The following is a 111756-nucleotide window of genomic DNA, read 5'->3' as shown; positions in this document are numbered from 1 at the left end:
GCCGTCTACGCCGTCACCCACGAGGGCGCGCGACACCTCGACGACGTCCTCACCCGGCGGACCCGGTCCTCCATCGAGTCCTGGGACCGCGGCGTGGCCGCCGCCGAGACCGTCGCCGCCCTGATGGCCGGCCCGCTCGGCTGGGACGCCCAGCAGGTCGCCAACGAGGTCGAGCACTACCGCAAGCGCGTCGAGGCCGAACTCGAGGCGCAGCGGCAGCCCGACGACGTCACCGCCGACGCGGCCCGGCTCGGCGCACCGGACATCGTCCCGCTGCACTGAGACCGCTCAGCCCGCCGGCGGTCACCCCGCGACCTCCCAGATGTGCCCCGCCGGGTCGCGGAACGCCGCGGTGCGGATGCCCCACGGCCGGTCCATCGGACCGTTCAGCAGCTTCACCCCGTGCGCCGCCAGGCGCTCGCACACCGCGTCCACGTCCGGCACGTTCAGCGTCAGCTGGAACCGCGCCCCGGCCGCCGGATCGGCCAGCCCGGCCGGCTCGATCAGCTCCGGAACGGCCGCCGTCGTCAGCAGGTTGACCAGCAGCCCGCCGAAGTCGAACACCGCCGAGTTGGGGTCCTCGTACATGACCGGCAGCTCGAACACCTCCTGGTAGAACCGCCGCGCCTGCGCCAGGTCCTCGACGAACAGCGTCACCGCACCGACCCGCTGCACCCACGACCCCATGACCCGTCCTCCGTCCGTTCGGTCCGTCCCCGCGGACGTTACGCCCGGCCACTGACAGCCGGTCAGCCCGTTGGCCCGGCAACGAGGTCGGAGGGCGAGAACCGGCCGTGGTGGCGGTCGGTTGTCAGACGAAGGGCTCGACGCGGACGCCCGCGGAGGCGAGGGCGCCGCGGACGCGCCAGGCGAGTTGGGCGGCGCCCGGGGTGTCGCCGTGGACGCAGAGGGAGCGGGCCTCGACCGCGACCGGCTCGCCGCCGACCGCGGTCACCGCGCCGTCGCGGGCGATGCCCACCGCGCGGGCGATCACCGCCTCGGGGTCGTGCACCACCGCGTCCGGGTCGCGCCGGGGCACCAGCGTGCCGGCCCAGGTGTACGCCCGGTCGGCGAACGCCTCGGCGACCACGGGCAGTCCGACGCCCTCGGCGACCGCCAGCAGCCGCGAGCCGGGCAGGCCGAGCACCGGCAGCGGCCCGTCGCAGACCGCGCCCGCCCGGAGCACGCCCGAGACCACCGCCTCCGCCTGCTCGTTGTCCTGCACCACCCGGTTGTACAGCGCGCCGTGCGGCTTGACGTAGGACACCCGCGAGCCGGCCGCGCGGGCGAACACCTGCAGGGCGCCGATCTGGTAGGCGATCTCGTCGGCGAGCTCCTCCGGCGGGACGTCCATCGCCCGCCGGCCGAAGCCGGCCAGGTCGCGGTAGGAGACCTGGGCGCCGATCCGCACGCCGCGCTCGGCGGCCAGCGCGCACACCCGCCGCATGGTCGACGGGTCGCCCGCGTGGAAGCCGCACGCCACGTTGGCGCTGGTGACCACGGACAGCAGCGCCTCGTCGTCGGTCAGCGTCCAGCGTCCGAACCCCTCGCCGAGGTCCGCATTGAGGTCAATCACCGCATCGGTCACGCCGCGCCCGCCTTCCACCGCATCCTGCTGGTGATCGTAGAGCCTGACCGACACCCCGAACGCGCCCCCGGATCAAGCGTGCACGAGGTTTTACCGACGCCCGTACGCGATCACTGCCGAGGACGCGCCGGCGGGGCGTTCCGGTTCTCCCGGGGAAGCGGTGACGTGGCGGACGGGGTCTTCGCGAACGCGTCGCCGGGCTGATCGAACGTCACCCGCGCCGGGCCGGCACCCGCGCCGACCGGCGGACGCCGGGGCTGAACCGGGCCGGCCGCCGGAGTGCTCAGGCGGCGGCCGGGGACGGGGCGCCGTCCGGGGCGGCGAGGATGTCGCGGGCGACCGGGCCGCCGGAGCGGGCGACCTCGAGGGCGAAGCGGGTGCGGGGCATCCGCAGGGCGTGCAGGGCCGGGCCGTGGTCGACGGCGACGAAGACGCCCGCGGCGAGGAGGAGCAGCCGCCAGCCGGCCAGCACCGCCGGGCGGACGGCGGCCGGCAGTTCGGCGACCGAGTCGCGCAGCCGGTCGCGGTGGAAGGGGATGTGCCGCTGCTCGTCGGCGAGGATCCGGCCGGCCACCTCGCCGGTCAGCGGGTCGCCGGAGCCGTCGCGGACGGCCCGGTAGTAGGGGACGGCGACCAGTTCGGCGATCATCAGGACCATCAGTTCCATCCGCAGCCCGAACAGCCGCCGGACCCTGACGAAGACCGCGTCGCTCCAGTGCGAGCCGAGCGTGCCGCGCCCGTCGGCGGCCAGCAGCCGGGCGAGCAGCCGGGCGTGGTTCTGCTCCTCGGCGACGAACATCCGTACGGCTCTCCCGTAGGAGGGGTCCCCGGCCAGGTCGGCCTTGCCGATCAGGTTGGTGCCGTCGCCGTCCTCGCCGACCTGGAACTTCTGCAGGCTGCGCCAGACGGTCTCGGGGAGCTTCGCCCCGGCCCGCCAGTCGGGGTCGCCGCGGTGTTCGCGGCGGGCCTTCTCGGCGGTGAAGTGCTCGATCCATGCGGTGTAGGGCATGGGGTTCCTCCCCGGACGTTCGTGGTGCGGTGCGGTGTGCTTCAGTGCGCGAGCTGCGCCGACTGCGCCGGTTGGGACGGCTGTGACGCCCGGGCGGGCGGCGCGGTGAGGGCGGTGAGGGTGGTGAAGCCGTTGGGCTTCTCGACGGCCTGGGCCCACTCCAGCCGGCGGATCAGGCGGTGGACGATCAGCAGTGGCACCACCCCGACCACGCCGAACGACATGTCGACGAATCGCCAGTACAGCGGGATGCCGCGCAGCGGGCCGCAGATCAGGGCCAGCGGGATGATCCCGGCGCAGGCGATCATCGCCCAGCGGATCACCCAGACGTTGCGGACCGGGTCCTTGAGCGGCCCCCAGAAGGAGACGGCGATCACCAGGTGGGCGAAGGCCAGCCAGTCGGTGCCGTACGCGAGGAACGGGTACCGCTCGTCGGTGTCGGCGATGCCGTCGCGGACGTGGCCGACGGTGGCGGCGAGGGTCGGGAAGTGCTCGCCGATCGTGCCGCCCCGGACCAGGTCGGCGAGCCAGCGGGTCTCGGACCGGAGCGGGAAGGCGGTCAGGCCGCTGAGCACCAGGCAGACGATGAACAGCCAGAGCCAGCGACGGATGCGCCGATGTGTTTCAGACATGACAAACCCCCAGTGTCGCCCCCTGGCCCGGGACCGCCCCGACCTGCGACGGCTCGACTCTAGACCGGAAACTGAACGCGTTCAACATGCGTGCCGCAGGTCGGGTCGCCCTGGACAAAACCCGCTTTTCGGACCTGTCAGTGCGAACCTCTAATCTTGTCCACCGTGACCGTCACCGCAGACCAGCCCAACCGGCCCGCACCCGGCCCGGCCGCCGACGAAGGCCTCGCCCGCCGGCTCAAGGCGCTGGCCTGCACCGCGCCGCTGCACGACCTGGACAGTCGCAAGGTCAACCTGGCCGGCGAGTACGGCTCGTACACCATGGCCGAGATCGGGCTCGCCGCGATCGACCTGGTCACGCTCAACATGGACTTCGACGCCGGGGCCGACCGGGAGATAGTGCTCGGCCGCCTGCACCCCCGGATCGCCGCGCAGAACCCGCAGCGCACCTCCGCCGAGCACGCCCGGGTGGCCCGCTGGGTGCTCGAGTCGCTGATCAACGTCGGCTCGGTCGACCGCGGCTTCCGCGCCGCCTACGGCACCTTCGGGCCGGACGGGCTGTACACCCGGCGCGACTACGACTTCAAGCTGATCGAGGAGGTCCCGGGCCCCGACGGCGGCGTCTACCTGCGCACCACCGACGAGGCCGTCAACGTCCTGGTCGGCGCGCTCGACACCGACGTGACCTCCGCGCAGATCGCCGCCGAGGTCAAGCTGGAGGTGCTGATCCGGCGCGGCCGGCTCGCCGACGCCCAGCTCGCCGCCGAGCAGGCCCGGTACCGCACCGTGCAGTACGCCGAGACGCTGCGCCGCGCCCTGGAGGCCACCCGCCGCAACGTCCGCGCGGTCGACTGGATCGAGACCGTCCCCGACCTGATCGACGAGGCGCTCGACCACATCGCCGACCGGTACCGGCACGAGAACGCGATCCTCACCAACATCCGCAAGGCCCGCGACGAGAGCATCGACCCCGAGCACAAGCGGCGCGCCGCCGAGCTCGTCGACATCGTCAAGGACTGCATCCGCCGCCACACCCAGCTGCAGACCCGGCTGCTGGAGGCCGGCCCGCTGTTCCGCGCCGAGCAGGACCGGCAGGCCTTCGCCGCCCCCGCCGCCCGCAGCGGAATCGACCTGTACGGGCAGCTGCTCGCCCCGCTGCTCACCCTGCCCGTCGCGGACGCGGTGCGGCCGACCGACGCGTTCTTCGCCCGCGGGACGGGCCTGCGCACGCCGGTGTCGGTCCGCGTCGCCGACCTGGTCGACCTGCTGCTCACCCCGCCGGTCGAGCGCGAGCACCTCGGCGCCGAGCTGCCGGAGCCCGACCTGGTCGCCACCCCCGACGACAGCCGCTTCACCGAGGAGCAGCTGGAGGCCGCGCTCGAACTGCTCGACCTGCCCGCCGACGCGCCGCGACGGCTCTCCGGCCTGCTCGCCGAGGCCCGCCGGGCCGATCCCGACCTGCCGTACCTGGTGGCGCTGCTCGCCGTCCACGCGGCCAGCCCGCCGGTCGGCACCGCGTACCGGCAGGGCGAGGAGCGACTGCTGTTCGCGGTCGACGACGGCGCCCGCCTCGACGACCCCGAGTTCGGCGGCGCCGACCTGATCGTCGGCAGCGCCCTGCTGGACGCGGTCGGCATGGCCGCGGACCGCAAGGAGGCGAGCTGATGCGAGTGCTCGGCACGCCCCGGGCGGCTGCTCGGACGTGTGCCCTCCGCCCCGCGCAGTGCCCCGCGCCCCTGGTTTCTTCCGTCTGCAAGGAGTCCATCCGGTGACGATCACTACTGACGAGCCGGCGGAGCCGCAGGTCGCGGCTCCGCTGACGCCCGCCGACGTCGCGGACGCGTCGCGCCTGGTCTCCTTCGGCCTGCAGGCCAAGCTGCTGCCCGCCCGGGACGCCGAGTACGGCGAGCTGATCCGCCGCTACCGCGAGGACCCGCCGTTCGCGCGGCTCGCCGACGCCGTCGCCACCGGCATGGGCCTGGTCGTGCTGGAGGTGTCGCCCCGCGCCGGCATGGCGGTGGCGGCCGCCGAGGACTCGGTCTTCGCCGTCCGGATGGGCGACTACTCCCGCCGGGCCGCCTCCGAGTCGACCGACCGCTTCCTGCACGGCCTGGCGCACCTCGCCGTGGCGGCCCTGGCCTTCCCCCGCCCGGAGGACCTCGCGGACGACGGCTACCTCGGCCGGGTCACGGTCAACGGCGTGGACGCGTTCGTCCGCCAGGCCTGCCGCCGGCTGGAGGAGCGCGCCGAGGCGGACGGCACCAACACCGACCCGGCCAGCGACGCCCCCGGCCTGGAAGCCGCCTGGCGGGTGTGGTCCCGGCGCAGCGCGACCGGCGCGACCAAGGACGCCCGCCGGCTGTCCGGCTCGACCATCGGCATCGTCTCCAAGGCGGTGGTCTTCCTGGTCGACTCCGGCTTCCTGCAGAAGACCTCGGACGACTCCGGCGGCACCTTCCGCACCACGGCCCGCTACCAGCTGCAGGTCCGCGACCTGGCCGGGAGCGCCGCCATGGCCGAGCTGCTCGACCTCGGCGTGGTCGCGGTCAGCGACGGCACCGCGACGCTGCTGCCGCCGGACCACACCGATGAGCTGGTCGCCGACGCCGGCCTGCCGTTCCACCAGCTCTGACCCGAGCACCGCCGCCCGAACCGCCCAGCCCCACGGAGAACCGCCGCACATGTACGAGCTCAACCGGGTCCGCCTGTACTCGATCGGACCGGCCGGCGCCCGCTACGCCGACACGGTGCTCGACCTGCGCGGCGTCGGCGAGCCGGTGGCCGAGCCGCAGCCGCAGCAGATCGGCCTGTTCGGCGAGGAGCCCGACGGCCCGCAGCGCCGCCCCGCACCCGCCGGCGTGCTGTTCCTGGAGAACGGCGGCGGCAAGTCCGTCCTGCTGAAGCTGATCTTCTCGGTGATGCTGCCGGGCCACCGCAACACCCTCGGCGGCGCCTCCTCCGGCGTGCTGCGCAAGTTCCTGCTGGCGGACGACTGCGGGCACGTCGCGCTGGAGTGGCAGCACACCGTCACCGGCGAGCTGATCGTGGTCGGCAAGGTCAGCGAGTGGCGCGGCCGCCAGGTCAGCTCCGACCCGCGCAAGTTCGCCGAGCTCTGGTACTCCTTCCGCCCCGGCCCCGGCCTGACCCTGGACTCGCTCCCGGTCTCCGAGCGGGCCAGCCTGGCCGGCGACCAGAGGGCGCGCGGCCGCCGCCGCACCATGAAGGGCTTCCGCGACTCGCTGACCGAGGCGGCGAAGGCGTACCCGTACCTCGACGTGACCTTCGAGGAGATCCACGACCGCTGGAACGAGCACCTCGGCGAGCTCGGCCTCGACCCCGAACTCTTCCGCTACCAGCGCGAGATGAACGCCGACGAGGGCGAGGCGGCCGGCCTCTTCGCGGTCAAGAACGACTCCGACTTCACCGACCTGCTGCTGCGCGCCGTCACCGACACCCGGGACACCGACGGCCTCGCCGACCTGGTGCACGGCTTCGCCGCCAAGCTGGGCCGCCGCGCCGAGCTGACCGCCGAGCGGGAGTTCACCGCCGGCTCGGTCGACCTGCTGCAGCGGATCGTCGACGCCACCGCCGCCCGCGAGACCGTCCGCGAGACCCACCGCGCCGCCGAACGCCGCACCCGCCGCCTCGCCCACGCGCTCACCGCCCGGTCCGGCGCCGAACGGGACCGCGTCCACGACCTCGCCGTCGAGGTGGCCGCCGCCGCGGCCGCCGTCACCGCCGCCGAGACCGACCGCACCCGGCACTCGCTGATCGTCGCCGAGCTCACCCACCGGCACGCCACCCTCGGCCTGGCCGCCGCCACCACCGAGGCCGCCGCGCTGCGCCGCGAACTCACCGACGCCCGCACCCTGCACGCCGCCTGGCAGGCCGCCGAAGCGGTGCTGCGCCACCGCGCCGCCGCCGACCGGGCCGCCAGGGTCGCCGCCGCGATCCGCGAGGCCGAGCTGGACGCCGCCCCCGCGCTGGCCGCCCGCGCCCAGGCCGCCGGCGCGCTCGCCCGCGCGCTGGAGGCCGCCGCCGGCGCCGCCGAGACCCGCGCCGACCAGGAGGAGCTGCGCGCCGCCGAACTGCACGAGGACGGCACCGCCGCCCAGGCCGAGGCGACCGCCGCCGCGACCGCCGCGCAGAAGGCCCGCAGCGAGGCCGACCACCTGCGCCAGCGCCTCGCCGAGGTCGAGCAGGAGACCGCCGCCGCCGTCGAGGCCGGCTGGATCGACGGCTCCGCCGAGGAGCCGGACCCGGCCCGCGCCGCCCTGCACGCCGCCGACGCCGAGAAGGCCGCCACCACCGCCCTGGAGCAGGCCCGGGCCGCCGCCGAGACCGCCTCCGCCCGGATGCGCGAGGCCGCCGCCCAGGAGACCCGCGCCGAGCTGGCCGCCGCCCGCGCCACCGACGCCCGGGCCGCCGCCGAGCGGGCCCTGGCCGCCGAGCAGCGCACCGCCGCCCAGCTCGCCGCCGAGCCGCGCCTGGCCGAACTGCTCGGCCTCACCGCCCACCAGGACGGCGGCGAGGAGCAGGAGGGCTTCCTGACGCCCCGGCTGCTCGACGCCGCCGCCGACGACCTGCGCGAGCAGCTCGACCAGGCGGTCGCCACCGCCGAGCGCACCCTGTTCGACCTGCGCACCGCCGCCGCCGACGACTCCCGGATCCTCGCCGCGCTCGGCGACGGCGGCCTGCTGCCGCCCGGCCCGGACGTGCTCGCCACCGTCGAGTTCCTCGCCGAGCACGGCGTCCCGGCGCTGCCCGGCTGGCGTTACCTCGCCCAGTCCGTCGACCCGCGCGACCACGACGCGATCCTCGCCGCCCGCCCCGAACTGGTCGACGGCGTCGTGGTCACCGACCCGAGCAGCCTCGACCGGGCCCGCGAGGCGCTCGCCTCCGCCGCCCTGCTGCCCCGCTCCACCGTCGCCGTCGGCACCGCCGCCGCCCTGATCGCCCCGATCGAGGGCGAGCCCGCGTTCTTCCTGGTGCCGCCGAACCCGGCCATGCACAACGAGACCGCCGCCGACGAGGAGCGCCGGGAGCTGCGCGCCCGCGCCACCGCCCGCGAGGAGCACATCCGCGAACTCGCCGCCCGCCTCGGCGGCGACCGCGCCCTCGCCGCCCGCCTCGCCTCCTGGCACGCCAGCTGCCCGCCCGGCACCCTCGCCGAACTCGCCGACGCCGCGCACGCCGCCGGCGAGCAGGCCGAGACCCTCGCCGCCCAGCTCGCCACCCTGCGCGCCGACCACCACGAGGCCGAGGCCGACCACGCCGCCGCCGCCGCCCGGTACGAGGAGTGCCGCGAGGCCGCCCAGCGCACCCGCCGCCGCGCCGACGCCCTGGCCGGCCTCGCCTTCCGGCTGCGCGAGCGCTCCACCTGGACCCGCCGGCAGCGCGAACTCGCCGACGACGCCGCCGAGTGCGACCGCCGCCAGACCGTCTGCGCCGAGCGCGCCCGCACCTGCGACGAGGACCGCCGCGCCGCCCAGCGCGCCGCCGACGACGCCCGCCGCACCGCGCGCACCCTGCGCGCCGAGCGGGCCGAACTCTCCGGCGTCGACACCGTCGAGCCCGGCGGCTTCCCGACCGACGCGCCCACGTCGTCGCTGCCCGCCCTGCGCGAGGCCTACCGGGCCGCCGCCCAGCTCTACGAGAAGGTCGGCGTCGGCGCCGACCTGCGGGCCGAGCAGGCCCGCGCCGAGGGCGAGGAGGCCGCCGCCGCGACCGAGCTGGACCGGCTCAGCAACAAGGTCCGCAACCGCGCCGAGGAGCTGCTGGCCAGCCCCGACGGCGCCGACGGTCCCGCCCGCCAGGCTGCGGCCTCCCGCGCGGAGGAGCTGGTCGCCACCATCGAGGCCCGCTCCGCCTCCGCCAGCGAGCAGCTCGGTCGCCTGCGCGGCGAGGCCGAGCGCTCCGCCCCCGCCGGCGGCGAGTCGCACACCGAGCTCCCCGAGGAACTGGTCCCCGCCGACCCCGAGCACGCCCAGACGCTGCTGCGCACCGCCACCGGGCTGCTCGCCGAACGCCGCGAGAGCGTCGACGTCGCCCGCACCGCCCACGCCGACCTGCAGCGCACCCTGGAGCAGGCGCAGACCGCCGCCGCCGACTTCGACGAACTCGCCGGGCAGCTCCGCGACAGCCTCCGCGACCACGCCGAGGAGACCGAACAGCCCGCCGAGGCGTACCTCGGCACGCTCACCGAGGCCCGCGCCGCCGTCGCCGAGACCCGGCGCGCGATGCGCTCCGCCGCGGCCGAACTGACCGGCGCCGAGCTGGCCGTCCGCGACGCCTCCGACGCGCTGGTCCGGCACGCCAACGCCGCCCGCTACGAGGCCGTCCGCACCCCCGCCCGCCAGCAGATCCGCGAACTGCCGGCCGCCGCCCTGCCCGACCACGCCGCCGCCTGGGCCGCCGCCTTCGCGCCCCGCCTGCGGGTGCTCACCGACGAACTCGCCCAGCTGGAACGCAACCGCAGCTCCATCGTCGACCGGCTGCGCGGCCTGGTCGAGTCCTCGCTGACCACCCTGCGCGCCGCCCAGCGGCTCTCCCGCCTCCCCGAGGGCCTGGGGGAGTGGTCCGGCCAGGAGTTCCTCCGGATCCGCTTCGAGGACCCCGACCACGCGCTGCTCGTCGAACGCCTCGGCGAGGTCATCGACGAGGCCACCCGGGCCGCCGTCAAGAAGAACTCCGACCTGCGACGCGACGGCATGTCCCTGCTGCTCCGCGGCGTCGCCGCGGCGATCGGGCCCAAGGGCGTCTCGGTCGAGATCCTCAAGCCGGACGCAGTGCTGCGCGCCGAGCGGGTCAGCGTCGGCCAGATGTCGGACGTCTTCTCCGGCGGGCAGCTGCTCACCGCGGCGATCGCGCTGTACTGCACGATGGCCGCGCTGCGCGCCAACGACCGCGGGCAGTCGCAGCTGCGGCACGCGGGCACGCTGTTCCTGGACAACCCGATCGGCCGCGCCAACGCCACGTACCTGCTGGAGCTCCAGCGGGCGGTCGCGGACGCGCTCGGCGTGCAGCTGATCTACACCACCGGGCTGTTCGACACCACGGCGCTGGCCGAGTTCCCGCTGGTGATCCGCCTGCGCAACGACGCGGACCTGCGGGCCGGGCTCAAGTACATCTCCGTCGAGGAACACCTCCGGCCGGGCCTGCCCACCCCGCAGGACCCGGACGGTCCGGCCATCCACGGCGAGATCACCGCCACCCGCATGTTCAAGCGACCCGAGATGTGATCAGGGGCTCGCGGAGGCACCCCCAGCCTTCGGCCGGGAGGTCACCCCGCGAGCCCCTACCCGCTCATCCCCGCGTGCGGACCTCGACGGAGTCGACCCGCATGGGGTGCCCCGGCACGGTCGCGGCGGTGACCGGGGTGCCGTAGGCGTCGGGCAGGGCGCCGCCCACGGCGACGTCCAGGATCAGGAACATCCCGCCGTGCACGGCCTTGTCCCACGCGGCCGGGTCGACGCGGTCCGCGGTGACCCGGTGGTACTCCCGGCCGTCGACGTACCAGCGCACCTGCTCGGGCGCCGTCGACCGGTCGACCTCGACCGCGTACGTGTGGAACGCCCCCCAGCAGCCGTCGCAGGCCTGCTCGCCGGACCCGAGCCCGGCGGGTTCCCGGCAGGGCCCGCCGACCGCGGTCCCGCAGTGCGCGGTGCCGAACACCCCGCGTCCGCCGACGGACTCCAGGACGTCGAGCTCGCCGACGCCCGGCCAGCCGGTCCAGCCGTCGCGCAGGGCGCCGCCGAGCGTCCAGAACGCGGGCCAGTAGCCGCCCGCCGCGGCGCCCTTGACCTCGGGCAGTGCGAGGGTGGCCTCGATCCGCATCGCCCCGCCGGCCGGTGCGGCCAGGTCGGTGCGGCGGCTCTCCAGCCGTCCGGAGCTCCACGTGCCGGCAGCGTCCCGGGTGGGCACGATCTCCAGCGCGCCCCGGCCGTCGAGGCGGACGTTGGCGGTGGAGTCGGTCATCGTCTCGACCTCGCCGGTGCCCCACCGCGCCGCGGGGCAGCCCGGGTAGCAGGTGCCGAGCGCGTACTGCCAGCGGTCCGCGGACGGCCGGCTGCCGGCCGCGCCGTCGAAGTCGTCGCGGAAGGCGGTGGTCCACTCCGTCGCGGAGCCGAGCACGCCCGCCTCGGCCAGCAGCCGTTCCAGCCGGGGCGCGAGGACGACCACCGCGGCGTTGGTCAGGTGCGCGTCGTCGCGGTAGAGCAGGACCTTCTCCCGGACGGCGGGGCAGCTGCGCCCGTTGCCGGGGCAGAGCACCGGCGTGAGGTCGACGGTCCGCACTCCGGCGGCGGCCGCCGCGTCGGCGAGCGGGTCCGGCCACAGCGCCTCGGCCCGCGGGAACTCGCAGGCGGCGGGTTCCTCCTGGTGCCCGGAGACGCACGCCGGGACGTCCCGCCCGGGGACGGGGGTGTCGCGGAGGTACACGATCGGTGCGCCGATCCCGCGCAGCGGGGCGAGGGTCTCCTCCCAACCGCGCATCAGCTGCTCGCGGTCGGCGGTGTAGCGGTTGAGCGCGGCGACCACGATCAGCTTCGGCCTGGGGCCTTTCTTCAGCCGCTCCAGGGCGTTGGCCCGCCAGGTGTCGCACTCGCGGTACTCCCGGCCGAGCTGAGGGTTGGTCACCGTCAGCTTCGGCAGCGGGCAGCCCTGCTTCACCAACTCCTCCACGGCCCAGTGCCGCCCGGCGGCGATCCCGAGCACGGCGGAGAACCACTGGCCGGCGTGCGAGTCGCCGAGCAGGACCACCCGGTCGGTGCCGCTGCCGAACAGGCAGGGCGGGCTCGTCCCGGCCTCCGGCGGGACCTCGCAGGCGCCGTCCGGCGGGAAGTCCTGCCGGGCCTGCACCGGGTTGGGGACGATCGGCGCCCGGTCCGGCACCGGGCCGGCGAGCAGCGAGGGGCCGCTCGCCGCGCCGGCCGGCAGGCCGGCCGGGTCGACCGGGGTGGCGGGGCCGAGCAGGCGCAGCGTGCCACTGCCGACCAGCAGGGCCAGCAGGACCGGGACGACCACCGCGGTGACGCCCAGGGAGAGCCCGCGGCGCGGCAGTTCGGCGACCACCGCGTTGCGGCGCAGCGGCTGCTCGACCCAGTGCAGGGCGGCGGCGGCGGGCAGGGCGGCGGCCGCGGTCAGGGCCGCCTTGACCGGCCAGCCGGGCGTGCCGCCGTACCAGGCCTCGGCGAAGACCAGGACCGGCCAGTGCCAGAGGTACAGCTGGTAGGAGAGCCGGCCCAGGGCGCGCGGCGCGCGCAGGGCCAGCAGGCGGCCGACCGAGGCGCGCGGCCCGGCGAGGATCACCGCGGCCGTCCCGAGGGTGGGCAGCAGTGCCGCCCAACCCGGGTACGGCGTACCGGAGTCGTACCGCAGGACGGCCCAGCCGAGGGCGGTCGCGCCGAGCCAGGCGACCGGTTCGCCGAGCAGCCGCGGCAGTTCGCGCCACGGCACCGCCGCGACCAGGGCGCCGACCGCGAACTGCCAGGCCCGGGTGGGCGTCGCCAGGTACGCGGCGGAGGTCCACTGCAGCGAGAGGGCGAAGGAGCCGAGTCCGACGGCCAGGGCGAGCGCGGCGACGCCGGCCCGCAGGCGCCGCCGGAGCAGCCAGGCGGCGAGCAGTACCAGGGGTGCCCAGAGGAGGTAGAACTGCTCCTCGACCGCGAGCGACCAGAAGTGCAGCAGCGGGCTCTGCTCCCGCCCGGCCGCCAGGTAGTCGGTCTGCTGGGCGACGAACCGCCAGTTGGCGGCGGACAGGGCGGCGGCCAGCACGTCCCGTTCCAGGTCGGCGCGGCGCAGCGGCACGGTCAGGACGGCTCCGGCGACCGCGACGGCCGCCAGCACCAGCCCGGCGGAGGGCAGCAGGCGCCGGGCCCGCCGGGCGAAGAACTCGGTGAGCCGGATCCGTCCGGTGGCGCGGGCCTCGCGCAGCAGCAGGCCGGTGATCAGGTAGCCGGAGATGACGAAGAAGACGTCGACGCCGACGAATCCGCCCGCGAGGCCGGGGACGGCGGCGTGGAAGCCGAGCACGGCCAGGACGGCGACGGCCCGCAGGCCCTCGACGTCGGGCCGGAAGTGGGCAGGGGTGTTTCGCATCGCTTCGTTCCTCAGCCGAGCCACGGCAGCATCGGGGCCGCCCATCCGGAGGCGAGCACGCCGAGCAGGGCGAGCGCGCAGGTCACGGCGAGGCCCTCGGGCCAGCGCCGCGGCAGGATCGCGCCGACCGGGCCGGTGCTCTCCCGGCGCGCGCGGGGCCGCAGTTCCAGGGCGAGGTCGCGGACCAGCGGCAGGCCGAGCTGGGCCTGGACGAGCAGGTACAGGGCGAGGCCCCAGCTGTGCGACCAGCCGTGCCGCACGGTGACCAGGGCGACGCCGGCGGCGGTCGCGGCGAGCGTCCCGGCGATCCAGAGCAGGGAGGCGCCGAGCACCCGGCGGGCCAGGCCGCCGGGGCGGCCGCGCCCGGCGCCGGTGGGCACCCAGGCGGCGCTGCGGCCGCGCAGGGTGTGCCAGAACGCGGCGCCGGCGGCCATGCTCATCAGCACGTTGGCGCGCAGCACCTCGGCCCGCCAGCGGGTACGGCTGACCCGGGGCAGCAGGACGTGCCACAGCCAGAGCAGCGAGAGCATCGGCAGCACGTACCAGGCGCGGATCTGGCCGGGGAAGAAGTACAGCATCACCAGCGGCGGCAGCGGCGCGGTGAGCACGTTGACGGCGGCGGCGAGGTAGCCGATGACGCCCTCGGCGAAGCACAGGCGCATCCGCCAGGGCAGGCCGCGGCGCATCCGGGCGGCCTCGCGGTCGCCGATCAGGTGCAGGTTGCCCATGGCCCAGCGGTACTGCTGGTTGACGAAGGAGGCGGTGTCCTCCGGGGAGGTGCCCTTGGCGACCAGGACCGGGACGTACCGGGTCAGGTAGCCGTGCCGGAACAGCGCGAGGCCGGTGTACATGTCCTCGCTGTGGTCGAGCCGGGCGAAGCCGCCGGCGGCGTCGATCGCGGCGCGCCGGTAGACGGCGTTGCTCCCGCAGCAGATCGCGGCGTCGCTGGCGTCGCGGGCGGGCTGGATCCAGCGGAAGAACCACTCCTGGGCGGCGCCGGCGGCGCGCTGCACCCAGCTCATCGACGGGTCGGTGTCGAAGCACTGCGGGCTCTGCACGATGCCGATCCGCTCGTCGCCGAAGTACGGCAGCAGGTGGCGCAGGAAGTCCGGGCGCGGTGCGAAGTCGGCGTCCAGGATGGCGACGTACTCGGCGTCGCTCAGGGTGAGCGCGTGGTTGAGGTTGCCGGCCTTCTTGTACCGGCCGCGGTCGGGCCGGACCACGTAGCGGAAGCCGTGCCGGGCGGCGAGGTCGGCGACCTCGGCGCGGTCGGCGTCGTCGAGGATCCAGACGGTGAGCGGGCCGGGGGCGTCGAGCGCGTCGACGGCCCGGTAGGCGTTGGCGAGCACGGCGAGCGGTTCGCCGCAGGTCGGCAGGTACAGGTCGACGGACGGCGGCGTCTCGGGCCGCCAGCCGGCCGCCAGCAGTTCGTGGCCCTCGCGGGTGAACCGGCGGCGGCGCAGTCCGTTGACGGCGCTGAGCGCCATCGCGACGAGGTTGATCCCGAGCACGGCCAGGAAGGGCCAGAGCAGCGGGGTGCGGAGTGCGAATCCGACCATGGTGAGTGCGCTGGCCAGGAAGGCGAGCGCGGCGCAGATCGGGACCCAGCGGCGCTGTGGACCGAAGTACCAGTACAGCTCCTGGTCGCTGGGTGGTGCGGGCAGGTGATCGACAGTCATAGGGCCCCCCACGGCCGTTCATTGACAGCTTTCGTGGGTCACCGTACCTGATTGGTATAGACCATTCGTCGCGCGGGGGTGAACGGAATGCGAACCGCCGTGTCCGATGGTTGATGATTCGTGCGCATTCCTCCATGCTGGATGCGTGGCAGAGGTGTTCGATCAGGAGCTCCGCGAGCAGCTCGCGCAGGCGCGCGCCGAGCTGGCGTCCGCACTGGCGGCGGGCGACGAGGACGGCGCGGACGCGTACCGGGGCCGGATCACCGGCCTGCTGAGGATCGCCCGGCGCCACGGGATCGACCTTCCGCACTCCCCGGAGGAGGAGCTGGACGACTGAGGCGCGGCAGTCGCCGGGCCCTCGCCGGTCGCCTCAGCGGTCGCCGGCCGTCCGGCAGTCGCCGTGGCGCCCGGCGGCGGCTCGCACGACCGCGTCCAGCAGGCCGGGGAACAGCTCGGCCAGCTCCCGGCTGCGCAGGCTGTTCATCTTGGAGGTGCCGCGCCGGCACTGGCGGATCACCCCGGCCTCGCGCAGCACCCGGAAGTGGTGGGTCATGGTCGACTTGGTGACGGGCAGCTCGAAGGCCAGGCAGTTCTGCTCCGCCTCGGCGGCGGCCAGCTCGGTGACGATCCGCAGCCGCATCGGGTCCGCGAGCGCGTGCAGGACCGCCTCCAGCCGGATCTCGCCCGCGGCGGGCTCCGGGAGGGCGGTGTGGGTCTCTGCGGCCTCGGTCACGCCCCCATAGTACGAGAACTCTCGTAGTTTGACAGGCCTCGTAGTACGGTGGTTATCGTACGAGGGTCAGACCGACCCGGCGTGCCGCCGAAGGAGTTGCCGTGAGTGCCCTGTTCGAGCCGATCACCCTCCGCTCGCTGACCATCCCGAACCGGGTGTGGATGAGCCCGATGTGCATGTACTCCGCGGCCGCCGAGGGCCCGGAGACCGGCGTGGCCACCGACTTCCACCTCGCCCACCTGGGCTCGCGCGCCGCCGGCGGCACCGGCCTGGTGATGACCGAGGCCACCGCCGTCGCCGCCGAGGGCCGGATCTCCCCGTGGGACCTCGGCCTGTGGAACGACCGGCAGCAGGAGGCGCTCGCCCGGGTCGCCGCGCTGATCGCCGCGCACGGCTCCGTCCCCGCGATCCAGCTCGCCCACGCCGGGCGCAAGGCCGGCACCGACCGGCCCTGGCTGGGCGGCGCCCCGATCCCGGCCGACGACGAGCTGGCCTGGCAGCCGGTCGGCCCGTCCGACGAGGCGTTCAGCGAGCACCACCAGGCCCCGGCCGAACTGTCCGTGGAGGAGATCGGCCAGGTGGTCGCCGCCTTCGCCGACGCCGCCCGGCGCGCCGCCGAGGCCGGCTTCCAGGTGGCCGAGGTGCACGGCGCGCACGGCTACCTGATCCACCAGTTCCTCTCGCCGCTCACCAACAAGCGCACCGACGGCTACGGCGGCTCGTTCGCCGGCCGGGCCCGGCTGGCGCTGGAGGTGGCCGCCGCGGTGCGCGCCGTCTGGCCCGCCGACCTGCCGGTGTTCTTCCGCCTCTCCGCCACCGACTGGCTGCCCGAGCAGCCCAGCTGGACCGTGGACGAGAGCGTGCTGCTGGCCAAGGAGCTCCAGGCCGTCGGCATCGACCTGGTGGACGTCTCCAGCGGCGGCAACTCGCCGCACGCCAAGGTCGAGGTCGGCCCCGGCTACCAGACCCCGTTCGCCGAGCGGATCCGCACCGAGGGCGGCCTGCCGGTCAACGCGGTCGGCCTGATCACCGACCCCGCCCAGGCCGAGGCGGTCGTCGCCGAGGGTCGGGCCGACGCCGTGATGCTCGGCCGCGAGCTGCTGCGCGACCCGTACTGGGCGCTGCACGCCGCCCGCGAGCTCGGTGCCGAGCGCACCTGGCCCCACCAGTACGGCTTCGCCGTGGGCCCGCGCGGCTGACCCGGCCTCAGTTCCGCAGCGGCGCCCGACGACCCGTCGGGCGCCGTGCGCGCTCCCGGGCGCCCGCCAGCGGGGAGGCCGTGTTCGGTCCGCGCCGGCGCTGCGCCGCGATCTGCCGGGTGATCGCCACGTCCAGCAGGCACCAGGCGACGGCGAACACCCCGAGCGCCATCACCATCAGCGCCGGTGTCAGCAGCGGGCTGTGCCCGTACGAGGCCAGCAGCGCGACGATCACCGCGACCAGCGTGAACGCGACCGCCAGGCCGGCCCGCACCGCGGCGGCCCGCACCTCGTCCGGCAGTCGGCGACGTACCCGGGACATCCGCGACCCCCGTTCCCCGACCCGGTCCTTCCCGTCCAGCCTGCCCCGCCGCCGCCGGGCCATGCGCCGGAGCCGCCGGAACGCGCGCCGTCAGCCCTCCCGGCGCGGCAGCTCCAGGGTCGCGTCCAGCTCGTCCATCGCGCCGACCACGATGGTGCGCATCGCCTGCTCGGCCCGGTCCGCGTCCCCCGCGCAGATCGCCTCGGCCACCTCCCGGTGCAATCGGACCGCGTACTCGCGCGGTTGGTGCGGCATCAGGTGATGCTCCGTCCGGCCGGTGAGCACCGCCCCCACGGTGTCCTTCAGATGAGCGAACATCTCGTTGCCGGAGGCCCGCAGCACCGCCGCGTGGAAGGCGATGTCGTGGCGCAGGAACGACTCCAGGTCGGCGGCGCGGGCGGTGACGGTCAGTTCGACGGCCAGCGCGCCCAGCTCCCTGCGGGCGTCGTCGTCCGCCTGCACGGCGGCCAGCGCCGCCGCGGCGGGCTCCACCGCCACCCGCAGCGCGCTGAGCGAGCGGAGCTGCGCCGCCCGGTCGGCGCCGGCCAGCCGCCAGCGGATCACCAGCGGGTCGAAGACGTCCCAGTCGCCCTTGGGCTGGACGGTGATGCCGACCCGCCGCCGGGGCGCGACCATCCGCATCGACTCCAGGATCCGCACCGCCTCGCGGACCACGGTGCGGGAGACGCCGTACTTCTCCTCCAGCTCCTCGCCGCGCAGCACCGTCCCCTCGGGGATCTCGCCGGAGGCGATGGCCGGGCCGAGGTCGGCGAGCAGCTGGCCGGGCAGGCCCTGGATCTCCATCGCCCCAGCCTATCCGGGCCGCCGGACGGCCCCGGAAATCAAAAGTATGACGATTGTGTTGCGACGGCTTGAATAAGTCATACCTTTGGGCGACAGTTGCGCACGGACAGGCAGAACAGGAGCACCACCCATGGCTCTCAACGTCGAGAACCGGATGCCCACCGTCGTCGTGATGGGCGTCTCCGGAGTCGGGAAGACCACCGTCGCCCGGCTGCTCGCGGAACGGCTCGGCCTCCCGTACGCGGAGGCCGACGACTTCCACCCGCCCGCCAACATCGCCAAGATGAGCGCCGGCATCCCGCTCGACGACCGGGACCGCGAACCCTGGCTGCGGGCCCTCGGCCAGTGGCTCGGGGCGCGGCGGGCCGCCGGCACCGGGGGAGTGGTGACCTGCTCCGCGCTGAAACGCCGCTACCGCGACACCCTGCGCGCGGCCTGCCCCGACGCGTACTTCCTGCACCTCAGCGGCAGCCACGACCTGGTCGAGGACCGCCTGGCCCACCGGGTGGGCCACTTCATGCCCACCTCCCTGCTCGACTCCCAGTACGCCACCCTCGAACCGCTCCAGCCGGACGAGCACGGCACCGTCCTGGACGTCGGCCCCACCCCCGAACAGCTCGTCGAGATGGCCGCGGCAGCCCTGCGGCCCGTCAACGGAGACCTCGCGTGACCCCCACCACCCTGCTCGCCGCCGGCGCACCGGCGCTCCCGCACACCGACAGCGACACCCAGCTGCTGCTCGCCGTGCTGCTCTCCATCGGCGCGATCGTGCTGCTGATCACCAAGCTCAAGCTGCACCCCTTCCTCGCCCTTACCCTCGGCTCCGGCCTGCTCGCCGCCGTCGCCGGCGCCCCCTTCGACAAGCTGCTCACCAGCTTCTCCACCGGCTTCGGCGCCACCGTGGCCGGCGTCGGCCTGCTGATCGGCCTCGGCGCGATGCTCGGCAAGCTGCTCGCCGACTCCGGCGGCGCCAACATCGTCGCCGACACCGTGCTGGCCCGCTCCGGCCGCCGCACCCTGCCCTGGGCGATGGCCCTGATCGCCGCCGTGCTCGGCCTGCCGCTGTTCTTCGAGGTCGGCGTGGTGCTGCTGATCCCGATCGTGCTGCTGGTCGCCCGCCGCGGCAACGTCCCGCTGCTGCGGCTCGGCATCCCCGCCCTCGCCGGACTCTCCGTGCTGCACGGCCTGGTCCCGCCGCACCCCGGTCCGCTGGTCGCCGTCGACGCCCTCAAGGCCGACCTCGGCATCACCCTCGCCCTCGGCCTGCTGGTCGCCGTCCCCACCCTGATCGTCGCCGGACCGCTCTTCGCCCGGGTCGCCGAACGCTGGGTCGGCCCGCTGGAGATCCCCACCACCACCGCACCCGTGGTGGCCGAGCGGGAGAGGACCCCGCGCTTCGGGGCCGTCCTGGCCACCATCCTGCTGCCCGTCGTCCTGATGCTCGGCAAGGCCCTCGCCGACGTCGTGATCGACGACCCGAAGGCCCCCGTCCAGCGCGTCCTCGACTTCGTCGGCTCGCCGCTGATCGCGCTGCTCGCCGCCACCCTGCTCGCGATGCTCACCCTCGGCCGGGCCGCCGGGTTCAGCAAGGACCGGATCTCCGAGACCGTCGGCGGCTCGCTCGGCCCGATCGCCGGCATCGTCTTCATCGTCGGCGCGGGCGGCGGCTTCAAGCAGACCCTGATCGACGTGGGCGTCGGCAACGCCGTCAGCGAGTGGTCGAGCAAGTGGCACATCTCCGCGCTGCTGCTGGGCTGGCTGATCGCCGTCCTGATCCGCCTCGCCACCGGTTCCGCCACCGTCGCCACCATCACCGCGGCCGGCATCGTCGCCCCGCTCGCGGCCGACATGTCCTCCACCCACGCCGCCCTGCTGGTGCTCGCCATCGGCGCCGGGTCGCTGTTCTTCTCGCACGTCAACGACGCCGGGTTCTGGCTGGTCAAGGAGTACTTCGGGATGAGCGTCGGCCAGACGATCAAGTCCTGGTCGGTGATGGAGACCGTCATCTCGGTGGTCGCCATCGTGATCATCATCCCGCTCGGCTGGGTGCTCTGACTGACGTAGTATCAAGAATGTGGAGAGGGACCTGGTCCGGCGGCGGCGCGGGCACAAGGCGCCGCTCGACCTGACGCCGGAGCAGGTCGTCGCCCTGGATGACCAGGGGCACGCGGCTCGCGCGGTGTGGAACCTCCTGCACGACTGGTGGACCCTCGCTGGGAAATGCCCGATGCGTCGAGCCTCGCTTGCGCTCGCCGATCAACACATCCGCCAGGCCCGCATCGAGCTCCCTTGGCTGTCCGTACTCCCGGCGCAGGCCGCGCAGCAGGTACTGAAGCAGTACCACAGGGCGTGGATCAATTGCTGGGAGGGCCGCGCGGCTGCGCCGAACTTCAAGTCCCGGCTCCGTTCCCGCATGGCGGTGGACGTGCCGCAGGGCCGGGACCTGCAGGTCAAGCGTTTGAACCGCCGGTGGGGGCAGTGCCGTGTTCCCAAGCTCGGGCTGGTGCGGTTTCGTTGGATCAAGGACCTGCCAGGTGTCACCAAGTCCGGCGCTGCCGGTCGTATCACAGGGGCACGGCTGGTCAAGGAGCCTCACGGCTGGTACATCGTCTTCCGTACCGAAACGGTGGTGGACACGGTCCGGCCCAAGACCACCGGCACCGTCGTCGGCATTGACCGGGGTGTCACTGTCCCGCTCGCTCTGTCCGACGGGTCGAAGCGGGAGCACGGCCCGTGGCTCACTGACGGCGAGACCGCGCGCCTTGTCCGCCTGGAGCGCAAGGCGGCACGGCAGCGTCGCTCCTGTACGCCCGGTCAGCCGGTCAGCAACCGGCTGACCAGGACTTACGACCAGATCGCTCGGTACCGCGCGACAGCCAAGCGCCGTGCCACCGACTGGCAGCACAAGACCACCGCTGACCTTGCCGGCATGTTCGCCGTGGTCGTCGTGGAAGACCTGGCCATTGCGAACATGGTGAGGTCAGCCAGGGGAACCGTCCAAGACCCTGGAACAAACGTCCGGCAGAAGGCCGGGCTCAGCCGAGCCATTGCAGGTGAGGCATGGGGCCGTACGGTCGAGCTCCTCGCGTACAAGCTTGCAGACCGGGGCGGTCACCTGATCAAGGTCCCCGCTCGCGGCACCAGCCGACGCTGTTCTGCCTGTGGTCTCACCACTCCCGGGAGCAGGACGACACAGGCACGGTTCGCCTGCAAGGCCCCTGGGTGTGGCTACGTGATCAACGCGGACACCAACGCGGCACGGAACATCGAACACGCCGCCGGACAGGCGGTCGCAGGACTGCTGAGCCCTCTCGACGACGGCGATGAAGCGTCAACCTCCTCGGGAGTCGCGTCGACTTGAACGGGGATCCCGCAACCGTTCAGGGGGCGGGGGATGTCACAGTCCACGTCGGCGGTAAACGATCAAGCCCGCCGGGACCGGGAGGGCACCATGACGGACGACGCGCAGAACACCACCCGCCGCAGGCGGTGGCCGACCGTCACCGCGCTCACCCTCAGCACCCCGGTCCTCGCCCTCGCCGCCTTCCTCGCCGTCGTCCGGATCGGCGGACTCGACGACGGCACGGTCCTCGCCCTGCCGATCGTCGTGCTCCCGTACGTCGCCCTCGCCACCCTGGTCGTGCTCGCGCTGCTGCTCGCCCTGCGCTGTCGGCGGACCGGCGCGCTCGCCGCGCTGCTCGTGGTCCTGCAGCTCTGGTGGATCGTCCCGCGGACCGTGCCGGACGCCGACTCCGCCCCCGCCGCCGCGCCCCGGCTGCGCGTCGCCACCAGCAACGCCTACCTCGGGCAGGTCTCCCCGAAGTCCCTGGTCGACCTGGTCCGCGAGCAGCGCGTCGACGTCCTCGCCGTCGAGGAGCTCAGCACCTCCGCCGCCGACGCCCTCGACCGCGCCGGCATCCGGGAGCTGCTGCCGCACCGGGAGAGGCCCGCGGGCACCGACACCGCCCTCTACTCGCGGCTCCCGATCACCTCCGCCGCCGACCCCGCCTGGCCGACCACCAACATCACCGTCGACCTCGCCGGCCACCCCGTCCAGCTCGTCGCCGTGCACACCTACTACCCCCTCGGCGACGCCCGCCGCTGGGCCGACGGCCTGCACGACCTGCGCAAGGCCGCCCCCGGCCGCACCCGCGACGCCGTCCTGCTCGGCGACTTCAACGCCACCCTCGACCACAGCCCGATGCGCGACCTGATCGCCACCGGCCTCGCCGACACCGCCGCCGACCTCGGCCACGGCCTCGCCCCCACCTGGCCCGAGGACAACGCCGACTTCCCGCACCTCCCCCCGCTCATCCAGATCGACCACGTCCTGCACGGCCCGGCCCTCACCGCCGTGGCGATCTCCGAGCACACCCTCCCGCGCTCCGACCACCGCGCCGTCGTCGCCGAACTCGCCCTCAAGGGCTGAGCCGCGGAGGAACGCCGAAGGGCGGGCACCGGCCGGTGCCCGCCCTTCCGCGTACGCGGCTACTTCTGGCGCTCGCTCAGGAAGGCCTGCACCTGCTCGCGGATCTCCGGGGTGTCGAGGCCGCGGACGGTCATGGTGGTGCGGCGGCGCAGCACGTCGTCGACGGTGTACGCCCACTCGTTGTCGGCGGCGTACGCGACCTGGGCCCAGACGTCGGGGCCGTCCTCGTGGATCGGGGCGCCGAGGGCCGGGTCGTCGGCGATCAGGCGGGCGATGTCGAAGGACAGGGTGCCGTAGTGCGAGGCGAGGTGCTTGGCGACCAGCGGCTCCATCCGGGAGCCGGGCTCGCGGTCGACCAGCAGGCGGTGCGCGACGGCGTTCGGCGCGCCGACGCCGGGCAGCGGCACGGTCGCCGGGAACGGCGACATGTCCTCGGCGAGGCCGGTGCCGGGCACGTTCTTGAGCTTGTCGAGCACGGCGCGGCCGATGTGCCGGTAGGTGGTCCACTTGCCGCCGGCGACCGAGAGCATGCCGCCCCGGCCCTCGGTGACGACGGTCTCGCGCTTGGCGGCGGCGGTGTCGCCGGGGCCGCCGGGCAGCACGCGCAGGCCGGCGAAGGAGTAGGTGATCAGGTCGCGGTCGAGGTGCTCGTCGCGGATGGCGTGGCCGGCCTCGTCCATGATCTGGTCGATGTCCGCCTGGGTGGCCCGGACGTCCATCGGGTCGCCGGTGTACTCCTCGTCGGTGGTGCCGAGCAGGACGTGGTCCTCCCACGGGATGGCGAAGGAGACGCGGTACTTGTCGATCGGGATGGTCAGCGCGGCCCGCCACGGCGTGCGGCGCTTGACGACGACGTGCGCGCCCTTGGACAGCCGGATGGACGGGGCGGCGCCGGCGTCCTCCATCTTCCGCAGGTGGTCGACCCACGGGCCGGTCGCGTTGAGCACCAGGCGGGCGGAGACCCCGAACTCGGTGCCGTCCAGCCGGTCCCGCAGCTCGGCGCCGGAGACCCGGCCGCCGGTGAAGCGCAGGCCGGTCACCTCGGCGTGGTTGAGCACCACGGCGCCGGACTCGACGGCGGCCCGGACGGTCATCACGGCGACCCGCGAGTCGTTCATCTGGTGGTCGCCGTAGACGGCGACCGAGCGCAGGCCCTCGGTGCGCAGCGCCGGCACCTGCTGCGCGGCGTGGGCGGCGGTGGAGACCCGGCCCATGCCGTCGCGGAACGCGGAGAGCGCGGAGTAGAGGAAGACGCCGGCGCCGAGCTTGGGCGCGCTGTGCGGGCCGCCCTTGTAGACGGGGACGAAGAAGGTCAGCGGGTTGACCAGGTGCGGCGCGACGTCGGTGGCCAGCGCCCGGCGCTCCTTGTGGTTCTCGGCGACCAGCTTGACGGCGCCGGTCTGCAGGTAGCGCAGGCCGCCGTGGACGAGCTTGGAGGAGGCGCTGGAGGTGGCGCCGGCGAAGTCGCCGGCGTCGACCATGGCGACCTTGAGGCCGGCCTGGGCCGCGGTCCAGGCGGTCGCGGTGCCGAGGATGCCGCCGCCGATGACGAGCAGGTCGTAGGTGGCCTTGCCGAGCAGTTCGCGGGTCTCCGCACGGGTGGCGGTGCGTCCGGGGGTGCGCTCGGCGCCGAGGGTCGGGATGGTTGCCATGGTGTGTGTACGGCGCGCGGGTCGGGCGGCGCCGTGTCTCCTCTCGGTGTGCGGTGCGGCCCGGGTGCGGCGGGTCGCGAACGTCGAAGCGGCCGGCCGGGACCAGGTGGTCCCGACCGGCCCGGCCGTCAGTTGGTGTGCTCGTCCTCCTCGACCCAGCCCATGGTGCGCTCCACGGCCTTGAGCCACTTCTTGTACTCGGACTCGCGGGTGGCCTCGTCCATCCGCGGCGTCCACTCGGCGGCCCGGTGCCAGTTGGCCCGCAGGGTGTCGAGGTCGTTCCAGAAGCCGACCGCGAGACCGGCGGCGTACGCGGCGCCGAGCGCGGTGGTCTCGGCGACGTACGGGCGCTCGACCGGGGCGTCGAGGACGTCCGCGATGTTCTGCATCAGCAGGTTGTTGGAGGTCATGCCGCCGTCGACCTTGAGCGCGGTCAGGGTCACGCCGGAGTCCTTCTCCATCGCGTCGACGACCTCGCGGGTCTGCCAGGCGGTGGCCTCCAGGACGGCCCGGGCCAGGTGGCCCTTGGTGACGTACCGGGTGAGGCCGGCGATCACGCCGCGGGCGTCGGAGCGCCAGTACGGGGCGAACAGGCCGGAGAAGGCCGGGACGAAGTAGGCGCCGCCGTTGTCGTCGACGGTCGAGGCCAGGGTCTCGATCTCGGCGGCGGTGGAGATGATGCCGAGCTGGTCGCGCAGCCACTGCACCAGCGAGCCGGTGACGGCGATCGAGCCCTCCAGGGCGTAGACCGGCTTCTGGTCGCCGATCCGGTAGCCGACCGTGGTCAGCAGGCCGTGGTAGGAGTTGACGACCTTCTCGCCGGTGTTGAGCAGCAGGAAGGTGCCGGTGCCGTAGGTGGACTTGGCCTCGCCCTCGTCGAAGCAGGTCTGGCCGAAGAGCGCGGCCTGCTGGTCGCCGAGCGCCGAGGCGACCGGCACGCCCTCCAGGTCGCCGACCGCGTTGCCGTAGACCTCGGCGGAGGAACGGATCTCCGGGAGGACCGCCAGCGGGACCTCCATCGACTGGGCGATGGACTCGTCCCACTCCAGCGTGTGCAGGTTCATCAGCATGGTGCGGGAGGCGTTGGTGACGTCGGTGACGTGCTTGCCGCCGTTGACGCCGCCGGTGAGGTTCCAGATCACCCAGGTGTCCATGGTGCCGAACAGGATGTCGCCGGCCTCGGCGCGCTCGCGCAGGCCCTCGACGTTGTCCAGCAGCCAGCGGATCTTCGGGCCGGCGAAGTAGGAGGCCAGCGGCAGGCCGGTCTCGCGGCGGAAGCGGTCCTGGCCGACGTTGCGGCCGAGCTCGCGGCACAGGCCCTCGGTCCGGGTGTCCTGCCAGACCAGCGCGTTGTGGACGGGCTCGCCGGTGTTCTTGTCCCACAGCACGGTGGTCTCGCGCTGGTTGGTGATGCCGATCGCGCGGATGTCGTCCTTGCTCAGGCCGGCCTTGTCCAGCGCGCCGCGCACCACCGACTGGACGCGGGTCCAGATCTCGGCGGCGTCGTGCTCCACCCAGCCCGGCTGCGGGAAGATCTGCGAGTGCTCCTGCTGGTCGACCGAGACGATCCGGCCGTCGGCGCCGAAGATGATGCAGCGGCTGGAGGTGGTGCCCTGGTCGATCGCGGCGATGTAGTTGGCAGTCATACGGGGGTCCTCGGCTCTGGATGAGGGTGGCGGGGGAGGAGCGGGCCTGACCCTGGGTCAGTCCCCGTGCTCAGGCGTGGAGCAAACGCTCGTCAGAATGCGACGTGGTACAGGCCGCCGGCCAGCAGGCCGCCGATGACCGGGCCGAGCACCGGGATCCAGGCGTACGACCAGTCGGAGCCGCCCTTGTTGGGGATCGGCAGCAGCGAGTGGACGATGCGCGGGCCCAGGTCGCGGACCGGGTTGATCGCGTAGCCGGTCGGGCCGCCGAGCGACAGGCCGATACCGACCACGGTGAAGGCGACGATCAGGATGCCCAGGCCCGAGAGGCCGAGGCCCTTGTTGAGGCCCTGGGTGAGGATCCCCAGGCAGAGCACCACGGTGCCGATGATCTCGGTGAGCAGGTTCTGGATCGGGTTCCGGATCTCCGGGCCGGTCGAGAAGATGCCGAGCGTGGGCTCCTCGTTGGCCTGGAACTGGCCGAGGTAGGTCAGCCAGACCAGCACGGCGCCGATCATCGCGCCGAGGAGCTGGGAGCCCAGGTACAGCGGCACCTTGCTCCACTCGCCGGTGTCGACGGCGATGGCCAGGGTCACCGCGGGGTTCAGGTGGGCGCCGGACTTCGGCGCCGACATGTAGGCGGCGATCATGACCGCGAAGCCCCAGCCGAAGGTGATCGCGAGCCAGCCCGCGTTGATGGCCTTGGACTTCTTGAGCGTGACGGCGGCGCAGACGCCGCCACCGAGCAGTATCAGCGCGGCGGTGCCGAGGGTTTCGCCGACGAAGATGTCGCCGTTGGAGAACGCGGACACAGAGACTCCCTTGTCCAGATGGCCCGGAGGAGCGGGTGGGGGCAGGTGAACGGCCGATCGCTGTGCGGGTGAGCGCCAGGTGGGTCCGATCAGACCGTCCGCCGTTCGACAATGTCGACCGACATGCGGAAGCTTCTCCCGATGTCAGCCCCACGTCAAGGCGGGGTTACGCAGCTGTGACTCAGCGAACGTACCGACCGACATGTCCGGACATGCGAAGGGCGCGGGCAGGCGTGTCGCCCACCCGCGCCCGGCGCGGAACGGTCAGCAGCGGCAGGTCAGAAGCGGCCCGCCCCCAGGTCCCGGGAGATCGCCCGGGCGGCGCTGCGCACCGACGCCACCAGCGACGGCTTCACGAAACCGTCCTCGCAGACCGTCTCCACCGCACCGCTGATGCACACCGCGCCCACCGGGTTGCGCCGCCGGTCCTGGATCAGCGCCCCGATCGACGCCACGCCCTCCCAGGTCTCCTCCACGGCGTCCGCCCAGCCGCGCTCGCGGATCAGCGCGCACTCGGCGTCCACGTCCCCGAGCGAGGTCAGCGTGCGGTTGGTGTACGACTCCAGCGGGCCGTCGCCCAACTCCCCGCGCGCCACCGGGTCGTACGCCAGCAGCACCTTCCCCAGGGCGGTCGAGTGCAGCGGCTGCATCGAGCCGACCTCCAGCACTTGCCGGGTGTCGTCCGGCCGGAACACGTGGTGCACGATCAGCACCCCCTGCTGGTGCAGGACCCCCAGGTAGACCGTCTCCCCGGCCGCCCGGGCCAGGTCGTCCGCCCACACCAGGGCCCGCGCCCGCAGCTCGTGCACGTCCAGGTAGCTCTGCCCCAGCCGCAGCAGCTCCGCGCCCAGCTGGTACTTGCCGCTCTCCGGATCCTGCTCGACGAAGCCCTCCTGCTGCAGCGTCCGCAGGATGCCGTGCGCGGTGCCCTTCGCCAGATCTAGCGACGCCGCCACTTCGGACAGGCCCAGCCGGCGCTCGCCGCCGGCCAGGAGCCGCAGGATCGCCGCCGCCCGGGAGAGCGACTGGATCGGGCCGGGCATCGGCTACCTCCGCAGAACTGGTGGTCGACATTGTCGACCGCAAGGCTATCGCCACCACTCTGCCACACGCCGCGCCGCGGGCGCCCCGTCAGGGCAGCACGACCCGGGGCACGGGCCTCGGCCGACACACGGCTGCGCCGCGTGGGCGCGCCGGCCGTCCACCGTGGCGCACCGCCGACGCGACCCGGCCCCGTCAGGCGCCGCCCCGCACGATCCCCGCCAGCTCCGCGATCTCCGCGGGCCCCACCCGGCAGCAGCCGCCCACCAGCCGCGCCCCGTCCGCCACCCACCGCTCCACCCGGTCCGCCCGGAAGGTCCGCCCGCCCACCCACGCCCGCGCGCCCGCGTCCCACCGCTCCCCGCTGTTGGGGTAGACCACCACCGGCTTCCCGCCCGCCGCCGCGGCCACCGCCACCGCCGCGTCGGCGTCCGCCGGCGTGCAGCAGTTCACCCCCACCGCCACCACCTCATCGGCGTCCGCCGCCAGGGCGAACGCCTCCGCCAGCGGCTGCCCCGCGCGGGTCCGCCCGTCCGCGACGCTGTACGACAGCCAGGCCGGCACCCCCAGCCCGCGCAGCGCCCGCAGCACCGCCCGCGCCTCGTCCGCGTCCGGCACCGTCTCGACCGCCAGCACGTCCGGCCCGGCCGCCACCAGCGCCTCCAGCCGCGGCCGGTGGAAGCGCTCCAGCTCGACCTCGCTCAGCCCGTACCGCCCCCGGTACTCCGAACCGTCGGCGAGCACCGCCCCGTAGGGCCCGACCGACGCCGCCACCCACAGCCGCCGGCCGCCGGGCCCCTCCGCGTCGGCCTCCTCGGCGGCCTGCCGCGCCAGCTCCACGCTCAGCCCCAGCAGCCGCTCCGCGGTCGCCCGGCCCACGCCGCGCAGCGCGAACCCCTCGAAGCTCGCCTGGTAGCTGGAGGTGATCGCGACCTCGGCACCCGCCTCGAAGTACGCCCGGTGCGCGGCGACGACCGCCTCCGGCCCCTCCATCAGCAGCCGCGCCGACCACAGCCGGTCCGAGAGGTCGTGCCCGTCGGCCTCCAACCGGTTGGACAGGCCCCCGTCCAGCACCACCGGCCCAGCCGCCAGCGCCGCAGCGAACCCACCGACCACGACGACCTCCCGGAGTGCGTCCCTCCTCCGACCATAGGCCCGTTCAGTCCTTGGCCAGCGGATTGAGGTCCCGGCCGTCGTTGAACACCAGCCCCTCCAGCCACGGCCTCCCGTCGTACGCCAGGCTCACGTAACAGGGCAGCGGCTCCCCGTCGGCCTTCAGCGTCAGGACCACCCCCGGCCCGACGGAGTCGATCAGCCCCGGTGCCCACGTCCCCGACGCCGCGAACGGCACCCGCTCGCCCGAGGGCAGCCAGCAGTTCTCGTCCGCCGGCAGCAGTTCGGCCCGGACGGTCCCGTCCGCGGCCAGCCGCACCACGGTCCCCGCCTCCGAGCGCCAGGTGCCGACCGCGTAACCGCGCGCGGGCCCGGCCAGCCACCGCCAGCCCGTCAGTACCACCCCCGCGACCAGCGCCAGCACCGCACCGGCCACCAGCAGCCCCGGCCACACCCGCCCGAACCACGCCGCCACGCCAACCCCCTCCGCCCGACCCGGTACTCCGGATGATCATCCCACCCGCTGCGCTACGTTGATCTCCGTACGAGCACGACCCGAGGAGCACCCGCGATGCCGACCCCCGAGCCCGCCGACGAACGGGCGTGGCTCGCCGCGTACGACCCGCGCGCGTTCCCGCCCATCGCCGTGACCGCGGACGTCGTCGCGCTCACCCTCCGCGCCGGAGCCCTGCACGTCCTGCTGGTCGAACGCGGCGCCCCGCCCTACCGGGGCCGGCTCGCCCTGCCCGGCGGTTTCCTGCGCGCCGGACAGGAGGACCCGGCGGCCGCCGCCGCCCGCGAACTCGCCGAGGAGACCGGCCTCGCCGAGCTGCCCCGCGTCCACCTCCAACAGCTCGGCAGCTACGGCGCCCCCGACCGCGACCCCCGGATGCACGTCCTGTCCGTCGCCCACCTCGCCTTCGCCCCCGACCTGCCCGACCCGCAGGCCGGCACCGACGCCGCGGCCGCCGCCTGGCACCCCGTCGACACCCTCGACCCCGGCACGCTCGCCTTCGACCACGCCCGGATCCTCGCCGACGCCCTCGACCGGGCCCGCGCCGAACTCGAGAACACGCCGCTCGCCACCGCCTTCCTGCCCGCCGACTTCACCGTCCCCGAACTGCGCGCCGTCTACGAGGCCGTCTGGGGCGAACCGCTGCACCCCGGCAACTTCCACCGCAAGGTGCTCTCCGTCCCCGGATTCCTCGAACCCACCGGCGCCACCACCGAACGCGGCGGCACCCGCGGCGGCCCGCGCGCCCGCCGCTACCGGCCCGGCCCGGCCACCCGCCTCCACCCGCCCCTGCTGCGCCCCGCCCCCGGACCTGCCCGAACCACCCCGCCCACCGCACCCACCGGACTACCATCCACCCCATGACCACCCACCCGGCGGAGCAGCGCGTCTACGGACCCAACACCCACTGCCACTTCTGCGGCGCCACCTACCCGCAGGGCACCGACGGCTGGCCCCGGGCCTGCCCCGCCTGCGCCGGGATCAGCTACCGCAACCCGCTGCCGGTCACCGTCGCCCTGCTCCCGGTCCGCATGCCGGACGGCGACACCCGCCTCATCGTGATCCGCCGGACCATCGAGCCCGGCTACGGCGAACTCGCCCTGCCCGGCGGCTACATCGACTACGGCGAGAGCTGGCAGCAGGCCGCCGTCCGGGAGCTCCGCGAGGAGACCGGGATCCTGGCCGACCCGGCCGAGGTGTCCCTGGTCGCCACCGACTCCGACACCCTCGGCGGCTTCCTCTGCCTGTTCGCCCTCCTCCCCGCCCGCGACCTGGCCGCCCTGCCGCCCTCCGCGCCCACCGACGAGACCGACGGCTGGCAGCTCGCCACCGTCGACACCCCGCTCGCCTTCCCGTTCCACACCCGGGTCGCGCGGTCCTGGTTCAACGGCGAGTTCGACAGCGCGTTCAACCACGCGTGAGCACCTTCGCCGACGCCGAACTCGAGGCCTTCGTCACCGCCGTACGCCGCGACCCCGGGCCGACCGCCCGCGAACTCGGCGCCGCCGGACTCCGCCGCGCCCAGCGCGGCCGGGTCCTGGCCCAGCCCCGCGGGCCCGAACTCCACGCCGTCACCGACCTCACCGTCGCCGGCACCCCGGCCCGCCACTACCTGCCCGCACCCGAACCCCGGGCCACCGTCGTCTTCCTGCACGGCGGCATGTGGGTGATCGGCGACCTCGACTCGCACGACCGCGCCTGCCGCCGGATCGCCGCCGCCACCGGCGCCGCCGTCCTCGCCGTCGACTACCGCCGCGCCCCCGAACACCCCTGGCCCGCCGCCGTCGACGACGCCGTCGCGGCCGTCCGCTGGGCCGCGAGCGCCCGCACCACCGCCGACCTGCCACTGATCGTCATGGGCGACAGCTGCGGCGGCCACCTCGCCGCCCTCGCCTGCCTGCGCCTGCGCGACGAGCACGGCCCCCGCCCGGCCGGGCAGGTCCTGCTCTACCCCAACACCGACCTGACCCTCTCCCGGCCCAGCATCCGCACCAAGGGCACCGGCTGGGTCCTGGGCGCCGACGCCCTCGCCTGGGGCATCGAGCAGTGGGTTCCCGACCCCGCGATGCGCGCCCTCCCCACCGTCAGCCCGCTCGCCGCCGACCTCCACGACCTCCCCCCGGCCGTCGTCGTCACCGCCGAGCACGACCCCCTCCGCGACGAGGGCGACGCCTACGCCACCCGCCTCGCCGCCGCCGGCGTTCCCGTCACCCACCGCTGCGAACCCGGTCAGATCCACGGCTTCCTCACCCTCGACACCGTCACCCCCAGCGCCCGCACCGCCGCCGCCCGCCTCTTCACCGACCTCACCACCCTGATGACCCCCTGACCCCGCCCGGCCCGCGGCCCGTTCCGCGAGCGGGGGCCCCTCAGCCCAACCGAAGTCGCTGCGCGAGCACGCGCCCGCCCGCCCGCCCGGCGACCCGCCCCGCTGCCGCCCCTGGCCTCGTCCCGCCGCGGGCGCGCTCGCTTCCGGCTGCGCCGGGGCCTGCCGCAGGCGCTCACTCCCGGCTGCGCCGGCCTTCCCGCAGCCCGTTCCGCGAGCTGGCCCCTGCCTCAGCGGAGCCGCAGGCCGGTCACGGGCCCCCGAAGTCGCTGCGCGAGCGTCCGGCCGCCCGCAGGGCCCTCGCCCGCTGCCGCCCCTTACCCCCGGCTGCGCCGGGCCGCCGGGCGGTCGCCTCGCCGCCGGTTGTGCGCGCCTCCCGAAGCCTCTCCCCGGAGCGCGGCCGCCCGCAGGGGCCCTCGCCCCGCCGGAGCCGGGCGACCGCCGTGCGGCTACCGGCCCAGGACGGCCATCGCCGCGTTGTGGCCCGGGATGCCGCTGACTCCGCCGCCGCGGATCGCGCCGGCACCGCACAGCAGCACCCGCGGATGCCCGGTCGCCACGCCCCACCGGTCGTCCGTCGCGCCCTCCGCCGCCCACGGGAACGCCAGCTCGCGGTGGAAGATGTTCCCGCCGGGCAGTCGCAGGTCCGCCTCCAGGTCCAGCGGCGTCTTCACCTCCAGGCAGGGCCGCCCGTCGCCGTCGACCGCGAGGCAGTCCGCCAGCGGCTCGGCGAGTGCGGCCTCCAGCGGCGCCAGGACGGCGGCCAGCGCCGCCTCCCTCGCCTTCTCCGGGTCCGCCGTGAACAGTCCGGCCGGCTGGTGCAGTCCGAAGAGCGTCAGCGTCTGCCATCCCCGCCGGTCCGCCTCCGTCCCGAGGATCGAACGGTCCGTCAGCGAGTGGCAGTAGATCTCCGACGGCCCGGGCGCCGGGATCCGCCCGGCCTCGGCTTCCCGGTACGCCGTCTCCAGCTCGCGGTACGACTCGCCGAGGTGCAGCGTCCCGGCGAAGGCCTCGCGCCCGTCCACCGCGCCGTCCCGCAGCCGGGGGAGCCGCCGCAGCAGCATGTTGACCTTCAGCTGTGCGCCTTGCGGCCGCTCGCCGCCGGTCACGCCCAGCAGCCGGTCCAGCTCCGCGGGCGCCGCGTTGCACAGCACCCACCGCGCCCCGACCGAACGCTCGCCGCCGTCGGCGTCCCGGTACGCGACCTCCGACACCTCGCGGCCGGGGTCGACGGCCAGCACCTCGCACCCGGTCCGCAGCTCCGCGCCCGCGGCCCGCGCCGCGCCGGCGAGCGCGTCGGTGACGGCGCCCATCCCGCCGACCGGCACGTCCCAGTCGCCGGTGCCGCCGCCGACCACGTGGTAGAGGAAGCACCGGTTCTGCGCCAGCGACGGGTCGTGCGCGTGGGTGAACGTCCCGATCAGCGCGTCGGTGAGCACCACGCCCCGCACCACGTCGTCCGCGAAGCGCCGCTCGACGGCCTCCCCGAGCGGCCGCTCGAACAGGTCCGCCCACGCCACCGGATCGTCCACCCGCCGGCGCAGCTCCTCCCGGGTCGGCAGCGGCTCGGTGAGCGTGGGGAACACCCGCTCGGCGAGCCGCCCGGTCATCCCGTAGAACTCCCGCCAGGCGGCGAACTCCCCGTCCCCGCCGGTCAGCTGCCGGAACGAGGCCGCCGTCCGCCCGACGTCCTGCTGGTCGACCAGCAATCCGCCGTCCTTCCCGTCCCGCCGCACGGGCGTGTAGGAGGAGTACCGCCGCCGGCGCAGCTCGATCCGCAGGCCCAGCTCGTCGACGATCTTCCGGGGGAGCAGGCTCACCAGGTAGGAGTACCGCGACAGCCGTGCGTCCACCCCGCTGAACGCCTGCGCGGAGACCGCCGCGCCCCCGGTCCGGCCGAGCCGTTCGAGCAGCAGCACGCTGCGCCCGGCGCGCGCCAGGTAGGCCGCCGCCACCAGCCCGTTGTGCCCGCCACCCACGATCACCACGTCATACGTCGCTGCCATGCCAGTCGGTCTACCACCTCGCCACCCGTCCGACCAGACCGCGACACCCTGGCGCGCAAGACGATCACATGGCATGGTCTGCACCGTCAGCACAGCTCGGACGGCTCGCCACAAGCACCACCGTCCCCACGACACCGGCCGGGAGACCACCACCGTGAGCACCCCTCCGACCCACCAGGACCAGCCGCTCTGGCGCCCCGACCCGGCCCGCGCCGCCGCGAGCCGCCTGGTCGCCTTCCAGGCCTGGGCCGCCGAACACCACGGCGCCCCCGCCGCGCCGCTCGCCCCGGTGGAGACGGACGACGAGGCGGCCGCCCGCTACGCCGCGCTGCACGCCTGGTCCACCGAGGACCTCTCCCGCTTCTGGCAGGCCGTCACCGAGTGGTTCGACGTCCGCTTCGGCGAGCAGCCGACCGCCGTCCTGGCCGACCCGGCGATGCCCGGTGCCAGCTGGTTCCCCGGCGCCCGCCTCAACTACGCCGAGCACGCCCTGCGCCACGCCGAGGACCCGGCCAACGCCGGCAAGCCCGCGATCCTGCACCTCGACGAGACCACCGAGTCCCCCGTCGAGATCAGCTGGTCCGAGCTCCGCCGCCAGGTCGGTTCGCTCGCCGCCGCGCTGCGTGCCCAGGGCGTCGGCCCCGGCGACCGGGTCGGCGCGTACCTCCCCAACATCCCGCAGGCGGCCGTCGCCCTGCTCGCCACCGCCGCCGTCGGCGCGATCTGGACCAGCTGCGCCCCGGACTTCGGCGCCCGCAGCGTGCTCGACCGCCTGCAGCAGATCGAGCCGACCGTGCTGTTCGCGATCGACGGCTACCACTACGGCGGCAAGGACCACGACCGCACCGAGGTGGTCGCCGAGCTCCGCCGCGAGCTCCCCACCCTGCGCACCGTCGTCCACGTCCCGCTGCTCGGCGGCCCGGCCCCGGCGGGCGCCCTGCACTGGGACGACCTCACCGCCGGCGACACCGAGCCGGTCTTCGAGCAGGTCCCCTTCGACCACCCGCTCTGGGTGCTCTACTCCTCCGGTACCACCGGCCTGCCGAAGGCCATCGTGCAGAGCCAGGGCGGCATCCTCGTCGAGCACCTCAAGCAGGCCGCGCTCCACCTGGACCTCGGCCCCGAGGACCGCTTCCTCTGGTACACCTCCACCGGCTGGATGATGTGGAACTTCCTCGTCGCCGGCCTGCTCGTCGGGTCCACGATCGTCACCTACGACGGCAGCCCGGGCCACCCCGACACCGGCGCCCTCTGGTCCGTCGCCGCCCGCACCCGCGCCACCGTCCTCGGCACCTCCGCCGCGTACGTGATCGCCAGCCGCAAGGCCGACCTCCACCCCGGCCGGGACCTCGACCTCGCCGCGGTCCGCTGCATCGGCACCACCGGCTCCCCGCTGCCGCCCGACGGCTTCCAGTGGATCTACGACGAGGTCAAGCGGGACGTCTGGCTGGCCAGCGTCAGCGGCGGCACCGACGTCTGCTCCTGCTTCGTCGGCGGCGTCCCCACCCTCCCCGTGCACCTCGGCGAGATCCAGGCCCCGTGCCTCGGCGCGGCCGTCGAGTCCTGGGACGTCCAGGGCGCCCCGCACACCGACACCGTCGGCGAGCTGGTCGTCACCAAGCCGCTGCCCTCGATGCCCACCGGCTTCTGGAACGACCCCGAGGGCACCCGCTACCGCGACAGCTACTTCGAGATGTACCCGGGCACCTGGCGGCACGGCGACTGGATCACCGTGACCGGGCGCGGCACCGTGGTCATCCACGGCCGCTCCGACTCCACGCTCAACCGCCAGGGCGTCCGGATGGGCTCCTCCGACATCTACGAGGTCGTCGAGCGCCTCCCCGAGATCGCCGAGTCCCTGGTGATCGGCCTGGAGGAGGACAACGGCGGCTACTGGATGCCGCTCTTCGTCGTCCTCACCCCCGGCTCGGCCCTCGACGACGACCTGGTCTCCCGGATCCGGACGTCCCTGCGCACCGAACTCTCCCCGCGCCACGTCCCCGACGAGGTGATCGCGGTCCAGGGCCTCCCGCACACCCTCACCGGCAAGCGCATCGAGGTCCCGGTCAAGCGCCTGCTCTCCGGCACCCCGCTCGCCCAGGCGGTCAACCCCGGCTCGGTCGACAACCTCGACCACCTCCGGTACTTCGAGCGGCTCGGCCGCGACCGCCGGGCCTGACCCGGCCCCGGGAACGGCCTGAGGGGTCCGGTTCCACCCCCCACGGTGGAACCGGACCCCTCAGGAGTACCAGCGGCCGAACGGCCGCGCGCGTCACTCGCCCGACAGCACCTGCTGCGCCGCGGCCCGCGCCTCGTCGGCGGTGTCCGCGGCCCGGGCCGCCTCCGCCGCCCGCCGGCACTGCGCCAGCGTGTACTTGGCCAGCGTCGCCCGCACGTACGGGATCGACGCCGCGCCCATCGACAGGCTGGTGACGCCCAGGCCGGTCAGCACGCAGGCCAGCAGCGGGTCGGACGCCGCCTCGCCGCAGACGCCGCAGCTCTTCCCGGCCGCCTTCGCCGCGTCCGCGGACGCCGCGATCAGGTCCAGCAGCGCCGGCTGCCACGGGTCCTGCAGCCGCGCCAGCGCACCCACCTGCCGGTCGGCGGCGAACGCGTACTGCGCGAGGTCGTTGGTCCCCAGCGAGAGGAACTCGACCTCCTGCAGGATCGACCGGGCCCGCAGCGCGGCCGACGGGATCTCCACCATCGCGCCGTACTTCGCCCGCAGCCCGGCCGCGCGGCACGCCTCGGCGAACGCCCGGGCGTCCACCCGGTCGGCCACCATCGGCGCCATCACCTCGAGGTGGACCGGCAGCCCCTCGGCCGCCTTCGCCAGCGCGCGCAGCTGTGCGGCCAGCACCTCCGGGTGGTCCAGCAGGGTCCGCAGACCGCGCACGCCCAGCGCGGGGTTCGGCTCGTCCGCCGGGGTCAGGAAGTCGAGCGGCTTGTCCGCGCCCGCGTCCAGCACGCGCACCACCACGCGGCTCTCCGGGAACGCCTCCAGCACCGCGCGGTACGCCTCGACCTGCTTCTCCTCGCTCGGCGCCTTGGCCGAGTCGTCGAGGAACAGGAACTCCGTCCGGAACAGGCCGACGCCCTCGGCCCCGTTCTCCAGCGCCGCCGGGAGGTCCGCCGGGCCACCGACGTTCGCCAGCAGCGGCACCTTGTACCCGTCCGAGGTCTGCCCCGGACCGGAGGACGCCGCCAGCGCCGCCTTCCGCTCAGCCGCCTTCCGGCGCAGCTCGTCCTGCTTCTCGACCGCCGGCTCCAGCAGCACGTCGCCGGTCGAGCCGTCCACCGCCACCACGACGCCCTCGTCGACATCGGTCGCCCCGGGCAGCGCCACCACGGCCGGCACGCCCATCGCCCGCGCCAGGATCGCGCTGTGGCTGGTCGGCCCGCCCTCCTCGGTCACGAAGCCGAGCACCAGGGTCGGGTCCAGCAGCGCGGTGTCCGCCGGCGCCAGGTCCCGGGCGAACAGCACGTACGGCTCGTCGCTGTCCGGCACGCCCGGCATCGGCACGCCGAGCAGGCGCGCCACGATGCGGTTCCGCACGTCGTCCAGGTCCGCCACCCGGCCCGCCAGGTAGTCGCCCGCCGACGCCAGCAGGGCACGGTACGCCGCGAAGGCGTCGTAGACGCCGCGCTCGGCGCTGCTGCCCACCGCGATCCGGCGGTTGACGTCCGCGATCAGCTCCGGGTCCTGTGCCATCAGCGCCTGGGCCTCGAGGACCGCCTGGGCCTCGCCGCCGGCCAGGTTGCCGCGGGCGATCAGGTCCGCCGCGACCGCGTCGACCGCGGCCTGGGCCCGGGCCTGCTCGCGGGGCGCGTCCTCACCGGGGATCTGGGTGGCCGGCGGCTCCAGCGCCGCCGTGCCCATGTGCCGTACCTGGCCGATCGCGACCCCGTGGCTGACACCTACGCCTCGCAGCGTGCGTTCCATTGTCCGAGTTTTCCTTCTGCGTCGTCGGGGCGGTGGGGCCGGCTCAGTTCCAGGTGAAGAGCTCGCCGCCGGTGGCCACGTCACCGGTCTCGGCGACCGCGCCCAGCTGCTCGGCGGACGCCTCCAGCGCCACGATCGGCGAGATCGGCGACTTGCCGGCCGCCTCGACCGCGGCCGGGTTCCACTTGATCACCGGCTGGCCGCGCTTCACCTGGTCGCCCTTGTTGACCAGCAGTTCGAAGCCCTCGCCGTTCAGCTGCACGGTGTCGATCCCGAGGTGGGTCAGCACGCCGTGGCCGTCCGAGTCCATCACCACGAAGGCGTGCGGGTGCATCGACACGACCAGCCCGTCCACCGGAGCCACCGCCTCGGTGGGCTCGCGGACCGGGTCGATCGCAGTACCGGGGCCCACCATGGCGCCGGCGAAAACGGGGTCGGGCACGTTGGCGAGCCCGATGGCGCGACCGGCGAGCGGCGACGTCACAGTGGTCATGGTGGAGCCTCCCAGGTACGGAGTACAGCGCGTGTGGCTGCGGTAGCGGCCGGTACATCGACTGAGCCTAAATTATGCCAACTTCGGACATCTCGGGACATACCGCGATCGCGCCCGACCGGCCGTACGAGGCCTCCGCGCAGCGGCGCGTGTACGCACCGCCCCGCGCGGAGATCAAGATCCGCCCGTCGGGCCCGCAAGTGGACTAGACCACTTGGCCGACGCGCCGCACTCTACGGCATCCGGGCGGCCCCGACGATCCCCACCTCGCAGCTCAGCCACCCCGGGCGTCCCCCGTACGGGTGAAGTCGGGCGCGTCGCGTTTTGGCGCTGGGCCCGGAACCCGCTATCGTTGCTCAGGTCGCCGCGAGTCGGCGGTTAACAGAGCAAGTCCGGAACGTAAAGCCGCGGTCAACACCCGGTAAACGATCTGATAAGCTCGAATCACGAACGAAGCGCCCGGAGGGCCCGCTGGAAGGCGGTCCGAAGGAAGTGTCCGTTCCTTGAGAACTCAACAGCGTGCCAAAAGTCAACGCCAGATATGTTGACATCCCCGGCCCCGGATCGTTCCGGGGTTGGAGATTCCTTTTGAAGTAACACTAGCGAGGACGCAGTGCGCGGGGCCGCCTTATTCCGGTGGTTGCCGTGCCGCTCTTTCGTGAAAGCATTCACGGAGAGTTTGATCCTGGCTCAGGACGAACGCTGGCGGCGTGCTTAACACATGCAAGTCGAACGGTGAAGCCCTTCGGGGTGGATCAGTGGCGAACGGGTGAGTAACACGTGGGAAATCTGCCCTGCACTCCGGGACAAGCCTTGGAAACGAGGTCTAATACCGGATATGACCTTCCTCTGCATGGGGGTTGGTGGAAAGCTCCGGCGGTGCAGGATGATCCCGCGGCCTATCAGCTTGTTGGTGGGGTAATGGCCTACCAAGGCGACGACGGGTAGCCGGCCTGAGAGGGCGACCGGCCACACTGGGACTGAGACACGGCCCAGACTCCTACGGGAGGCAGCAGTGGGGAATATTGCACAATGGGCGAAAGCCTGATGCAGCGACGCCGCGTGAGGGATGACGGCCTTCGGGTTGTAAACCTCTTTCAGCAGGGAAGAAGCGCAAGTGACGGTACCTGCAGAAGAAGCACCGGCTAACTACGTGCCAGCAGCCGCGGTAATACGTAGGGTGCGAGCGTTGTCCGGAATTATTGGGCGTAAAGAGCTCGTAGGCGGCCTGTCGCGTCGGATGTGAAAGCCCGGGGCTTAACCCCGGGTCTGCATTTGATACGGGCAGGCTAGAGTGTGGTAGGGGAGATCGGAATTCCTGGTGTAGCGGTGAAATGCGCAGATATCAGGAGGAACACCGGTGGCGAAGGCGGATCTCTGGGCCATTACTGACGCTGAGGAGCGAAAGCGTGGGGAGCGAACAGGATTAGATACCCTGGTAGTCCACGCCGTAAACGTTGGGAACTAGGTGTTGGCGACATTCCACGTCGTCGGTGCCGCAGCTAACGCATTAAGTTCCCCGCCTGGGGAGTACGGCCGCAAGGCTAAAACTCAAAGGAATTGACGGGGGCCCGCACAAGCAGCGGAGCATGTGGCTTAATTCGACGCAACGCGAAGAACCTTACCAAGGCTTGACATACGCCGGAAACGTCCAGAGATGGGCGCCCCCTTGTGGTCGGTGTACAGGTGGTGCATGGTTGTCGTCAGCTCGTGTCGTGAGATGTTGGGTTAAGTCCCGCAACGAGCGCAACCCTTGTTCTGTGTTGCCAGCATGCCTTTCGGGGTGATGGGGACTCACAGGAGACTGCCGGGGTCAACTCGGAGGAAGGTGGGGACGACGTCAAATCATCATGCCCCTTATGTCTTGGGCTGCACACGTGCTACAATGGTCGGTACAAAGGGCTGCGATGCCGCGAGGCGGAGCGAATCCCAAAAAGCCGGCCTCAGTTCGGATTGGGGTCTGCAACTCGACCCCATGAAGTTGGAGTTGCTAGTAATCGCAGATCAGCATGCTGCGGTGAATACGTTCCCGGGCCTTGTACACACCGCCCGTCACGTCACGAAAGTCGGTAACACCCGAAGCCGGTGGCCTAACCCTTGGGAGGGAGCCGTCGAAGGTGGGACCAGCGATTGGGACGAAGTCGTAACAAGGTAGCCGTACCGGAAGGTGCGGCTGGATCACCTCCTTTCTAAGGAGCACACAGCAGCTTCGGACGAGTGTTCCGGAGTGCTCGCTCATGGGTGGAACGTTGACTATTCGGCATACACGGTGATGACCGTCAGTACTGCTCTTCGGGGCGTGGAACGCGGATCGGGGTCGGGTGTGTCGGGCACGTTGTTGGGTCCTGAGGGAACGGAAACGTTGTCTCAGTGCCGGTCTCACTTGAGGGTGCTTCAGGGCATTCGAGGGTGGGTGTCTGGTCGTTGTTTGAGAACTGCACAGTGGACGCGAGCATCTGTGGCCAAGTTTTTAAGGGCGCACGGTGGATGCCTTGGCACCAGGAACCGATGAAGGACGTGGGAGGCCGCGATAGGCCCCGGGGAGCTGTCAACCGAGCTTTGATCCGGGGGTGTCCGAATGGGGAAACCCGGCAGTCGTCATGGGCTGTCACCCATACCTGAACACATAGGGTATGTGGAGGGAACGCGGGGAAGTGAAACATCTCAGTACCCGCAGGAAGAGAAAACAACCGTGATTCCGGGAGTAGTGGCGAGCGAAACCGGATGAGGCTAAACCCAAGTGGTGTGAGACCCGGCAGGGGTTGCCGCTTGGGGGTCGTGGGTTTTTTCTGGATCGGTCTGCCGGCCGGTCGGCGAGTCAGAAACCGTATGGATAGTCGAAGGACATGCGAAAGGTCCGGCGTAGAGGGTAAGACCCCCGTAGGCGAAATCTGTACGGCTCGCTTGAAGAACACCCAAGTAGCACGGGGCCCGAGAAATCCCGTGTGAATCTGGCGGGACCACCCGCTAAGCCTAAATATTCCCTGGTGACCGATAGCGGATAGTACCGTGAGGGAATGGTGAAAAGTACCGCGGGAGCGGAGTGAAATAGTACCTGAAACCGTGTGCCTACAAGCCGTGGGGGCAGCCTTCGGGCTGTGACTGCGTGCCTTTTGAAGAATGAGCCTGCGAGTTTGCGGTGTGTAGCGAGGTTAACCCGTGTGGGGTAGCCGTAGCGAAAGCGAGTCCGAACAGGGCGATACAGTTGCATGCCCAAGACCCGAAGCGGAGTGATCTAGCCATGGGCAGGTTGAAGCGCGGGTAAGACCGCGTGGAGGACCGAACCCACCAGGGTTGAAAACCTGGGGGATGACCTGTGGTTAGGGGTGAAAGGCCAATCAAACTCCGTGATAGCTGGTTCTCCCCGAAATGCATTTAGGTGCAGCGTCGCGTGTTTCTTGCCGGAGGTAGAGCACTGGATAGGCGATGGGCCTCACCGGGTTACTGACCTTAGCCAAACTCCGAATGCCGGTAAGTGAGAGCGCGGCAGTGAGACTGTGGGGGATAAGCTCCATGGTCGAGAGGGAAACAGCCCAGAACACCGACTAAGGTCCCTAAGCGTGTGCTAAGTGGGAAAGGATGTGGAGTCGCAGAGACAACCAGGAGGTTGGCTTAGAAGCAGCCACCCTTGAAAGAGTGCGTAATAGCTCACTGGTCAAGTGATTCCGCGCCGACAATGTAGCGGGGCTCAAGTACACCACCGAAGTCGTGTCATTGCAGCAAGAGGGCCAACGCCTGCTGTGATGGGTAGGGGAGCGTCGTGTGCCGGGTGAAGCAGCGGAGGAATCCAGTTGTGGACGGTTCACGAGTGAGAATGCAGGCATGAGTAGCGATACAAGAGTGGGAAACTCTTGCGCCGATTGACCAAGGGTTCCTGGGTCAAGCTGATCTGCCCAGGGTAAGTCGGGACCTAAGGCGAGGCCGACAGGCGTAGTCGATGGACAACGGGTTGATATTCCCGTACCCGCTTTGAAGCGCCAACGTCGAACCAGGTGATGCTAAGGCCGTGAAGCCGGCCCGGAGTCTTCGGACGATGGGACGTGGTGGAGCCGCCGGTCCAAGTCTGTAGTAGGTGAGCGATGGGGTGACGCAGGAAGGTAGTCCAGCCCGGGCGGTGGTAGTCCCGGGGTAAGGGTGTAGGGCGTTGTGTAGGCAAATCCGCACAACACGAGCCTGAGACCTGATGCCGAGCCGATTGTGGTGAAGTGGATGATCCTATGCTGTCGAGAAAAGCCTCTAGCGAGTTTCATGGCGGCCCGTACCCCAAACCGACTCAGGTGGTCAGGTAGAGAATACCGAGGCGTTCGGGTGAACTGTGGTTAAGGAACTCGGCAAAATGCCCCCGTAACTTCGGGAGAAGGGGGGCCACGGCTGGTGAGGGGACGTGCTCCCTGAGCTGGTGGTGGCCGCAGAGACCAGCGAGAAGCGACTGTTTACTAAAAACACAGGTCCGTGCGAAGCCGTAAGGCGATGTATACGGACTGACGCCTGCCCGGTGCTGGAACGTTAAGGGGACCGGTTAGTCCGATTTCGGTCGGGCGAAGCTGAGAACTTAAGCGCCAGTAAACGGCGGTGGTAACTATAACCATCCTAAGGTAGCGAAATTCCTTGTCGGGTAAGTTCCGACCTGCACGAATGGCGTAACGACTTCTCGACTGTCTCAACCACAGGCCCGGTGAAATTGCATTACGAGTAAAGATGCTCGTTTCGCGCAGCAGGACGGAAAGACCCCGGGACCTTTACTATAGCTTGATATTGGTGTTCGGTTCGGCTTGTGTAGGATAGGTGGGAGACTGTGAATCCGTGACGCCAGTCATGGTGGAGTCGTCGTTGAAATACCACTCTGGTCGTGCTGGATGTCTAACCTGGGTCCGTGATCCGGATCAGGGACAGTGTCTGGTGGGTAGTTTAACTGGGGCGGTTGCCTCCTAAAGGGTAACGGAGGCGCCCAAAGGTTCCCTCAGCCTGGTTGGCAATCAGGTGTTGAGTGTAAGTGCACAAGGGAGCTTGACTGTGAGACCGACGGGTCGAGCAGGTACGAAAGTAGGGACTAGTGATCCGGCGGTGGCTTGTGGAAGCGCCGTCGCTCAACGGATAAAAGGTACCCCGGGGATAACAGGCTGATCTTCCCCAAGAGTCCATATCGACGGGATGGTTTGGCACCTCGATGTCGGCTCGTCGCATCCTGGGGCTGGAGTAGGTCCCAAGGGTTGGGCTGTTCGCCCATTAAAGCGGTACGCGAGCTGGGTTTAGAACGTCGTGAGACAGTTCGGTCCCTATCCGCTGTGCGCGTAGGAGTGTTGAGAAGGGCTGTCCCTAGTACGAGAGGACCGGGACGGACGAACCTCTGGTGTGCCAGTTGTCCTGCCAAGGGCATGGCTGGTTGGCTACGTTCGGGAGGGATAACCGCTGAAAGCATCTAAGCGGGAAGCCTGCTTCGAGATGAGCACTCCCACCTCCTTGAGAGGGTAAGGCTCCCAGTAGACGACTGGGTTGATAGGCCGGATATGGAAGCCCCGTGAGGGGTGGAGTTGACCGGTACTAATAGGCCGAGGGCTTGTCCTCAGTTGCTCGCGTCCACTGTGTTGGTTCTGAAACCACGACCCGCTCCGGCGGATCAGTTTCACCGTGTTTCGGTGGTCATAGCGTGAGGGAAACGCCCGGTTACATTCCGAACCCGGAAGCTAAGCCTCACAGCGCCGATGGTACTGCAGGGGGGACCCTGTGGGAGAGTAGGACGCCGCCGAACAATCATTCAGAAGAAGCCCCTGACCTTTACTGGTCAGGGGCTTCTTGTGTTGTATGGTCAATCCGCACACCTGCCGCACGTCACGTCACAGGAGGATCCTCAGGTGGAGGTCCAGGAGACACGAGTCCAGACCGACCGTGTCCTCACCATTCCGAACCTGCTGAGCATGGCTCGGCTGGTGGGCGTGCCGATCTTCCTCTGGCTGGTGTTGTGGCCGGTGTTCGGGGGGCCGACGAATGACGGCTGGGCGATCGTCATCCTGATGCTGAGCGGGGTCAGCGACTACCTGGACGGGAAGCTGGCTCGGCGCTGGGGGCAGATCAGCCGGCTGGGGCAGTTGCTGGACCCGGCGGCGGACCGGCTGTACATCGTGTCGACGCTGGTCGGCCTGACCTGGCGGGAGATCCTGCCGTGGTGGGTGACGGCGCTGCTGGTGGCGCGCGAGCTGTTCGTCGGCGTGGTGCTGCTTCGATTGAACCGGATCGGGTACGGGCCCTTGAACGTGAGTTTCCTGGGGAAGGCGGCCACGTTCAATCTGATGTACGCGTTTCCGCTTCTGCTGCTGGGGGTGGGGGAGGGCTGGGTCCACCGGGTGGCCGGCGTGGTGAGCTGGGCGTTCATCTGGTGGGGGACGACGCTGTACTGGTGGGCGGGCATCCTGTACGCGGTGCAGGCGCGGCAGATCGTGAAGGCGGAGCGCGCGGCCGCTGTTTGAGATCAGCCTGAGACGTTCCACACGACCTCCTCGGTGAGTCGGACGTTTTCATCCGGGTAGAGATGCTTCGGACCGGTTTGATGGATCCGCAGGGTTCACCACCGCGAAGGAGGACGCACCCGTAATGAAAGCCGTTGTGATGGCGGGCGGGGAAGGTACTCGACTCCGCCCGATGACCTCGAGCATGCCGAAGCCACTGCTTCCGGTCGCCAACAGGCCGATCATGGAGCACGTGCTGCGGCTGCTGAGGAAGCACGGCCTCACCGACACCGTGGTCACGGTGCAGTTCCTGGCGTCGCTCGTCAAGAACTACTTCGGTGACGGCGAAGACCTGGGAATGCATCTCACGTATGCCAATGAGGAAATCCCGCTCGGCACCGCGGGAAGTGTGAAGAACGCCGAGGACGCGCTCAAGGACGACTCGTTTCTGGTGATCTCCGGTGACGCGCTCACCGACTTCGACCTCTCCGACCTGATTGCTTTCCACCGGGAGAAGGGCGCGCTGGTCACGGTGTGCCTGACCCGGGTGCCCAATCCCTTGGAATTCGGCATCACGATCACGGACGACGAGGGCCGGGTCGAGCGCTTCCTGGAGAAGCCGACCTGGGGCCAGGTGTTCTCGGACACCGTGAACACCGGTATCTACGTGATGGAACCGGAGGTGTTCGGGTACGTCGCGGCCGGCGAGTCGGTCGACTGGTCGAGCGACGTGTTCCCGCAGTTGCTGAAGGAGGGCAAGCCGGTCTTCGGTTACGTGGCCGAGGGCTACTGGGAGGACGTGGGCACGCACGAGTCCTATGTGAAGGCGCAGGCGGACGTCCTCGACGGCAAGGTGCAGGTCGAGCTGGACGGGTTCGAGATCTCGCCGGGCGTGTGGGTGGCCGAGGGCGCGGAGGTCGACCCGGAGGCGGTCCTGCGCGGGCCGCTGTACATCGGTGACTACGCGAAGGTGGAGGCCGGCGTCGAGCTGCGGGAGCACACGGTGCTCGGCAGCAACGTGGTCGTGAAGCGCGGTGCGTTCCTGCACAAGGCGGTGATCCACGACAACGTGTACGTGGGGCCGCAGAGCAACCTGCGCGGCTGCGTGGTGGGCAAGAACACCGACGTGATGCGGGCGGCCCGGATCGACGACGGCGCGGTGATCGGTGACGAGTGCCTGATCGGCGAGGAGTCGATCATCTCGGGCAACGTCCGGGTCTACCCGTTCAAGACGATCGAGGCCGGCGCGTTCGTCAACACCTCGGTGATCTGGGAGTCGCGCGGGCAGGAGCACCTGTTCGGCGTGCGCGGCGTGTCCGGCATCCTGAACGTGGAGATCACGCCGGAGCTGGCGGTGCGGCTGGCGGGGGCGTACGCGACCACGCTGAAGAAGGGCGTCAGCGTCACCATCGCGCGTGACCACTCGCGTGGTGCGCGGGCGCTCAAGCGGGCGATGATCTCGGCGCTGCAGACCAGTGCGATCGACGTCCGCGACCTGGAGAACGTGCCGATGCCGGTGGCCCGGCAGGCGACCGCGCGCGGCAGTGCCGGCGGGATCTTCCTGCGGACCACGCCGGGTGTGGCCGACTCGCTGGACATCCTGTTCTTCGACGAACGCGGCGCGGACCTCTCGCAGGCCGGGCAGCGGAAGCTGGACCGGGTGTACTCGCGGCAGGAGTTCCGCCGGGCGTTCCCCGGTGAGATCGGCGACCTGCTGCACCCGTCGTCGGTGTTCGACTCGTACGCGGGCAACCTGCTCGGGGCGATCGACACCACGGGGGTGCGCGAGGCGGGCCTGAAGGTGGTCGTGGACGCGGCGCACGGCAGCGCGAGCCTCGTCCTGCCGAGCATCCTCGGCCGGTTGGGCGTGGAGGCGCTGACCGTGGACAGCGGCCTGGACGAGGCCCGGCCGACGGAGGACCGCGAGGAGCGGCGGGCGGCGCTGGCGCGGCTCGGCGAGTTGGTGGCCTCCTCGCGGGCGGCGTTCGGCGTGCGCTTCGATCCGGTGGGCGAGCGGGTGTCCTTCGTGGACGAGCTCGGCCGGGTGATCGGGGACGACCGGGCGCTGCTGGTGCTGCTGGACCTGGTGGCCGCGGAGCGGCGCAGCGGGCAGGTCGCCCTGCCGGTGACCACGACCCGGATCGCCGAGCAGGTCGCGGCGTACCACGGCACGCAGGTGATCTGGACGACGACCTCGCCCGACGACCTGGCGAAGGCCGCGGCGGCGGACGGCACCGTGTTCGGCGGTGACGGGCGCGGCGGGTTCGTGGTGCCGGAGTTCAGCGGGGTGCTGGACGGCGCCGCGGCGTTCGTGCGGCTGGTCGGCCTGGTGGCGCGGACCCAGCTCACCCTGAGCCAGATCGACGCGCGGATCCCGCAGGCGCACATCCAGCGCCGGGACATCGCGACGCCGTGGGCGGCGAAGGGCATGGTGATGCGCTCGGTGGTGGAGGCGGCCGGGAACCGGCGGCTCGACACCACGGACGGCGTGCGGGTGGTCGAGCCGGACGGGCGGTGGACGCTGGTGCTGCCGGACCCGGCGGAGGCGGTGACCCACCTGTGGGCGGAGGGCCCGGACGACGAGGCGGCGTCGCAGCTGCTGGACGAGTGGGCGGTGGTGGTCGACTCGGCCGGTCGCTGACCGGTCGCAGACCGTCCGGCGGGTGCCGGGGAGGCGTGGCCCAGGGCCACGCCTCCCCGGCACCTTCGTGTCGGTATGTTGCGATCCGTCGACGATCGGTTCGCCACCAGTAGGGGCAGGTCGTGGTCGGCGGCCGCGACGTGGGACGATGTCCCGCATGCCAGCAACATCGACGCCGGGTGACCAGAACGGGCGGTACAACCGCCCGGACGCCTCGATGTCCCTGCTGACCACGGTGATGGAGCACAGCCTCGACGACGGGTACGCCGAGGCGGCCAAGGCGAAGGGTTCGGCCGGGCCGTACCGGCTGCCCGGGACGTCCAGGGGCCGGCTGATGCTGGCGCTGGGCCTGGCGCTGGCGGCGACCGTGGTGACGGTGGGCGCGGTGAACACGCACGAGGCGGCGCCGGCCCTCGCGAAGGAGCGGGACGCGCTGATCCACCGGGTCAACGACGCGACCAGGGCGGCGGACCGGCTGCAGCACCAGGTCGAGGAGGACCGCGACAAGGTCGCCGCGGCGCAGCAGCAGGCGCTGCAGACGGGGGACGGCGGCCTGGCGGAGCTGGCCGCGCAGACCGGGACCGCGGCGATGACGGGCCCGGGCGTCAAGCTGGTGATAGAGGACGCGTCCGGCACGGGTGCGGGCGGCAACGTGAGCGACCCGCGCAACGCCGAGGGCTTCCGCAACAGCGGCCGGTTGAAGGACCACGACCTGCAGTACGTGGTGAACGGGCTGTGGCAGGCCGGTGCGGAGGGGATCTCGGTGAACGGGCAGCGGCTGACCGCGCTGTCGGCGATCCGGGCGGCCGGTGACGCGATCCTGGTCGACAACCGGCCGTTGGTGCCGCCGTACACGGTGCTGGCGATCGGGAACGGCCCGCAGCTGGCTGCCGGGTTCCAGGACAACCAGGGCGGCCGGTACCTGAAGATCATTCAGGACAGCTACGGGATCAAGTACGCGCTGTCGGTGCAGAAGAGCCTGACGCTGCCGGCGGCGCTGGGCGTGACCCTGCGCTGGGCCCAGCCCGTGGTGCCCACGCCGACCGCTTCGGCTTCGGCGTCCGCTTCGGCGTCCGTGTCGGCGGCGCCGAGCACGTCGGCCCCTCCCTCCCCTACCTCTACTCGGACAGGAGTCGCAACACCGTGATTGCCGTACTGGGTCTTGTGATCGGCGTGGTCGTCGGCCTGTTCGTCCAGCCCGAGGTGCCGGACGCCGTGGTGCCGTACCTGCCGATCGCGGTGGTGGCGGCGCTGGACGCGGTGTTCGGCGGTGTCAGGGCGATGCTGGACGGGATCTTCGACGACAAGGTCTTCGTGGTGTCGTTCCTGTCGAACGTCGTGGTGGCGGCGCTGATCGTGTTCCTGGGTGACCAGCTGGGCGTCGGGTCGCAGCTGTCGACCGGTGTGGTGGTCGTGCTGGGCATCCGGATCTTCTCCAACGCTGCGGCGATCCGCCGGCACGTGTTCAGGGCGTAGGGAGCGAGCCGTGGCGAACGAGGACAGGGACAAGGACAAGGGCGGGCGTCGGGAGCCCGAGGAACTGCCGGAGAAGGCCGCGCCCGAGTCGGTCGAGCCCGTGGAGCCCGAGGCGCCCGTGGGGCCGGCCGAGCCCGCGGAGCCCGAGGTGTCCGCGGAGCCCGGGGAACCGGTGGAGCGGGCCGAGGAACGGGCGGAGCCGGCCGCCGGGCCTGCTCAGCCCGCCGGGGCGGCGGTGCCGTCGGACGCGCGGCGGCGGATGCGGGCCGCGCTGTGGCCGCCGCGGGTGTCGCGGGGGCAGCTGGTGGTGGCGCTGCTGCTGTTCGCGCTGGGGCTGGGTCTGGCCATCCAGGTGCGCTCGACCAACGACCACGACCAGCTGCGCGGGGCGCGCCAGGAGGATCTGGTCCGCATCCTCGACGAACTGGACAGCCGCCAGCAGCGTCTCCAGCAGGAGAAGGCGCAGCTGGAGCAGTCCCTGGCGCAGTTGGAGAACAGTTCCAATCAGGCCAAGGAAGCTCAGGAGCAGACCAGGAAGAAGACGGCTGAACTGGGTGTTCTGGCAGGTACGGTGAAGGCGACGGGTCCGGGGATCGTGCTGACGATCGACGATCCCCAAGGGCAGGTGAAGGCGGATATGCTGCTGGACACGCTGCAGGAACTCCGAGCGGCGGGGGCGGAGGCGATTCAGATCAACGATGTGCGCGTGGTGGCCGGAACCTACTTCACCGACAACGCGTCGGGCGGGGTGCAGATCGACGGGAAGAACGTCGCACAGCCGTTCCGTTTCACCGTGATCGGGAATCCGCAGGATCTGACGCCCGCCCTGAACATTCCCGGTGGTGTGGTCCGCAGCCTGGAGAAGCAGCAGGCCAAGGCCACCATCAGTCAGCAGCAGAAGGTCGTCGTCGACGCGTTGGTCGCGCCGAAGCAGTTGCAGTACGGCAAGCCGGCGGCGAAGTGAGGGAACGGATTCCGCACGGATCGTCAGTTTCCTGCCGCCCCCGGTGGCGGGTCGCCGCCTACCGTCGGTCACACTGGGTCATACTGTCGGCTTCACCCTGCCCCGCGGGCGGGTCTGTCACACGCAAGGGGATTCGCCCGTGAGTTTTTTCGGGAAGCTGTTCGGACGTAGCAACCGCCAGTCGGCGGCCGTGGAGGCGCCGACCGCGCGACACCGCCGTGAGGACGAGGCCGGCGTGCCGGGGATGCGTCCGGCGCCGACGGGCGACCAGTACGAGGAGCGCCCGCTGTTCCGGGACGACAACGCGACCCAGGGCGCGGGCATCCCGACGGGTTCCTTCGACGCGTACGGCGCGTCGGTTGATTCGGCGGGCACCGCGCGCATAGGTTTCGCGTCAGGACCCTCAACCTCGGGTGGAGGGTTTGCCCCGGATCCCTACGCCGGGCACGTCCAGTCGGGTGTGCCGCGCCAGGAGGCTGTGAACATGGCTGGGACGAGCCTGTGCCCGCGGTGCGGGCACCAGAGCCCGGCGACGGCCCGTTTCTGCTCCAACTGCGGCACCGCCCTGCGCGGCCTGCCGGAGGGCGCGGCCGAGACCACCTCGACCATTTCGATCTCCGGGATCGAGTCGTACGACCCGAACGCGACCTCGGCCGGCAACACCGGTGCCACGCCGGCGCTGTCCGCCGAGGTGATGGCGGCGATCGACGCCCTGCCGCCGGGTTCGGCGCTGCTGATCGTGCTGCGCGGCCCGAACGCGGGCAGCCGGTTCCTGCTGGACTCGGACAAGACCACGGCCGGTCGTCACCCGCAGGGTGACATCTTCCTGGACGACGTCACGGTCTCCCGCAAGCACGTGGAGTTCCGGCGGCAGGCGGGCGGCGGCTTCTCGGTGGCGGACGTGGGCAGCCTCAACGGCACCTACGTCAACCGGGAGCGGATCGACGAGGTCGTGCTGAACAACGGCGACGAGGTGCAGATCGGCAAGTACCGCCTGGTGTACTTCGCCGGCCACCACCGGGGGTACTAGTCCACGACTTCGGCGGGAGCCCGCGTGACCCCACAGACACCCACCTCCCTCGGTGCTCCGCCCGTGCCGGCCTCCCGCCGTGCGGGTGAGGCCCGGCGGCGCGGTGACGAACTGCTCTCCATCGGTGCGGTCCTGGCCCACCTGCGGGACGACTTCCCCGAGGTGACCATCTCCAAGATCCGCTTCCTGGAGGCGGAGGGCCTGGTCGAGCCGCAGCGCACCCCGTCGGGCTACCGCAAGTTCAGCCCGGCGGACGTGGAGCGGCTGGCGTACGTGCTGCGCATGCAGCGCGACCACTACCTGCCGCTGCGGGTGATCAGGGAGCACCTGGACGCGATGGAGCGCGGGGAGGCGCCGCCGGCGCTGCCCCCCGCGGAGGCCCGGCCGGGCCCGCTGGAGGAGGCGGACCGCGAGCTGGTCGCGGCCTCCGGGGCGTCGGCCGGGGTGCGGCTGGGCCGGGCGGAGCTGATCGCCGCGGCCGAGTCGGGCGAGGCCGAGCTGGTCGAGTGGGAGTCGTACGGGCTGGTCACGGCCGGGCCGGACGGCGGCTACGACGGCGAGGCGCTGCAGATCGCCCGGTTGGTGGCGGAGCTCGGCCGGTACGGGCTGGAGCCGCGGCACCTGCGCGCGATGAAGGCGGCCGCCGACCGGGAGGTCGCCCTGGTGGAGCAGGTGGTGGCGCCGCTGCGCCGGCACCGCAACCCGCAGACCCGGGCGCACGCCGAGGCGACGGCGCGGGAACTGGCCACCCTGTCGGTGCGGCTGCACGCGGCGATGGTGCAGGCAGGGCTGCGTGCGCGGCCCTGAGGCGGCCGCCGGGACGACCGGCTGCGCTTTCATATCGGCTCCGAGGGCCATAGGGTTGCCAGTGTGAATGAGCTCGACGTCGTGGGTGTCCGGGTGGAGATGCCTTCCAACCAGCCGATCGTGCTGCTGCGGGAGGTCGGGGGCGATCGGTACCTGCCGATCTGGATCGGCCCCGGCGAGGCGACCGCGATCGCCTTCGCCCAGCAGGGGATGACGCCGGTGCGCCCGCTGACGCACGACCTCTTCAAGGACGTGCTGGACGCGCTCGGCCACCAGCTCACCGAGGTGCGGATCAGCGAACTGCGGGACGGCGTGTTCTACGCGGAGCTGGTCTTCGCCGGCGGGGTGGAGGTCAGTGCCCGGCCGTCGGACGCGATAGCGCTGGCGCTGCGCACCGGCACGCCGATCTTCGGTGCCGAGGACGTGCTGGCGGAGGCGGGCATCTCGATCCCCGACGAGCAGGAGGACGAGGTGGAGAAGTTCCGCGAGTTCCTCGACCAGGTCTCGCCGGAGGACTTCGGGGGCGGCCCGCAGTAGTCGCCGTGTCGCGACCGTCAGCCGTGACCCCTTAGTGCTGCGGGCGGGGCACCGCAAGTCGCGAAGGCCGAAATTGTGGGCGTCTACCCGCACTTGGGGCACGAAAAACCACCCTCGCGAGTGACATTGTCGGAGAGCGTCGGCGTGGCGATCGTTGACGGTCTACGAGTGACTGCCTACCGTCAGGTGATGGCTCCGGCAGACGGGCCACCGGGCCCGGGCCCGCGGGAGTAGTGGACGGAGGGTCGGCGATGGTCGGCAGCGGCGACGAGACGGCCTCGGGCGGCCTGTGCGCCGTGCATGTGCCGCGTGCCGGCCGGGGGCTGATCGGGCGTCCGTGGAGCCCGGAGCCGGCCGAGGAGCCGGAGCTGCCCCGGGTGGGCCGCTTCCCCGCGGTGCAGGCCGAGGCGCCGGCGATCGAGCGGTTGGCGCCGACCTCGGCGCTGGTCGGCTACCGCGGCCCGACCGCGTGCGCGGCCGCCGGCATCACCTACCGCCAACTCGACTACTGGGCCCGCACCGGCCTGCTGGAGCCGAGCGTCCGCTCGGTGTACGCGGCGGGCGCGCAGCGGCTGTACAGCTTCCGCGACATCCTGCTGCTGAAGATCGTGAAGCGGCTGCTGGACGCCGGCGTGTCGCTGCAGAACATCCGGGTGGCGGTCACCCACCTGCAGCAGGCCGAGCAGGCGGACCTGGCCGGGATGACCCTGATGTGCGACGGCGCGACGGTCTACGAGTGCACCTCGCCGCAGCAGGTGGTCGACCTGCTGGGCGGCGGGCAGGGCGTGTTCGGGATCGGCGTCGGCGCGGTGTGGCAGGAGCTGGAGGCGGCGCTGAGCCGGCTGCACGCGGAGCGCACCGACACCGGCGAGACGGTGGTCGGCCACGACCCGGCGGACGAGCTGGCGCAGCGCCGCAACCGCGCGGGATAGCCGCAACCGTTCGGCGGCCGGAGTCGTCGGGGCTGGTGTGAGGATCACTGGGGTGGTGCGGCGTCGGGCCGGGCAGGTGCGGCGGGCGGCGTGGTGGCTGGTCAGGTGGCGTCCGGCGGGGCCGGCCGGCCGGCGGGGTCAGCGGCGCTGGTTCCAGGCCGTGGTGGCGCTGAGCGCGCTGGCGCTGGCGCCGAGCGCCTGGCTGTGGTCCGGTTCGGACGGCCGGGTGGGGACGGTGGAGAGCGCGCCGCAGGCGCCGGTCGCGGTGGTCTTCGGCGCGGGGCTGTTCGGCACCGAGCCGTCGCCGTACCTGGCGCACCGGCTGGACGCGGCGCTGGAGCTGTACCGGCAGCACAAGGTCCGGGCGATCCTGGTGACCGGCGACAACGGCCGCACCGACTACGACGAGACCGACACGATGCGCGGCTACCTGATCGACCGGGGCGTGCCCGCGGTGAAGGTGGTCGGCGACTACGCGGGCTTCGACACCTGGGACTCCTGCACCCGGGCGCGCCGGATCTTCGGCGTGGACCGGGCGCTGCTGGTCAGCCAGACCTTCCACGTGCGCCGGGCGCTGGCGCTGTGCGAGGCGGCCGGCATCGACTCGTACGGCGTCGGGGTGGAGGAGTGGCACGACATCACCTGGTACTACGGGGGGTTCCGGGAGATCCCCGGTGCCGGCAAGGCGCTGCTGAACACGGTGCTCCGCAGCGACCCGACGTTCCTCGGGCCGCACGAGGACGGGATCAGCCGGGCGCTGGAGCAGTAGCCGGGCGGGCGGCGCGGGTGGGCGGCCGGCGGAACGGGCCGGGGCCCTTGACGGTGCGCAGCACCGGGGCGCTCTCCACCCGGTCGACGGCGTCGAGGGCGGCGATCCGGGTGGTCAGGTAGGTGTAGACGGACCGCACGTCGGGGCAGAGCAGCACGGCGTGCAGGTTGGTGGGGCCGGTGGTGGCGCAGACGAAGGCGAGCTCGGGGTGGGCGGCCAGCGCCTCGCCGGTGGCGGCCAGCCGGGAGGGCGGGACGGACAGCCACAGCAGGGCGGTGGTGCGCAGGCCGAACACCCGCCAGTCCAGGTCGAGGTCGTAGTAGAGGGCGCCGTGCCGCTCCAGTTCGTCCATCCGGCGGCGGACGGTGGCGGCGGACCAGCCGGTGGCGGCGGCCAGGTCGGTGAGGTTGGCCCGGCCGTCGACGGCCAGTGCGTCCAGCAGCCGGCGGTCCGTGCGCTCCAGGACGGGCGGGGGGCCGGTGGGGGCGGGTGCTTCGTCCAGCAGCAGGGCGACCTGCTCGGCGGTGAGCGCGCCGGACTTGATCGCCAGGCCCTGCGCGCCGCCGAAGAAGGTGTGGATCACGCACTGGGCGGTCACCCCGACCACGCTCGGGGTGCGCGGCAGCCGTTGCAGGAGCAGGGTGCCGTCCTGCTGGTCGGGGTGGAAGCGGGTGCCGCAGTTGATCTCGGTGCCGCCGGCGCTCAGGCCGACCCAGGTGGTGTCCTCGCGGCGGGCCAGCGCCTCGGCGAGGGCGCCGGCCGCGTCCGGGGTGCACTGCACCCGGAGCAGCCAGCGCTCCTCGCCCAGGGCGTGCGGCGCGGAGAGGCCGAGCACCCGCAGCGCGCCCGTGCCGACCAGGCGGGCGTATCGGCGGGCCACCGTCTGGTCGGAGACGCCCAGGGCGCGGGCGATCCGGCTGAACGGGGCGCGGCCGTTCAGTTGGAGGGCGTGCGCGAGCTGCCGGTCCAGGAGGTCGTAGCTGTCGGATTCCACGGGGAGAAGGCTAGTGGGTGTCGGAATCCTACGGAATCCGGCGGGCGGGTGGGGGTTCGACGGGCGGGGGCGCGATGGTGTGGAGGAATTCCTACGACCCACCGGAGGCCCCGCCATGCGCACGTGGATCCCCCTGGCCGCGATCAGCCTGGGGGCGTTCATGCTGCTGGTCGACGTCAGCATCGTGAACGTCGCCCTGCCGCAGATGTCCGCCGACCTCGACTCCTCGTTCACCGCCCTGCAGTGGGTGGTCGACGTGTACGCCCTGGTGCTGGCCGCGCTGCTGATGGCGCTCGGCTCGCTCGGCGACCGGGTCGGCCACCGCCGGCTGTACCTGCTGGGGCTGGTGGTCTTCGCCGCCGCCTCGCTCGGCTGCGCGCTGGCCCCGGGCACCGGGACGCTGATCGCGGCCCGCGCCGCGCAGGGCGTCGGCGGGGCCGCCATGATGACCTCCACCACCGCGCTGATCGGCGCCGCGTACCGCGGGCGCGAGCGCGGTGTGGCCTTCGGCGTGTGGGGCGCGGTCAACGGCGCCGCGGCGGCGGTCGGGCCGGTGCTCGGCGGGCTGCTCACCGACGGCTTCGGCTGGCGGTCGATCTTCCTGGTGAACGTGCCGGTCGCGGCGGCCGCGGTGCTGCTGACCCGGGCGACCGTCCCCGCGCAGGCGTCGCGGGCCGGCGGCGGTCGCTTCGACCTGGCGGGCGCGGCGCTGTTCACCGGGTTCGGCGCGGCGCTGGTGTACGGCCTGATCGAGAGCGGCGAGCGCGGCTGGGACAGCCCGCGGGTGCTCGTCCCGCTGGCCGGCGCCGCACTGGCGCTGGCCGGGTTCGTCCTGGTCGAGCGGCGGGCGGAGCGGCCGCTGCTGGACCTGGCGCTGCTGCGCAACCGCGGTTTCCTCGGCCTGACGCTGGGCGGCCTGCTGCTGACGGCCGGCGCGTTCGCGCAGCTCACCTACACCTCGCTGTGGCTGCAGCAGGTGCTCGGCCTCGGGCCGCTGGGGGCGGGGCTCGTGGTGTGCCCGCTGGCGGCGTCGGCGTTCGTGGTGGCGCCGCTCGGCGCCCGGCTCTTCCCGCAGGCCGCGCCGCGGCGGCCGGTCGGGTACGGGCTGCTGCTGATCGGCGCCGGGACGCTGGTGCTCCGCCTGGTCGGCCCGGGTTCGGGCTGGGCGGTGCTGGTGCCGGGCCTGCTGGTCACCGGTGTCGGGGTCGGGCTGGCGACGCCCTCGCTGATGTCCGGTGCGCTGGCGGCGGTGGAGCCGCAGCGGGCCGGCATGGCGGCCGGGGTGGTCAGCACCGGGCGGCAGCTCGGCTTCGCGCTCGGGATCGCGGTGCTCGGCACGGTCTTCCAGGACCGGCTGCGGGACTTCGCCGGGGCCGTCGACCCGCACGTGGCGTTCGCGGCCGGGCTGGACCGGGTCTACCTGGTCGCGGGCTGCGCGGGTCTGGCGGCCGGGGTGCTGGTCCTGGCGACCGTCCGCCCGGCCGCCGGGGCGGCCGCGGCCACCTCGACGGCCGCGGTCGGAGCGGGTGGAGCGGGCGGGGTCGGGACGGGCGGCGTCGGGGCGGGCAGCGCGCGCTGACCGGCCGGGCGGGCGGGTACGGCGCTCTGTCGTACCCGTGCGCGATGATCGACGGGTGCGGACCGTGCCGAGCATCATCCACCTCGACATGGACGCCTTCTTCGCCGCGGTGGAGCAGGCGTCCAAGCCGAGCCTGCGCGGGAAGCCGGTCGTCGTCGGCGGCCTCGGCGGGCGCGGCGTGGTCTCCACCGCCTCGTACGAGGCGCGCAGGTTCGGGGTGCACTCGGCGATGCCGATGGCGCAGGCCCGCCGGCTCTGCCCGAACGCGGCCTTCCTCACCGGTCGCTTCGAGGCGTACCGGCGCAACAGCGAGATCGTGATGGCCCTGCTGCGCGAGCGCTCCCCGCTGGTCGAGCCGCTCAGCCTGGACGAGGCGTTCGTCGACCTGGAGGCCGGGCCGTACGGTCCGGCGCTGCGCGACGCCGGGCCCGGCGAGGGCGCGCAGCTGGTGCTGGCGGTCGCCGAGGACCTGCGGGCCGACATCGTCGAGCACACCGGGCTGACCGCCTCGGTCGGCGCGGCCGGGTCCAAGCTGATGGCGAAGATCGCCTCCGAGCAGGCGAAGCCGGACGGGCTGGTGCTGGTCGGCATCGGCACCGAGCGGGACGTGCTCAGCCCGATGCCGGTGCGGGCCCTGCCCGGCATCGGCCCGGCCACCGAGCAGGCGCTGCGCCGCGCCGGGCTGGCCACGGTCGCCGACCTCGCCGCCGCCGGGCCGGAGGAGCTGGTGCGGCTGCTCGGGCGGGCGCACGGCGCGGGCGTCCACGCGATGGCGCTCGGCCTCGACGACCGGCCGGTGGTGCCCGACCGGGACGCCAAGTCGGTGTCGGTGGAGGACACCTTCGAGGTCGACCTGGCCGACCGGGACCGGATCCTGCGCGAGATCGACCAGTTGGCGGCGCGCTGCGTGCGGCGGCTGCACGCCACCGGGCGCTCCGGGCGGACGGTGGTGCTCAAGGTGCGGCGCTTCGACTTCTCCACGCTGACCCGCTCGGAGACGCTGCGCGGGCCGACCGACGACGAGGAGGTGATCGCCTCGACCGCCCGGCGGCTGGCCCTGCAGGTGGACGTCACCGGCGGGGTGCGGCTGCTCGGCGTCGGCGTCTCGCAGCTCGCCGACTTCACCCAGGAGGACCTGTTCGCCCAGCTGGAGCGGGCCGAGCGCGCCGAGCGGGAGGAACGCGAGGAGAGCGAGCCGGAGCCGGCGGTCGCGGCGGCGGTCGAGGAGCCGCCGGCGGCCCGCCGCTGGTGGCCGGGCCAGGACGTCACCCACGCGGAGCTCGGCCCCGGCTGGGTGCAGGGCAGCGGCGTCGGCCGGGTCACCGTCCGCTTCGAGACCCCGGACGGCCCGCCCGGCCGGGTGCGCACCTTCGCCGTCGACGACCCCGAGCTGGAGCCTTCGGGCCCGCTGCCGCTGCGGCCTGGTGTTGAATGACCCGCATCGTTCGTTGATCGGGGGGCCGGTGCGTCGTCGACAGGTGCTGATCGGATCCGGGTTCGGGGCGGCCGCGCTGCTCGGGGCCGGGACCGGGGTGCGGTGGTGGCGGGAGCGGGAGTTCCGGCTCCAATCCGCGGCGAGGGACGCCGAGGTGAAGGTCGAGACGGACCTGGCGCCGGTGAAGAGGCTCATGCCGCAGCTCGGCCCGGTCGTGTCGGCCCACTGGACGCTCTGGTCGTCGGCCCTCCCCGGGGACCGGCTGCCGATGGGGCCGATCGACGCGTACTTCCACGGGTTCGTGCAGGTGGCGGCCGGGCAGGTGGCACGGCTGCTCGACGGCCACGGGACGGCGGCGACCGCGCTGCCCCGGGTGTCGAAGCTCCTGGAGCCGTTCGTCCCCGCCGGCGGGTCCTGGGTGCGCAGCGAGGAGCTCGACCGGCGGCTGCTGACGGCCCGGGGTTCGGAGCTGTTCTTCGACCGCGGGGCGGACCTGGTGTACGTGAGCGCGCACAACCTCTTCGACCCGGACATGGAGCACGTCGGGACCGGTCCGGACGGCAAGGCGACCACGACGCCCCCGTCGCAGTACCCCGTTCAGCCGTGAGGTCCGCCGGAAGGAGGGTCATGCGCCGTCGGGTGTTCCTGGGGGTCGGCGCGGGTGCGGTGGCTGCCCTGGCCTCGGGCGCGGGGTGGGTCCGTTGGTCGATCGAGGACGCTGCCGCGCAGGCCGTCGAGGACGAGAAGCGGGTCCACGAGGGGCTCACGGACGAGCGGCTGGGCAAGGCCCTGGCCCGGTTCGGGCCGGTGGTGGCCGCGCACTGGACGGCCGAGGGCACCGGTCACCGGGCGCTCGGCCCGAAGGAGGAGTACGTCCAGGCGTTCCTGGAGCTGGAGCCGGGCGGGGTGGCGCGGGTGCTCGGCCCGTACCGGACCGGGCCGGTGGCCCTGCCGCCGGTACGGACCTCGCCGGAGGCCCGGGACCACTGGGAGGAGATCCCTGCACCGCTGGCCGCGTTCGCCCCGGTGGGCGCGGAGTGGGTCGGGTCGAAGGAGCTCACGGCGGCCCTGGTGCGTGCGGGCAAGGCGACCGTGCTCTTCGACCGGGCCTCCGACACGGTCTACCTGATGGCCGCGCAGCTGGACGTGCCGCCCGCCGGCTGAGACCGGGAACGGCAACGGCCCCGCACCTGGTCCAGAGGTGCGGGGCCGGTTGTCGGCCGGGACGGCGTACGGTCTCGATGCCCTCAGGGCCGTACGCCTCCCGGTCTCCTCGCCGGCCTGTCCGGGGCCGGCGGGGGAGGACGCCTGGTCGGGGAGACCTCAGGCGTCGGTCTTGGCGAGCTGCGGCGCGGCCTGCTCGGCGGCGACGGGCTCGACGGGCTTGATCCGGCGGATGGCGAACGGCACCAGCGCGGCGACCAGGCACATCACGGCGGCGACCCAGAAGGCGTGCTCGTACGCGTCCAGGGTGGGCAGCTGCACCGGGATCGGGAGCTTCATGGTGTCGCCGGTGAGGATGGCGCCCATCACGGCGGTGCCGATCGCGCCGCCGACGGTGCGCAGCACGGCGTTCATGCCGTTGGCGATGCCGCTCTGCTCGGCCGGGACGGCGCCGTTGATGTAGGCCGGCATGGCGGCGTAGGCGAGGCCCACGCCGAGGCCGAAGACGGCCGAGGAGAGGTAGATGTCGATCTCGTGGCCGTGGCGCACCGCGAGGTAGACCATGGCGGCGGAGCCGAGCAGGCCGCCGAGGACCAGCGGCAGGCGGGGGCCGCGGCGGGCGATCAGCAGGGCGCCGACCGGGGCGGCGACCATCGAGCCGAGGGCGGAGGGCAGCAGCATGATGCCGGCGTGCAGCACGGTGGCGGTGAAGCCGTAGTGGGCCAGCTTCTCCGGGGTCTGGGCGAAGTTGCTGATCAGCAGGAAGGAGCCGTACATCCCGAAGCCGATGAGCAGGCCGGAGATGTTGGTGAAGGCGACCGCCGGGCGGGAGAGCATCTTCATGTCGACCAGCGGGTGCTTGACCTTGACCTCGATGAGGATCCAGATCAGGGCGACCACGGCGGCGACGGCGAACAGGCCGAGGGTCTTGGTGGAGGTCCAGCCCCAGTGGTTGCCCTGGCTGACGGCGATCAGCAGGGCGGAGAGCCAGCCGGCCAGGGTGATCGCGCCGAGCGGGTCGGCGCCGCCGTTCTTGTCGACGACCGGGTCCTTGGGGACGCGCAGGGCGACCAGGCCGACCGCGATCAGGCCGAAGGCCAGGCCCATCCAGAAGATCGACTTGTAGCTCCAGTGCTCCAGCAGCAGGCCGGTGGCGACCAGGCCGAGGCCGGAACCGACGCCCATCGAGGCGCTGATGGCGGCGACGCCGCCGGTGACCTTCTCGCGGGGCATCTCGTCGCGGACGATGCTGATCGCGAGCGGCAGCACACCGCCGCCGGCTCCCTGCAGGACGCGGGCGACCACGAGCCAGGTGAAGGAGTGGGTGGAGACGGCGAGCGCCGAACCGGCGACCAGGCCGGCCAGCGAGACCAGCAGCATCGGCTTGCGGCCGCGCAGGTCGCCGAAGCGGCCGAGCAGCGGGGTGAGCACGGCGGCGGAGAGCAGGTTCGCCGTCATCAGCCAGGTGATGCTGGAGCCGGAGACGTCCAGCTCCTTGGCGAGCGAGGGCAGGATCGGCACGACCGCGGTCTGCACCACGGTGAAGGCCAGCATGGCCACGATCAGCGCGGGCAGCACGCGGGCGCTGGTCGGCGCGGCGGCCGTGACGGTGGGCTGTGATGCCTCGCTCACGGTGACTTCCTCATTCTTCAGGCAGGCGATAGTGAATCAGCTGAAGTAACCATGCAGGGAGATACTTCAGTCTGTCAAATATCGCCGGGTGAAGCTTTGGCAAAGCGGAGGCCCCGGTCCGCGGGGAGCGGACCGGGGCCGGTGGCGGCGGGGATCAGGCCGGGCGCAGCGGCTCCGGCCGGACCGCGGCCGCGGCCACCGCGTCGGGGTGGCCGTTGTGCAGCGGCGCCGGGTGCGACAGCGGGACGGTGCCCGCCGGCGCGGGGTGCGCCTGGGTGGGCTGCTGGATGCCGAGCTGCTGCGCGGCGTGCTGCTGGACGCCGTTCGCCGGCTGCGGGGCCGCGTGCTGCCGGGTGCCGGCGGCACGGCCGGAGGGATCGGCGGCGGGCTCGGCCGTCGAGTCGTGCACCTCGACCTGCTCGCGGCGCAGCTCCTCGTGGACCACCTCCTCCTCGGTGTACCGCTCCACCACCAGGCGCACCCGCTCGATCGGGGCCAGGTACTTGCGCACCACCGGCCGCTCCTCGCGCAGGGTCACCTCCTCCATCGCCTCGGCGATCTCCTGGTCGGTGAGCGACTCCCGCTCCTGCTCGGTGACCGGGACGCGCTCCACCCGCACCCGCTCGCGCACCACCGGCACCCGGCGCTCGACCGGCTCGCTGGTCACGTACTTGCGCAGCCGGGCGGTGCCCAGCTCGTGCCACTCGGTGGTGATCTCCAGCCGCTCCTCGCGGCAGGTGATCTCGATCGGGGCGGCGGGCGCGTCGCCGGTGTCCGCCGTCCGGGCGTGGGCCTGGTGCTGCGCCTGGGCCTGCGCCTGCGCCTGGGCCTGCGGGGGCTTGTGCTCGGCCGGCGCGGCGTAGGCCGGCGGCGGGGCGAGGGTGCGGTTCACGGCGGGCCGGGCGTGCCGCGCGTGCTGGTCGCCGGCCGCCCGGGCCGCCGCCGCGGCGGAGACCGGGGCGGTGGTGCCGAAGTCCCGGTCGACGGGCTTGTCCATGGACTTGTCGGCGGGCCGCTCCGCGGCGAGGGAGCCGTTGGCCGCGGTCGGCGGCACGGGCCGGCCGTTGCCGGTGTCCAGCCCGTAGTAGCGGTACAGCTCGAGCTCCTGGGCGGGGGAGAGGTGCTGCCCCACGCCGAAGTCCGGGGATTCCTTGATCAGCGACTTGTCGTACGGGACGCGCAGCTCGTCCCCGGAGAATTCGCTGGTGGTCAGCGGGACGAAGGCGTCCCGGCCGAAGATCCCGGTGCGCACGGCGGCCCATTCCGGTTCGCCGGTCGCGTCGTCCAGGTACACCTCGTCGACCGTGCCGATCTTGTCACCGTTCCGGTCGACCGCCTTGTGTCCGATCAGGTCGCGCGGATCGATATCGGTCTGCACGCTGTCCTCCAGTCCTGCTGCTCCTTGAGGATCCGTCAAAGGGGGTGGTCGGAGGAGCTGGCCGACCACCACTTCACACGAAACGGCATGTATCGGACAGCGGCGAGCGGGGCGCAGCCGTCCGGGGCAGATCACAGGGCCGGACCGGTGATCGGGAACGTTCGCGCTGGTACCCTGGGCGGCGACCGCCGAGCCCGCTCGGGAGAGTCCCCGGCCCCCGCGAGAGCGGGTGTCACGGGGCGCCGAAGGAGCAACTCCTCCCCGGAATCTCTCAGGCATCCGTACCGAACGGGATCAGGTCACTCTGGAAAGCAGGGCAGGACCGTCGGCACAGGAGCCGGCGGCACCACCCTCACCGACGGTGCAAGTCGACGGGACGCCTCACGGCGCCGGCACGGCGAAGCTCTCAGGTACCGATGACAGAGGGGGAGGCCTGACGGGTTCGTCTGCTTTTCCGGCTCCCACGGCGTCCGGACCGGCATGCGTACCCCCGCCGGTCCGTGACCAGGAGGCCCCGACCCCCATGAACGCCAAGCCTTCCCTCACCGAGCTCGAGCAGGCCAGTCCCTTCCAGGGCCGCCACATCGGCCCCGACGCCGCCGCGCAGGACAAGATGCTGGCCCAGGTCGGCTACGGCTCCCTGGACGAGCTGTCCGACGCCGCCGTCCCCGCCGCCATCCGCAGCCTCACCGCGCTGGGCCTGCCGGCCGGCCGCTCCGAGGCCCAGGTGCTCGCCGAGCTGCGCGAGCTGGCCGGCCGCAACTCCGTGCTGACCTCCATGATCGGCCTGGGGTACTACGGCACCTTCACCCCGCCGGTGATCCTGCGCAACGTGCTGGAGAACCCGGCCTGGTACACCGCGTACACGCCGTACCAGCCGGAGATCTCGCAGGGCCGCCTGGAGGCGCTGCTCAACTTCCAGACCCTGGTCGCCGACCTGACCGGCCTGGACACCTCCGGCTCCTCGCTGCTGGACGAGGGCACCGCGGCCGCCGAGGCGATGGCGCTGGCCCGCCGCGTCACCAAGGTCAAGGGCGGCGTCTTCCTGGTCGACGCCGACTCGCTGCCGCAGACCATCGCGGTGATCGAGACCCGCGCCGAGCCGACCGGTGTCGAGGTGGTCGTCGCCGACCTGTCGAACGGCATCCCGGCGGAGGTCGCCGAGCGCGGCGTCTTCGGCGTGCTGGTGCAGTACCCGGGCGCCTCCGGTGCGGTCCGCGACCTCAAGCCGCTGATCGACCGGGCCCACGAGCTGGGCGCGGTCGTCGCGGTCGCCGCCGACCTGCTGGCCCTGACCCTGCTGAAGTCCCCGGGCGAGCTGGGGGCCGACATCGCCTGCGGCACCTCGCAGCGCTTCGGCGTCCCGATGGGCTTCGGCGGCCCGCACGCCGGCTACCTCGCGGTCCGCGCCGCGTACGCCCGCAACCTGCCCGGCCGCCTGGTCGGCGTCTCGGTCGACGCGGACGGCCACCGCGCCTACCGCCTGGCCCTGCAGACCCGCGAGCAGCACATCCGCCGCGAGAAGGCCACCTCCAACATCTGCACCGCCCAGGTGCTGCTGGCCGTGATGGCCTCCATGTACGCCGTCTACCACGGCCCGGACGGCCTGGCGGACATCGCCCGCCGCACCCACCGCTACGCCGCGGCGCTCGCCGCCGGCCTGCGCGCGGGCGGCGTGGAGCTGGCGCACGAGTCGTTCTTCGACACCGTCACCGCGCGCGTCCCGGGCCGGGCCGCCGCCGTGGTCGCCGGCGCGCTCGCCGAGGGCGTCAACCTCTTCCAGGTCGACGAGGACACCGTCTCGGTCTCCTGCGACGAGACCACCACCCGCGAGCACCTGGCCTCGGTCTTCGCCGCCTTCGGCGTGACCGCCGAGATCGCCGAGGACGCGGAGGCCCTGCCGGAGGCGCTGCTGCGCTCCGACGAGTACCTGACCCACCCGGTCTTCCACAGTCACCGCTCCGAGACCGCCATGCTGCGCTACCTGCGCCGCCTGTCGGACCGCGACTACGCGCTGGACCGCGGCATGATCCCGCTGGGCTCCTGCACCATGAAGCTCAACGCGACCACCGAGATGGAGCCGGTGACCTGGCCGGAGTTCGGCCAGCTGCACCCCTTCGCCCCGGTCGACCAGGCGGCGGGCTACCTCACCCTGATCCGCGAGCTGGAGCAGCAGCTGGTCGAGGTGACCGGCTACGACGCGGTCTCCATCCAGCCGAACGCCGGCTCCCAGGGCGAGCTGGCCGGCCTGCTGGCCGTCCGCGCCTACCACCTGGCCAACGGCGACACCCAGCGCGACGTCTGCCTGATCCCGTCCTCCGCGCACGGCACCAACGCGGCCTCCGCCGCGATGGCCGGCATGCGGGTCGTCGTGGTGAAGACCCTGGTCGACGGCGACGTGGACGTCGAGGACCTGAAGGCCAAGATCGAGCAGCACCGCGACCAGCTCTCGGTCCTGATGGTCACCTACCCGTCCACCCACGGCGTGTACGAGACCGAGATCACCGAGATCTGCGCCATGGTGCACGAGGCCGGCGGCCAGGTGTACGTCGACGGCGCCAACCTGAACGCCCTGGTCGGCCTGGCCAAGCCGGGCAAGTTCGGCGCGGACGTCTCGCACCTGAACCTGCACAAGACCTTCTGCATCCCGCACGGCGGCGGCGGCCCGGGCGTCGGCCCGGTCGCGGTCCGCGCGCACCTCGCGCCGTACCTGCCCAACCACCCGCTGCAGGCGGAGGCCGGCCCGGCCACCGGTGTCGGCCCGATCTCGGCCGCCCCGTGGGGCTCGGCCGCCATCCTGCCGATCTCCTGGGCGTACGTGCGCCTGATGGGCGGCGAGGGCCTCAAGCGCGCCACCCAGGTCGCGGTGCTGAACGCCAACTACATCGCCAAGCGCCTGGCCCCGCACTTCCCGGTGCTCTACACCGGCCCCGGCGGCCTGGTCGCGCACGAGTGCATCATCGACCTGCGCCCGCTCACCAAGGAGACGGGCGTGACGGTGGACGACATCGCCAAGCGCCTGATCGACTACGGCTTCCACGCGCCGACCATGTCGTTCCCGGTGGCCGGCACGCTGATGATCGAGCCGACCGAGTCCGAGGACCTGCACGAGATCGACCGCTTCTGCGACACCATGATCGCGATCCGCGCGGAGATCGAGAAGGTCGGCACGGGCGCCTGGCCGAAGGACGACAACCCGCTGGCCAACGCCCCGCACACGGCGGCGACGCTGGCCGGTGAGTGGGAGCACGCCTACTCGCGCCACGAGGCGGTCTTCCCGGCCGGCGTGAACCCGGCGGACAAGTACTGGCCGCCGGTGCGCCGCATCGACGGCGCGTACGGCGACCGCAACCTGGTCTGCTCGTGCCCGCCGCTGGACGAGTACGACGCCTGAGGGTGAAACCGGAGGGGTGCGGGGCCGACGGCCCCGCACCCCTCCGGTGTTCCCTACGCCAGGGCGAGCGGTCGTCGAGGCGCGATGACGCTGCCGTCGGGCAGCAGCTCGCCGGTGTCCTCGAAGATCAGGACGCCGTTGCAGAGCAGGCTCCACCCCTGGTCGGGGTGGGAGGCGGCCACGGCGGCCGCCTCACGGTCGGGGGACTCCGCCGAAGGACACTCGGGTCGGTGCTGGCACATCGTCGTACCTCGCTCGGTTCGCCGTCCGGTTCGGGTGTGAACCGGCTCCACGGTGGGTAGGACAGTGCCCCCTCCGCCGCTGGTTCCCAGTGTCGGCATACCGAGGCCCGAGCGCAGCCATTTGGTGACATGCGCCACAGATGAGGGCCCGAGATCACCCGGCCGGATGGCTACTCGTCGAAGTCGCGCACAGCTGGGCCATGCCGCCCTGGCCCGGCCGGGTCATGCCCGGATGGCCCGAACCGGTGGGCTCCAGCCGGGCGAGCAGCTCGGCCGCCGGATAGACCTGGTGCGCGGTCACCCCGAGCGGCGCCGGGGCGAGCGGGATCAGCAGGTCCTCGCCCGGCGTGCTGCCGTGCAGCCACAGGGCGGTCGCATAGTGCCCGGGCATCGACAGCAGCCGTGGCTGCAGGCGGGTGTGCCCGCCCTGGACCAGCTGCCAGGCCTGGCGAAGCGCCCGCACCGTGGAGTCCAGGTAGGGGCCGGCGGTGAAGTGCGAGAAGGCGTGCCCCTCGGCGGTCTCCACCACCTCGGCCGCGGCCAGCACCTCGCCCGGCCCGTCCGGCCCCAGCCCGTCGCGCCCCAGCGACTCGCGCACCGGCCCGTCCGCCGCCGGATCGGCGGCCTTGGCGGTGTGCCGCACCAGGAACCGCCACCCGGTGCGGCGCGCGCCGGCCAGCCGGCCGTCCGGGCCGTCCAGCACGTACACCGCCAGTGGGTGGGCCGGCAGCAGCGGGCCGGGGCCGTGGCGCAGGACGGCGGCGGCCGGTTGGCGCAGCGCGTCCTGGGAGCCGAGCGCGGCGTGGACCGCGCGCAGCGCGCTGGGCGGTGGCTGAAGCATGTGCAAGGTCATGTGGAGTCGCCTCTCCGTGCGAGATCGGCGTGCGAGTGCGGCATACCGGCGGGGCGTCGGTGTGAAGGGGACCTGGGCCGTGTCCGGTTGGGCGTGATCGCCGGGCGGGGCGCGGGCGGGCCGTCCGAGGGTTGGAGAACGGCTGGAGTCCGGCCGGAGCGCAGTGCGAATTCTACTCGAACAGGTGCGCAGGGTGACCTTCTTATCACGTTCGGTGGTGTCCGGCAAGTCGATCTCTCGCTGAAAGATCGTCAGAAAGCTTGCACCGCTACTGCGTTCGGGCGGTCTGGCTAGGGATCTTCGCGGTGGGCATGATGACTTGCACGTCCGACCGAGGGGGAGGAGCACATCCGTGGGCGAGAAGGTCGTCGCGACCCGGGCGGAGCTGTCCGACCGGCAGCTCTACCGCCGCAAGCTGCAGCTGTGCCTGGACGTGCTGGAGCGGATGCTGCGCGAGGAACGGTTCGACCGCCCGAAGGCGATGATCGGACTGGAGATCGAGCTCAACCTCGCCGATGAGCAGGGTATGCCCGTGCTCGGCAACGCGCAGGTGCTGGGCTCGATCGCCTCGTCGGACTTCCAGACCGAACTGGGCCAGTTCAACATCGAGGTCAACATCGCGCCGCGCCGGCTCGGCGGGCACGTCCTGGAGGAGCTGCGGGAGGAGATCGACACCTGCCTGCGCTACGCCGACCGCAAGGCCGCCGAGGTCGGCGCGCGGATCGTCATGGTGGGCATCCTGCCGACCCTGGACCTGGACCACACCGGGATCGACGCGATGAGCCGCAACGACCGGTACACCCTGCTCAGCGACCAGATCCTGGCCGCCCGCGGGGAGGACATCGCGCTCGACATCCAGGGCGTGGAGCACCTGGCGGTGGAGTCGGTGTCGATGGTCGCCGAGGCCGCCGCGACCTCCCTGCAACTGCACCTGCAGGTCACCCCCGAGCGCTTCGCCTCGGTGTGGAACGCCGCCCAGGCGATCTGCGGCGTGCAGCTGGCGCTCGGCGCCAACGCACCCTTCCTGTTCGGGCGGGAGCTCTGGCGCGAAACGCGCCCCGTGCTCTTCCAGCAAGCCTGTGACACCCGTTCGGCGGAGCTCAAGGCGCAGGGCGTGCGCCCCATCACCTGGTTCGGGGAGCGCTGGGTCGACTCCGCGCACGATCTGTTCGCGGAGAACCTCAAGTACTTCCCGGCGCTGCTGCCGATCTGCGACGACGAGGACCCGGCGAAGGTCTACGCCTCCGGCGGCGTCCCGCGGCTCGGCGAGATGCGGCTGCACAACGGCACCATCTACCGGTGGAACCGCCCGGTGTACGACGTCGCCGACGGCGTCCCGCACCTGCGGGTGGAGAACCGCTGCCTGCCGGCCGGCCCGACGGTCGCCGACACCCTCGCCAACGCCGCCTTCTACTACGGGCTGGTCCGGGTGCTGGCCGAGCAGCCCCGGCCGATCTGGACCAGGCTGCCCTTCGAGAAGGCCGACGAGAACTTCCAGGCCGGCGCCCGGTACGGCATCGACGCCGTCCAGTACTGGCCGCGCGGCGGGCGGGGCGGGCGCGGCCAGCTCACCCCGGTCGCCGCCACCGAGCTGGTGCTGCACGACCTGCTGCCGCTCGCCCACCAGGGCCTGGACGAGTGGGGCGTGGAGCCCGCCGACCGCGACCGCTACCTCGGCATCATCGAGCAGCGCTGCCTGCGCCGCACCAACGGCGCCGCCTGGCAGGCCGCCACCGTGCACCGGTTGCGGGAGAACTACGGGATGGACCCGCAGGCCGCGATCGCCGCGATGACCCGCCGCTACGCCGAGTACATGCGCACCGGGGAGCCGGTGCACACCTGGCCGGTGGGGTGAGCCCCGCGCCCCGGGGCGCTGTGGTTGGATGATCGTTCCGGCGGCCGGGCACCCGGCCGCCGGCCGACCCAGCGTGCCGGAGGCCCCAGGTGACGACCGCTTCGACCGAGGCCTCCGCCCGCCCGCTGACCCGTCGGCTGCTGGGCGCCGAACTGCTGATCGTCCTCGGACTGTCGCTCGGCGCCAGCGGCGTCGCCGCGCTGATCAGCTTCGCCGGATCGCTCACCGAACCGCTCGCCCTCGGCAAGCAGGTCGCCAGCCTCAACGCCTCCCGGGCCCCCGGCCGGCCCTGGCTGGACCTCGCCTGGCAGCTGTACTACATCGGCCGCGGCCTGATGCCGGTGGTGCTGGTCGGCTACCTGCTGATCCGCGAGGGCAGCTCGCTCAGGAACGCACTCGGCTTCGACCTGACCCGCAAGCTCTCCGACCTCGGCCGCGGCGCGCTGGTCGCCGCCGGGATCGGCGGCTCCGGGCTGCTGCTCTACCTGGCCGCGCAGGCCGGCGGCGCCAACCTGACCGTCGCCCCCTCCGGCCTGCCCGAGGTGTGGTGGCGGATCCCGGTGCTGCTGCTCTCCGCCTGGCAGAACGCGGTGCTGGAGGAGGTGGTGGTCCTCGGCTACCTGCTGCGGCGGCTCCAGCAGCTCGGCTGGGGCTGGCCCGCCGCGCTGATCGCCAGCTCGGTGCTGCGCGGCTCGTACCACCTGTACCAGGGCGTCGGCGGGCTGGTCGGCAACATGGTGATGGGCGCGGTCTTCTGCCTGCTCTACCGGCGCTGGGGGCGGGTGATGCCGCTGGTCGCCGCGCACGGGCTGATCGACACCGTCGCCTTCGTCGGGTACGCGCTGCTGGCCGGCCACGTCAGCTGGCTGCCCACGCCCTGAGCAGCGCGTACCGGGGGTGTGGCGCTACGGCGTGCTGTGCAGCGTGCCGTCCAGCACGGTGACCGCGTGGCCGGAGAGCAGGACGCGGTCGCCGAGCAGCCGGCACGCCACCAGGCCGCCGCGGACCGACGCCTGGTAGCCGGTCAGCTCGGTGCGGCCCAGGCGCTCCGCCCAGAACGGGGCGAGCGCGGTGTGCGAGCTGCCGGTCACCGGATCCTCCGGGATGCCGACCGACGGGGCGAAGTTGCGCGACACGAAGTCGTAGCCGCCGCCCGCCGGGTCGTCCGCCCGGGCGGTGACCACCACGCCCCGCAGCGGCAGCAGCGCGAGCGCGCCCAGGTCCGGGGCGAGCGCCCGCACCGCGTGCTCGCTCGCCAGCACCACCAGCAGCTCGCCGAGCCCGGGGACCGCGTACGCCTCGGTGACCGGCCGGCCCAGCGCCTCGGCCAGGCCCGCCGGCGGCTGTGCCGCGACCGCGCCGTTGGCCGGGAAGTCCAGGGTGATCGAACCGTCCGGCTCGGTCCGGGCCCGCAGTTCGCCGCTCCGGGTGGCGAACCGCACCTGCCCGTCCGTCCCGTCGAGCAGGCCGTCGCCGCGCAGCGCGTGCACCGTGGCCAGGGTGGCGTGGCCGCACAGGTCCACCTCCTCGGTGGGGGTGAACCAGCGCAGCGCCCACGCGCCCGGCCCGCCGGTCGGGCGGGCGAAGGCGGTCTCCGGCAGGTTCATCTCCGCCGCGACCCGGCGCAGCCAGCGCTCCTGCGGCCACTCGGGCCCGTCCAGCAGGCAGACGGCGGCCGGGTTGCCGGCGAACGGGCGGTCGGTGAAAGCGTCGATGATCCGGAGGCGCATGCCTCGAATCTAACGCCAGGGCCGGCCGGGCCGTCAGCCCACCCGGCGCAAGCGGCCCGCGGCGGGCGGACGGCCCAGCAGCCGGTCGACGTGCCACCTGAGCAACCCCTGCCCCGGGTCGACCGGCAGCAGCAGCCGGTCGCGGCGCAGCAGCGAGTTGCGCACCAGCCGCGGCGGGATGCAGTCGTCCACCCAGGCGAACGGCCGCCCGGCGGCGTACCGCAGGATCGGCGCCCACTTGCGGGCCGAGAACAGCTCCATCAGCGGCACCCGCGGATCGCCGGGCTGCGGCACGTACCCGGTGAAGCGGACCACCGGCAGCTGCGGCAGGCCGAGCAGCGGGGCGACGTGCGCGTTCGCCTGCTCCTCCCAGGTGGTCGCCCACACCAGCTCGTAGCCGTCGGCGAGTTCGCGCAGCCAGTCGCCGTGCCGGCCGGAGAGCAGGACGGTGTAGCCGAGCAGGCTGTGGCTGTCGAAGTCGGCATCCGGATGCGGACAGACCGGGTTCAGCACTCCGTCGATGTCGAGGAACAGCAGTGGTTTGGGCATGCGGTCTCCCCCGGAAGACGACCTTGTCATCTGGTCCGACGATTCTGCGGCGGAGACGGTTGCCCCCTGTCACCCGGAAGTGACGGATTCCGCTTCCGGTACGGGGGCCGGTGCGACGGGGGACTCCGTGGGCTCCGGGGCCTGGGGGACGGCACGGGTCAGGCGCCGCACCTCGGGCGCCGCCAGCACCGCCGCCGAGAGGGCGAGGATCACCGCGGTGCACGCCCACAGCGCGCCGGTCAGACCGAGCGCGTCGGCCGCCGGGCCGGCCAGCGCGGTGCCCAGCGGCAGCAGCGCGAACGACCCCAGCGAGTCGTACGCGGAGATCCGCGACACCAGCTCGGACGGGATCTCCTGGTGCAGGGTCACCATCCAGCCCACCGAGAAGACCGTCACCCCCACGCCCGACAGGAACATCGCGGCGACGATCACCGGGACCGGCGCGGTCAGCGCCAGCGCGACCGCCGGCAGCGCGAACAGGAACACCCCGTTGTTGCCCGCCAGCAGCAGCCGGCGCGGCTGCCAGCGGGTCATCAGCACCCCGCCCGCCAGCATGCCGACGCTCAGCGCCGCCATCGCCAGACCCCAGTCCCCGGCGCCGCCGAGCCGCTGCTCGGCCACCACCGGGCCGTACACCGCCTCGTACGCGAGCACGCACGCGTTCACCAGGCCGAACTGCACCACCACGGCCCACAGCCAGCGGCGGGAGCGGAACTCGTGCCAGCCGACCCGCAGTTCGTGCACCATGCCGTGCTCGGCCGACGGCCGGTCGGCGGGCTCCACCCGCAGCAGGACGCGCAGCGCCGCGGCCACCGCGAAGCAGCCCGCGTCCAGCGCCAGCACCCAGCCCGGACCGACCAGGCCCACCAGCGCGCCGCCCAGCGCCGCGCCGCCGATCTGCGCGGCGTTCACCGCCATCTTGAACACCGAGAACGCCTTGCCCGCGTGCTCGGACGCCACCGACTGCAGGATCAGGCCCTCGGCCGCCGGAGCGTAGAACGCCTGCCCGGCGCCACCCGCCGCGGACAGCACCATCAGCGGCCACAGCGCGTCCTGACCGCTCAGCACCAGGGCCGCCAGGCCCGCCTGCGACAGCGCGTTGAACGCGTTCGCGCCCACCATCACCCGGTGGCGCGGCAACCGGTCCGCGAGCGCCCCGCCGAGCAGCAGGAACAGCACCAGCGGCACGCTGCGCGCCGCCGTCACGTACCCGACCTCGGCCGCGCCGCCGCCCTGCCCCAGCACCGCGAACGCCGTAGCGATCGGCGCGGCGGCGTTGCCCAGCCCGCTCACCACCGTCGCGGCCGTCTGGATCCGGTAGTTCCGACCCGCCCAGGGAAAACGCTGCGTACGCTGCTCGCTCACCGCGCGACTATGCGCCGCCCCCGCGCCGCCTGTCGACCCATTTACCCCACGCCGACCGGCCGGGCGCCGCCGCGGAACACCTGGCGGGCGTGCCACGCCCGGTGCCGCGGCGCGACGGTCGGCGCGCCCGGCCGCGGCCCGCTCAGCGGGCGGCCGGACAGCGCCAGCACCTGCTGCTCGCTCGCCGGACGGCGGCCGACGAAGTGCCGGGACACCTGGATCCGGTGGTCCTCGCCGAGGCCCAGCACCCCCTTGTCGAACAGCTTGTGGTGCAGCGCGCACAGGCACAGGCCGTTGTCGACCTCGTCCGGCCCCGCGAACGACCACCAGCGGACGTGGGCGGCCTCCAGCCCGACCGGGACGGTGCCGAGCATCCCGTCGTACCCGCAGAACGCGCACTGGAACTCGTAGGCGGCCAGCACCTCCTCGCGCATCCGCTGGTCCCGCCGCCGGGCCGCGGTGGCCGCCGCGGCGGCGGTCAGCTCGGCGCGCTCGATGTCCAGGCCGACCGCCGCGCAGAGGTCGGCGTGCAACGACGGTGGGAAGTTGGCGTCCAGCAGCACCCGGACCAGGCGGCCCAGCAGCGACGGCTCCCGGACCAGCGCCGCCCGCAGCTCCGGGACGAGCCGGCCGGTGGCGTTGCCCTCGCGCAGCGCGAGGACGCCGCTGCCGGGGCTGCCCGGTCCGCGGTCGGTGCGCACCTCCCAGACGCCGTCACCGGTGAGGTGGTGGAACGGGTAGCCGGGGGAGGAGCGGCGCGGCGGCCCGTACTCGTCGAGCAGGCGCCGCAGGTCCTGCTCGACGGCGCTGTAGCGCAGGTCGTCGTCGGCGTCGCGCTGGAAACGGGCCAGCGCGTAGAGCAGCAGCAGCGGTTTGTGCGGCGCCCGCTCGTCGTTCTTCGTCCACTGCCGGAGCTTCGCCACCCGGTCGACCCAGTCCATGCCGGCAGCCTAGGGGCGGAGCGGTCGGCCGGATCAGGCCGGTGCCGTGGTCGTGCGACAGCGGCGCCGTCAGCCGAGGTGGGCCCAGAGGAAGGCGAGGGTGCGGCGCCAGGCGGTGTCGGCCTGGAGGGGGTCGTAGGTGGAGGGCTGCTTCTCGTCGTTCATGAAGGCGTGGCCGGCGGGGTAGAAGTGGATCTCGGGCCGGCGGTCGGTGGCCTCGCCGATGCGGATGGCGGCCTCGTCGACGGTGGCGGCGGGCAGCGAGGCGTCGTCCTCGCCGAAGTGGCCGAGGACGTGGGCGGTCAGGCCGCGGTAGTCGAAGTCGGGGTCGTCGGGCAGGCCGTAGAAGGGGACGACCGCGGCGATCCGGTCGCCCTGCTGGGCGGCCAGGCGCAGGGCGAGGCCGCCGCCCATGCAGAACCCGGTGGCGCCGATCGCGTCGCCGACGGTCTGCGGGTGGTCGAGGAGGAAGTCGACGGCCCCGGCGAGGTCGCGGGCGGCCCGCTCGGCGGGCAGCTCGGCCTTGAGCTTGCTCGCCTCGGCCGGGTCGTGGGTGGTGGTGCCGCCGTACAGGTCGGGGGCGAGGGCGACGAAGCCCTCGGCGGCGAGGCGGTCGGTGAGGTCGGCGATGTGGCGGGTGAGGCCCCACCACTCCTGGACGACCAGGACGCCCGGTCCGAGGCCCTTGGGCGGCAGGGCGAGGTAGCCGTGCGCGGTCTGCCCGTTGCTGGGGAAGGTGACGTTCTGGCGGCGGGTGCCCATGGCCTCTCCGTCGGCTCGTCGGGGTCGGGCGGTGGCGGCCCGGTCAAGGCGATGCTAGAGGGTGACGGGCCGTCAGCCCATCTCTTCCAGGGCGCGACCCTTGGTCTCCCTGATGCAGAACGCCACAAAGGGGATGGACAGGAGCGCGAAGCCCGCGTAGATCGCGTAGGTGGCGGAGAGGTTCCAGTCCGAGAGGTTGGGGAAGCTGACGGTGATCGCCCAGTTGGCGATCCACTGGGCGGAGGCGGCGACGGACAGGGCGAGCGCCCGGATGTGGTTGGGGAACATCTCGCCGAGCAGCACCCAGACCACCACGCCCCAGGAGAAGGCGAAGCAGAAGACGAAGACGTGCGCGGCGACCAGCGCGACGGTGGCGTGGGCGTCGTCGAGGGTGGCGGCGTCGCCGGTGCCCTGCCGGAAGGAGAAGGCCCAGGCGGCGACGCCGAGGGCGGCCGCCATGCCGGCCGAGCCGGCCAGGGCGAGCGGCTTGCGGCCGATCCGGTCGACCAGGGCCATCGCGACCACGGTGCCGATCACGTTGATGATCGAGGTGGAGAGGCTGATCAGCAGCGAGTTGGACTCGTCGATGCCGACCGACTGCCACAGGAAGGACGAGTAGTAGAAGATCACGTTGATGCCGACGAACTGCTGGAACACCGAGGCGCCGATGCCCACCCAGACGATCGGCAGCAGCCCGAAGCGGCCGCCGAAGAGGTCCTTCGCGCGCGGCTTGTGCGAGGTGTCGAGGACGGCGCGGATCTCGGCGACCCGGGCGTCCAGGTCGACGTCGGGGCCCTCGACCTCGGCCAGCACCTCGCGGGCCTGCGCGTCCCGGCCGTCGGCGATCAGGTAGCGCGGCGACTCCGGGATGGCGAGCGCCATCAGGCCGTACACCAGGGCCGGGACGGCCTCCACGCCGAGCATCCACTGCCAGGCCTGGACGCCGCCCAGGTGGTTGGTGGACTCGCCGCCGGCCGCCTGGTTGAGCGCCCAGTTGGCCAGCTGCGAGACGGTGATGCCGAGCACGATGGCCAGCTGCTGGAAGGAGGCGAGCCGGCCCCGGTACGCGGTCGGGGCGACCTCGGCGATGTAGGTGGGGGCGATCACCGAGGCGATGCCGATCGCGACGCCGCCGACCACCCGCCAGAAGCCGAGCACCTCGATGTTGGGCGGGAACATCGAGCCGACGCCGCTGATCGCGAACAGCACCGCGGCCAGCAGCATGGTCCGCACCCGGCCGAGGTGGTCGGCGAGCCGGCCGGCGATCACCGCGCCGGCCGCCGAGCCGAGCAGCGCGATGGCGACCACGAACGCGGTCTCGCCGTTGCCGACCCCGAAGTGCTTCTGGATGCCGGTCACCGCGCCGTTGATCACCGCGCTGTCGTAGCCGAAGAGGAAGCCGCCCATCGCGGCGGCCGCCGAGATGAAGACGACGTGGCCGAGGTGCTCCTGCGCGGCCGGCGCGGCGGCGGGGGACGGTGAGGAGGACAGCGGGTGCTCCCGGGAGGACGGCGGCCCACCTGCGCGGCCGGGCGGACGGAGATCACCTCACATTCCATCAGCAGACCGGACGGACCGGGGCGATCCGCCACGCCGGTCCGGCGATTCGTCAGTCGATCGGACAACCCGCCGTCCGGGCCGCGTCCGGCCATGAACGCGTGCCACTCGGCCCCGGAGCCGCGGTCCAGCCGCGGACGAGCGCCGGTCAGCCCGCCAGGTAGTCGGGCAGCGGGACGGCGGTGTGCGGGGAGGCCTGCGGCGCGCCGTACGCGGGGGCGACCGGGACGACGCCGGCCCAGTACGGCAGGTCCAGGTCGTCCTCGTCGTCGTTGACGCCGCCGGTACGGGACTTGGCGGACACCTCGTCCAGTTCCAGCCGGATCACCCGGGTCGCCGCGCGCTCCTTGGCGTTGGCGGGGCGGGTGTCGCCGGAGCGGCCCCGCACGGCCTGGTCGACCAGGGCGTTCAGCGCGAGCGTCAGCTCGTCCGGGTCGGTGACCTGGTAGGCGGTGCCGTGCGCCACCACCGAGCGGTAGTTGACGGAGTGGTGGAAGGCGGACTTGGCCAGCACCAGGCCGTCCAGGTGGGTGACCGTGACGCAGACCGGCAGGCCCTCGTCGCGGGCGGCGCCGCGCATCGGGCGGCTGCCGGTGGAGCCGTGCAGGTAGAGCGCCTCGCCGACCCGGGCGTAGATGGTGGGCAGGACGACCGGCGCGCCGTCGGCGACGAACCCGAGGTGGCAGAGGTAGCCGGCGTCGAGAATGGCGTTGACCGCGTCCTTGTCCCAGCTGGCGCGCTCCTTGGAGCGGGTGGGCGTGGTGCGGTCGTTGCGGGTGTAGGCGGCGGTCGACATGGCATCCCCCTCTGCACTAGTGCATAATTATCTTTGTGCTAGGAGAATATCGGATCACTGGTCGGCGCGCCAACGAGATCGCCGCCGACATCGAACGCGCGGTCGGTACCGGCGAGCTGGAACCCGGCACCGCGCTGCCACCGCTCCGCGACCTGGCGACCGAGCTGGGCGTCAACCCCAACACCGTCGCCGCCGCCTACCGGCTGCTGCGTGAACGCGGCGTGATCGAGACCGCGGGCCGCCGCGGCAGCCGGATCCGGCCCCGGCCCGCCACCACCCCGCGCGACGAGGTCCGCGTCCCCGTCCCGCCCGGCGCCCGCGACCTCTCCCAGGGCAACCCCGACCCGGCCCTGCTGCCCCCGCTCGGCCCCGCCCTGGCCGTCGCCGCGGCCGGCGAGACCGTGCTCTACGGCCACCCCGCCGCCGACCCCGAGCTGCTCGCCCTGGCCCGCGCCGCATTCCGCGCCGACGGCGTCCCCGACGGCGCGCTCGCGGTCTGCTCCGGCGCCCTCGACACCATGGGCCGGGTGCTCTCCGTCTCGCTGCGCCCCGGCGACCTGGTCGCCGTCGAGGACCCCGGCTGGGGCAGCGTCCTCGACCTGCTGCCCGCCCTCGGCCTGCGCACCGCCCCCGTCGGCGTCGACGACCAGGGCCCGCTGCCCGGCGCCGTCGCCGCCGCGCTGGAGGCCGGCGCCCGCGCCCTGATCGTCACCAGCCGGGCCCAGAACCCGACCGGTGCCGCGCTCACCCCGCACCGGGCCGCCGCGCTGCGCGCCGTCCTCGCCGCCCACCCGGACACCCTGCTGATCGACGACGACCACGGCCACGGCATGGTCGACCAGCCCTTCCAGCCGCTGGCCGCCGGCCCCGACGGCACCGCCACCGTCCGGCGCTGGGTGCTGGTCCGCTCCTTCGCCAAGGCCTACGGCCCCGACGTACGGGTCGCGGTCGCGATCGGCGACGAGGAGACCGTCGGGCGGGTGCTCGGCCGCCAGCGGCTGGACGCCGGCTGGGTCAGCCACCTGCTCCAGCGCGCCGTCGTGCAGCTCTGGAAGTCCGGCGCCGCGCCGGTCGCCGAGGTCGCCGCCGCCTACCGGGCCCGCCGGGACGCCCTGCTCGCCGCACTCGCCGCCCGCGGCGTGACCGCGCACGGCGAGAGCGGCCTGAACGTCTGGCTCCCGGTCGCCGACGAGACCGCCGCCACCGCCGCCCTGGTCCAGCGCGGCTGGGTCGCCGCCCCCGGCGCCCGCTTCCGCCTCCAGTCACCCCCCGGCATCCGCCTCTCGATCGCCGCCCTCCACCCCGACGAGGCCCCCGCCCTCGCCGCCGACGTCGCCGCCGCCCTCACCTCGCACGGGGGTGCCTCCCGCCTGGTCTGAGCGGTCCGGTCGAACTCTGCGTCACCGCGAACGGACCTCGACTACCAAGGGTGTTGGGGGGCTCCCACCGGCTGACGCGCTGCGCCGACGGGGCCACTCTGGAGGGGAGGGGGGCCGTTCCGAAGCACTCGGGGACTCGCCATGAACAACCCGAACCCTCCCGACTGGACCCTCGCCGAGGAGCGGCCGGCGCAGCCGCCCGAGCGGAAGAAGCGCCGGGTCTTCTGGTGGGTCTTCCTGGCGATCCAGCTCCTCTTCCTCGCCTGGGCCGTGGCGGGCTGCGCGTCCTCCGCGGGCAACCCGACCGACTGCGGGTCGCTCGACCCCGCCACGTGCAACGACGCGGAGAGCATCGGCACGACGATCGGCGTCGGCCTCGTCATCGGCCTCTGGGTGGCCGTGGACATCATCGTCGGCGCCACGTACGCGGTCTACCGGTTCACCCGGCGCGAGCGCTGATCGAACTCGGCGGTAACACAGGGAGAAGGGTGGTGACGCTGCGAATTGCCCGTGTGAGATACCTAGCGGTAACAACCGTGCGCATGTCACATTCTTCGCGCCACCGGCCGGCGGCCCCACCCTCACCAGTGCCTCGCGTGCCCACACGCGCGGGGCCGTTCGCAGGAGTTCCGCCGTGCCCAAGAGCCGACGCACAACACCGAGAACACTCGCCCTGCTCGCCGCAGCGGCGCTCACCCTGCCCGCGTACGCCCTCGCCACTCCCGCCGTCGCCGCCTCCGGGAGCGGGACGACCGCGACGGTCGCGATGGGGGACAGCTACATCTCCGGCGAGGCCGGGCGCTGGAAGGGCAACAGCGACACCACCAGCGGCAGCCGGGACGGCACCGACCGCGCCTGGACGGGCAGCGGCTACGACGGCAGCAGGGTCTACGGGGCCACGTTCGCGAGCGGGTGCGACCGCTCGGACGTGTCCGAGGTCCGCAGCGCGCCGACCGTCAACCAGGCGCAGATCAACCTGGCCTGCTCCGGCGCCACCTCGGCGAACGTCTTCCGCGCCGCCGCCGGCGGCCAGTCGTTCAAGGGCGAGGCCCCGCAGGCGGACCAGCTCGCCTCGGTCGCCGCGAACTACGACGTCAAGCTGATCACCCTCTCGATCGGCGGCAACGACCTGGGCTTCTCCGACGTGATCTCCACCTGCGTGCAGGACTACATGGTCTGGTGGTCGTACTGCAACGACGACCAGCAGGCCGCGGTGGACGGCAGGATGGCCGGGGCGATGGCCGGGGTCGGCAAGTCGATCGACGAGATCCGCGCGGTGATGGCGAACGCCGGTTACGCGTCGGGCAGTTACCGCATCGTGCTGCAGTCCTACCCGTCGCCCGTCCCGCGCACCGCGGAGAACCGCTACCCGGAGAGCGGCTGGTCGCGCACCAACACCGGCGGCTGCCCGTTCTGGAACCAGGACGCCGACTGGGCGCGCGACTCGCTCGTCCCGCAGATCTCCGACGCGCTGGCCGGTGTCGCCGCCGCGAAGGGCGTGCAGTTCCTCGACCTGCGCGACATGCTGCAGGGCCGCGAGGTCTGCTCCAAGGCCACCCGCCTGGCGACCCCGACCACCGCGCCGTCGGCGACCACCAGCGAGTGGGCCCGCTTCCTGGACCTCGGCACCACCGTCCAGGGAGCCACGCAGGAGTCGTTCCACCCGAACTACTACGGCCAGCTGGCGCTCGGCCGCTGCCTGACCCTGATGAACGCCAAGTCCTCGGGCAACTGGGCCTGCCGCAACACCGCCGGGCAGGACGCCACCGGGATGTACCTGACCGCCAAGTAGCGCACGGCGCACGGCGCTCCCGCCCCGACCCGGGCGGGAGCGCCGCGCGTGCCGCGGTGCGGCGGTCAGCCCTTGGCGAGCAGCGCCTGGGCGTGTTCGCGGACCTGGTCCTTGGTGAGGTACACGTCCGTGTACTCGAAGTCGCGCAGCCGGGCGGGCTGGCGGGCCAGGAAGCCGGTGCGGACGAAGTCGTCGCCGGCGGTCGCGTTGAGCAGCCAGTTGGCGGCCGTCCGGTACTTGGCGGCGTTGGTGCGCATCGCCATCACGTGGTAGCCGCGGGCCACCAGCTGGGCGGGCACGCCGTGCAGTTCGATGCCGACCGGCTTGGAGACCGCGTCCTTGCCGCCGAGGTCGACGACCAGGCCGAGGTCCTTGTGGAAGTACGGCTGCAGCGGCTGGCCGCGCAGCGAGGCGACCAGGTTGTCGGCGACCGCCTTGCCCTGCCGGGCGGAGTGCTGGGCGGTGGGCGGGCAGACCGCGCCGTCGCCCTTGGCGAGGTCCGGGACGGCGGCCGCGTCGCCGAGCGCGAAGACGCCCTCGAACTGCGGCACCCGCATCTCCGCGGTGACCGCGATCCGGCCGCGCACCGTCTCCGCGTCCAGGGTGCCGATCAACGGGCTGGCCGCGACGCCGGCGGTCCAGATCAGGGTGCGGCAGGGGAGGGTCCGTCCGTCGGTGAACTTGACGCTCTCCGCGCCGACTTCGGCCACCGAGACGCCGAGCGAGACGTCCACGCCGCGGCCCCGGAGGATCTGCATCGCGGTGTCGCCGAGCTTGTCGCCGAGCTCGGGCATCAGCTTCGGGGCGATGTCGATCAGGTGCCACTTGATCTGCCGGGCGTCCAGCCGCGGGTAGCGGCGGGCGGCGGCGGTGGTCAGCCGCTGCAGGCAGGCGGCCGTCTCGGTGCCCGCGTAGCCGCCGCCGACCACCACGAACTGCAGCCGCGACTCGCGCTCGCGCTCGTCCATCGAGGTGGACGCCAGGTCGAGTTGGGCGATCACGTGGTCGCGGATGTAGGTCGCCTCGGCGAGCGTCTTCATGCCGCGCGCGTAGTCCGGCAGGCCGGGGATGTCGAAGGTGCGGGTCACGCTGCCCGGGGCGAGCACCAGGTAGTCGTACCGCTCGGCGGTCACCTCGTCGGTGATCTTCCGGACCACGGCGACCTTGGAGCGCGGGTCGATGCCGATCGCGCCGCCGGGCACGATGTGGGTGCGGCGCAGCGACCGGCGCAGCGAGATCGCCACCGACTGCGGGGTGAGCACACCGGCCGCGACGTGCGGCAGCAGCGGCAGGTAGAGCTGGTAGCTGAATGGCGTGACCAGCGAGATCTCCGCCTCCGCGGGCGCGAGCTTGCGCTCGAGCCGGCGGGCGCACTCCAGGCCGGCGAAGCCGCCGCCGACGATCAGGATCCGAGGTCGCTCCATCGTTCATCCCCTACCGTGGATGGTCCGTGCCGTGTCAGGACACGTGTCAGGACAACTGCTCGCCACACTCGCACGGCCCAAGCACGGTTGCCACCGGAGGAGCCCGATAGGCTTTCCGGATGCTCCCCGAGGTGACGGCGGTCCGGTACGTGACGCCACTGCGTGAAGGCGGCTCCATGCCGGGCCTGGTCGAGGCCGGCGACCGGCGGCTGTACGTGCTCAAGTGGTGCGGCGCCGCGCAGGGCCGCAAGGCGCTGGTCGCCGAGGTGCTGGCCGGTGAGCTCGGGCGCGGTCTCGGGCTGCCGGTGCCGGAGCTGGCGCTGCTCGACCTGGACCCGGTGCTGGCGCGCAGCGAGCCCGAGCAGCAGATCCAGGAGCAGATGCGGGCCAGCGGAGGCGCCAACCTCGGCATGGCGTTCGTCGGCGGGGCGCTCAACTTCGACCCGCTGTGCTTCGAGGTGGACCGCGAACTGGCCGCACGGGTGCTGTGGTTCGACGCGCTGATCGGCAACGTGGACCGGTCGTGGCGCAACCCCAACCTGCTGGTCGCGGCGGGCGGGCTGCGGCTGATCGACCACGGCGCCAGCCTGATCTTCCATCACCACTGGGCGGGCGCGGCGGGCTGGACCCGCAAGCCGTACGACGCCTCGGACCACGCGCTGGCCCGGGCGGTCGACGACCTGAAGGCGGCCGACGAGGAGCTGGCGCCGCTGGTGCCGGAGGCGCTGGCGAGGGCGGTGGCGGCGATCCCCGAGGTGTGGCTGGTGGATGAGCCGGGCTTCGAGGCGCCCGACGCGGTGCGCGAGGCGTACACCGCGCAGCTGACGGCCCGGCTGGCGGGCCCGCGCGACTGGCTCCCGGAGGTGGGCGGCTGATGGACACCACGGCGAAGGACACCACGGCGGCGGACGGCGGGTCCGGGGAGCCGCACGACTACGAGTACGCGGTGATCCGGGCGGTGCCCCGGGTCGAGCGCGGGGAGTGCGTCAACATCGGGGTGCTGCTGTACTGCCGCTACACCGGGTACCTGGGCGCCCGGACCCACCTCGACCAGGCGCGGCTGCTGGCGCTCGACCCGGTGGTCGACGTCGCCGGGGTGCGGCGGGCGCTGCACGGCATCGAGGCGGTCTGCGCCGGCGGCGAGGCCGCCGGGCCGGCCGCGAAGGACGGCGCCGGGCAGCGCTTCCGCTGGCTGACCGCGCCGCGCAGCGCCGTGGTGCAGCCCGGCCCGGTGCACACCGGGCTCACCGCGGACCCGGAGGGGGAGCTGCGGCACCTCTTCGACCAGCTGGTGCTGTGAGGGTCCGGTACCGGTGAGGTAGTTGCCGGGGTCAACACTGGAGGCACTGAACCATTGGGCGTAACCTGGACGCCATGGGCACCACAGGGATCGGCACCGCGCCGACGACCGCCGAGCTGATGGAGACGGTCGCCGCCGTCGGTACCGCGTACTTCCAGGACTTCGCCGCCGCCGCGGCCAAGCACGGGCTGAACTCCTCGCAGGCCAAGGCGCTCAAGTCGGTGCTGGAGCCGGTCCCGATGCGGGCGCTGGCCGGGCGGCTCGGCTGTGACGCGTCGAACGTGACCGGCATCGTGGACCGGCTGGAGGCGCTCGGCCTCGCCCACCGCGAGGCGGCCGCCGCCGACCGCCGGGTCAAGATCGTCACCATCACCGAGGAGGGCCGGAGCGTGCTGGAGCGGATCCGCCTCGACATGACCCGCGCCCAGGCCGCCTTCGACAGCCTCGACGAACCGCAGCGGATCATGCTCCACGGGCTCTGCCGGCAGGTCCTGCCGCTGCTCGCGGTCCAGGACCGCACCAACCCGTAGCCCCGCCTCCGCTGTCGGTGCCCCCGGATAGGGTCGGCGGACGGAGGTGGTGTGCGGGTGTGGACGGTCACCGGGCTGCGTTGGGCCGACGGCCAGGCGTTCCTCGCGGCCGGTGACGGGCGGCGCGAGCACGTCCGGGCGCTGAGCGCCGGGCTGCGGGTCGGCTGGCGGATCGGCGGCCCGCGGCGGTGCGTCGGCGTGTGGAGCGCCGGCCGGCAGCGCCCCTGCCCGTACGGCGAGAGCGTCGCCGCGGAGGCCAAGAACGCGCAGTGCCCGACCTGCCAGAGCGCCGACCGGGGGCTGGCGCTGGCCCGCGACCAGATCTTCGACGACGGGCGGACGTACCGGCTCTACCTCGCGTGGTTCGGCGACGGCCTGCGCAAGGTCGGCCTGACGGCCGAGGAGCGCGGCACCGCCCGGCTGCAGGAGCAGGCGGCGCTGGCGTACGCCTTCGTCGGCCGCGGCCGGCTGCCGGCCGTCCGGCGGGCCGAGCTCACCGTCGCGCAGGCCGGGCTGGCGCGCGAGCGGATCCCGTCCGCGCTCAAGAGCGCCGCCTGGTGGTCGCCGGGCGGGGAGGCGGAGCGGCGGGCACAGATCGTCGCGCTGCGCGCCGAGGTGCTGCGGCTGCTCGACGGCCACGGCCTGCGGCTGCTGGCGGACGACCCGGTCGTCGACCAGGTGGCGATGTACGGCCTGACCGGCGGGGTGCCGGAGGCGTACGGCGAGGTGAAGGCGCTGGCGGACGGCGCGGTGCTGGCCGGGGCGCTGCGCCCGGCGATCGGCGGGCACCTGTTCGTCGACCCGCTCGACGGCGGCGACGGGGAGGGCGGCGGGCCGCTCCTGCTGGACAGCCGGCTGCTCACCGGGTGGGCGGTGAGCGCCGTCCCCGCGCAGCGCTGCGCGGGGATCGAACCGGTGCCGCGGGCCCGCCCGGTGGCGGAGGCGGAGCAGGACTCGCTGTTCTAGCCGCCGGGTCCTAGTTGCCGCGCTCGCGCTTCTGCCGGGCGCCGAGCGGGGCCAGGGAGAGGTCCTGGGCGGTGGAGCGCAGGTTCTTGTACCCGTAGCCGCGGTCGGTCAGCCACAGCTCCGCGGCGGTCTCGGCGCGGACGGTCGCCGCCGCGATGTCCTCCTCCCGCTCGCCGTGCTCCAGCACGCGGAAGGTGAAGAACGGCCGGGCGGCCAGGTCGTAGCTGAGGTGGCCCTCCTCGGTGAACGCGGCGGTGAGCACGTCGTGCTCGGCGGCCTCGGCGAGCAGCTCGGCGCGCTGCCCGTCGGTGAGGGCGTCGAAGGAGCCGCGGACGATGATGCGGAAGGTGCGCTGGGTCATGCGCCCGACGGTAGCCCGCGGGCCGGGGTGCGGCGTACCGGTTTTCCGCGGCGGGCCCGCGCACCGGATCTCCGCCGGGCGGCCTCGCGGAGTTCTGCCTGACCTCGACTGTTAGGCTTGCGAAGCGTGAGCGCGAAGCCCAAGATCCCCAATGTCCTGGCCTCCCGGTACGCCTCGGCGACCCTGGCCCAGCTGTGGTCCCCCGAGCACAAGGTGGTCCTGGAGCGCCACCTGTGGCTCGCCGTCCTGAAGGCGCAGAAGGACCTCGGCATCGAGGTTCCGGCCGACGCGGTCGCCGACTACGAGCGCGTGATCGACCAGGTCGACCTGGAGTCGATCGCCGCCCGTGAGCGGATCACCCGCCACGACGTGAAGGCCCGCATCGAGGAGTTCAGCGACCTCGCCGGCCACGAGCAGATCCACAAGGGCATGACGTCCCGGGACCTCACCGAGAACGTCGAGCAGCTGCAGGTGCGCCAGTCGCTGGAGCACGTCCGCGACCGCACCGTCGCCGTGCTGGTGCGCCTGGGCCGGCTCTCCGCGCAGTACTCCGAGCAGGTCATGGCCGGCCGCTCGCACAACGTGGCCGCCCAGGCCACCACCCTCGGCAAGCGCTTCGCCACCGTCGCGGACGAGGTGCTGGTCGCCTTCCGCCGCCTCGAGGAGCTGATCGCCCGGTACCCGCTGCGCGGCATCAAGGGCCCGGTCGGCACCGCGCAGGACATGCTCGACCTGCTCGGCGGCGACGCCGAGAAGCTCGCCGAGCTGGAGCAGCGGGTCGCCGGCCACCTCGGCTTCGACAACGTCCTCGTCAGCGTCGGCCAGGTCTACCCGCGCTCGCTCGACTTCGAGGTGGTCAGCGCCCTGGTGCAGCTGGCCGCCGGCCCGTCCAGCCTGGCCAAGACCATCCGCCTGATGGCCGGCCACGAGCTGGTCACCGAGGGCTTCAAGGAGGGCCAGGTCGGCTCCTCCGCGATGCCGCACAAGATGAACACCCGCTCCTGCGAGCGGGTCAACGGCCTCGCCGTCATCCTGCGCGGCTACGCGTCGATGACCGCCGAGCTCGGCGGCGACCAGTGGAACGAGGGCGACGTCTCCTGCTCCGTGGTCCGCCGGGTCGCGCTGCCGGACGCGTTCTTCGCCTTCGACGGCCTGCTGGAGACCTTCCTGACCGTGCTCGACGAGTTCGGCGCGTTCCCCGCCGTCATCGAGGCGGAGCTGGACCGGTACCTGCCGTTCCTCGCCACCACCAAGGTGCTGATGGGCGCGGTGCGGGCCGGCGTGGGCCGCGAGACCGCGCACGAGGTCATCAAGGAGCACGCGGTCGCCTCCGCGCTCGCGATGCGCCAGGGCGCCCGGGAGAACGCGCTGCTCGGCCGCCTCGCCGAGGACGAGCGGATCCCGCTCGACCGGGCCGCGCTCGACGCGCTGCTCGCCGACCGGCTCTCCTTCACCGGCGCGGCCGGCGCCCAGGTCGCCGAGATCGTCCGCCGGATCGAGGCCGTCGCCGACGCCTACCCGGCGGCCGCCAAGTACGCCCCCGGCGACATCCTCTAGCGACAGCCGGACCGAAAGGGGCGCGCGGGACTTCGCGCGCCCCTTTCCGTATCCGGGCTAGCCCGTGGTGTCGATGATCTGAACGACCAGGATCTGTTCGCCGCGCACGTCGGCGATCGACGTGATGAGCATGCCGTCGAAGTGGTCGGTGCGCAGCGGCATGGCTCCGCCCTGCCAGTCGCGGCCTTCAGGGTGTTCGAGGGAGCAGACGAGTGCGATCTCCGCGGCTGCCTTGCGGGCGAGTTCGCGGCGGTCCTGCGTGAGGCCGTCCAGCAGGGACTCGGGCCCGAAGTCCCAGGCCCAGTCAGCCATTGCGGACCTGGTCGCCGGCGGTCCGAACGATCTGGGCCATGCCGAGCACGGCCGTGCGGCGGGTGGCCTCGTCGTCGTTGAAGCGCATGGTGTGCTCGTACGCACGGTAGCGGCGGGACAGCTCGGGATCCTGCTCGATGACCAGGATCATGCGCCAGTGCAGCATGAAGGCCTGGAGCGGGCCGATGCTCGACTCCTTGAGCGACTTGCTGACGGCGCGGTGCTCGTCGGCGGCGAGCTCGGCGAGTCTCTGCGGGGCGACGGCGGCCACCGCGGACTGGAGTTCCTCCACGGTCGTCACTTGGGCGAAGTGGACGCGCCCGGCGGTGTCGACCACTGAGTCCTGTGCGTTTCCTGCCATCACCACGGTCCCTTCTCCCCTGCCCCGGACTGGCAGCGGTCCGACCCTACCGCCAACATCCGTCACTGGTCCGGGTACGCGCGATGGACTACCGGGTGCCGTGCTGTCGGCCGGGCTGCTCCTCGGGAGCGGGGTGGCAGGTGGGGCATTCGTGGCCCGGGTCCAGGGGCGGGGTGGTGGGGGCCGCGTGCCAGTCGCAGTCGGGTTCGGCGAGGGGCTCGGTGTGGTCGAGGACGTTGCCGTGGACGGTGGCGACGGCGATCAGGCCGCCGCCGGCGAGCAGGGCGGCGCAGATGAGCATCGCGGTGCGGAAGGCGTCGTCGACCTCGGCCGGGACGCGGTAGGCGTCGCCGGTGAGGCCGGCCAGGGCCGGGAGGGCCGCCACGGCGAGCAGGCCGGCGGCACGGGCCGCGGCGTTGTTGACGCCGCTGGCGATGCCGGCGTGCCGGACCTCGACGGCGGCGAGCACGGTGGCGGTGAGCGGGGCGACCAGCAGCGTCATGCCGCAGCCCAGCACGACCACGGCGGGCAGCACGTCCGTCCAGTACGAGGCGGTCGGGCCGATCCGCAGCATCAGCAGCACGCCCACCGCGCAGATCATCGGACCGAGGGTGAGCGGCAGCCGCGGGCCGACCGCCCGGCCGAGTTTCCCGGCGCGGCTGGAGAACGCCAGCATCAGCACGGTGATCGGCACCAGCGCGACGCCCGCGGTGAGCGGGCTGAAGCCGGAGACGATCTGCAGCTGCACGGTCAGCAGCAGGAAGATCCCGCTGAACGCCGCGTACACGCACAGCGTCACCAGGTTGATCGCGGTGAACAGGCGGGAGCGGAACAGCTCCAGCGGCAGCATCGGGTCGGCCGAGCGGCGCTCGACCAGGACGAACGCCACCGCGCAGAGCACACCCGCCGCGCCGGTCACCGGGGCGAGGGCACTGTCCGGTTCGGTGAGGGTGTACGTCACCCCGGCGAGGGCGAGGGCGGCGAGCACGGCGCCCGGGACGTCGAAGCGGCCCGACGCCTCGGGGTCGCGGGTCTCCGGGACGTGCCGGGCGGTGACCGCGACGACCACGGCGGCGAGCGGCACGTTCAGCAGGAAGATCCACCGCCACCCCGGTCCGTCGACCAGCCAGCCGCCGAGGAACGGCCCGACCGCCGCCGCCACCCCGCCCAGCCCCGACCAGGCGCCCACCGCGCCGGCCCGGTCGTCCGGGTGGAACACGGCCTGCAGCATCGCCAGCGAACCCGGCGTCAGCAGTGCCCCGCCGATGCCCTGCAGCGCCCGCGCCGCCACCAGTACCCCGACGGAGGGCGCGGCCGCGCAGGCCGCCGACGCGACGGCGAACCAGCACACCCCGATCAGGAACACCCGGCGCCGCCCGTACCGGTCGCCGAGCGAACCGCCGAGCAGGATCAGCGCCGCCAGGGTCAGCAGGTAGGCGTTGACCGTCCACTGCAGGTCGGCGAGCGAGGCGCCGAGGTCCTCGCCGATCCGGGGCAGGGCGACGTTCACCACCGTCCCGTCCAGCATCGCCATGCCCGAGCCGAGCACGGTGGCCAGCACCACCCACCGGCCGGGCGCCGTCCCCAGCCGGATGCCGCCGGCCCTGCCCGCGTCCACCGTCGCGTCCACCCCCCGATCGTCCGCCCGCGGCGCGCCGAATGCCAGCGGCGGTGCCGGACCCCGGGCGAGCCGCGGCGGCCGGGGACGGCAGAATTGATCCATGGCCGCACCGCACCCCGACATCAGCAGCCGTGACGTCACCGGCCGCCCGGCCGGACGGACCGACCGGTGGTGAGCCCGGACGGCGCGCAGGGCGCCGGTTTCGGCTTCGTCGGGCGCCAGCGGGAGCTGGACCGGCTGGTCGAGGCGATGGTCGGCCCGCCCGCCGTGGTGCTGGTCGAGGGCGAGGCCGGGATCGGCAAGTCCCGGCTGGTCGCCGAGGCCGCCGCCGCCGTCCGGGGCCGCCCGGTGCTCACCGGCTACTGCCACCCGCTGCGCGAACCGCTGCCGTTCGGCCCGGTGGTGGACGCGCTGCGCGCCATCGGCCCGCTGCTGCCCCCCGCCGACCGGATCCCGCCCAGCGCCGGGGCGCTGGCACCGCTGCTGCCCGACCTCGCCGACCGGCTGCCCCCGCCGCCGCCCGTCGCCGGCGCCGCCCCGAACGACCGCCACCGGCTGGTGCAGGCCGTACGCGCCGTGCTCGGCGCCATCGGCGAAGCGGTGCTGGTCGTCGAGGACGTCCACTGGGTCGACGACGCCACCCGCGAACTGCTCCTGCTGCTCGCCCGCGACCTGCCGCCCGGCCTGGCCCTCGTCCTCACCTACCGCGGCGAGGACCTGCCGCCCGACACCCCCGTGCTCGGCGCCGCCTACCGGCGGCCGCCCGGCATCGGCGGCGCGCTGATCCGGCCCGCGCCGCTCGCCGAGTCCGAGGTGCACGAACTCGCCCGCGCAGCCCTCGGCCCCCGGGCCACCGCCGCGCTCGCCCGGGTGCTCTTCGACCGCAGCGAAGGCCTGCCGCTGGTCGCCGAGGAGGACCTGATCACCCTCTGCGAGGAGGGCCGCCCCGGACTCACCGACGCCGCCGACCTGGCCTCGGACCTGGAGCACTCCGAAGTGCCCCGCGGCCTGCACGACGCCGTCACCGAACGGCTCGCCGCGCTCTCCCCGACCGCCGGCGCGGTGGTCGAGGCCGTCGCGGTGCTCGGCGTCCCCGCCGACGAGGAACTGGTCGCCGCCGTCGCCGGACTCGACGGCGCCGCCGCGGCCGAAGGCCTGATCGAGGCGCTGCGGGTCGCCGCCCTGCACGAGGCCGCCCCCTCGCGGTACGCCTTCCGGCACGCCCTCGCCCAGCAGGTCGCGTACCGCAGGATCCCCGGCCCGCAGCGCGCCGCGCTGCACCGTCGGGCCGTCCGCGCCCTGGAGACGCGCGAGCCGCGACCGCTCGTCCAGATCGCCCACCACACCCAGGCCCTCGGCGACCGGCGGGCCTGGCAGGTGGTCGCCGAGGCCGCCGCCGACCAGGCGGTCGCGCTCGGCGACACCGGCAGCGCCGGCGCGCTGCTGCGCCGGCTGCTGGCCGAACCCGACCTCGACGCCGAGCAGCGCGGACGGGCCGCCCTCGCGCTCGCCCGGATCGCCGCCAACGGCGTCGACCTGCGGGAGAGCGCGCGGATCCTGGGCAGCATCATCGCCGACCCCCGGCTGTCCACCGCCGACCGCGGCGAGATCCGGTTCAGCCTCGGCATGCAGGTCGCGGTGCACGGCGGCGACCGGGCCGGCTTCGCCGAGATCGAACGGGCCGCCGAGGAGCTGCTGGCGGACCGGCCCGCCCGGGCCGCGCGGGCCCTCGTCGCGCTCGCCATGAACGAGCGCGACGGCGGCGGCGCGCGCGCCCGCGGGCTGCTCGACCGGGCGAACGCCCTGCTCGCCGACAGCCCCGAACCCGAGGTCGCCGCGGCCGTCCTCGCCACCCGGCTGACCATCCTCGCCCGGGAGGGCGACCCGGCGGTCTGGGCGGAACTCGAACCGCTGCCCCGCACCTCCGACAACCCCGAGATCGTCCGGCAGACCACCCGGGCCCTGTACAACGTCGGCGACATCGCCGTCGACCTCGGCCACGACGCGCGGTCCGGCCTGCTGCTCGCCGAGAGCCGGCGGCTCGCCCGGCTCGCCGCCATCCCCTACCTCGAGTGCTACAGCCGGATCGTGCTGCTCCGGCTCGACGGGCTGGCCGGCCGGTGGGACGGCATCGAGGACCGGTTCGCCGCGCTCGGCGCCGAGTTCCCCGACCTGGCGCTCGCCGGATCCGAGCGGGCCCTGCTGCTCGGGCGGCTCGCCGCGGCGCGCGGCCGGCTCGCCCTCGCCCAGGAGGAGTACGCGGCCGCCGCCGAGTACGGCGAGCGGGAGTCGCAGGTCACCACCGCACTGCGCGCCGCCGCCGGGCTCGCCGCCCTGCGCCTCGCCGAGGGCGACGCGGAGCGGGCCGCCGAGGTCGTCGCGCCGGCGGTGCGGGCCCTGCGGGACGCCGCCGCCTGGGCCCGCTCCGGGGAACTGCTGCCGGTCGCGGTGGAGGCGCTGCTCGCCGTCGGCGACCTCAGCGGCGCCGAGCGGCTCGTCGCGGACGCCGCGACCGGGCTGGCCGGCGTCGACGCGCCCGCGGCGTTCGCCGCGCTGGCGCTCGCCCGCGGGCTGCTCCTGGAGGCGGGCGGCGAGGCGGCTGACGCCCCCGGGGACGGGGCGGGCACGGGGCCGGCCGGTGCGCCCGCCGCCGACGGGGCGATGGGTGGGCCTGCGGCGGCGCTGCCTGACGGGGCGACGGGTGGGTCCGGGGACGGGCGTGCGGTGGGGTCGGAGGACGTCGGCGCTGCCGGGCGGTCCGGTGACGGGGCAACGGGCGCGCCTGCGGCGGAGCGGGAGGCTGCGGCGGCGCTGCCTGACGGGGTGACGGGTGGGTCCGGGGACGGGCGTGCGGTGGGGTCGGAGGACGTCGGCCGGGAGCCGGGCGGCCGTGCCGGGCGGGCGGCAGGGCTGCGAGGGGCGGCGGCGCTGGAGGCGTTCCGGGAGGCGCGGGACCGGTGGCGCGGGATCGGGCGGCCGTACGAGGCGACCCGGGCCGAGGAGCGCGTGGCACGGGCGCTCGCGATCACCGACCCCGCCGCGGCGGCGGACCGGCTGGTGGACGTCGAGGACGCGTACACCGCGCTCGGCGCGGCCTCCGACGCGGCGCGGTGCCGGCACGCCCGGCGCGACCTCGGCCTCGGCCGGACCGCCTCGCCCGGGCGGCGCGGCTACGGCGAAGGGCTGTCGCCCCGCGAACGCCAGGTCGCCGAACTGGTCGCCCAGGGCGCCAGCAACCAGGACGTCGCCCAGGCGCTCTTCCTCTCGCCGCGCACCGTCGAGCACCACGTCGCCAACGTCCTGCGCAAGCTCGGCGTCGGCCGCCGCGACCTCCGCGACGCGCTCGCCCGCCACCCCGCGGACGGCTGAGGGCAGGCCCCGGACCCGGAGCGCCGGTACCCAGTGTTCGGGGGCGGGGATGGGTAGCGGTACGGATTGATCATGGGGGCGTCGGCGGGTTTGCTGGTGGGCACGCCAGCCCGTGCGACGAGCGGAGGTTCGCCGATGAGACTACGAGTGCTGTCCGGGATGCCCGAGGCCGCGGAGACCGTGCCGTACGGGCTGCCGGGGGCGGCGGGACGGCGGGAGCGGTTCCGGCGGTACGCGCGGGAGCACTTCGTGGACGCGGGGGAGGCGGGCGCGACCTTGCGCCACCTGGTGCCCGCACCGCGGTGCGGGGGGCGTCCGGTCGTGGCGTCCGGGGAGGTGGCGCGGGTGCGGCCGGCCCGGCGGCGGGCCGCGGGGCGTTCGGTGGCGCTGGTGCGCCTGGCGAGGTTGAGCCGCCTGTCGGCCGGTGCGGTCGGCTGACGGGCTTCCCCACGGGGGATCGCCGTCCGGTGGCCGTGCCGTCCCCGCCTCTGCCCGCGCTCTCCGCCGGGCGGGCGGGGCGGGGAACGCGCGGTGCGGCCGTCGGACGGTACGGGGAGACGGGCCGACGGGCGGCGAGGTGGTGTGGGCCCCTCCCGTCCGTCGGTGCCCCGGAGCGGGGTGACGGACCGTCACCCGGTCGGCCGGGTGCGTGCTGCCGGGGCGCGGGGCGGCGCGGCGCTAGCGTGGGTCGGCATGGACACGGGTGATCCGGCGGCGGGGCCGGACTGGGCGGTGTGGGCGCCCGAGTGGGATCCGGCGGGGCGCAGCGCGGAGGACGACGCACTCGCCGAGGAGGAGCTGACGGCGATCGGCCGGACGGCGGGCCGGGTCGCGGGCGGCGGGATCCGCGCGGCGGTGCTCGGGGTGAACGACGGGCTGGTGACCAACCTGTGCCTGATCCTGGGCGTGGCGGGCGCCTCGGTGGACGCGGGCACGGTGCGGCTGTCGGGCGTGGCGAGCCTGGTGGCGGGGGCGCTGTCGATGGCGGCCGGCGAGTGGGTGTCGGTGCGCAGCCAGTGGGAGGTGGCGCACGGCATGGAGGACGCGCTGCACCGGGCGTGGCACCGTTCGCCGCCGGTGGTGATGACGCACTTGGCGCGCCGGATGCGCGAGCGCGGGCTGGACGCCGCGACGGCGGCGAAGGCCACCCGGGGCGTCGTCCAGCACCGGCGGACGGCGCGTGAGACGAGTCTGCGGATCCTGTACGGGGTGAGTGCGAGCGACGCGGGGTCGCCGGTGGTGGCGGCGGTCAGTTCGCTGCTGCTGTTCGCGGTGGGAGCGCTGGTGCCGTTGCTGCCGTGGTTCTTCACCGAGGGGGGTACGGCGGTGGCCTGGTCCGCCGGGCTGACGGCGGCGGCCTCGCTGGCGGTGGGCGCGAGCCTGGGGTACGGCTCGGGCCGGGGCGCGGTGTGGGCGGCGGTGCGGCAGCTGCTGATCGTGGCGATGGCCTCGGCGGTGACGTACGGGGTCGGCGAGGTGGCGGGCACGGCGGTGATGTGACGGCGTGCGGCCCCGCGGCGGGTCGGCGTCAGCGCAGCAGACAGGCGCGCCGCCACATCCTCTCGACGGTGTGGTCGATGACGCCGAGTTCGGTGAAGAACTCGACGGCCTTGCGGGCCCAGTCGACGCGGGCCTCGCGCCAGTGCGGGTTGGCGGCGGCGACGCGCTGTGCCTCGCGCGGGTCGAGGCCGGCCAGGGCGTACACCCGGGGGTGGACGATCTCCAGAACGGCCTGGTTGGCGAGGACGGCGAGGGCGCGGCGGAACAGCGCGCGGCGCGGGGCGCCCATCGCGGCCCAGCGGCGTTCGAACTCGGGCTTGGCGTAGCCGATGTGCCGGGCCTCCTCGATCACGTGGATCCGGGCGACGGAGCGGGCGAGCGGCTGCAGGCTCTCGTCGCGGATCATCTCGCGCTGCATCGCGTCGGTGAACTCCTCGACGAATATCGCCCCGGCGAAGGTCATCGTGGTGTCGTTGACCAGGAAGTGCAGTTTGCCGAGCCGGTCGGCGCGGCGGGTGGGCCGGGCGGACGGGTAGCCGGTGGCGCTGATGTACCGGGCGAACATGGTGGAGTGCCGGCACTCGTCGGCGACCTCGGTGAGCGCGTACTGGGCGTGCCGGGTGGTCAGGTCTCCAGCGTAGACGTGCCGGATCAGGCCCTCCATCAGGACCAGCTCGAACCAGATGCCGGCCGAGGTGGTGCTGGCGAACTGGTGGACGCTGAACCGCGCCTGCTGCCGGGGCGTCAGGCGCTCCCAGAGCGGCGTGCCGTAGAGGGAGAGCCGGTGCGGGGCGATCGCGAACTGGTCGGGGTCGACGGGCGCGTCCCAGTCGATCTCGGTCAGCGGGTCGTAGGAGTGCTTGGCGGAGGCGCGCAGCAGGCGGGTGGCGTTCTGCTCGCGGTCGGCCAGGCGGTCGGCCAGGCGGTCGGCGGCGGCCGTGGTGGGGGCGGTGGGCTGCGGCATGCGGCTGCTCCGGAGGGCGCGGGGGTGAGGGCTCCAGGAGGAGTAAAGCAATTAGACCGCTTGTCAACAAGGCTCCGGGCGTGATTCGCCCGCAGCGCGCGCCCGGCCGACCGCGGCGAGACTGGCCGCATGGACCCGGTCACCGCGCTCGAACGGATCGCCTTCCTGCTGGAACGCGAACAGGCCTCCCCGTACCGGGTGAAGGCCTTCCGCACCGCCGCCGGCGCGGCCGCCCGCCTGCCCGACGGGCCGGTCGACGCCGCCCGCGCCGCCCGCCTGCCCGGCATCGGCAAGGTCACCGCCCAGGTGATCGCCGAGGCGTCGGCCGGCCGGGTGCCCGCGTACCTGACGGAGGTCGCGGCGCGGGCCGTGGTCGAGCCGCCGACCGGCGCGGCGGGGGAGCTCCACGCCGCGCTGCGCGGCGACTGCCACCTGCACTCGGACTGGTCGGACGGCGCGAGCCCGATCGCGCTGATGGCCCGCACGGCCCGCGAGCTGGGACACGGGTGGGCGGTGCTGACCGACCACTCGCCACGGCTGACGGTGGCCAACGGCCTGAGCGCGGAGCGCCTGCGCGAGCAACTGGAGGTGGTCGAGGCGCTGAACGCGGACCTGGCGCCGTTCCGGCTGCTGACCGGGATCGAGTGCGACATCCTCGACGACGGCTCGCTGGACCAGGAGGAGGACCTGCTGGCCCGCCTGGACGTGGTGGTGGCCTCGGTCCACTCCAAGCTGCGGATGGACCGCGCGGCGATGACCCGGCGGATGCTCGCGGCGGTCCGCAACCCGCTGGTGGACGTGCTGGGCCACTGCACCGGCCGGCGGCTGGGAGACAGGCCGCGGCCGGAGTCGGCGTTCGACGCGGAGCGGGTCTTCGCGGCCTGCGCGGAGGCCGGGACCGCGGTGGAGATCAACTGCCGGCCGGACCGGCAGGACCCGCCCGAACCGCTGCTCGCCCTGGCGGTGGAGGCGGGCTGCCTGTTCTCGATCGACACCGACGCCCACGCGCCCGGACAGCTGAGCTGGCAGGACGACGGCTGCGTCCGGGCGGCGCGGGCCGGGATCGGCGCGGACCGGGTGATCACCACCTGGGAGGCGGAGACCCTGCTGGACCGCCGGCCGGGCTCCCCGGGGACGGTCAGGCCGTGAGGCGCTCGCGGAGGCTGTCGAGGGTCTCGTCCTTGAGGCCCAGCCCGGCGCGGGCGTAGCTCTCGACGTCGCCCCAGTACTCGGTCATCGTCTCGATCGCCGCCGCCAGGTAGGCCGGGCGGACCGAGAAGACCGCCTCGGCGACCTCCGGGTCGCCGCCCGCCGCCACGAACGCGTCGATGAGCGGTGCGAACTCCGCCCGCACCGCCGGGTTCACCGCCAGGTACTCGGCCTGGACGGTCTGCACGTCCGCGCCGAGCAGCAGCAGCACCAGCGCCGCGCCCCAGCCGGTGCGGTCCTTGCCCGCGGTGCAGTGGAACAGCACCGGTCCGCCGCCGCGGTGCGCCAGCGCGGTGATCAGCTGCTTGTACGCCTGGCGGGCGGACGGGCTGGTGACGAAGGCCCGGTAGTCCTCGACCAGGGCGCGTTCGGCGCCCCCGTTGCCGAGCAGCAGGTTCGCCGTGCCCGGGTCGGCCATCGCCGAGGCGAGCGCGGCGGTCGCGCCACTGCCGGAGGCGTCCGCCAGCACGTCCGCGACCAGCAGGTGCGCCCCGCCGGGCACCCGGTCCGGGCGGGCGGCGCGCTCCGCCTCGGTGCGCAGGTCGATCACCGTCCGGATGCCCAGCGCGGTGAACAGCGGGTCGCCGGACGCGTCGAAGCGGTCCAGCTGGCCGGAGCGGAAGGCGATCCCGGGCGTGACCCGGGCGCCGCCCGGGAGGTCGATGCCGCCCAGGTCCCGGAGGTTGGCGACGGTGGCGGACTCCACGATGTGTGCGTACTGCATGACGACCTCCGGCGGCGACGGACCCTACCGGAACGCTAGGCGCGGCCCGGGCCCGGCGCCCGTGGAGCGCGTCCGCTCGGGGCGCGCTCTCCCCGGGGGCCCCGCGCGCCCTATTGCCCGACGGGTCGTCAGGCGGCAGGGTGGCACGCGGCTCCCCTCGCGGTGCCGGGGAGCATCGGGCGGACGAAGGGACGGAACCACCGGTATGGCAGCACGGATTCTGATCGTCACCGGCGACGCGGCCGAGTCGCTGGAGGTCTTCTACCCGTACCAGCGCCTCGTCGAGGAGGGCTACCGGGTCGAGATCGCGGCGCCCAGCCGCAAGCGGCTGCAGTTCGTGGTCCACGACTTCGTCGAGGGCTTCGACACCTACACCGAGAAGCCCGGCTACACCTGGCCCGCCGACCTGGCCTTCGCCGAGGTGGACCCCGCGCAGTACGCGGCGCTGGTGCTGCCCGGCGGCCGCGCCCCCGAGTACCTGCGCAACGACCCCGAGGTGCAGCGGATCGTCCGGCACTTCTTCGAGGCGGACAAGCCGGTCGCGCAGATCTGCCACGGCCCGCTGATCACCCTGCGCGGCGGCACCCTGTCCGGCCGCACCACCTCCGCGTACCCGGCGCTGGAGCCGGACGTCGAGGCGGGCGGCGCGGTCTTCGCCGACGGCGACGCCGTGGTCGACGGGCTGCTGGTCTCGGCCCGGGCCTGGCCGGACCACCCGGGCTGGATGCGCGCGTTCATCGAGGTGCTGCGCGAGAAGGCGCCGATCGACTAGGAGCCGGCTGCGGGGCGGAGGCGGGGGACGGCGGGTCCGGCGTCCCCCGCCTCCGCCGCGTCCTGGGCCGCCGTCACCTCGTCGCCGTGCTCGAAGCCCCCGGCGCCGACGGCCCCGATCGGCGCCGGCAGGGTGCGGCCCAGGTCGGTGAGGCGGTACTCGACGTGTGACGGCCCGTCCGGGGCCTCCCAGCGTTCCACCAGGCCGTTGGACCGCAGCCGCCGCAGCGTCTCGGTGAGGACCTTGGAGCTGATCTTGCCGATCCGCTCCCGCAGCTCGACCGGGCGCCGGGGGCGCCGAGGTGGTGCTGCCCTTCGCGGCGGGGGCGGACGTGGTGCGGGGGCTGCGCGCGGAGCCGGCGGGCACGGTGCTGGTCGACTGCTCCAACCCGGTCGGGCCGGGGTTCCGGCTGCTGACGGAGGGTGGGCCGTCGGCGGCCCGGCTGCTCGCCGCGGCGGCGCCGGAGGCGCACGTGGTCAAGGCGTTCAACCTCTGCCACGAGGACGTGTGGCGGATGCGCCCGCCGGTGTTCGGCGGGCGGCCGCTGGCGGTGCCGGTGTGCGGGGACGACGCGGCGGCCCTGGCCCGGGTGCGCGGGCTGGTGCGCGACGCGGGGTGCGAGCCGGTGGCCGGCGGGGGCCTCGACCGGGCGGGGCTGCTGGAGGCGACCGCCGCGCTGTTCATCGGGCTGTGGGCGGGGGAGGGGGCTGACGCGCAGGCGATCGCCCCGCCGCTGGCGTACGCCACCGGTCCGGCCCGCCGGTAGGCACCCGGTCGGTGCGGGTCCTTGGGCCGTCCGGGGGGTGGCGGTTGCCGCGGCCGGGGATGGGGGGAAGCGTGGAGCCATGGCACGAGGAAGCAGTGAGGACGAGCAGGAGCTGCTGCGGCTGCACGCCGGAGCGCTGGAGCGGTTCGGCCGGCTGGTCGAGGAGGCCGGCGCGGGGCAGTGGGAGGACCCGACGCCGTGCAGCGACTGGACGGTACGGGACCTGGTGAACCACGTGACGGTCGAGCAGCTGTGGGTGCCCGCGATGCTCGCCGGGTCGTCGGTGGCCGAGGTCGGCGACCGGTACGACGGTGACGTACTGGGCGACGACCCGGCGGCGGCCTGGCGGGCGGCCGCGGCGGCGGCGCTGGCCGCGTTCGCGGAGCCCGGCGCGCTCGGCCGGACGGTCCACCTCTCGTACGGGGACCGGCCGGCCGAGGGGTACTGCCGGGAGATGACGGTCGACGCGGTGGTGCACGGCTGGGACCTGGCCGTCGGGCTCGGCGCGGACGCGCGGATGGCCGCGGACGCGGCGGAGTTCGCGCTCGCCGAGGTCACGCCGTACGCCGACGCGCTGGTAGCGTCGGGCCTGTTCGCGCCGCCCGTCAGCGTGCCGGTCGGGGCCGACGTGCAGACCCGGCTGCTGGGGCTGGTCGGCCGGGACGCGACGGACCCGTTCGGCTCGGACCGGTGATCACGCTGCGGGGCCGGACGGTGGCGTTCCTGACGGCGCCGGCCGGGGTCGAGCAGGTCGAGCTGACGGCGAGCTGGCAGGCGGTGCTGGAGGCCGGCGGCACGCCCCGGCTGCTGTCCACCCGGCCCGGGCGGGTGCAGGCCTTCCGGGGCCTCGACCGGGCGGACACCTTCGCCGTGGACACCGTGGTCGCCGAGGCCGAACCCGCCGGGTACGACGGGCTGGTGCTGCCCGGCGGGGTGGCCAACCCCGACCGCCTGCGGACGGCGCCCGAGGCGGTCGACTTCGTCCGGGAGTTCGTCGGCCTCGGCCGGCCGGTCGCGGTGATCTGCCACGGCGGATGGACGCTGGTCGAGGCGGGCGCGGTGCGCGGCCGGACCATGACCTCGTGGCCCTCGATCCGCACCGACCTGGAGAACGCGGGCGCCACCTGGGTCGACGAGCCGGTGCACGTCTGCACGGACGGGCCGAACACGCTGGTGTCCAGCCGGAAGCCGGCCGACCTGCCGCAGTTCTGCGACACCTTCGTCAGCCGCTTCGCCCGGGCCGGGGCCTGAGGCCGCGGGCGGCGCGGGTCAGCAGTCGCGGAGTTCGGGGCTCTGGTTGAGGAGCTGGGCGCGCACGGAGGTGAACTTCCGGTAGGTGGCGGTGGTTTCGGCGCCCGGACGGAAGACGGCCACCCGGTGGCAGTTCTGGAAGGCCAGCTTGACGGAGAAGTGCCGCTCCAGGGCGCCGCGGATCGCGTCACTGGCCAGGGCGCGCAGCAGCTGGGCCCGCTCGGGTTCGCTCGGGGCGAGCGTGTTGTCGGCGAACTCTGCCCCGGTGGTGCCGAGTTCGGTGGTGAGGTCGCCGATCAGGCGGTAGGCGTACGGCAGTGAGGTGCGGACGGCGTCGACGAACTCGGCGTCGGCGACGTGGTCGAGTTCGGCCTTGGCGAGCAGCGTGGGGGAGACGTCGAGGGACATGGGGCGCGGCCTTCCTGGTCGGCTTCATGATAATGAAAGTCGTTTCCACTTGTGGTGGTGTCCGCGATGCTCCCCGTCGGCCTGACGGGATGTCAAGCGGGTGTCGGCCGTCCGGGTGGGGTGCGGGCGTGCCGCCGCTCGCGCCGGGCCGGGGCGGTTCCTAGAGTGGAAGGGGAGGTGCGCCGTGGATGATCAGGGCAGGACCGCAGCAGGTGCCGACCGCCGGATTCTGGAGCGGATCGGCGAGATGGTCGACGAGGAGCGCAGGCTGCGCGCCGCGCTGGCGGAGGGCCGGATCGACCCGGAGACCGAGCAGCGCGAGCTGAAGGGCATCGAGGAGCAGCTCGACCAGTGCTGGGACCTGCTGCGACAGCGGCGGGCGCGGGTCGAGGCCGGCGAGGACCCGGACCGGGCGTCGGTGCGCAGCGTGGCGGAAGTGGAGCGGTACGAGTCCTGAGCGGGCCCGTCAGACCGCCGCGTCGAGCGCGGCGGTGACCCGGTCGAGCAGGGTGCGCAGGGCGCGGACGTCCTCGAGCGGCAGGCCGGTGGCGGCCATGATGCGGCGCGGGACCTGCAGCGCCTCGGCGCGCAGTGCGGTGCCGGCCTCGGTGGGGGTGACGGTGACCGAGCGCTCGTCCTCGGGGCTGCGCTCGCGGCGGACCAGGTCGGCCGCCTCCAGGCGCTTGAGCAGCGGGGAGAGGGTGCCGGAGTCCAGGCGCAGGTACTCGCCGATCTGCTTGACCGGGAGCGTGCCGTGCTCCCAGAGCACCAGCATCACCAGGTACTGCGGGTAGGTCAGGCCGAGGTCCTTGAGGACCGTGCGGTAGACGCCGCCGAAGGCCCGCGAGGCGGCGTTCAGCGAGAAGCAGATCTGCAGGTCCAGGCGCAGCAGGTCCTCGTCCGGCACCTCGGGGAGCGTGGTCATGCCTCCCAGGGTATCGGGCCGCCGTGCGAACCATTGAGTTGTGCGCAATTGAATTGCGTGCTCTACTTGTGGGCGTAGGGCGGCCCCGTGGCCGCCGAGGCGAAGAAGGGATTGCTCGCATGGACGCGCTGTACACCGCCGTGGCCACCGCCAACGGACGCGAGGGCCGCACCGTCAGCTCCGACCGTCAGCTCGACCTGGCGCTGGCGATGCCGCCCGCGCTCGGCGGCAACGGCCAGGGCACCAACCCGGAGCAGCTGTTCGCGGCCGGCTACGCCGCCTGCTTCGCCAGTGCGCTGGGCCTGGTCGGCCGGCAGGCCCGGGTGGACACCGGCGACATCTCGGTGACCGCCGAGGTGGCCATCGGCAAGGACGCGACCGGCTTCGGCCTGGCCGTCGTGCTGCGGGTCGAGCTGCCGGACGAGCTGGACGGCGAGACCGGCCGGCTGCTGGTGAAGCAGGCGCACGAGGTCTGCCCGTACTCCAAGGCCACCCGCGGGAACATCCCGGTCGAGCTGATCGTCGAATAGTCGGGGACCGGAGAACGCGCGAGCGGGCCGAACCACGTGGGGGTGGTCGGCCCGCTCGCGTCCGTGCGTCGGCGGTCAGAGCGGGAGCAGCTCCGGGCGCTTGGCCTCGACGTGGTCACCGGAGGACTCGCCGCGCAGCCGGCGGCCGACCCACGGCAGCAGGTAGGTGCGGGCCCACTGCAGGTTCTCGCGGCGCTGCTCCGCGGCGGTCGGCTCCGGGCGGGCCGGCCACGGGGCCTCCGGGTCGGCCGCGACCGGCAGGCCGAGCGAGCGGGCGGCCAGCAGGGCGACCCGCTGGTGGCCCTCGGGGGACAGGTGCAGCCGGTCGTCGCTCCAGGCGCGGCGGTCGTGCACCGAGCGCAGCGACCACAGGTCGGCCACCTGGCAGCCGTTGCGGTCGGCGATCGCCCGCAGGTGCGCGTTGTAGGTGGCGATCTTGCCGCGCAGGTGGCGCAGCACCGGCACGTCCTTGGTGTCGAAGCCGGTGCAGATCAGCAGGGTGCCGGTGTGCTCGCGCAGTTCGACGACGGCCGCCTCGAAGCGCTCGGCGGTCAGGTCCGGGTCGCTGCCCGGACGCAGGATGTCGTTGCCGCCCGCGCAGAGGGTGACCAGGTCGGGCTGGATCCGGCGGATCTGCGGGACCTGCTCGGTCGCGATCTGGTCCAGCAGTCGGCCGCGGACCGCCAGGTTCGCGTAGCGGAAGTCGCCGTCCGGGCGCCGCGCGGCCAGCATCCCCGCCAGCCGGTCGGCCCAGCCGGCGAACGCCCCGTCCGGGCCCGGGTCGTTGAGCCCCTCGGTGAAGCTGTCCCCGAGGGCGGCGTACGAGCTGAAGTCAAGGGTCTCCTGGTAGTCAGCCATGCAGGAGATACTTCACTGTCTGAAGTGACCTACGCCACCGTAGGTGGCCGGTCGCGGTGGGTGATCTGCGCCACGGCCCGGCCGCGCGGGGCCGGGCCGTACGCTGAGGGGCATGACCACGGATGCGGTGACCGAGGAGAAGACCCGGCGCAGGGCGATGATGGTCCGGGCGACGATCTACATCGCCGGGACGCACCTCTTCGCCGGCTTCGTCATCCTGCTGTTCGCGCTCGGCGGCCGCGGCAAGTAGTCCGCGGGCCCGGGGGAGCTCAGCCGGTGGGGCGCAGGACGAAGACGCCCCAGCCCAAGTACGGGCGGCGGTAGGCGAGGTGGCCGTGGCGGCGTTCGGCGACGTAGCGGCGCAGCGCCGGGGTGTCCGGGTCGTCCGGGTTGGCGCGCAGCCAGTCGCTCAGGGTGCGCCACTGCGCGGCCTCGTAGCGGTCCCAGCTGTCCGCGTCCGCCAGCACCATCTCCAGCAGCTCGCAGCCCGCCTCCTCGAAGCGCGGCAGCAGGCCCGGCAGCGTGGTGAAAGTCTCGGGCGTGGCACCGAAGTCGGCGTACGCCTCCGCCGGGGGCTCGGCGTGCAGGAACGGCTCGCCGACCAGCAGCAGCCCGTCCGGGGCGAGCGCGGGCTTCATCAGCTCCAGGGTGCCGACCAGGCCGTCGCCGATCCAGGTCGCGCCGAGGCAGCTGACCAGGTCGAAGCCGCCCGGCTCGGCCCCGTACGCCGCCGCGTCCCCCCGCACGAACTCGATCCGGTCGGCGACCCGCAGCTCGGCGGCGCGCTCGCGGGCCGCCGCCAGGAACACCTCGCTCAGGTCGACGCCGGTGCCGCGGGTGCCCCAGCGGGCCGACCAGGAGGCGAGCAGCTCGCCCTTGCCGCAGGCCAGGTCGAGGATCCGGGCGCCGGGCCGCAGCCGGCAGAGCTCGCCGAGCAGGGCCAGCTTGGCCTCGGAGAACGGGTTGAGGATGCGGTGCGAGGACTCGGCGATCTCGTGGAAGCGCAGTGACATGCCGCGCAGTCTCGACCCAAGTCGGCCTCACGGCAACCGGATTAACGCTCGGCGCCGGACTGCTCGGCGCGGGACCGCTGGGTGACCGCGTCGAGGTGGGTGCGGAAGCGCACGGCCTGGGCCGGGTCGATCCGGGCCGGCGCCACCACCGCCGAGACGATCACGTCGCAGAGCTCGGCCGAGACGTCGTCCCAGGTGGGCGACCGCCCCTTGCGGGGGCCGGCCCCCAGCGCGCCGGTCACCGCCTGCCGGACGTCCTCGTCCACGGCTCTCCCCGGGGTCGTCACGGATCTGGTGCGACCGTACAGGGCGGATCGGGCCTTTGGTCCCGATTCGTGGAGGATCGGGTCTGGCCCGGGGCGGCGGCGCTTGGTGACCATGGACGGACCGGCGGCACCCTCCCCCGACCCGCCGGCCGAGCACCGGGAAGAGCATGTCGCAGCAGAACGCCCCGTCCGCAGGCCACGCACTGGTCGAACAGCACGGCGTCGACACCATTCCGGAGGCCGAGCGCACCAGCTCGCCGAGGGACGTGCTGTCGATCCTGGTCGGCTCCAACCTGGCCTTCGGCGTGGTCGTCTTCGGCTGGCTGCCGGTGTCCTTCGGGCTGTCGTTCTGGGCGGCGGCCGGCTCGGTGCTGATCGGGACGGTGCTGGGCATCGCGCTGACCGCGCCGCTGGCCCTGGTGTCGCTGCGGACCGCGACCAACCTGTCGACCAGCTCCGGCGCGTTCTTCGGCGTCCGGGGCCGCCTGATCGGCTCCGTGGTCGGCCTGCTGCTGTCACTCGGCTACACCGCGCTGGCCCTGTGGGTCGGCGGCGACGTGGTGGTCGGCGCGCTGAACCGGATGCTGGGGCTGCCGACCGGCGGCGCCGCGTGCGTGGTCACGTACGCGGCGCTGGCCGGGCTGAGCGCCACGGCGGCGGTGTTCGGCTACCGGCTGCTGCTGAAGCTGGAACGGATCCTGATGTGGGCCATGGGCGGGCTGCTGCTCGCCGGGCTGCCGGCCTTCGCGCCGCACTTCGACGCGGGCGCGCACGGCGACTACCTGCTGGGCGGCTTCTGGCCGACCTGGCTGCTGTCCGTGGTCGCCGCCGGGCTGAGCGGGCCGATCGCCTTCATCACGCTGCTGGGCGACTACACCCGGTACGTCTCGCCGGTGCGCCACTCCGGGCGGCGGGTGCTGTGGTCGACGGCGGGCGGGCTGTTCCTGGGGCTGCTGATCCCCCAGCTGTTCGGCACCTTCACCGCGGTGGCGACCGGCGCCGGCGACGACTACGTGGGCGGACTGATCGCCGGGGCGCCGGTCTGGTTCCTGCTGCCGCTGCTGCTGAACGGGCTGCTGGGCAGCGCCGGCAACACCGGCCTGATGCTCTACAGCATGGGCCTGGACCTGGACGCCGTCCTGCCGCGGGCCGGCCGGCGGCAGGCCACCAACGTGGTGGCCGCGGTCGTTGTCGCCCTGGTGTTCCTGGGGCACTTCGTGTGGAGCGCGCAGGACGCGGTGACCTCCTTCGTCCTGGTGCTGACCGCGATCGGCACGCCGTGGGCGGTGATCACCCTGATCGGCCACCGGCGGTGCCGCGGCGACTACGACCGCAGCTCGCTGCAGGTGTACAACCGCGGCACCCGCGGCGGCGTGTACTGGTACCGGTCCGGCTGGAACGTGCCCGCGACCACCGCCTGGGCCGTCGGCAGCGCCGTCGGACTGCTGGGGATCGACACGCCCGTGTACCGGGGGCCGCTGCTGGCCGCCACCGGCGGGATCGACGTCAGCTTCCTGCTGGCGGGCGGGGTGGCCGCCCTGCTGTACGTCGGGCTGTCGCGGCGCACCCGGGGGCTGGCCGGGCCCGAGCCGGTGCCCGCCGCGGCGGAGGCGCAGCGGGTCGGCTGAGCCGGCGCGGCACTCAGTGCAGGTGCTGCCGCCAGTCGGTGGGGACGCGGTCGCGCGGGCCCGGGGCGGGCTGGTCGACCGGGTGGGCGAGCGGCGGGTGCAGCGCCGGACCCCGGTAGTACTGCTCGGTCTCGACGTTCCACAGCCAGTCCTCGCCCGGCTCGAAACTGGCGAGGAAGGGGTGGCCGGCGGTCCGGGCGTGCGTGGTCGCGTGCCGGGACGGCGAGGAGTCGCAGCAGCCGACGTGGCCGCACGCCGCACACCGGCGCAGGTGGAACCACCAGCCCGCGCCCTCGCCGGACAGGCACTCGGCGCAGCCGTCGCCGCTCGGCGGGACGTCCGGGTCGATGCCGGGGACGGCGTCGCCGCCGCTGCCATCGGTGTCCTGGGACATGGGACCACCTCCGGTTCGCATGCTAGGCGGGGCCGGAGGGTCGGGCGAGGCGGCCGCGGGGGCGTGCGGACCGGCGCCGGTGCGGTCAGCGCTTGGAGCCGTCCACGATCACCGGTGCGCCGCCCTGGCCCGAGCCGCACGGGCTCGCGTAGACCGGGTTCTTCTCGGCGGCGGCCCGGAAGGCCTCGTAGCACTGGCTCTGCAGGATCCGGTCGGTGAGCGAGTTGGCGATCGTGGTGTTGGCCGCCGCGGTGCTCTCCGCCTCGATCCGGCGCTTCTCCGCCTCCGCCTTGGCGGTCAGCACCGCCGCCTCGGCCTGCTGGGTCGCCTGGTCCTGCTGGATCTTCTGGTCGATCGCCTTCTGCAGGACCTCGCTCGGCTTGACGTTGCGCAGGTTGACGCTGTTGACGACGATCCCCCGGGGGGACAGCCGGTCGGTGATCAGCTTCTCCATCTCCGTGCTGATCGCCTCGCGCTGCGAGGCGTAGCCCTCGACGCTGGTGTGCTTGGCGAAGACGTTGCGGACGATCTCCCGGGTGTCCGGGAGGACGAGGCGCTGCTGGACGTTGGCCGCGCTGCCGGAGAGCTTGTACAGCGCGAGGGTGCGGTCGGGGTCGATCGCCCACTTCACGGTGAGGTCGACGTAGAGCACTCCGCCCTCGGAGGACCGTACCTCCACGGTGTCGTCCCCGGTGAGGTTGAGGTCCGAGGGCCGGGTGGAGAAGGTCGTGACCTCCGTCAGCGGCGACTTGAGGTGCAGGCCGGGCTGCCAGGTGTCGCCCACCGAGCCGAGCGTGGTGGGGACCCCCACTTCGTAGGGTTCGACGACGTAGCTGAAGGAGCCCAGCGCGAACAGCAGCCCCACGCCGCCGACGAGCAGGCCGGTGAGGGTGGCGAAGCGGAAGTCGACGATCGAGCGCCGCTTCAGCACGAGCAGCGTGACGGCGGCGATCAGGAGCAGGACGGAGAAGTAGAACACGGTGCGTCCCCCCGGACGGTGGTGCCCGGAAGGCTTTCCGGGCACCACCGGTGATGCCCGGTCAGACGGCGGCGAACCCCGGTGCCGGGCGCCGGAACCGCGCGGGAGGCGCCGGTCGGCGGTCCGCCGGTCCGCGCGGATTCCCGGGTCGATCTCGACGGGGCCGCGGCGGTCGGGATAAGGTGGCATTCTGGTCTAGACCACTGGCCATTCGGGCCGCGATTCAGAACGGTGCAGTCATGGAGATCGTCATCCTCCCCGATGCCGCGGCCTGCGGTGAACTCATCGCCTCGGCGATGGCCGAGCTGGTGGAGCGCAAGCCCGACGCCCTGCTCGGGGTCGCCACGGGCTCGACGCCGCTGCCGGTGTACCAGGCGCTGGCCGCGAAGGTGCGCGGCGGGTCCGTCGACGTCTCGCGGGCCCGGATCTGCCAGCTCGACGAGTACGTCGGCCTGCCCGCCGGCCACCCCGAGTCGTACCGCTCGGTCGTGCTGCGCGAGGTCGTCGAGCCGCTCGGCCTGACCGAGGAGTCCTTCTTCGGCCCCGACGGAGCCGCCGAGGACGTCGCCGCCGAGGCGATCGCCTACGACCGGTCGCTGGCCGCCGCGGGCGGCGTGGACCTGCAGCTGCTCGGCATCGGCACCGACGGGCACATCGGCTTCAACGAGCCGTGCTCCTCGCTGGCCTCGCGGACCCGGATCAAGACGCTGACCCGGCAGACCCGGCTCGACAACGCGCGCTTCTTCGACAGCCTGGAGGAGGTGCCGCACCACGTGATCACCCAGGGCATCGGCACCATCCTGGAGGCCCGGCACCTGGTGCTGCTGGCCACCGGCGAGGGCAAGGCGGACGCCGTCGCCGCCGCCGTCGAGGGCCCGCTCTCCGCGCTGGTGCCGGCCTCGGCCCTCCAGCTGCACCCGCACGCCACGGTGGTCGTGGACGAGGCCGCCGCGTCCGGCCTCAAGCTGGCCGACTACTTCCGGGCGACCTACGCGGCGAAGCCGGACTGGCAGTCCATCTGATCCCCGCCGATCGACGCCGGCCGCGGCCGGTCGGAGCGCGCGCCGACGGGCGCCCTCCGGCCGGCCGCGGCCGTTCGCGCGCCCGGGGTCAGAGCGGGGTGGTGACCTTGAGGATCAGGAGCAGGGCGCCGGCCGCGTTGAGGGCCGAGACGGCGGAGGCGGCGGTGCCCGCGGCGGCGAACACGGTGGCGAGGGCGGCCGGGCTGTGCGCCGGGGGCCAGGCGTGCGGGACCGGGCCGAGCAGGGCGGCCACCCGGCGGGGGACCGGCCCGGGGGCGGCGAAGGCGGGCAGGCCGACCGGGTGCGGGGCGGAGATCAGCGCGGCCCGGGCGACCGCGCGGGCGGTCAGCCGGCGGTCGCCGACCGCGTGCGCGGCCACCTCGTCGGCCCACCGCTCGGTGTTGTAGGCCACCGCACGGTGCAGCGGCCGCAGGAAGGGGTTGACGCAGCCCGCGAGCCGGGTGACCAGCAGGTGGCGGTGGTGGCGGTGCGTCAGGTGGGCGCGCTCGTGGGCGAGCAGCGCGGTGCGCTCGTCCTCGGCGAGGCCGCCCAGCATGCCGGTGGAGACGACGATCCGTCCGCCGTCCGGGCCGGGGAGGGCGTAGGCGTACGGCTGCGGGTCGGGCAGCACGGCCGGGCCGGGCCCGGCGGGCAGGCCGGCGACGGCGCGCAGCGCGTCGAGGCGGACCCGGCGGTGGCGGTGCAGCGTCCGGGCGCAGGCGGCGACCACCGCGGTCAGCGCGACGATCGCGCCGCTGCCCACCGCCTGGTGGAACGGGACGGCGTCGCGCACCTCCGGGTCGGACCAGCTGTCCGGCAGCGGGTTGCCGGGGATGTGCGCGGTGCCGACCACGAACAGCAGGGCCAGGCTGACCGCGCTGCACAGCGCCATCGCCGCGGCGATCGTGGTGAGCAGGCGGGCGGCGGCGCGCGGGTGCAGGTGGTGGCCGGCCAGCCGGGCGATCGGCAGCGCGGTCAGCGGCAGGACGAGGGGGAGGAAGACGGCCGTGCCCACGGGTCAGCTGCCGCCGTCCGTCGCGGCGTCCAGGAGCTGGCGCAGCAGCTCCTCGTCCTGCGGGAGCAGGGCGGTGACGAAACTGGCGAGGACCGCGTCCCGGTCCGCGTGGGTGTCCAGCACGCGGCGCATCCGCAGGGCGGCCAGCCCGGCCGCGTCGGCGGAGGCGAGCCAGCGGTAGGAGCGGCCCGAACGGGCGCGCGAGACGGCGCCCTTGGCGTGCAGCCGGGACAGGATCGTCATCACCGTGGTGTACGCGAGGTCGCCGGGCAGCCGGTCCTGCACCCAGTGCGCGGTGGCCGGGCCGGGCGCGGCGCGCAGCGCGTCCAGGACCTGGGCCTCCAGTTCGCCCTGGCCGCGACGGCGGGGGCGGGCGGACGGGTCCAGGTCCTCGCTCATCGGCTCTCCCTCGGTGGCTGGTTGCGCGCCATCCTACGAGGCGCCGGTGTCCGCGTGGATGACGGGTCGTGCGGATGACGGGTCGTGCGGTTGACGCGGCGTAGGCGCGGGGTGCGTGGTGGATTCCGCCGCGATCTACAGTGTTGTAGATTCGAAGGACTGACGGGGAGAGCAGCTGGAGGGAACCATGGGAGTCACGCTCGCCAAGGGCGGCAACGTCTCGCTGACCAAGGAGGCCCCGGGCCTCACCTCGGTCATCGTCGGTCTCGGCTGGGACGTCCGCGCCACCTCCGGTGCCGCCTTCGACCTGGACGCCAGCGCGCTGCTGTGCGACGGGTCCGGGCGGGTGCTCAGCGACCAGCACTTCGTCTTCTACAACAACCTGCGCAGCCCCGAGGGCTCGGTCGAGCACAGCGGCGACAACCTGACCGGTGGCGGCGACGGCGACGACGAGCAGATCCGGGTCGACCTGGCCGCCGTGCCGCCGACCGTGGCCAAGGTGGTCTTCCCGGTCTCGATCTACGACGCCGACCAGCGCCGGCAGAGCTTCGGCCAGGTCCGCAACGCCTTCATCCGGGTCGTCAACGAGGCGGACGGCAGCGAGGTCGCCCGCTACGACCTCTCCGAGGACGCGTCCACCGAGACCGCGATGGTCTTCGGCGAGCTGTACCGCTACGGCACCGAGTGGAAGTTCCGGGCGATCGGCCAGGGCTACGCCTCCGGCCTGCGCGGGATCGCGCTGGACTACGGCGTCAACGTCTGAGCCGCCGGCGCCCGTTCAGCACTGCGGGACGTTGAGGGCGAGGCCTCCTCGTGAGGTCTCCTTGTACTTGTCGCTCATGTCGGCCCCGGTGTCGCGCAGGGTGCGGATGACGGCGTCCAGGGGGACCAGGTGCTGCCCGTCGCCGTTCAGGGCCAGGCGGGACGCGGTGATGGCCTTGACGGCGCCGATGGCGTTGCGCTCGATGCAGGGGATCTGGACGAGCCCGGCGACGGGGTCGCAGGTCAGGCCGAGATGGTGCTCCAGCGCGATCTCCGCCGCGTTCTCCACCTGCCCGGGGGTGCCGCCGAGGACCTCGGTCAGCCCCGCGGCGGCCATCGCGGCGGCGGTGCCGACCTCTCCCTGGCAGCCCACCTGGGCACCGGAGATGGACGCGTTGCGTTTGACCAGGGTGCCGATGGCGGCGGCGGTGAGCAGGAAGCGCACCGTTCCCTCGTCGTCGGCGCCGGGGACGAACCGGTGGTAGTGGCGCAGCACGGCCGGCACGATGCCGGCGGCGCCGTTGGTCGGCGCGGTCACGACGCGCCCGCCGGCGGCGTTCTCCTCGTTGACCGCCAGCGCGTCCAGCGCGACCCAGTCCATGGGGTGCAGCGGCTCGGCCGTAGTGCCCCGTCGGAGGAGGCGCCGGTGGAGGGCGGGGGCACGGCGGGGGACGTTCAGCCCGCCGGGCAGGGTGCCCTCGGTGCGGGAACCGCGTTCGGCACAGTCGCGCATGACCGTCCACAGGTGCAGCAGCCGGGCGCGGACCGCGCTCTCGGGCCGCCGGGCGGTCTCGTTGGCCAGCATCAGGTCGCTGATCCGGCCGTCGCCGACCAGGTGCAGGAGTTGCCCGGCGTCGGTGAAGGGGTGCGGGACGTCGGAGGCGGCGTCGTTGGCGTCCTCGCCGAGCAGGAAGCCGCCGCCGACGGAGTAGGAGGTCCGGCGGGCCAGCACGACGTCGTCCCGGTCGAGTGCGGTGAAGGTCATGGCGTTGGGATGGGCCGGCAGGGTCCGCCCCGGGTGCAGCACCAGGGTGTGGCCGACGGTCCGCCCGCCCGGCAGCAGGACCCCGCCCTCGGCGGCGAACCGGCGGAAGCGCCCGTCGGCGGTGGCGGGGTCGACCGTCTCCGGCTCCTCGCCCGCCAGCCCCAGCGCCACGGCCTTGTCGGTGCCGTGCCCGACGCAGGTCGCCGCCAGTGAGCCGAAGAGCTCGACCTCGACGGCGGTGACGGCGGGCAGCAGACCGTCCCGGTCGAGGCCGTCCACGAAGCGGCGGGCGGCGCGCATCGGAGCCACCGTGTGGGAGCTGGACGGTCCGATGCCGACGCGGAAGAGGTCGAACACGCTGATCAAGGAGGACTCCTGGGAACGGCCGGGTGGCGGTCACAGGTCTACCGCCGACCGGCCCCACGAGGTGGCGATCACCGGCCACTGGCGTGGACGGGCACCCCGCCGGTCGGCGCCTGGTGCCGGTGGGACCCACGTGTCACCATGCGCGGTACTTCGCCACAGGAAGGAACGCACATGGCCGACGAGGACCTGCCGACGCACCTGTGCCGCCTCGGGCTGACCGGCCGGGAGGCGGAGCTGTACGTGGGGCTGCTGGCCGCCGGGCCCGGCGGCCGGCCCCCCGCGGATCTCGGCCCGGACGGTGATCCCGCACGGGAGCGTCACCTGGCTCACCTGCGCAGACTCGGCCTGGTCACGGTGTCGGAGACCGACGGGTGCCGCCGGCACGTACCGGTGGAGCCCACGGTGGCACTGGAGTTCCTGGCGCACAGCCGGGTCGCCGAGCTCCGCGAGGCACAGCAGGCCGCCGTCAACGCCTATCGTGGCTACCGCCGTTCGGTCAGCCCGCACCCGACCGAGAACCTGGTCGAGGTGGTCACCGGCGACTCCATCGTCGAGCACATCGAGACCATCGAGGCGGCGGCCGAGACCGAGGTGCTGCGCTTCGACTCGCCGCCGTACCACACCAACGGCAGCGCCAACCCGATCGAGATCGACAACCTCGGCAGGGGCGTCGAGTACCGGGTCGTCTACGCCAGATCCGCCGTCCAGCACGCCGCGTACTACGCCGTGAACATCCAGCCCTCGATCGCCGCCGGGGAGCAGGCGAGGATCCTGCCCACCGTCCCGGTGAAGCTCACCGTCTTCGACCGGCGGCTGGCCATCGTGTCGATGTCCTTCGTGGAGGCCGAGGTCAACGACTCGATGCTGCTGGTCCACCCGTCGAGCCTGCTGTCCGCGTTGACCGGGCTGTTCGAGACCTCGTGGCGGGCGGCGCTGCCGATGCACCTGGGGGAGCGGGTGCCGCCGGCGCTCAGCCCGATCCAGCGGCGCATCGTCGAGCTGCTGGCCACCGGGGTCACCGACGACACCATCGCCGAGCTGCTCGGGGTCAGCCGCCGCACCCTCTCGCGCCACCTCGAGCAGCTCAACTCCCGTGCGGGGTCGGTCACCCGCTTCCAGATGGCGCTGCACGCCGCGCGCAACGGCTGGATCTGACCCGGTCGGGTGTGTGCGACCGGCTGGCGAGGACGTGCCAGTGGCGGGAGTTGGCGCCCAAGGCGCTTCTCCGGCGGTACTTCTTGTGCCCCGGCTCGCCGCCGGACCGCGCCGGGTGGACCCGGCCGGCGCCGGCGAAGCCCCGACGCACCTCATCCGGGAGTCACCGTGTCCGTCCACCGCATGCTCCGCTGTGCCCACAGAACGCCACTCGCCGCCCTGGCCGTCGCCGTCGCGGCGGTCGCGGCGACCGCCGTTCCGGCCGCCGCCGCCCGGCCGGCCACCGGTTCCTACGTGGTGGTGCTCCGGGACGGCACCGTGCCGTCCCGGAGCACCACCGCGGTCACCGCCGTCGCCGACCGGCTGGCGCACACCCACGGCGGCACCGTCCGCACCGTGTTCGACACCGCGCTGCAGGGCTACGCGGCCGAGTTGACGCCCGCTCAGGCGCAGCGGCTGGCCGCCGACCCGGCCGTCGCCTGGGTGGAGCGGGACGGCATCCGGCACTCGGCCGCGGTGGCGAGCTGGGGCCTGGACCGGATCGACCAGCGCAGCCTGCCGCTGGACCGGAACTACGCCGCGCCGAACACCGCCTCCAACGTCACCGTCTACCTGGTCGACAGCGGACTGCGCACCACGCACAGCCAGTTCGGCGGCCGGGCGAGCATCGGCGTGGACCTGGTCGGCGACGGCCGGAACGGCGCCGACTGCCTCGGCCACGGCACCCACGTCGCCGGCACCGTCGGCGGCAAGGACTACGGCGTGGCCAGGGGAGTGAAGCTGGTCGCCGTCCGGGTCACCCCGTGCAACGACTCCATCCCCACCTCCTCGATCATCTCCGCCGCCGACTGGATCACCAAGCACGCCGTCAAGCCGGCCGTGGTCAACATGAGCATCAACGGCGGCGTCAGTTCCGCCGAGGACAAGGCGATCCGGAACTCCATCGCCTCCGGGGTCACCTGGGTGGTGTCCTCGGGCAACAGCAACGCCGACGCGTGCCGGAACTCGCCGGGGGACATCGCCGAGGCC

The 111756-nt window shown here is 73.5% G+C and carries 103 protein-coding genes, 3 rRNA genes and 1 riboswitch (2 of these 107 cut by a window edge); of the genes, 58 read left to right on the top strand and 48 right to left on the bottom strand.

Going from position 1 to position 111756, the window contains the following annotated elements:
• Positions 1-282 carry the 3' portion of a glycerol-3-phosphate dehydrogenase/oxidase gene (locus tag ABEB06_RS08130; RefSeq protein WP_425559587.1) on the top strand. The gene continues 1434 nt to the left of window position 1, outside the view, so only the last 282 of its 1716 coding nucleotides appear in the window; its start codon lies beyond the left edge, outside the window; its stop codon occupies positions 280-282.
• A 21-nt stretch (positions 283-303) separates the two neighbouring features.
• Here the strand turns inward: ABEB06_RS08130 and ABEB06_RS08125 are convergent, their stop codons facing one another.
• The 4 genes from ABEB06_RS08125 to ABEB06_RS08110 form a co-directional block, all read right to left on the bottom strand.
• Positions 304-687, bottom strand: coding sequence for a VOC family protein (locus ABEB06_RS08125; RefSeq protein ID WP_345696127.1), 384 nt, complete (start codon positions 685-687; stop codon positions 304-306).
• Positions 688-811: 124 nt separating this feature from the next.
• Entirely contained in the window at positions 812-1588 is a 777-nt protein-coding gene (locus ABEB06_RS08120) for a LamB/YcsF family protein (RefSeq protein ID WP_345696126.1), read from the bottom strand.
• A gap of 283 nt (positions 1589-1871) precedes the next feature.
• Positions 1872-2597 (bottom strand): ferritin-like domain-containing protein, encoded by a 726-nt coding sequence (locus ABEB06_RS08115; RefSeq protein ID WP_345696125.1) that lies wholly within the window; start codon positions 2595-2597, stop codon positions 1872-1874.
• Positions 2598-2638: 41 nt separating this feature from the next.
• Positions 2639-3229, bottom strand: coding sequence for a hypothetical protein (locus ABEB06_RS08110; RefSeq protein ID WP_345696124.1), 591 nt, complete (start codon positions 3227-3229; stop codon positions 2639-2641).
• A gap of 165 nt (positions 3230-3394) precedes the next feature.
• On the opposite strand from ABEB06_RS08110, the gene ABEB06_RS08105 reads away from it, so the two are divergent.
• The 3 genes from ABEB06_RS08105 to ABEB06_RS08095 all read left to right on the top strand — a co-directional run bounded on the left by ABEB06_RS08105 (position 3395) and on the right by ABEB06_RS08095 (position 10470).
• Positions 3395-4894 carry a hypothetical protein gene (locus tag ABEB06_RS08105; RefSeq protein WP_345696123.1) on the top strand — a complete coding sequence of 500 codons (1500 nt, stop codon included), beginning with the start codon at positions 3395-3397 and terminating at the stop codon, positions 4892-4894.
• Positions 4895-4997: 103 nt separating this feature from the next.
• Positions 4998-5861: a hypothetical protein gene (locus ABEB06_RS08100; RefSeq protein WP_425559586.1), complete on the top strand. Its 864-nt coding sequence runs from the start codon at positions 4998-5000 to the stop codon at positions 5859-5861.
• Positions 5862-5910: 49 nt separating this feature from the next.
• On the top strand, positions 5911-10470 hold the full coding sequence (locus ABEB06_RS08095) for a hypothetical protein (RefSeq protein WP_345696122.1): 4560 nt from the start codon (positions 5911-5913) through the stop codon (positions 10468-10470).
• 64 nt (positions 10471-10534) lie between these two features.
• On the opposite strand, the gene ABEB06_RS08090 is transcribed toward ABEB06_RS08095, so the two are convergent.
• Together ABEB06_RS08090 and ABEB06_RS08085 are read right to left on the bottom strand one after the other, a co-directional pair.
• Complete coding sequence (locus ABEB06_RS08090) at positions 10535-13327, bottom strand: acyltransferase family protein (protein WP_345696121.1); 2793 nt, start codon at positions 13325-13327, stop codon at positions 10535-10537.
• Between the two features lie 11 nt (positions 13328-13338).
• The gene (locus ABEB06_RS08085) at positions 13339-15006 is read right to left on the bottom strand and encodes a glycosyltransferase family 2 protein (RefSeq protein WP_345696120.1); all 1668 of its coding nucleotides are present in this window, start codon (positions 15004-15006) and stop codon (positions 13339-13341) included.
• Positions 15007-15151: 145 nt separating this feature from the next.
• On the opposite strand from ABEB06_RS08085, the gene ABEB06_RS08080 reads away from it, so the two are divergent.
• Positions 15152-15343: a hypothetical protein gene (locus tag ABEB06_RS08080; RefSeq protein WP_345696119.1), complete on the top strand. Its 192-nt coding sequence runs from the start codon at positions 15152-15154 to the stop codon at positions 15341-15343.
• A gap of 33 nt (positions 15344-15376) precedes the next feature.
• Here the strand turns inward: ABEB06_RS08080 and ABEB06_RS08075 are convergent, their stop codons facing one another.
• Positions 15377-15739, bottom strand: a complete 363-nt coding sequence (locus ABEB06_RS08075) for an ArsR/SmtB family transcription factor (RefSeq protein ID WP_345696118.1) — start codon at positions 15737-15739, stop codon at positions 15377-15379.
• A gap of 101 nt (positions 15740-15840) precedes the next feature.
• Here ABEB06_RS08075 and ABEB06_RS08070 point away from each other — a divergent pair, with 101 nt between their 5' ends.
• Entirely contained in the window at positions 15841-16938 is a 1098-nt protein-coding gene (locus ABEB06_RS08070) for an NADH:flavin oxidoreductase/NADH oxidase (protein ID WP_345696117.1), read from the top strand.
• Positions 16939-16945: 7 nt separating this feature from the next.
• Here the strand turns inward: ABEB06_RS08070 and ABEB06_RS08065 are convergent, their stop codons facing one another.
• Both ABEB06_RS08065 and ABEB06_RS08060 read right to left on the bottom strand, forming a co-directional pair.
• Entirely contained in the window at positions 16946-17260 is a 315-nt protein-coding gene (locus ABEB06_RS08065; RefSeq protein ID WP_345696116.1) for a hypothetical protein, read from the bottom strand.
• A gap of 90 nt (positions 17261-17350) precedes the next feature.
• Positions 17351-18064: a FadR/GntR family transcriptional regulator gene (locus ABEB06_RS08060; RefSeq protein ID WP_345696115.1), complete on the bottom strand. Its 714-nt coding sequence runs from the start codon at positions 18062-18064 to the stop codon at positions 17351-17353.
• Positions 18065-18194: 130 nt separating this feature from the next.
• Between ABEB06_RS08060 and ABEB06_RS08055 the strand changes: the two genes are divergently transcribed.
• The 4 genes from ABEB06_RS08055 to ABEB06_RS08040 all read left to right on the top strand — a co-directional run bounded on the left by ABEB06_RS08055 (position 18195) and on the right by ABEB06_RS08040 (position 22493).
• Positions 18195-18734, top strand: a complete 540-nt coding sequence (locus ABEB06_RS08055; RefSeq protein WP_345696114.1) for a gluconokinase — start codon at positions 18195-18197, stop codon at positions 18732-18734.
• Positions 18731-20119 carry a GntT/GntP/DsdX family permease gene (locus tag ABEB06_RS08050; protein ID WP_425559585.1) on the top strand — a complete coding sequence of 463 codons (1389 nt, stop codon included), beginning with the start codon at positions 18731-18733 and terminating at the stop codon, positions 20117-20119. Before ABEB06_RS08055 ends, ABEB06_RS08050 begins: the two co-directional genes overlap by 4 nt.
• Positions 20120-20138: 19 nt before the next feature.
• Positions 20139-21425, top strand: a complete 1287-nt coding sequence (locus tag ABEB06_RS08045) for an RNA-guided endonuclease InsQ/TnpB family protein (protein WP_345696113.1) — start codon at positions 20139-20141, stop codon at positions 21423-21425.
• A 90-nt stretch (positions 21426-21515) separates the two neighbouring features.
• The gene (locus ABEB06_RS08040) at positions 21516-22493 is read left to right on the top strand and encodes an endonuclease/exonuclease/phosphatase family protein (RefSeq protein WP_345696112.1); all 978 of its coding nucleotides are present in this window, start codon (positions 21516-21518) and stop codon (positions 22491-22493) included.
• A 59-nt stretch (positions 22494-22552) separates the two neighbouring features.
• On the opposite strand, the gene ABEB06_RS08035 is transcribed toward ABEB06_RS08040, so the two are convergent.
• The 6 genes from ABEB06_RS08035 to ABEB06_RS08010 form a co-directional block, all read right to left on the bottom strand.
• Complete coding sequence (locus tag ABEB06_RS08035) at positions 22553-24145, bottom strand: glycerol-3-phosphate dehydrogenase/oxidase (RefSeq protein WP_345696111.1); 1593 nt, start codon at positions 24143-24145, stop codon at positions 22553-22555.
• Positions 24146-24273: 128 nt separating this feature from the next.
• Complete coding sequence (gene glpK / locus ABEB06_RS08030) at positions 24274-25791, bottom strand: glycerol kinase GlpK (RefSeq protein ID WP_345696110.1); 1518 nt, start codon at positions 25789-25791, stop codon at positions 24274-24276.
• Positions 25792-25883: 92 nt separating this feature from the next.
• Positions 25884-26603 (bottom strand): MIP/aquaporin family protein, encoded by a 720-nt coding sequence (locus ABEB06_RS08025; RefSeq protein ID WP_345696109.1) that lies wholly within the window; start codon positions 26601-26603, stop codon positions 25884-25886.
• A gap of 278 nt (positions 26604-26881) precedes the next feature.
• Complete coding sequence (locus tag ABEB06_RS08020) at positions 26882-27646, bottom strand: IclR family transcriptional regulator (RefSeq protein WP_345696108.1); 765 nt, start codon at positions 27644-27646, stop codon at positions 26882-26884.
• 193 nt (positions 27647-27839) lie between these two features.
• Positions 27840-28760, bottom strand: coding sequence for a homocysteine S-methyltransferase (gene mmuM / locus ABEB06_RS08015; RefSeq protein WP_345696107.1), 921 nt, complete (start codon positions 28758-28760; stop codon positions 27840-27842).
• Between the two features lie 43 nt (positions 28761-28803).
• Positions 28804-29232, bottom strand: a complete 429-nt coding sequence (locus tag ABEB06_RS08010; RefSeq protein ID WP_345696106.1) for a hypothetical protein — start codon at positions 29230-29232, stop codon at positions 28804-28806.
• Between the two features lie 96 nt (positions 29233-29328).
• On the opposite strand from ABEB06_RS08010, the gene ABEB06_RS08005 reads away from it, so the two are divergent.
• The 3 genes from ABEB06_RS08005 to ABEB06_RS07995 are packed head-to-tail and all read left to right on the top strand — an operon-like array spanning position 29329 to position 31600.
• Positions 29329-30135 (top strand): NUDIX hydrolase, encoded by an 807-nt coding sequence (locus tag ABEB06_RS08005; RefSeq protein ID WP_345696105.1) that lies wholly within the window; start codon positions 29329-29331, stop codon positions 30133-30135.
• Complete coding sequence (locus ABEB06_RS08000) at positions 30132-30692, top strand: NUDIX domain-containing protein (protein WP_345696104.1); 561 nt, start codon at positions 30132-30134, stop codon at positions 30690-30692. Before ABEB06_RS08005 ends, ABEB06_RS08000 begins: the two co-directional genes overlap by 4 nt.
• Complete coding sequence (locus ABEB06_RS07995) at positions 30689-31600, top strand: alpha/beta hydrolase (protein WP_345696103.1); 912 nt, start codon at positions 30689-30691, stop codon at positions 31598-31600. The genes ABEB06_RS08000 and ABEB06_RS07995 overlap by 4 nt, the downstream gene beginning before the upstream one ends.
• A gap of 446 nt (positions 31601-32046) precedes the next feature.
• Here ABEB06_RS07995 and ABEB06_RS07990 read toward each other — a convergent pair whose 3' ends face one another.
• Positions 32047-33603, bottom strand: coding sequence for a phytoene desaturase family protein (locus ABEB06_RS07990; RefSeq protein ID WP_345696102.1), 1557 nt, complete (start codon positions 33601-33603; stop codon positions 32047-32049).
• Between the two features lie 73 nt (positions 33604-33676).
• Here ABEB06_RS07990 and ABEB06_RS07985 point away from each other — a divergent pair, with 73 nt between their 5' ends.
• Positions 33677-35782 (top strand): acetoacetate--CoA ligase, encoded by a 2106-nt coding sequence (locus ABEB06_RS07985; protein WP_425559584.1) that lies wholly within the window; start codon positions 33677-33679, stop codon positions 35780-35782.
• Positions 35783-35875: 93 nt separating this feature from the next.
• Here the strand turns inward: ABEB06_RS07985 and ptsP are convergent, their stop codons facing one another.
• Together ptsP and ABEB06_RS07975 are read right to left on the bottom strand one after the other, a co-directional pair.
• Positions 35876-37546: a phosphoenolpyruvate--protein phosphotransferase gene (ptsP, locus tag ABEB06_RS07980; RefSeq protein ID WP_345696100.1), complete on the bottom strand. Its 1671-nt coding sequence runs from the start codon at positions 37544-37546 to the stop codon at positions 35876-35878.
• 43 nt (positions 37547-37589) lie between these two features.
• Entirely contained in the window at positions 37590-38039 is a 450-nt protein-coding gene (locus ABEB06_RS07975) for a PTS sugar transporter subunit IIA (protein ID WP_345696099.1), read from the bottom strand.
• Between the two features lie 667 nt (positions 38040-38706).
• On the opposite strand from ABEB06_RS07975, the gene ABEB06_RS07970 reads away from it, so the two are divergent.
• From ABEB06_RS07970 to ABEB06_RS07910, 13 genes are all read left to right on the top strand, one after another.
• Positions 38707-40228 (top strand): 16S ribosomal RNA (locus ABEB06_RS07970).
• Between the two features lie 271 nt (positions 40229-40499).
• A 23S ribosomal RNA gene (locus ABEB06_RS07965) occupies positions 40500-43604 on the top strand.
• A 67-nt stretch (positions 43605-43671) separates the two neighbouring features.
• Positions 43672-43788: ribosomal RNA gene (rrf, locus tag ABEB06_RS07960) — 5S ribosomal RNA — on the top strand.
• Together the 16S, 23S and 5S rRNA genes form the textbook arrangement of a ribosomal RNA operon.
• Positions 43789-43891: 103 nt before the next feature.
• A complete protein-coding gene (gene clsA / locus ABEB06_RS07955) occupies positions 43892-44503 on the top strand; it encodes a cardiolipin synthase ClsA (RefSeq protein WP_345696098.1) in 612 nt (203 codons plus the stop codon).
• A gap of 124 nt (positions 44504-44627) precedes the next feature.
• Positions 44628-47123 (top strand): sugar phosphate nucleotidyltransferase, encoded by a 2496-nt coding sequence (locus tag ABEB06_RS07950; RefSeq protein WP_345696097.1) that lies wholly within the window; start codon positions 44628-44630, stop codon positions 47121-47123.
• Positions 47124-47280: 157 nt separating this feature from the next.
• On the top strand, positions 47281-48270 hold the full coding sequence (locus ABEB06_RS07945; RefSeq protein ID WP_345696096.1) for a DUF881 domain-containing protein: 990 nt from the start codon (positions 47281-47283) through the stop codon (positions 48268-48270).
• A complete protein-coding gene (locus ABEB06_RS07940; RefSeq protein ID WP_073927316.1) occupies positions 48267-48599 on the top strand; it encodes a small basic family protein in 333 nt (110 codons plus the stop codon). Before ABEB06_RS07945 ends, ABEB06_RS07940 begins: the two co-directional genes overlap by 4 nt.
• A 10-nt stretch (positions 48600-48609) precedes the next feature.
• Positions 48610-49563 (top strand): DUF881 domain-containing protein, encoded by a 954-nt coding sequence (locus ABEB06_RS07935; RefSeq protein ID WP_345696095.1) that lies wholly within the window; start codon positions 48610-48612, stop codon positions 49561-49563.
• A 139-nt stretch (positions 49564-49702) separates the two neighbouring features.
• Positions 49703-50593: a double zinc ribbon and FHA domain-containing protein gene (locus ABEB06_RS07930; protein WP_345696094.1), complete on the top strand. Its 891-nt coding sequence runs from the start codon at positions 49703-49705 to the stop codon at positions 50591-50593.
• A 63-nt stretch (positions 50594-50656) separates the two neighbouring features.
• Complete coding sequence (ftsR, locus tag ABEB06_RS07925; protein ID WP_345701766.1) at positions 50657-51400, top strand: transcriptional regulator FtsR; 744 nt, start codon at positions 50657-50659, stop codon at positions 51398-51400.
• Between the two features lie 63 nt (positions 51401-51463).
• A complete protein-coding gene (locus ABEB06_RS07920) occupies positions 51464-51937 on the top strand; it encodes a bifunctional nuclease family protein (RefSeq protein ID WP_345696093.1) in 474 nt (157 codons plus the stop codon).
• A gap of 251 nt (positions 51938-52188) precedes the next feature.
• Positions 52189-52869, top strand: a complete 681-nt coding sequence (locus ABEB06_RS07915; protein WP_345696092.1) for a MerR family transcriptional regulator — start codon at positions 52189-52191, stop codon at positions 52867-52869.
• A 55-nt stretch (positions 52870-52924) separates the two neighbouring features.
• Positions 52925-53638, top strand: coding sequence for a SanA/YdcF family protein (locus ABEB06_RS07910; protein WP_425559765.1), 714 nt, complete (start codon positions 52925-52927; stop codon positions 53636-53638).
• Here ABEB06_RS07910 and ABEB06_RS07905 read toward each other — a convergent pair.
• Complete coding sequence (locus ABEB06_RS07905; protein WP_345696091.1) at positions 53616-54632, bottom strand: AsnC family transcriptional regulator; 1017 nt, start codon at positions 54630-54632, stop codon at positions 53616-53618. The two genes, ABEB06_RS07910 and ABEB06_RS07905, sit on opposite strands and share 23 nt — an antisense overlap.
• Positions 54633-54747: 115 nt before the next feature.
• Between ABEB06_RS07905 and ABEB06_RS07900 the strand changes: the two genes are divergently transcribed.
• From ABEB06_RS07900 to ABEB06_RS07885, 4 genes are read left to right on the top strand one after another with little or no spacing between them, the layout of a single operon-like run.
• Positions 54748-56211: an MFS transporter gene (locus ABEB06_RS07900; RefSeq protein ID WP_345696090.1), complete on the top strand. Its 1464-nt coding sequence runs from the start codon at positions 54748-54750 to the stop codon at positions 56209-56211.
• 55 nt (positions 56212-56266) lie between these two features.
• A complete protein-coding gene (locus tag ABEB06_RS07895; protein ID WP_345701764.1) occupies positions 56267-57646 on the top strand; it encodes a DNA polymerase IV in 1380 nt (459 codons plus the stop codon).
• Between the two features lie 43 nt (positions 57647-57689).
• Entirely contained in the window at positions 57690-58253 is a 564-nt protein-coding gene (locus tag ABEB06_RS07890) for a hypothetical protein (protein ID WP_345696089.1), read from the top strand.
• A 20-nt stretch (positions 58254-58273) separates the two neighbouring features.
• Complete coding sequence (locus ABEB06_RS07885) at positions 58274-58810, top strand: hypothetical protein (protein WP_345696088.1); 537 nt, start codon at positions 58274-58276, stop codon at positions 58808-58810.
• 159 nt (positions 58811-58969) lie between these two features.
• On the opposite strand, the gene ABEB06_RS07880 is transcribed toward ABEB06_RS07885, so the two are convergent.
• The gene (locus ABEB06_RS07880; RefSeq protein ID WP_345696087.1) at positions 58970-60442 is read right to left on the bottom strand and encodes an MFS transporter; all 1473 of its coding nucleotides are present in this window, start codon (positions 60440-60442) and stop codon (positions 58970-58972) included.
• 154 nt (positions 60443-60596) lie between these two features.
• On the bottom strand, positions 60597-61820 hold the full coding sequence (locus ABEB06_RS07875) for a PRC and DUF2382 domain-containing protein (protein WP_345696086.1): 1224 nt from the start codon (positions 61818-61820) through the stop codon (positions 60597-60599).
• Positions 61821-62009: 189 nt separating this feature from the next.
• A riboswitch (glycine riboswitch) is annotated at positions 62010-62117 on the top strand.
• A 226-nt stretch (positions 62118-62343) separates the two neighbouring features.
• Here ABEB06_RS07875 and gcvP point away from each other — a divergent pair.
• Positions 62344-65214, top strand: a complete 2871-nt coding sequence (gene gcvP, locus ABEB06_RS07870) for an aminomethyl-transferring glycine dehydrogenase (RefSeq protein WP_345696085.1) — start codon at positions 62344-62346, stop codon at positions 65212-65214.
• A 53-nt stretch (positions 65215-65267) separates the two neighbouring features.
• On the opposite strand, the gene ABEB06_RS07865 is transcribed toward gcvP, so the two are convergent.
• Both ABEB06_RS07865 and ABEB06_RS07860 read right to left on the bottom strand, forming a co-directional pair.
• Positions 65268-65456: a DUF5999 family protein gene (locus tag ABEB06_RS07865; protein ID WP_345696084.1), complete on the bottom strand. Its 189-nt coding sequence runs from the start codon at positions 65454-65456 to the stop codon at positions 65268-65270.
• A 154-nt stretch (positions 65457-65610) separates the two neighbouring features.
• Positions 65611-66297 carry a hypothetical protein gene (locus ABEB06_RS07860; protein ID WP_345696083.1) on the bottom strand — a complete coding sequence of 229 codons (687 nt, stop codon included), beginning with the start codon at positions 66295-66297 and terminating at the stop codon, positions 65611-65613.
• 364 nt (positions 66298-66661) lie between these two features.
• On the opposite strand from ABEB06_RS07860, the gene ABEB06_RS07855 reads away from it, so the two are divergent.
• Together ABEB06_RS07855 and ABEB06_RS07850 are read left to right on the top strand one after the other, a co-directional pair.
• Positions 66662-68164: a glutamate-cysteine ligase family protein gene (locus ABEB06_RS07855; protein WP_345696082.1), complete on the top strand. Its 1503-nt coding sequence runs from the start codon at positions 66662-66664 to the stop codon at positions 68162-68164.
• An 89-nt stretch (positions 68165-68253) separates the two neighbouring features.
• Positions 68254-69045: a CPBP family intramembrane glutamic endopeptidase gene (locus ABEB06_RS07850; protein ID WP_345696081.1), complete on the top strand. Its 792-nt coding sequence runs from the start codon at positions 68254-68256 to the stop codon at positions 69043-69045.
• Between the two features lie 24 nt (positions 69046-69069).
• On the opposite strand, the gene ABEB06_RS07845 is transcribed toward ABEB06_RS07850, so the two are convergent.
• The 7 genes from ABEB06_RS07845 to ABEB06_RS07815 form a co-directional block, all read right to left on the bottom strand.
• A complete protein-coding gene (locus tag ABEB06_RS07845) occupies positions 69070-69894 on the bottom strand; it encodes a PhzF family phenazine biosynthesis protein (protein WP_345696080.1) in 825 nt (274 codons plus the stop codon).
• Between the two features lie 33 nt (positions 69895-69927).
• Positions 69928-70443: an HAD domain-containing protein gene (locus tag ABEB06_RS07840; protein WP_345696079.1), complete on the bottom strand. Its 516-nt coding sequence runs from the start codon at positions 70441-70443 to the stop codon at positions 69928-69930.
• 69 nt (positions 70444-70512) lie between these two features.
• Positions 70513-71808 carry an MFS transporter gene (locus tag ABEB06_RS07835; protein WP_345696078.1) on the bottom strand — a complete coding sequence of 432 codons (1296 nt, stop codon included), beginning with the start codon at positions 71806-71808 and terminating at the stop codon, positions 70513-70515.
• 41 nt (positions 71809-71849) lie between these two features.
• Positions 71850-72749, bottom strand: coding sequence for a phosphorothioated DNA-binding restriction endonuclease (locus ABEB06_RS07830; protein WP_345696077.1), 900 nt, complete (start codon positions 72747-72749; stop codon positions 71850-71852).
• A gap of 69 nt (positions 72750-72818) precedes the next feature.
• Positions 72819-73511: a dienelactone hydrolase family protein gene (locus ABEB06_RS07825; RefSeq protein ID WP_345696076.1), complete on the bottom strand. Its 693-nt coding sequence runs from the start codon at positions 73509-73511 to the stop codon at positions 72819-72821.
• Between the two features lie 72 nt (positions 73512-73583).
• Positions 73584-75002, bottom strand: coding sequence for a sugar porter family MFS transporter (locus ABEB06_RS07820; protein WP_345701763.1), 1419 nt, complete (start codon positions 75000-75002; stop codon positions 73584-73586).
• A 214-nt stretch (positions 75003-75216) separates the two neighbouring features.
• Positions 75217-75864 (bottom strand): pyridoxamine 5'-phosphate oxidase family protein, encoded by a 648-nt coding sequence (locus ABEB06_RS07815; protein WP_345696075.1) that lies wholly within the window; start codon positions 75862-75864, stop codon positions 75217-75219.
• Positions 75865-75899: 35 nt separating this feature from the next.
• On the opposite strand from ABEB06_RS07815, the gene ABEB06_RS07810 reads away from it, so the two are divergent.
• The 3 genes from ABEB06_RS07810 (at position 75900) to ABEB06_RS07800 (ending at position 79035) form a co-directional block, all read left to right on the top strand.
• Entirely contained in the window at positions 75900-77243 is a 1344-nt protein-coding gene (locus ABEB06_RS07810; RefSeq protein WP_345696074.1) for an aminotransferase class I/II-fold pyridoxal phosphate-dependent enzyme, read from the top strand.
• 141 nt (positions 77244-77384) lie between these two features.
• Complete coding sequence (locus tag ABEB06_RS07805; protein WP_345696073.1) at positions 77385-77702, top strand: hypothetical protein; 318 nt, start codon at positions 77385-77387, stop codon at positions 77700-77702.
• 175 nt (positions 77703-77877) lie between these two features.
• On the top strand, positions 77878-79035 hold the full coding sequence (locus ABEB06_RS07800) for a GDSL-type esterase/lipase family protein (protein ID WP_345696072.1): 1158 nt from the start codon (positions 77878-77880) through the stop codon (positions 79033-79035).
• 65 nt (positions 79036-79100) lie between these two features.
• Here the strand turns inward: ABEB06_RS07800 and ABEB06_RS07795 are convergent, their stop codons facing one another.
• Entirely contained in the window at positions 79101-80459 is a 1359-nt protein-coding gene (locus tag ABEB06_RS07795; protein WP_345696071.1) for an NAD(P)/FAD-dependent oxidoreductase, read from the bottom strand.
• Positions 80460-80578: 119 nt separating this feature from the next.
• Here ABEB06_RS07795 and ABEB06_RS07790 point away from each other — a divergent pair, with 119 nt between their 5' ends.
• The 4 genes from ABEB06_RS07790 to ABEB06_RS07775 all read left to right on the top strand — a co-directional run bounded on the left by ABEB06_RS07790 (position 80579) and on the right by ABEB06_RS07775 (position 83255).
• The gene (locus tag ABEB06_RS07790) at positions 80579-81334 is read left to right on the top strand and encodes a HipA family kinase (protein WP_345696070.1); all 756 of its coding nucleotides are present in this window, start codon (positions 80579-80581) and stop codon (positions 81332-81334) included.
• Positions 81334-81759 (top strand): DUF3037 domain-containing protein, encoded by a 426-nt coding sequence (locus ABEB06_RS07785; protein ID WP_345696069.1) that lies wholly within the window; start codon positions 81334-81336, stop codon positions 81757-81759. The genes ABEB06_RS07790 and ABEB06_RS07785 overlap by 1 nt, the downstream gene beginning before the upstream one ends.
• Before the next feature lie 74 nt (positions 81760-81833).
• Complete coding sequence (locus ABEB06_RS07780; RefSeq protein WP_345696068.1) at positions 81834-82289, top strand: MarR family winged helix-turn-helix transcriptional regulator; 456 nt, start codon at positions 81834-81836, stop codon at positions 82287-82289.
• A 51-nt stretch (positions 82290-82340) separates the two neighbouring features.
• The gene (locus tag ABEB06_RS07775) at positions 82341-83255 is read left to right on the top strand and encodes a DUF2797 domain-containing protein (protein ID WP_345696067.1); all 915 of its coding nucleotides are present in this window, start codon (positions 82341-82343) and stop codon (positions 83253-83255) included.
• Positions 83256-83265: 10 nt separating this feature from the next.
• Here ABEB06_RS07775 and ABEB06_RS07770 read toward each other — a convergent pair whose 3' ends face one another.
• Entirely contained in the window at positions 83266-83616 is a 351-nt protein-coding gene (locus ABEB06_RS07770; protein ID WP_345696066.1) for a DUF6204 family protein, read from the bottom strand.
• A 117-nt stretch (positions 83617-83733) separates the two neighbouring features.
• Here ABEB06_RS07770 and purB point away from each other — a divergent pair, with 117 nt between their 5' ends.
• Positions 83734-85173: an adenylosuccinate lyase gene (gene purB / locus ABEB06_RS07765; protein WP_345696065.1), complete on the top strand. Its 1440-nt coding sequence runs from the start codon at positions 83734-83736 to the stop codon at positions 85171-85173.
• 57 nt (positions 85174-85230) lie between these two features.
• On the opposite strand, the gene ABEB06_RS07760 is transcribed toward purB, so the two are convergent.
• From ABEB06_RS07760 to ABEB06_RS07750, 3 genes are all read right to left on the bottom strand, one after another.
• On the bottom strand, positions 85231-85485 hold the full coding sequence (locus tag ABEB06_RS07760) for a hypothetical protein (RefSeq protein ID WP_345696064.1): 255 nt from the start codon (positions 85483-85485) through the stop codon (positions 85231-85233).
• Entirely contained in the window at positions 85478-85846 is a 369-nt protein-coding gene (locus ABEB06_RS07755; RefSeq protein WP_345696063.1) for a hypothetical protein, read from the bottom strand. Before ABEB06_RS07755 ends, ABEB06_RS07760 begins: the two co-directional genes overlap by 8 nt.
• Before the next feature lie 88 nt (positions 85847-85934).
• Positions 85935-87569, bottom strand: a complete 1635-nt coding sequence (locus ABEB06_RS07750; protein ID WP_425559583.1) for an MFS transporter — start codon at positions 87567-87569, stop codon at positions 85935-85937.
• Positions 87570-87635: 66 nt separating this feature from the next.
• Here ABEB06_RS07750 and ABEB06_RS07745 point away from each other — a divergent pair, with 66 nt between their 5' ends.
• From ABEB06_RS07745 to ABEB06_RS07735, 3 genes are all read left to right on the top strand, one after another.
• Positions 87636-90836 carry a helix-turn-helix transcriptional regulator gene (locus tag ABEB06_RS07745; protein ID WP_345696061.1) on the top strand — a complete coding sequence of 1067 codons (3201 nt, stop codon included), beginning with the start codon at positions 87636-87638 and terminating at the stop codon, positions 90834-90836.
• Between the two features lie 135 nt (positions 90837-90971).
• Positions 90972-91274: a hypothetical protein gene (locus ABEB06_RS07740; RefSeq protein WP_345696060.1), complete on the top strand. Its 303-nt coding sequence runs from the start codon at positions 90972-90974 to the stop codon at positions 91272-91274.
• Between the two features lie 255 nt (positions 91275-91529).
• On the top strand, positions 91530-92336 hold the full coding sequence (locus ABEB06_RS07735) for a VIT1/CCC1 transporter family protein (protein ID WP_345696059.1): 807 nt from the start codon (positions 91530-91532) through the stop codon (positions 92334-92336).
• A gap of 28 nt (positions 92337-92364) precedes the next feature.
• Here ABEB06_RS07735 and ABEB06_RS07730 read toward each other — a convergent pair whose 3' ends face one another.
• On the bottom strand, positions 92365-93300 hold the full coding sequence (locus ABEB06_RS07730; RefSeq protein ID WP_345696058.1) for an AurF N-oxygenase family protein: 936 nt from the start codon (positions 93298-93300) through the stop codon (positions 92365-92367).
• Positions 93301-93429: 129 nt separating this feature from the next.
• On the opposite strand from ABEB06_RS07730, the gene ABEB06_RS07725 reads away from it, so the two are divergent.
• The gene (locus ABEB06_RS07725; protein ID WP_345696057.1) at positions 93430-94449 is read left to right on the top strand and encodes a PHP domain-containing protein; all 1020 of its coding nucleotides are present in this window, start codon (positions 93430-93432) and stop codon (positions 94447-94449) included.
• On the opposite strand, the gene ABEB06_RS07720 is transcribed toward ABEB06_RS07725, so the two are convergent.
• Entirely contained in the window at positions 94439-95233 is a 795-nt protein-coding gene (locus ABEB06_RS07720; RefSeq protein ID WP_345696056.1) for a tyrosine-protein phosphatase, read from the bottom strand. The two genes, ABEB06_RS07725 and ABEB06_RS07720, sit on opposite strands and share 11 nt — an antisense overlap.
• A gap of 205 nt (positions 95234-95438) precedes the next feature.
• Here ABEB06_RS07720 and ABEB06_RS07715 point away from each other — a divergent pair, with 205 nt between their 5' ends.
• A complete protein-coding gene (locus tag ABEB06_RS07715) occupies positions 95439-96005 on the top strand; it encodes a DJ-1/PfpI family protein (protein WP_345696055.1) in 567 nt (188 codons plus the stop codon).
• Here ABEB06_RS07715 and ABEB06_RS07710 read toward each other — a convergent pair.
• Positions 96002-96259, bottom strand: coding sequence for a winged helix-turn-helix transcriptional regulator (locus tag ABEB06_RS07710; RefSeq protein WP_425559764.1), 258 nt, complete (start codon positions 96257-96259; stop codon positions 96002-96004). The two genes, ABEB06_RS07715 and ABEB06_RS07710, sit on opposite strands and share 4 nt — an antisense overlap.
• Positions 96260-96306: 47 nt before the next feature.
• Here ABEB06_RS07710 and ABEB06_RS07705 point away from each other — a divergent pair, with 47 nt between their 5' ends.
• The 3 genes from ABEB06_RS07705 (at position 96307) to ABEB06_RS07695 (ending at position 98022) form a co-directional block, all read left to right on the top strand.
• Positions 96307-96771: an NADPH-dependent F420 reductase gene (locus tag ABEB06_RS07705; RefSeq protein ID WP_345696054.1), complete on the top strand. Its 465-nt coding sequence runs from the start codon at positions 96307-96309 to the stop codon at positions 96769-96771.
• Between the two features lie 79 nt (positions 96772-96850).
• Positions 96851-97465, top strand: coding sequence for a TIGR03086 family metal-binding protein (locus ABEB06_RS07700; RefSeq protein WP_345696053.1), 615 nt, complete (start codon positions 96851-96853; stop codon positions 97463-97465).
• Positions 97462-98022, top strand: a complete 561-nt coding sequence (locus ABEB06_RS07695) for a type 1 glutamine amidotransferase domain-containing protein (RefSeq protein ID WP_345696052.1) — start codon at positions 97462-97464, stop codon at positions 98020-98022. Before ABEB06_RS07700 ends, ABEB06_RS07695 begins: the two co-directional genes overlap by 4 nt.
• Positions 98023-98040: 18 nt before the next feature.
• On the opposite strand, the gene ABEB06_RS07690 is transcribed toward ABEB06_RS07695, so the two are convergent.
• Positions 98041-98430, bottom strand: a complete 390-nt coding sequence (locus ABEB06_RS07690; protein WP_345696051.1) for an SCO5389 family protein — start codon at positions 98428-98430, stop codon at positions 98041-98043.
• A gap of 184 nt (positions 98431-98614) precedes the next feature.
• Between ABEB06_RS07690 and ABEB06_RS07685 the strand changes: the two genes are divergently transcribed.
• Positions 98615-98887 carry a DUF2630 family protein gene (locus ABEB06_RS07685; RefSeq protein WP_345696049.1) on the top strand — a complete coding sequence of 91 codons (273 nt, stop codon included), beginning with the start codon at positions 98615-98617 and terminating at the stop codon, positions 98885-98887.
• A gap of 9 nt (positions 98888-98896) precedes the next feature.
• Here the strand turns inward: ABEB06_RS07685 and ABEB06_RS07680 are convergent, their stop codons facing one another.
• On the bottom strand, positions 98897-99355 hold the full coding sequence (locus ABEB06_RS07680; RefSeq protein WP_345696048.1) for a MarR family winged helix-turn-helix transcriptional regulator: 459 nt from the start codon (positions 99353-99355) through the stop codon (positions 98897-98899).
• Between the two features lie 119 nt (positions 99356-99474).
• Between ABEB06_RS07680 and ABEB06_RS07675 the strand changes: the two genes are divergently transcribed.
• Positions 99475-99885 (top strand): organic hydroperoxide resistance protein, encoded by a 411-nt coding sequence (locus tag ABEB06_RS07675; RefSeq protein WP_345696047.1) that lies wholly within the window; start codon positions 99475-99477, stop codon positions 99883-99885.
• Positions 99886-99960: 75 nt separating this feature from the next.
• On the opposite strand, the gene ABEB06_RS07670 is transcribed toward ABEB06_RS07675, so the two are convergent.
• The gene (locus tag ABEB06_RS07670; RefSeq protein WP_345696046.1) at positions 99961-100743 is read right to left on the bottom strand and encodes an SGNH/GDSL hydrolase family protein; all 783 of its coding nucleotides are present in this window, start codon (positions 100741-100743) and stop codon (positions 99961-99963) included.
• A gap of 112 nt (positions 100744-100855) precedes the next feature.
• Here ABEB06_RS07670 and ABEB06_RS07665 point away from each other — a divergent pair, with 112 nt between their 5' ends.
• Complete coding sequence (locus ABEB06_RS07665; protein WP_345696045.1) at positions 100856-100993, top strand: DUF6126 family protein; 138 nt, start codon at positions 100856-100858, stop codon at positions 100991-100993.
• Positions 100994-101012: 19 nt separating this feature from the next.
• On the opposite strand, the gene ABEB06_RS07660 is transcribed toward ABEB06_RS07665, so the two are convergent.
• Both ABEB06_RS07660 and ABEB06_RS07655 read right to left on the bottom strand, forming a co-directional pair.
• On the bottom strand, positions 101013-101756 hold the full coding sequence (locus tag ABEB06_RS07660) for an SAM-dependent methyltransferase (RefSeq protein WP_345696044.1): 744 nt from the start codon (positions 101754-101756) through the stop codon (positions 101013-101015).
• Positions 101757-101797: 41 nt separating this feature from the next.
• The gene (locus ABEB06_RS07655; protein ID WP_345696043.1) at positions 101798-102022 is read right to left on the bottom strand and encodes a nucleoside triphosphate pyrophosphohydrolase family protein; all 225 of its coding nucleotides are present in this window, start codon (positions 102020-102022) and stop codon (positions 101798-101800) included.
• A gap of 167 nt (positions 102023-102189) precedes the next feature.
• On the opposite strand from ABEB06_RS07655, the gene ABEB06_RS07650 reads away from it, so the two are divergent.
• Entirely contained in the window at positions 102190-103650 is a 1461-nt protein-coding gene (locus ABEB06_RS07650; RefSeq protein ID WP_345696042.1) for a purine-cytosine permease family protein, read from the top strand.
• Between the two features lie 13 nt (positions 103651-103663).
• Here the strand turns inward: ABEB06_RS07650 and ABEB06_RS07645 are convergent, their stop codons facing one another.
• Both ABEB06_RS07645 and ABEB06_RS07640 read right to left on the bottom strand, forming a co-directional pair.
• Positions 103664-104044, bottom strand: a complete 381-nt coding sequence (locus ABEB06_RS07645) for a UBP-type zinc finger domain-containing protein (RefSeq protein ID WP_345696041.1) — start codon at positions 104042-104044, stop codon at positions 103664-103666.
• 85 nt (positions 104045-104129) lie between these two features.
• Positions 104130-105023 carry a prohibitin family protein gene (locus tag ABEB06_RS07640; protein WP_345696040.1) on the bottom strand — a complete coding sequence of 298 codons (894 nt, stop codon included), beginning with the start codon at positions 105021-105023 and terminating at the stop codon, positions 104130-104132.
• 239 nt (positions 105024-105262) lie between these two features.
• Here ABEB06_RS07640 and nagB point away from each other — a divergent pair, with 239 nt between their 5' ends.
• The gene (gene nagB / locus ABEB06_RS07635; RefSeq protein WP_345696039.1) at positions 105263-106045 is read left to right on the top strand and encodes a glucosamine-6-phosphate deaminase; all 783 of its coding nucleotides are present in this window, start codon (positions 105263-105265) and stop codon (positions 106043-106045) included.
• Between the two features lie 88 nt (positions 106046-106133).
• On the opposite strand, the gene ABEB06_RS07630 is transcribed toward nagB, so the two are convergent.
• Together ABEB06_RS07630 and ABEB06_RS07625 are read right to left on the bottom strand one after the other, a co-directional pair.
• Positions 106134-107060, bottom strand: coding sequence for a M56 family metallopeptidase (locus ABEB06_RS07630; RefSeq protein ID WP_345696038.1), 927 nt, complete (start codon positions 107058-107060; stop codon positions 106134-106136).
• A gap of 3 nt (positions 107061-107063) precedes the next feature.
• Positions 107064-107459 carry a BlaI/MecI/CopY family transcriptional regulator gene (locus ABEB06_RS07625; RefSeq protein ID WP_345696037.1) on the bottom strand — a complete coding sequence of 132 codons (396 nt, stop codon included), beginning with the start codon at positions 107457-107459 and terminating at the stop codon, positions 107064-107066.
• 187 nt (positions 107460-107646) lie between these two features.
• On the opposite strand from ABEB06_RS07625, the gene ABEB06_RS07620 reads away from it, so the two are divergent.
• The gene (locus ABEB06_RS07620; protein WP_345696036.1) at positions 107647-108222 is read left to right on the top strand and encodes a TerD family protein; all 576 of its coding nucleotides are present in this window, start codon (positions 107647-107649) and stop codon (positions 108220-108222) included.
• A 15-nt stretch (positions 108223-108237) separates the two neighbouring features.
• On the opposite strand, the gene ABEB06_RS07615 is transcribed toward ABEB06_RS07620, so the two are convergent.
• Positions 108238-109572: an L-serine ammonia-lyase gene (locus ABEB06_RS07615; protein WP_345696035.1), complete on the bottom strand. Its 1335-nt coding sequence runs from the start codon at positions 109570-109572 to the stop codon at positions 108238-108240.
• 171 nt (positions 109573-109743) lie between these two features.
• Between ABEB06_RS07615 and ABEB06_RS07610 the strand changes: the two genes are divergently transcribed.
• Positions 109744-110727: a helix-turn-helix domain-containing protein gene (locus ABEB06_RS07610; protein ID WP_345696034.1), complete on the top strand. Its 984-nt coding sequence runs from the start codon at positions 109744-109746 to the stop codon at positions 110725-110727.
• 168 nt (positions 110728-110895) lie between these two features.
• Positions 110896-111756: the 5' portion of a S8 family peptidase gene (locus ABEB06_RS07605; RefSeq protein ID WP_345696033.1), read on the top strand. 333 nt of this gene lie beyond the right edge of the window; only the first 861 of its 1194 coding nucleotides appear in the window; the start codon lies at positions 110896-110898; its stop codon lies beyond the right edge, outside the window.

This window comes from Kitasatospora terrestris (assembly GCF_039542905.1).
GTDB lineage: Bacteria > Actinomycetota > Actinomycetes > Streptomycetales > Streptomycetaceae > Kitasatospora > Kitasatospora terrestris.
This window is presented reverse-complemented; position numbering and strand designations above follow the sequence as displayed.

What these genes read in the sequence shown, in the direction of transcription:
- ABEB06_RS08125 (WP_345696127.1), bottom strand. Translation starts at nt 687, where the DNA reads ATGGGGTCGTGGGTGCAGCGGGTCGGTGCGGTGACGCTGTTCGTCGAG.
- ABEB06_RS08115 (WP_345696125.1), bottom strand. Translation starts at nt 2,597, where the DNA reads ATGCCCTACACCGCATGGATCGAGCACTTCACCGCCGAGAAGGCCCGC.
- ABEB06_RS08110 (WP_345696124.1), bottom strand. Translation starts at nt 3,229, where the DNA reads ATGTCTGAAACACATCGGCGCATCCGTCGCTGGCTCTGGCTGTTCATC.
- ABEB06_RS08095 (WP_345696122.1), top strand. Translation starts at nt 5,911, where the DNA reads ATGTACGAGCTCAACCGGGTCCGCCTGTACTCGATCGGACCGGCCGGC.
- ABEB06_RS08090 (WP_345696121.1), bottom strand. Translation starts at nt 13,327, where the DNA reads ATGCGAAACACCCCTGCCCACTTCCGGCCCGACGTCGAGGGCCTGCGG.
- ABEB06_RS08085 (WP_345696120.1), bottom strand. Translation starts at nt 15,006, where the DNA reads ATGACTGTCGATCACCTGCCCGCACCACCCAGCGACCAGGAGCTGTAC.
- ABEB06_RS08065 (WP_345696116.1), bottom strand. Translation starts at nt 17,260, where the DNA reads ATGTCCCGGGTACGTCGCCGACTGCCGGACGAGGTGCGGGCCGCCGCG.
- ABEB06_RS08060 (WP_345696115.1), bottom strand. Translation starts at nt 18,064, where the DNA reads ATGGAGATCCAGGGCCTGCCCGGCCAGCTGCTCGCCGACCTCGGCCCG.
- ABEB06_RS08055 (WP_345696114.1), top strand. Translation starts at nt 18,195, where the DNA reads ATGGCTCTCAACGTCGAGAACCGGATGCCCACCGTCGTCGTGATGGGC.
- ABEB06_RS08040 (WP_345696112.1), top strand. Translation starts at nt 21,516, where the DNA reads ATGACGGACGACGCGCAGAACACCACCCGCCGCAGGCGGTGGCCGACC.
- ABEB06_RS08035 (WP_345696111.1), bottom strand. Translation starts at nt 24,145, where the DNA reads ATGGCAACCATCCCGACCCTCGGCGCCGAGCGCACCCCCGGACGCACC.
- glpK (WP_345696110.1), bottom strand. Translation starts at nt 25,791, where the DNA reads ATGACTGCCAACTACATCGCCGCGATCGACCAGGGCACCACCTCCAGC.
- ABEB06_RS08020 (WP_345696108.1), bottom strand. Translation starts at nt 27,646, where the DNA reads ATGCCCGGCCCGATCCAGTCGCTCTCCCGGGCGGCGGCGATCCTGCGG.
- ABEB06_RS08005 (WP_345696105.1), top strand. Translation starts at nt 29,329, where the DNA reads ATGCCGACCCCCGAGCCCGCCGACGAACGGGCGTGGCTCGCCGCGTAC.
- ABEB06_RS08000 (WP_345696104.1), top strand. Translation starts at nt 30,132, where the DNA reads ATGACCACCCACCCGGCGGAGCAGCGCGTCTACGGACCCAACACCCAC.
- ABEB06_RS07990 (WP_345696102.1), bottom strand. Translation starts at nt 33,603, where the DNA reads ATGGCAGCGACGTATGACGTGGTGATCGTGGGTGGCGGGCACAACGGG.
- ABEB06_RS07985 (WP_425559584.1), top strand. Translation starts at nt 33,677, where the DNA reads ATGGTCTGCACCGTCAGCACAGCTCGGACGGCTCGCCACAAGCACCAC.
- ptsP (WP_345696100.1), bottom strand. Translation starts at nt 37,546, where the DNA reads ATGGAACGCACGCTGCGAGGCGTAGGTGTCAGCCACGGGGTCGCGATC.
- ABEB06_RS07975 (WP_345696099.1), bottom strand. Translation starts at nt 38,039, where the DNA reads ATGACCACTGTGACGTCGCCGCTCGCCGGTCGCGCCATCGGGCTCGCC.
- ABEB06_RS07950 (WP_345696097.1), top strand. Translation starts at nt 44,628, where the DNA reads ATGAAAGCCGTTGTGATGGCGGGCGGGGAAGGTACTCGACTCCGCCCG.
- ABEB06_RS07945 (WP_345696096.1), top strand. Translation starts at nt 47,281, where the DNA reads ATGCCAGCAACATCGACGCCGGGTGACCAGAACGGGCGGTACAACCGC.
- ABEB06_RS07915 (WP_345696092.1), top strand. Translation starts at nt 52,189, where the DNA reads ATGGTCGGCAGCGGCGACGAGACGGCCTCGGGCGGCCTGTGCGCCGTG.
- ABEB06_RS07900 (WP_345696090.1), top strand. Translation starts at nt 54,748, where the DNA reads ATGCGCACGTGGATCCCCCTGGCCGCGATCAGCCTGGGGGCGTTCATG.
- ABEB06_RS07885 (WP_345696088.1), top strand. Translation starts at nt 58,274, where the DNA reads ATGCGCCGTCGGGTGTTCCTGGGGGTCGGCGCGGGTGCGGTGGCTGCC.
- gcvP (WP_345696085.1), top strand. Translation starts at nt 62,344, where the DNA reads ATGAACGCCAAGCCTTCCCTCACCGAGCTCGAGCAGGCCAGTCCCTTC.
- ABEB06_RS07865 (WP_345696084.1), bottom strand. Translation starts at nt 65,456, where the DNA reads ATGTGCCAGCACCGACCCGAGTGTCCTTCGGCGGAGTCCCCCGACCGT.
- ABEB06_RS07860 (WP_345696083.1), bottom strand. Translation starts at nt 66,297, where the DNA reads ATGCTTCAGCCACCGCCCAGCGCGCTGCGCGCGGTCCACGCCGCGCTC.
- ABEB06_RS07845 (WP_345696080.1), bottom strand. Translation starts at nt 69,894, where the DNA reads ATGCGCCTCCGGATCATCGACGCTTTCACCGACCGCCCGTTCGCCGGC.
- ABEB06_RS07840 (WP_345696079.1), bottom strand. Translation starts at nt 70,443, where the DNA reads ATGCCCAAACCACTGCTGTTCCTCGACATCGACGGAGTGCTGAACCCG.
- ABEB06_RS07830 (WP_345696077.1), bottom strand. Translation starts at nt 72,749, where the DNA reads ATGGACTGGGTCGACCGGGTGGCGAAGCTCCGGCAGTGGACGAAGAAC.
- ABEB06_RS07825 (WP_345696076.1), bottom strand. Translation starts at nt 73,511, where the DNA reads ATGGGCACCCGCCGCCAGAACGTCACCTTCCCCAGCAACGGGCAGACC.
- ABEB06_RS07815 (WP_345696075.1), bottom strand. Translation starts at nt 75,864, where the DNA reads ATGTCGACCGCCGCCTACACCCGCAACGACCGCACCACGCCCACCCGC.
- ABEB06_RS07805 (WP_345696073.1), top strand. Translation starts at nt 77,385, where the DNA reads ATGAACAACCCGAACCCTCCCGACTGGACCCTCGCCGAGGAGCGGCCG.
- ABEB06_RS07795 (WP_345696071.1), bottom strand. Translation starts at nt 80,459, where the DNA reads ATGGAGCGACCTCGGATCCTGATCGTCGGCGGCGGCTTCGCCGGCCTG.
- ABEB06_RS07790 (WP_345696070.1), top strand. Translation starts at nt 80,579, where the DNA reads ATGCTCCCCGAGGTGACGGCGGTCCGGTACGTGACGCCACTGCGTGAA.
- ABEB06_RS07785 (WP_345696069.1), top strand. Translation starts at nt 81,334, where the DNA reads ATGGACACCACGGCGAAGGACACCACGGCGGCGGACGGCGGGTCCGGG.
- ABEB06_RS07780 (WP_345696068.1), top strand. Translation starts at nt 81,834, where the DNA reads ATGGGCACCACAGGGATCGGCACCGCGCCGACGACCGCCGAGCTGATG.
- ABEB06_RS07770 (WP_345696066.1), bottom strand. Translation starts at nt 83,616, where the DNA reads ATGACCCAGCGCACCTTCCGCATCATCGTCCGCGGCTCCTTCGACGCC.
- ABEB06_RS07760 (WP_345696064.1), bottom strand. Translation starts at nt 85,485, where the DNA reads ATGGCTGACTGGGCCTGGGACTTCGGGCCCGAGTCCCTGCTGGACGGC.
- ABEB06_RS07755 (WP_345696063.1), bottom strand. Translation starts at nt 85,846, where the DNA reads ATGGCAGGAAACGCACAGGACTCAGTGGTCGACACCGCCGGGCGCGTC.
- ABEB06_RS07750 (WP_425559583.1), bottom strand. Translation starts at nt 87,569, where the DNA reads ATGGATCAATTCTGCCGTCCCCGGCCGCCGCGGCTCGCCCGGGGTCCG.
- ABEB06_RS07740 (WP_345696060.1), top strand. Translation starts at nt 90,972, where the DNA reads ATGAGACTACGAGTGCTGTCCGGGATGCCCGAGGCCGCGGAGACCGTG.
- ABEB06_RS07735 (WP_345696059.1), top strand. Translation starts at nt 91,530, where the DNA reads ATGGACACGGGTGATCCGGCGGCGGGGCCGGACTGGGCGGTGTGGGCG.
- ABEB06_RS07730 (WP_345696058.1), bottom strand. Translation starts at nt 93,300, where the DNA reads ATGCCGCAGCCCACCGCCCCCACCACGGCCGCCGCCGACCGCCTGGCC.
- ABEB06_RS07725 (WP_345696057.1), top strand. Translation starts at nt 93,430, where the DNA reads ATGGACCCGGTCACCGCGCTCGAACGGATCGCCTTCCTGCTGGAACGC.
- ABEB06_RS07720 (WP_345696056.1), bottom strand. Translation starts at nt 95,233, where the DNA reads ATGCAGTACGCACACATCGTGGAGTCCGCCACCGTCGCCAACCTCCGG.
- ABEB06_RS07715 (WP_345696055.1), top strand. Translation starts at nt 95,439, where the DNA reads ATGGCAGCACGGATTCTGATCGTCACCGGCGACGCGGCCGAGTCGCTG.
- ABEB06_RS07700 (WP_345696053.1), top strand. Translation starts at nt 96,851, where the DNA reads ATGGCACGAGGAAGCAGTGAGGACGAGCAGGAGCTGCTGCGGCTGCAC.
- ABEB06_RS07690 (WP_345696051.1), bottom strand. Translation starts at nt 98,430, where the DNA reads ATGTCCCTCGACGTCTCCCCCACGCTGCTCGCCAAGGCCGAACTCGAC.
- ABEB06_RS07680 (WP_345696048.1), bottom strand. Translation starts at nt 99,355, where the DNA reads ATGACCACGCTCCCCGAGGTGCCGGACGAGGACCTGCTGCGCCTGGAC.
- ABEB06_RS07675 (WP_345696047.1), top strand. Translation starts at nt 99,475, where the DNA reads ATGGACGCGCTGTACACCGCCGTGGCCACCGCCAACGGACGCGAGGGC.
- ABEB06_RS07670 (WP_345696046.1), bottom strand. Translation starts at nt 100,743, where the DNA reads ATGGCTGACTACCAGGAGACCCTTGACTTCAGCTCGTACGCCGCCCTC.
- ABEB06_RS07665 (WP_345696045.1), top strand. Translation starts at nt 100,856, where the DNA reads ATGACCACGGATGCGGTGACCGAGGAGAAGACCCGGCGCAGGGCGATG.
- ABEB06_RS07660 (WP_345696044.1), bottom strand. Translation starts at nt 101,756, where the DNA reads ATGTCACTGCGCTTCCACGAGATCGCCGAGTCCTCGCACCGCATCCTC.
- ABEB06_RS07650 (WP_345696042.1), top strand. Translation starts at nt 102,190, where the DNA reads ATGTCGCAGCAGAACGCCCCGTCCGCAGGCCACGCACTGGTCGAACAG.
- ABEB06_RS07645 (WP_345696041.1), bottom strand. Translation starts at nt 104,044, where the DNA reads ATGTCCCAGGACACCGATGGCAGCGGCGGCGACGCCGTCCCCGGCATC.
- nagB (WP_345696039.1), top strand. Translation starts at nt 105,263, where the DNA reads ATGGAGATCGTCATCCTCCCCGATGCCGCGGCCTGCGGTGAACTCATC.
- ABEB06_RS07625 (WP_345696037.1), bottom strand. Translation starts at nt 107,459, where the DNA reads ATGAGCGAGGACCTGGACCCGTCCGCCCGCCCCCGCCGTCGCGGCCAG.
- ABEB06_RS07620 (WP_345696036.1), top strand. Translation starts at nt 107,647, where the DNA reads ATGGGAGTCACGCTCGCCAAGGGCGGCAACGTCTCGCTGACCAAGGAG.
- ABEB06_RS07610 (WP_345696034.1), top strand. Translation starts at nt 109,744, where the DNA reads ATGGCCGACGAGGACCTGCCGACGCACCTGTGCCGCCTCGGGCTGACC.